The sequence below is a fragment of the Paraburkholderia sp. SIMBA_053 genome (assembly GCF_046534895.1).
GTDB lineage: Bacteria > Pseudomonadota > Gammaproteobacteria > Burkholderiales > Burkholderiaceae > Paraburkholderia > Paraburkholderia caledonica.
In genome coordinates this window covers 57,672-173,014 of record NZ_JAWRXU010000011.1, presented here as the reverse complement: position 1 = coordinate 173,014, position 115,343 = coordinate 57,672, and the positions used below count along the sequence as shown (strand labels likewise).

Sequence of the window (115,343 nt, the reverse complement as noted above, 5' to 3'; positions counted from 1 at the left end):
TCCGACAGTGCCAACGGCGCGCGCGCCCGCGCCAGCGCGAGCAGCACCCGGCCGCTGACTTCGACGCTCTGAATGCCGCGCTGCGTCTTGCCGCTGTCTGTCGTCTGGCTGCCGCCCGAGCCTTCGCTCGCGGATGGTTTCGCTGCTTTGCCCACGCCCGTGTTCGTCCGAAAAAGCGTCCATGTTAACCGAAGCCCGCGCTGCAAACCCCGCTGTTCACACCGTCATGTTAGTCGTTTCGATATTTGCGTATAGCGATAGATTTCGCTATTGACAAATAAACTGACGCGGCCATAAGATGCATTCACCCCGATACACCGGCGCAGTCATAGAGTCAAAAACGGGGCGAGACAACCTCCAATACCGTCAGCTCGCGCCAAGGCGCGCCGCCGGCCGTCTCGCCTCACGTCCAACTTTTGAGGGAGACAAGCATGGCAAAGGCATTCGCATCTCAGGCCGATCTGGAAGTCAAGAAAGTCACGTGGACGCAGTTGTCCGAGAACGCCTATGCGTACACGGCGGAAGGCGATCCGAATTCCGGCGTGATCATTGGCGACGACGGCGTGCTGATCGTCGACACCACCGCCACGCCGGCCATGGCGCAAGACCTCATTGCGAAGATTCGCAGCGTGACCGACAAACCCATCAAATACGTCGTGCTTTCGCACTATCACGCGGTGCGCGTGCTCGGCGCGTCGGCGTATTTCAAGGAAGGCGCGCAGGAAGTGATTGCGAGTCGCGGCACGTACGAGATGATCGTCGAGCGTGGCGAAGCGGACATGAAGTCGGAGATCGAGCGCTTCCCGCGTCTCTTTGCCGGCGTCGAAACCGTGCCGGGCCTGACGTGGCCGACGCTCGTGTTCGAAAAGGAAATGACGCTGTTCCTCGGCAAGCTCGAAGTCCGCATCGCGCATCTCGGCGCGGGTCACACGAAGGGCGACACGGTGGTGTGGCTGCCGTCGCAGAAGGTGCTGTTTTCAGGCGATCTCGTCGAATACGACGCGGCATGCTATTGCGGCGACGCCCAGCTCGAACAGTGGCCCGCCACACTCGAAGCACTGCGTGCGCTCAATGCGGAGAAGCTCGTGCCGGGCCGCGGCCCAGCGCTGACCAAGCCGGAAGATGTCAACAAGGGCCTCGATTACACGAAGGATTTCGTCACCACGCTGTTGCAGCAAGGTCGCGAAGCCGTCGCACAGAAGCTCGATCTGAAAGCCGCGATGGCGCACACGCGTAAAGCAATGGACCCAAAGTTCGGGCACGTGTTCATCTACGAACATTGCTTGCCGTTCGACGTCTCGCGTGCTTTCGATGAAGCGAGCGGCATCACACATCCGCGTGTCTGGACTGCGCAACGCGACAAGGAAATGTGGGACGCACTGCAAGCCTGATCTGCGTACGAATAGAAGCGAATAAAAGCAGGGAAGCACAGCAGAGCCAAGCGGAGAAGGACGGAGACACAAGATGAGCATCGACTACCAGAGGCTGTCGTTCGAATACCGGCCGTGCCGTGAACAGAGCGCGCAAGACATGCACAGCGGCGCGGCGCAGCCGGCCTACCCGGTAATCGTGGTTGGCGCGGGCCCGGTGGGCCTCGCCACGGCGATCGACCTCGCGCAGCAGGGCGTGCCGGTGGTACTTGTAGACGACGACTGTTCGTTGTCCACGGGCTCGCGCGCGATCTGCTTCTCGAAGCGCTCGCTCGATATTTTCGATCGCCTCGGATGCGGTCAGCGAATGGTGGACAAGGGCATCAGCTGGAATGTCGGCAAAGTGTTCCTCAAAGACGAACTCGTCTATTCGTTCAATCTGCAGCCGGAAGCGGGCCACCACCGGCCCGCGTTCATCAACTTGCAGCAGTATTACGTCGAAGGTTTTCTGCTCGAACGCGCGCAGCAAATGCCGAACATCGAGATTCGCTGGAAAAGCAAAGTCGTCGGTGTGGAGCAAAGCGGAACGCCGGGAACGTGCGACGCAGCCGTGACGTTGACCGTCGACACGCCCGACGGTCAGTACGCTTTGCGCGGCCGCTATGTGGTCGCCGCCGATGGCTCGCGTAGTCCGATTCGCAATTTGATGGGACTCGACAGCAAAGGCGTCACGTTCAAAGACCGGTTCCTGATTGCCGACGTAAAAATGGAAGCGGACTTTCCGACCGAGCGCTGGTTCTGGTTCGATCCGCCGTTTCATCCGAATCAATCGGTGCTGCTGCACCGTCAGCCGGACAACGTGTGGCGAATCGATTTCCAGCTTGGATGGGACGCCGATCCGGTGCTGGAAAAAACGCCGGAGCGCGTCATTCCGCGTGTGCGCGCGTTGCTCGGACCCGATGCAAAGTTCGAACTGGAATGGGTCAGCGTCTATACGTTTTCGTGTTTGCGCATGGAGCGCTTCCGGCACGGCAACGTGCTGTTCGCGGGCGATTCCGCACATGGTGTGTCGCCGTTTGGCGCACGCGGCGCCAATAGCGGCGTGCAGGACGCGGAGAACCTCGCATGGAAACTGGCGATGGTGCTCGAAGGCAAGGCGTCGGATGCGTTGCTCGACACGTATGCAAGCGAACGCGAATTCGCCGCCGACGAAAACATCCGCAACTCGACACGGTCCACCGATTTCATCACCCCGAAGAGTCCGGTGAGCCGCGTGTTTCGCGACGCTGTGCTGAAGCTCGCGCGCCACCATCCGTTTGCGCGGCAGCTGGCGAACAGTGGCCGCCTGTCGGTGCCCGCGGTGCTGAGCGGCTCGCCGCTGAACACGCCGGATAGCAACAGCTTCGAGGGGGCGATGGTCCCGGGTGCTGCCTGTGTGGACGCGCCAGTGCAGGCGGCGCGCGAACCGGCGTGGCTGCTCGCTCATCTTGGTCAGCAATTCACTGGCGTGCTGTTCTGTGGCGAAGATGGCATCGACGCGCAAACCGAAGGCGCGTTGAATAGCCTTCTCTCAGGCGCTATTCCTATGAAACTCGTTGTGGTCGCGCGTGGCGAAGCGCCGACGCCCGCGATAGCGCACGCGAAGATTGTGCGCGACGTGGAAGGCGTGGCGAGCGCGCGCTACGACGCGCAACCCGGCACGTTCTATCTGATCCGGCCGGACCAGCATGTATGCGCTCGTTGGCGGCGACTCGACGCGAGCGCGGTGGAGAACGCGCTGAAACGCGCGTTGTGCGTCGAAGGTACGGCCTGAAACCACCGCAGGTGTAGCGATAAATAGAATCTGGAGACACGACATGGCACTGAACACGCAACCGAATCTCGCGCGTCCCGACGATTTCTACGAGGCGTTGATCGACATGCATCGCGACCTCGACGACGCGCGCAGTCAGTCCGCCAACGCGCAACTCATTCTGTTGCTCGCCAACCATATCGGCGATCACGCGACGCTGCTCGAAGCGATCCGTCTCGCACGCGAAGGCGTGGCTGATCCAGCGACACAAGGCGGCGAAATTCATCCACTGGCAGCGTGATCCACGCTGCATGTAGCGTGAACGCGCGCCCGGCTCCCTGGGTCGCGCGGACTTCATCGCGACAGTAGGGCGGTTCCGCGCATTCGCACGCCGCCACTTCAGCAGACAACAACGCGGTGCATCAAGACACCGGACCCGTGGGTCCGTAGGACCCTTCACGCCTCATGTTTGGAGATAACCGATGAGTCAATCACTTGCCCGCGCGCTCGACCCGAGTTCAAGCACTGCCGCGCACGACGATCTGCTGTATCGCAAAGTATCGCTGCGCATCGTGCCGTTTCTGTTTCTCTGTTATGTCGTGTCGTTCCTGGATCGAATCAACATTGGCTTCGCGCAATTGCAGATGAAGCACGACCTTGGTTTCAGCGACGCCATGTACGGTCTCGGCGCCGCCGTGTTCTATATCGGCTATGTGCTGTTCGAGGTGCCCAGCAATCTCCTGCTTTCGCGATTCGGCGCACGCCGCACGTTCACGCGGATCATGCTGCTGTGGGGCGTGGCGTCGGTCGGCATGATGATGGTGTCGACACCCGCGCACTTCTATCTGCTGCGCTTCATGCTTGGCGTCTTCGAAGCCGGCTTTTTTCCGGGCATCGTACTGTATTTGACCTATTGGTATCCGGCGCGCCGACGCGCGGCCGTGCTGTCGGTTTTCTTCGCGGGCGTTGCGGTTGCGGGCGTGCTCGGCGGCCTGGTGTCGGGCTGGATCATGCGCGATATGGGCGGCGTGCTGGGTCTGTACGGCTGGCAGTGGATGTTCGCGATTGAAGGCGCGCCAGCCGTAGTGCTGGGACTCGTCGCCGCGTTTTATCTCGTCGACGGCCCGCAGCACGCAAAATGGCTTACGGCGGGCGAGAAAGCGCAACTGATCGCCGAACGCGACGAGGACCGCACCGCATCGTCGCATTCATCACACTCGTTCATGCAGGCTTTGCGCAATCCGCGCGTCTACCTGTTTGCGTTCATCTATTTTTCGCTGACGTGTGCGTCGTTGACGCTCAGTTTCTGGATGCCGTTGATGATTCGCGACTTCGGCATTCGCGATGTTCTCGCAATCAGTCTTTACAGCGTCATTCCGAATGCAATCGGTGCGGTTGGTCTCGTGCTGATCGCGCGTCATTCCGACCGGCGCGCAGAGCGTCGCCGGCATTTCGCGGTATGCACGATTGGCGGGGGCATCGCGCTGTCTCTTTTGACGCTGCATTTAAGCAGTTTTCCGGCGATGCTCGCGATTCTGTCGCTCGCAACATTGTTGATCTTCTCTGCGTTGCCAATCTTCTGGACCGTGCCGTCGAGTTATCTATCAGGCGCTGCGGCGGCGGGCGGGATAGCGTTGATTAGCAGCATCGGTATTACGAGCGGCATTGTCAGCCCGTGGGTGATCGGGCTGATCAAGGCGCACACCGGCAGCATGGATAGCGCGCTTTATATATTGACGGCATTGCTGTTCGCGAGCGGTGTCGCGCTATTAATCGGCGTCCCGAAAGAAGCAAAGAGCGCGTGAGATCCCGCCGTGCAAAACGGGAATCATCATGTAGAGTCGCGGTAATTCCACACTGCGCGCAGTTCTGCCGATGTCTGACACCATCGAACCGCTTCCCCTCCAGCATCAAGGCCCGCCCGACGTTTCGTTGTGGCGGATCGATCTGCGTTTCGACATGTCGCTCGATGCCGCAGGTTTCGCGTGCCTCAGTCACGACGAGCGCGAACGAGCGCACAACTTCCGCCAGCGTGACGACGCGCTGCGCTTCGCCTCAACGCGCGCGGCGTTGCGCGAGTTGCTCGCGCAACGCATGGGCGTTGAAGCTCACGCTGTGCGCTTCGCACTCGACGCAAACCGGCGGCCACGGCTCGCGGATTCGACAGCGCCCGATTTCAATGTGTCCCATGCGGGAGGCTTTGCTTTGATCGCGATGTCGAATGTTCGGCGCGTCGGTGTCGATATCGAACAGCACAGCGACAGATTCGACTGGCGTTCCATCATGACGCTGACGCTCGACCCAGACGAAGCGGCGTGGATCGAGCGCCTCGATCCTTCCGAACAGATGACCGCGTTCTACGACGCATGGACGGCGAAGGAAGCGCTCGTCAAAACAACGGGCGTCGGCATCACGCGAGGCTTGCAGCATCTCTCCGTACTGCCGCGCGAAGGCAATCGCGTGATGCTGCGCAATGCCATCGCGCACGACATGCGTGAGATCGCCGCGCAATGGATAGAGGCGCCGCATGGCTATGCCGCGTGCGTTGCGTGGTCGCTGTCGACGTCGATGTCGACGCCTGCGCAGTAACACGCGGACTGTCAGCACGTGCGTTGCCGCGCATCACAATGCAACTCAATGCAACTAACTGTCAGCCCCGCACCCCGCCTCCCGATATGATGACAAAGCGCGGCAAAGCCGGGCACCAGAACCGCTTAGCAGCAATGCTTCTCCATCCAGACTAGCCCATGCCGACACATCCGTCCGACGCTGCCGCACCTCCCATAGCCGACCACGCGGCGCAGCGCCTTCCTATGTTGATGCTGGCTGCCGCGTTGTCGTTGGGGAGCGCAATTGCGCTGGGCCTCGCACGCTTCGCCTACGCGCTGCTATTACCGTCGATGAAACTGGACCTCGGCTGGACCTTCGCCGAAGCCGGGGCAATGAACACTGCGAATGCGCTTGGCTATCTGCTCGGCGCACTGGCGTTTCCGCGACTCGCGCGTCGCTGGCAGGCAGACAAACTGTTCGTGGCCGGCTGCGTAGGCACCGCGTTTCTCATGGCGGCCAGCGGCCTGCTTGCCGACACTAATTCGCTGCTTGTGCTGCGCGTGATCACTGGCGCGAGCAGCGCTGCGGTTTTCATTAGCGGTGGCGTGCTCGCCGCGCGGCTTGCGTCGGCGAGTCCGCGCGATGCGGGCCTCGTTCTGGGCTTGTATTACGGGGGCACGGGATGGGGCATTGTCGCTTCGTCCGTACTGGTGCCGTTGACCATTCTCAACCGTGCGCACGGCTGGCAGTTTGCCTGGTTTGCGTTGGCTGCCGCATGCGCGGCATTCAGCGTGGCCGCCATCGGCGCCGCGCGCAAGATCGAGGGCGTGCACGCGGTGGCGGCAATGGCACCGACGCACTTGGGCAATACAGACGACGCCCCCCGCTGGCCGCGTTTCGCTCGTGCGCTCGGCGGCTATGCGCTGTTCGGCGTCGGCTATATCGGCTACATGACGTTCATTGTCGCGTTGTTGCGCAACGCGGGCATGAGCGCCACGGTCGTCACGGGTTTTTATCTGTTGCTCGGCATCGCGACGGTGCTTTCCGCGCGCCTGTGGTCAGGGCTGCTCGACCGCATGCGCGGCGGTCAGGCGCTCGCCGTGCTCAATGCGTTGCTGGCGGTCGCGACGCTGTTGCCCGCGCTATTCACGCAACCGTGGATCGCGTTCGCATCGGGCGCGCTGTTCGGCGCGACGTTCCTGTCCGCCGTTGCATCGACGACGGCGTTCGTGCGCCACAACCTGCCGACGAGCCACTGGGCAAAAGGCATCAGCGCATTCACGATCGTTTTTGCATTTGGGCAGATCGTTGGGCCGATGGTTATCGGCTGGGTGTCCGACGGAGCAGGTCTCGCTCGCGGCCTCATCTATTCCGCGCTGTTGCTGGCGGGCGGCGCTGTGCTCGCCGCATGTCAAAGACCGCTGCGTCGGAATTGAATGCGTGTATTGACCGGGAGCGGTGTCGCCTTATACCTGCACGGACGGAATGCTCTTCATGCAGCGCAGCGCAAACATCGAGCGGCTATGACGAATGCCCGCGATCTTGTATAGCTTCTCGCGCAAGAAGCGCTCATAACCCGCGGTGCCATCAACAGCGACCTTGACCAGGTAATCGTAATCGCCCGACACAAGGTACGCTTCGAGCACTTCGGTGAGCGTCGCGAGCTCGGCGCCGAAGCGCGCGAGTGCATCGTCGTCGTGACGGTCGAGCGTCACTTCGAGCAGCACGATGTCCGCAAAGCCAAGCTTCTGCTGATCCAGCAGCGCGACATAGCCGCGAATATAGCCTTCGTTTTCCAGTTGACGTGTGCGATTCCAGCATGCAGTGGTCGACATGCCGACCAGTTCCGCCAGCTCCGCGTTGCTTAAGCGCGCGTTCTTTTGTAATGCGCGCATGATCCTGCGATCCTGATTGTCCAGCGCGCGATTTTTGGGGCTCATGGCCGACCCGGAAGGTTGTTCATCTAACCTTGATTCTATCGGAAGAACGTCCCGAGAGGCGCAACGTGGCGTGGCGTATTCGGAAGCCTATCCAGCACGGTGGCCGGTATATTTTCAGGGTGCATTCGTTCCTGGGACAACCATCAGGCTCGACGCAAACGGGCCACTCGCGGCCACAAGCTGATATGGGTGAGCGCTGCCTTTACCGAAGGCGGCATGAGAGAAACTGCGACGCTACCGTATCGCAGCGAATACTCGCTCTGGCACGAATGCATGTATCGTACGTATGGCAACGAGCATCACGAGCCGCAGCTAGACCCGCATTAGAAAACGCGCGGCCACATAAGGGCCGCGCCACGGGACAGGTCTCACGAGATCAATGGAAGATGAGGTACAGAATTACCAGCACGATTACCGGAACACCGAGAAGCCAGCCAAGTAGGTAAGGCATGATGTATCTCCTTTCGTATAAGGTTGGAACACGAAGGAGATTGAGCATCTCGCGTGCCCGGGTTATTTCCGATCGCTGCATGTGGGCGTCGAGCGCGCGCGAAAGCCCCGTAAATCAAGGCAAATTCTCGCGCAACACAATGCTGAACTGCACCGGCTTCACGTCGCTCATTGCATCGCGCTTATCGCGCACGTTGCGGAAAATGCGCAAACAGTTTCCCACCATTGCCTGCGGAGTCTGTGTGATCAATGCGTCCATTGTTCCGTCGATTAGCAATGCTCGCGTGTCCGGCGTCAGGCCATGTCCTACGAAAAGAATCTTCTGATCCGAGCGCGCTTCGACGATTGCGCGCGCCACGCCATCCGATCCGCCGCCACTGTTGTAAATGCCGGCGAGGTCCGGATGCTGCTCCAGCAGCCTGCGCGTCTGCACATAATTGCGCTCGCTGTCGTCCTGTCCTTCGCGTAGTCCAATTACGCGCACTTGCGGGAATGTGGATTCGATCAAATGAAGAAAACCGATCTCACGTTCTTCATGTCCGCGATAGTTGAGACTGCCCGCCAGCATCGCGATCTTTCCGCTGGGCCGGGGACCCATGAATCGCCCGAGCAACAATGCGGCTGTGCGGCCCGCTGAACGATTGTCGATACCCACGTAAGCCAGCCGCCGCGCATTCGACAGATCGGAAATCAGCGTGATCGCGGGCACGCCCTGGTCGGCCAGCGCATTGACTGCATCGCGCACCACAGGATGCTCGAGCGCCATGAACACGACGCCATCCGCGCGTTGTCCGTAATGCAGCAGACGGTCGGCCAGTTCTTTAGGGTTGAAACTTTCGACGTAATGGACGCGGCACTTCATGTCGAGCGCATTCCATTGATCGTGCGCGAAGTCGATATAGTCGCCCAGCATGTGCAGATAGCGATTCGTGCCGGCGGGCAACAGAAACGCGATGCGCATGGGTTTGGAGGCGGGCGTGGCAAGTCCTTCTTGTGTGAGCAGATAGCCGAGTCGCGCTGCTGCCTGCAACACGCGTTGTGCAGTGACGGCGCGCACGCCTTCGCGGCTGTTGAGCACGCGATCCACTGTGGCCGTGGAGACGCCCGCAGCGCGCGCGATGTCCGGAATGCGGGCACGCGCAGCGGCGGCAGAGTTAAGCGGATCGGGCATAACCGTCCTTCGCAGTTTGGAAGTCCATCAAAAACCATCAAGTTCGCGGTTTGACAGCGATTGCCGCGCACGCCTAGTCTTGCAGCTATCACACGAGGACTCAACGCACCTGATCAGATGTCAGCGCGTTGCCAGCAAGTGATGATGTGTTTTGATGGATTGGACAGTCACATCAATTATAAGCAAGGAGACACTCAAATGACCAACCTCGCGAGACGCGCATTGCTGCGTGCCGCAGCCGCCGCGCCCGTGGCCGGCGCGCTCGGATTTCCGGCGATCGTGCGTGCTGCATCCGGCCCGGAGTTCGTGTTCAAGTACGGCAATAACCTGCCGCTTACGCATCCGCTGAACGTTCGCGCGCAGGAGGCGGCCAATCAGATCCGCGAGGCGTCGAAGGGGCGCATGGAGATCCGCATATTCCCAAACAACCAGCTTGGCGGCGATACGGACATGCTCGCGCAGGTGCGCAGCGGCGGCATTGAGATGTTCACGCCGTCAGCACTCGTCGTATCCACGCTCGCGCCGTCAGTCGCGATCAACGCCGTCGGCTTTGCGTTCAACGACTACAACCAGGTGTGGACCGCAATGGACGGCAAGCTCGGCGCCTATGTGCGCGCGGCGATGCAGAAGGCCGGACTCGAATCGTTTGAAAAGATGTGGGACAACGGCTTTCGTCAGACGACCACCAGCAACGGGCCGATCACGAGTGCGCAGAACATGCGCGGTTTGAAGATTCGTGTACCGGTGAGCCCGCTCAGCATCGACATGTTCAAGGGGCTCGGCGCCGCACCGACCAGTTTGCAATTCAGCGAAGTGTATTCGTCGCTGCAAACTCATATTGTCGATGCGCAAGAAAATCCGTTGCCAATCGTGCAGGTCGCAAAACTCTACGAAGTGCAGAAGTACTGCTCACTGACCAATCACATGTGGGACGGCTACTGGTTTGTACTCAATCCGCGCGCATGGCAGCGTCTACCGAAAGACCTGCAAGGCATTGCAAGCGATGCGTTTAATCAGTGTGCGTTGAAGCAGCGCGAAGATGTACGCAAGCTCAACGACGCGGCTGTTGCCGATCTGCAAAGCAAGGGTCTTGCGATTAACCGGCCCGCGCCTGATTCGTTTCGCGCTGCGTTGCGTCAAGCGGGTTTCTACGCGCAATGGAAAGACAAATTCGGCAATCAGGCGTGGGACCTGCTCGAACAATCGGTCGGCAAACTGGCCTGATGCAACACCGCGCGGGCAAGCATCGGACTACGCGCGGCGCCCCGCCGCGAGGAGATAGCAGCATGTCGAATCACGCATTGAATGCAGCGCAAGCCTCTGTGCCGTTGCCGACGGTGAGCACGCCGCGCCGGTGGCTGAAGGTGCTCGACCGCGGCCTGATTTCGGTCGTCGAAGTGTGCGCGGCGTTGCTGCTTGCTGTGGAAATCGTGGTCATGCTGGCGGGCGTGGTATCGCGCTACGCGTTGCATCAGCCTCTGGTGTGGTCGGATGAACTGGCCGGCATCCTGTTCCTTTGGCTCGCCATGTTGGGCGCTGTTCTCGCATTGCGGCGCGGCGAACACATGCGTATGACCGCGCTCGTCAGCCGGTTATCCACGGAGCGTCGCGCCGTTGTCGATACGCTGGCCATCGCCGCCTCGGTCGCATTGCTGGCGCTGCTCGTCGCGCCCGCTTATAACTACGCGTCCGGCGAAGCGGCCATCGTCACGCCTGCTTTGCAAATCAGCAATGCGTGGCGTGCATTTGCATTGCCGATTGGCGCCGCGCTGATGCTGGTCGTCGGCCTGATCCGGCTTGCGCAGACTAGCCGGATGCGCGACGTCGTTATTGCGCTGGCGATCGCGGCGCTTCTCGGCGCAGCGGCGGTGTGGGCGGGACCGTGGTTCCAGACGCTCGGCAAGGCGAATCTGATCATCTTCTTCGTGGGCGTGGTTGCTATCGGCATCTTCTCCGGCGTGCCAATCGGCTTTTCGTTCGCGCTGGCCACGTTCGGTTATCTAGGCCTTTCGACCTTCACTCCGCTGGAAGTAGTCGTGGGGCGCATGGACGAAGGCATGTCGCATCTCGTGCTGCTGGCGGTGCCGCTCTTCGTCTTTCTCGGTCTGCTGATCGAAATGACGGGCATGGCGCGCGCGATGATCCAGTTCCTCGCGAGTCTTGTCGGTCACGTGCGTGGCGGTCTGTCGTTTGTGCTGATCGGCGCAATGTATCTCGTGTCCGGCATCTCCGGATCGAAAGTGGCCGATATGGCAGCCATCGCGCCCGTGTTGTTTCCCGAGATGAAAAAACGCGGCGCGTCCGAGGGCGACCTGGTCGCTTTGCTCGCCACCACCGGCGCGCAAAGCGAAACCATTCCGCCGAGCATCGTGCTGATTACGATTGGCTCCGTCACAGGGCTTTCCATTTCCGCGCTCTTTACTGCGGGCATGTTGCCGGGCGCCGTGCTTGCGCTCATTTTGTGCGTCGTCGTGTGGTGGCGCTATAGGAGGGAAGATCTGAGCGGCACGCAACGTTTCAGCAAGCGGCAGATAGGCCGGCTGTTCATCGTGTCGCTGCCCGCGCTGGCGTTGCCATTCGTGATCCGGGCCGCGGTGGTCGAAGGTGTCGCGACTGCCACCGAAGTGTCGACTATCGGTATTGCGTACTCGATGCTGATCGGCCTCCTGATCTATCGGCGTTTCGAGTGGCGACGCCTTCCCCGCATGCTTGTCGATGCAGCCACATTGTCGGGCGCGATTCTGTTCATTATCGGCTGCGCCACAGCAATGGCATGGGCGCTTACGCAGTCTGGCTTCTCGCAGGATCTTGCCCAATGGATGGGTGCAATGCCCGGCGGCGCATACGGTTTTCTCGCGGTGTCGATCGTCGTGTTTGTGATGCTTGGCAGCGTGCTCGAAGGCATTCCGGCGATTGTGCTGTTCGGACCGCTGCTGTTTCCAATCGCGCGGCTTGCGGGCGTGCATGAAGTTCACTACGCGATCGTGGTGATTCTTTCTATGGGAGTGGGCCTCTTCTCGCCGCCGTTCGGCGTGGGCTATTACTCGGCGTGCGCGATCAGCAAGGTCAGTCCCGACGCGGGCATTCGTCCTATTGTCGGCTATATGGGGGCGTTGATCGTGGGGCTGATTGTCGTGGCCGCGATACCCTGGATTTCAACCGGCTTTCTCTAACTGCTGTCTTTCCGTTCGACCTTCGGGCGCTGCATTTTCTGCCGCGCCGAGGAGTTGCTCGTCTATCAATAATTGCTGCGTGGGGAGATTTTCATGAGTCGATTCTTTGGCGAGATTCGCCAGGCGGGGTACGTGGTGCGCGATATCGAGGCCGCCATGGATTACTGGAGCCGCGTGCTCGGTGTGGGACCGTGGTTTTACAACGAGCGAGTACCCATTGAGAACTACACCTATCGCGGGCAATCGTACGAAGTTCATAACTCGGTTGCGCTCGCCAACTCCGGACCGCTTCAAGTCGAACTGATTCAGACGAGAAACGAGGCGCCCTCCATGTATCGCGACTTTCTCACCGCCGGCAATACAGGGCTTCAGCACAACGCATACTGGACAACTTCGTTCGATGCCGACCTCGCGCGTTTGCAGCAGCAAGGCTTCAAGGTTGCGATGAGCGGCGAAGTCGGCCGCAATGGCCGCTTCGTGTACTTCGATACTGAGGATCATCCGGGAACGGTGATCGAGCTTTCGGAGATTGCGGGACCAAAGGGGAAGCTCTTCGACATGATCTACGCGGCGTCACGCGATTGGGACGGCCGTGAGCCGGTGCGCCGCTTTCCCGATTTGAGCACGTTATGACCGGCACACAAGAGCCGCATGGCGGCGATCGCGATTCGCTCGAAGCCGATTATCTGATCGAGACGCCGCTCGATCCCGCGCGCGTCGCCGACATCATGGCTGGCGAGCAGTCGAGCGGCACTTTCGTGCGTGTGGCCAACGAAACCGACGCATTGCGCGCACGAAGCCGCGCAAGCGTGCTGCGCATCGAGGAGCTGGAACCTGCGGCGCAGCCGAGCCTTCATAGCGCATGGCTCGCACGGCAGGGCGCGCACGGACCCTGGCGGCGCGCGCGCGTTACGCTGTCTTTTCCGCTTGCCAACATTGGCGCGAACTTGCCGACGCTCGCCGCAACCGTCGCGGGCAATTTATACGACCTCGGCGAAGTCACCGGCATGCGGTTATTGTCATTGCGTTTGCCGGCGTCTTATCGCGCACGCTTTGAGACGCCGCGTCATGGTGTGAAGGGTACGCGTGCGCTGACACAGGTAATCGACGGGCCGATGATCGGCACCATCATCAAGCCGAACGTGGGTCTGAGTGCGCAGGAAACCGCGGCGCTCGTGCGCGAGTTGTGCGAAGCAGGCGTAGATTTTATAAAGGATGACGAAGTAAGCGCGAACCCCGCGCATGCGCCGCTTGCCGAACGGGTGCGCGCGGTCATGGCCGAAGTGCGTCGCTATCGCGAACGCAGCGGCCGCCCGGTAATGGTCGCCTTCAATATCACCGACGACCTCGACGCGATGCGTCGCCACGCTGAACTGGTGGAGCGAGAGGGCGGCGCGTGCGTGATGGCGAGCATCAACTGGTGCGGCTTTTCCGCTATTCAGACGCTGCGCCGCGCCACGCCGTTGGTGCTGCACGCACATCGCAACGGCTACGGCATGATGTCGCGCGATCCCTCGCTTGGCATATCGTTTCAGGCTTATCAGACGCTGTGGCGTCTGGCGGGCGTCGATCATATGCATGTACATGGTCTCGCCGGGAAGTTCGCGCAGAGCGATGCCGAGGTAATCGAGTCCGCACGCGACTGCGCGACGCCGCTCGCTCCCGGCTGCGACGACACGGTATTGCCGGCGTTTTCTTCAGGACAGTGGGCAGGTACCGCACAGGCTACGTTCGATGCCGTGCAATCCACCGACTTGCTGTTCATGTCCGGCGGCGGCATCCTCGCGCATCCCGATGGCCCTGCGGCCGGTGTCACGAGTGTCAGGCAGGCATGGGCCGCAGTGCAAGCGCGCACGCCTGTGCCCGTCTACGCGGAGCGCATGCCCGAACTGCGGCGCGCGCTCGAGTTTTTCGGTGGCCGCGGGTGAACACACACAACGACGACACGAGCAGCGGCAATATCGCCGGCGGCCCTCAATACGCGTTTTACGGCGACGATTTCACCGGCGCGACCGATACGCTCGCGCATCTGGCACGCGCCGGATTGCGCACCATGCTGCTGTTAGCGCCACCGGACGCAACGCATCTGGGTAAGCTCGGCCCGCTCGATGCGATTGGCGTGGCGGGCGCCGCGCGGACGATGTCGCCGGATCAGCAGCGCGCGGAACTGACACGTGTCGGTCAGGCGTTTGCCGAACTCGGCGTGCGGGTGATGCACTACAAGGTGTGCTCGACTTTCGACAGCGCGCCGCGAACGGGCAGCATCGGCGTGGCGATTCGCACGTTGCGCGAGTATTGCGCGAACCCGCTTGTCGCCGTGATTGGCGGACAGCCCAGTCTGCGGCGCTATTGCGTGTTTGGTGAGTTGTATGCAGCGGCGGGCGCTGACGATGGCGAATCGTCCATCTACCGGATCGATCGTCATCCGACCATGAGCCGGCATCCCGTTACGCCGATGAGCGAGGCGGACCTGCGCGTGCATCTGCAACGGCAGGGCGTGGAGAACGTGCAGTCCATCGACTGGCGTTGCTATGCGGCAGGCGACGCCGCGCTGCAAACAGAGCTGGAACGCCGGCTCACTTTGCGGCCCGATGCGGTGCTATTCGATGTACTCGACGATTCGCATCTTCAAACGATTGGGCGTTTGCTGGCGAATCAGGCGAGAAGCGCCGCGCCGCTCCTTGCGGTGGGCGCGAGCAGTGTCGCGCAGGCGTATGTCTCCACGCTCGGCCAATCGGCCGCGGGTGAAGCGACGCCGCGGTGCGAACGGTTGGCTCGTGCGCGCAGTCCGGTATTCGTGATGGCGGGCAGCCTGTCGCCGTTGACCGAGGTGCAGATTCGCGCCGCGCGCTCATATCGCCACATCGAACTGGACCCGCTGCAGATGACGGGCGAATCGGCACATAGCTATCTAATGGCGCAAGTGGCAGCAATCGCCGCCGCGTTGCGCAGTGGAAGCAATGTACTGGCCTTCACGTCGCGGCGCGAACCGAGCGCTGTTGAATCGTCCGGCGCGTTACCTCGGCTTGCTCACGCTTGTGCGGTTCTGTTGAGGCAAGTGCTCGACGCGGAGAAATTACAGCGTGTCGGCATTGCGGGCGGTGACACATCGAGTATCGCGGTGCGAGCACTCGGCGCATGGGGTCTGTCATATCTTGCGCCGCTGACGGCTGGGGTGAGCGTGTGCCGTGTCCGCGCCGACAGTCCTCAACTGGATGGCATCGAGCTAATGCTCAAAGGCGGTCAGATGGGCGAGGTCGATCTGTTCGAAAAACTGCTGGAAGGTCACGGCGACAACGACTGTACTGACGTCTAGCCATTGTCGGCAAATCCCGGATACAGCGTCATGCCGCCGTCGACAAACAAGGTTGTCCCCACAACGTAGTCGCTTTCATCCGATGCAAGCCACACCGCAGCCTTGCCGATGTCTTCCACTTCGCCGACGCGGCCATAAGGGATCAGTTGCAATAGTTTGTCGCGCGCCGCGCTCGTGTCCCACGCGTCCCGATTGATCTGGGTGCGGATCGCGCCGGGCGCAATCGAGTTCACGCGGATGCGCTCCGGCGCCACTTCCTGCGCGAGTGACTTCATGAACATCTGAATCCCGCCCTTCGACGCGGCGTAGTTGACATGTCCGGCCCACGGAATCACTTCGTGGACGGAACTCATGCAGATGATCTTGCCAACCGCTTTCGATACCGACGTCGGTCCGCGTCGGCGAAATTCTTTTACGGCTGCCTGAGCGGTGAGGAATTGCCCCGTCAGGTTGGTGGCCAACACCGTTTGCCAATCTTCCAGCGTCATTTCCGCGAAAGCGCTGTCCTTCTGCAAACCGGAATTGGCGACAACGATATCCAACGTGCCGAAGCGAGCGCGGCACGCTTCGAACATCGCCTCGACATCAGCGGGATTCGATACATCCGCTTTAACCGCGATTGCGGCGCCGCCCGATTGATTGATTTCGTCGGCGAGCTTCTCGGCCGATTCAGCGTGCGAATGATAATTCAGAGCGACGGACGCGCCCGCATCGGCGAGCGCCTTTGCAACGCCATAGCCGATGCCCGAGCTTGCGCCCGTGACCAACGCGAATTGATTGGCGAGTAACTTTTCCATCGCAATTCCTTGGGGGTTGAACGTGCCTTTTGTCTAAGTACGAATATAGCGAGGCCGCCGGATTTGCGCGCAGTTCACTGCATCGCGATCCGGCGGCCTGGCCTGCGTGGACTTATTGATGATGTGACCGCATCACGGATCGGCTAAACGACGCCGGCGACAAGCAGCACGATCACAACGATGAGCACGATACCGAGACCACCCGTCGGCGCATAACCCCATGAACGGCTATGCGGCCACGTCGGCAACGCGCCAATGAGGAGAAGAATCAGCACAACCAGAAGAATAGTTCCCAACATATATGACCTCCGCTTGGTTGATGGAGCTGCCTATCTATGACTCACGCACGCTCGATTGGCGTGCGTGGGACCAGGCAGCGTCGTCAACCTGCTTGAGCAAGCGTCGTGCCCAACACGGAAGCGCGGGGCCGATCACGCGCGCGGCTACGCTCACATACCGCTTGCAGGCGCGGTCCTGACGCGCGACGCGACGATGTCCGCGATGAACGCAAGGGCGAGCGCGACGGCGCCACAAGCAAAGATCAGCGCGTAGTTGTTATGCGAGTGCGAGAACAGGTACGAGTAGCCATAACCACCGAGCGCCTGGAAGAGCGCAAATGCGGTGGTCGCACGGCTCCACGACGCCCGTTGCTCGGTGTGATCGTGCGGCACGAGTTCGTGAATGCGACCGAGCGCGAGCGGAACGATGCCGGGCGTAAAGACGCCGAGAATCACAGTCGACAATCCGAGAACCCATGCATTGCCGGAAAGCGCGAGCATTGCGACGGCTACCGCCTGCAGCAGCAGCGCAACGCGATAAGCCTTGCCGTAACCGATACGATGCGCGACGTTGCCTGCAATGACTGGTCCGACGATCGCGGCAAGCCCATAGAGCACCCAGTAGTCCGCGCCAATTGCCGCACCTCGACCGAGGCCGCGCGCCACATAATCGACAAGCAGGATCATTGCCGGCACGAGACCCAGCGCGTTCGCTGCATATTGCGCATACAGCACACGCAGCCCGAGATTGCTGGCGTGTGAAGCGTGACGATTGCCGGCTGCTGCGACCGGTGCAGGCGGATTGGTCGACGGCCAGCCGAACCAGCTCACCGCGGTCAATGCGAGCGCGACTGCGCCGAGACCGAGCCATGTGGTTCTCAGCCCAAAGTGCAGCAGCTCAGGTATCAGCGTTCCGGACGCTGCAATGCCAAGGCCCAGTCCGAGAAAGATCATGCCGCTGACAAAGCCGCGGCGCGGCGCGGGAATGTGCGGAAGAATTGAAGTCGCGACCAGCACCATGATGGCACCGCCGGAGATGCCCGAAAGCAGACGCCACGCGAAGAACCAGCTGATCGAGAGCGGATAGGCGCAGGCGAAGAAGGCTGCGGTCACAACAGCCATCAGCAGACGCAACGCGGTACGGTTCGATAACGCCGACGCAAGCGGTCGGCCGATCAACGCACCGATCAGATAGCCCGCGAAATTGGCGGCGCCGAGTGTCACCGCTTGTGACGACGTGAACCAGTGCGCCTGAATCAGTGACGGAATCAGCGGCGTGTACGCAAAGCGCGCGAGTCCGATAGCGACGAGGCTGCCGCACAAGCCGGCGAGCGTCGCGTAGAGCGAACGGGCGTCGAGCGATGTAGAGCCCGGAGAGGTCAATGAGGGCGCTGAAGACATGACGATTCCTTTACCGGCCAACGTGCTAAACGTGGATTCGGCTGTGGGTAAAAATGCGATGGTGTGCGCCCGTTAGGCGCGTGACTTAGACGCCGCCGTGTTTGGCCGGTATCGCCGGCAAGCCGAGCAGCGCGAGAGCGGTTGCGGCAGCGCTCGTCAGCACTTCTCGTTGCGGATCGACCCGCGCTAGCACGCGCATGCCTAGTACTGTGGCGAGCAGATGAGTGGCCGCGTCGGCGGGCGACACGGTGGCCGCGATTGCGCCGCCCTTCTGCGCGGCGACAAGGCAGCGATAGAAGAACTCGCGGATCTCGGCGATCTCGGTCGCGACGAGCTTACGAAATGCTTCGTCCTCGGACGAAATTTCGAGCGCCGAATTAACCAGCATGCAGCCACGTTTGTGCGGATCGGCGACAGAACGCTCGATTGTCTCGTCGAAGAAACCCGTAATGGCTAGAGCAGGCGGCACGGTGCTCTCGAAGCGCCTGATGCGCTCGCGCAGCGTGCAGTCCAGGTAGTGCTCGAGCGCGCGCAGATACAGCCCGCGCTTGTCGCCGAATGCGTTGTAGAGGCTCGGCTGCGTGAGACCCGTCGATTTGACGAGGTCGCGTGTGGAGGTGGCCTCATAGCCCTTGAGCCAGAAGGTCGCGCTTGCTGCTTCGAGCACCTCTTGCTCGTCGAATCCGCGGGGTCGCGCCATGATCCATGTCCTTTACCGCCTGTGCGGCGGGTTCTGTATCGAACGATATAGAACGGGATTATATATCGATTGATACAGAATGCAAGGGCAATTTAACCGACGCGTATCTGGGCCGCCGCGCCCCGCCAGCAAGGGCGCGGCGCGGCGGTTTCCAATTGCGGACATCTCACGCGTCCTACAGATAGGTGCCTTTGATGCGCCCTTCGAAGATGGCAGTGTTGATGTCGAAGTCGTCGACGTGGCCCGCGGCGCCGCCGTCGACTGTGACGGCGACGGAGCGGCCCCCGCGCACGAGTTTCATCTGCTCGGCGTCGAGCGTGGCTTCCTCGCGCGCCGCGTCGGCGCCGCGGGGTAGGTCCTTGATAATGACGGTGGATTTCATGGCGATACTCCTCGAAGTGGGCGGGCGAGCACGGCAAGGTGCTCGCTTCTATTTCTGCAAGGTGTATGCCAATTTTCGTTCGATGAACGCGGAAGCTGTCATCTCATCAGCGACGCCGCGCCAGGCAACGATATTCGCGGCACGGCCGCAAGAAGCGCATTGTGATGAGCGAAAGACCGAAGCGAAGTGTGCGGACGTAGCCCACATTTCACGTTCGCAATGTTGGGCAGTGCTGCGGAAAGGTCCGCGCGCTGCGCCTCGCGCGACAAAAACGAAAGCGGCACGCGTCGATGACGCATGCCGCCGCACTGCTGATGCGAAAGCGAATCTAGCCGCGCCGTTTATCGCGCGTCGCGGCTACTTTTCCGATGGCCTGATGCGCGGCCGGAAAGCCGGGTGGATACTCGACGACCCGCGCGGAAACCGGCACGAGTGGCGCGGCGCGCGTCAGGCGCGTGCCGATGCGTGCACCGCCGACAATGGCGGCCATTGCCTCGCGGTCGAGTTCCACGCTGTCAGTAAGGTCGTTGATGAGAAGTCTGGCCATGGTGTGTTCGCCAAAGAAGCCGCGTGCTACGACCATTCACCGGTCTCGTCTGCGCGCGCGAATGGGGTCAAGTGTGCTGAGGTCTCGTCGCACTATGAGTATAGGAAATCTGCTTTGTGCCTGCCTGGCGGATATGAGCAGGCGGCGGTCGGGAGGCACACGGTCCTTCGTTGTCGCCGGGACGTTGACGTTGGCGATGCCGATTAGACCGCCTGCCGAGAGCAGCCTGGCGCCGCCGGACACCCGCTTACCTTCGGTGGGCGGCTGAGTTCGCGGACTCGGGAACGTCGCGAATCATGAGGGATGACATGGTATTTCTCCAAAGTGACGCGGAAGAAAAAGCGGCTGGCGCGAGGCGAAGCGGCATGAAGAAGCGGCCGCTTCGCCTCGCCGCTTATCGCACGTGGAGGTTTTTGCTCGCAACGTTGTTGCCGTTCGATCCGAGCAACCTGCCTGCTCGAGCGTCACTAATGCATGGCGTGTGCCAGATTTAGTAAAGGTTCCTAACAAAAGTATCGGCGCCCTTATGGACTTGGCTTGCAGACCGATTTGCCGGATTTACGGATCTCCGCTGCGGCCAGCGCAGTCGCAGCGAGCGGTGGCACTCTTCCGACAACGCGCGCGATTCTGTTGGAGCGCGTCCGACATCGGCCGCTCGTGCATCGCGCGGGGCAATCCTGGTTTGCGAAAGCGCAGGCCTGGAGCTAGTATCGAAGCGGCACATGTAACTGGTTACGACAGCTTTCCTATCGGCCACGGGAGCCTCGGTCATACGCGATCGGGGTCTATGGCAGCGGCGGCATCTCGCACAAAATGGCTAGCCTTGCGCGTGTGATTCACGACTTCCAGAACGGCGAGCTGTCCCGTGACGAGTTCGTCGCTCAACTCGACAGCACGTTGGTGACCGAAGGCCTCGGTCCCGCGCAGCTGCTGGACATGCTCGGCGCCGCGCATCGTAAAGCGCCGCTGCCCGAGGACATTTATGTCGAAGTGCGGCGGCGTATCGAGCAGTTGCGTGTGTCGAATGTGGCCGCCGGCGGCGACGAAACCGGCATCCAGACTACGGTTGAAATTCCATCGGTGCGCTCCGCAGGCGCAATGCCTGCAGGCACCGGCGCGAATGCGCCTAACGCATCCAGCGGGTTAGGCCATGACCAGATCAAAGGCACCGGCGACACGCTGAACAACCGCTTTGTACTCGAAGAGTGCCTGGGCGTCGGTGGGATGGGCACGGTTTACAAGGCGCTCGATCTGCGCAAGCTGGAGGCGTCGGACAGAAAGCCCTATCTGGCGATCAAGGTTCTCAACGTCCAGTTTCGCGGCAATCCGAATTCGCTAGTTGCATTGCAGCGCGAGGCACGCAAGGCGCAGGTGCTCGCGCATCGCAACATCATCACGGTGTACGACTTCGATCGCGATGGGCCTATCGTCTATCTGACGATGGAGTATTTGTCCGGCAAGCCACTAAGCCAACTGCTGCGCACGCCGGGCTATCAGGGCATGCCTGTACGCGCAGCGTTGCCCATTGTACGTGGCATGTGCAGCGCGCTTGCGTATGCGCACGAACGCGGTTTCGTGCATTGCGATTTCAAACCGGCCAACGTCTTTCTCACGACGAATGCCGAAGTCAAAGTGATCGACTTCGGCATTGCCCGCGTGTTTCAGCGCCCGGAGGAAGAGAGCGATGCAACGGTCTTCGACCCCGGGAGCCTCGGCGCGCTGACGCCCGCGTATGCGAGCCCCGAAATGATCGAGCATCGCGAGCCCGATCCGCGTGACGACATTTACGCGCTGGGCTGCATCACGTATGAACTGTTGACCGGGCATCATCCGTTCGACCGATTGTCCGCCACGCAGGCGCGCAACGCAGATTTCAAGCTGCAGCGGCCAGCGAATCTGGATACTAGGCAGTGGCGCGCGCTGCGCGCCGCGCTTTCATTCGACCGCGCGACGCGCATGCCGAGCGTCACACGCTTTATCGCGGAGTTCGACAACGAGGCGCGCGCCGAGAAATCCGGCACGTTGGCGAAGGCGGGGCTTGCGGGCTTCGCGGTGATTTGCGCCGCGGCTGTGGGCGTGTACGCGTGGAAGTCGGCGCCGAATCGTCAAAGTCAGGCGCAATTGGGCGCGGGCTCGTCGCAGGGACGCGTCGATCGGGGCGCCTCGTTGTCCACGCAATCGAGCGCAGCGGGCGTGGTGTCGAATGGTTCGTCAACGAACGCCTCGACGAACACACCAACGACGGCACCGACGAACGCGTCGACAACTGCCGCACCGCCCGCATCACCCCCAGCTCCAAAGCCCGCATTGACGCTCGCAGCCGTGACGCCGATGCTCGCGCAAGTGCCGTGTTCGGCGCTGGCTGCATCGACGCAAGACCACACGTTGACGGTGCGCGGCTATGTCTCCCAACGCTACGGCGCTGCGCGCCTGAAAGATGGGCTGCGGGCGCTTCCCGGCGTGGACGACGTGAAACTCGACGTTCAGTCCGTCGCGGACGATAAATGCGACACCGTTAAGGCGCTCGCGCCGTACTGGACGCAGAACTGGCAGGCCGGTCACATCGCCGGCTTGCAGGTGCGTCCCGCGAGCGGTCAGTTGAGTGAGGGCGATCCGCTGGTTGTCGACGTGAGCACGCCCGGCTATGACTCATACGTGAACCTCGACTATTACCAACTCGACGGTAACGTCGTTCATATGGTGCCGAGCTCGCGCGCGAAGGACAATCAGGCGCCGCCGCGTTATTCGGCGACGATCGGCAGCGCAGGCGACTGGGTTATTTCCAAGCCGTTCGGTTCGGAGATGGTCGTGCTTCTGATTACGCCCGCGCCGCTATTCGACAAGCCGCGGCCCGAAGCGGAATCGCGCACCGACTATCTTCGGGCACTCGACGCGCGCCTCGCGCAGATCGGCGCAAAGTATGGCCGGGAGCGGATCGTCGCTGACTTCGCGCCGATCACCACGAAGCCTCACGCGCCATAAACTGCGCGCGCACTTCAGCTCAACCGTGAAAGCGGTTGTAGCAGTGCATCACTTCAATTCTTTGACTACGCGAAAGCCGTCTTGCGATTGGCGCACACCTGAGCTGTATTTAAAGCGAGTCGCGCTGAGCATATAGCTGCTGCCTTCCCGCCACGAGCCGCCGCGAATCACGCGCATGTCGCAAGTGGGGCTTTCCCACGCGCGGCCATCTGCGGGTGCGGACTGGTACGAGTTGTGCCAGCAGTCGGCGGTCCATTCCCAGACGCTGCCATTCATGTCGTGCAAGCCATATGGATTGGGCGCAAAAGAACCTGCCGGCTCGGGGCCTTCCTTGTGCCACGGTTCACCGCAATCCTTGCAGTTGGCGGTGCCCTTGCGCATCTGATCTCCCCACCAGTAAGCGCTTGTCGTGCCGCCACGGTCGGCGTATTCCCACTCCGCTTCAGTGGGCAGACGGTACGGCTTGCCGGTTGTTTTGCTGAGCCACTTTACATACTGCTGCGCGTCATCCCAACTGAGGTCGCGTGCGGGTGCCGTCTTGTTCGCATTCGTTTCGGGAGTGAGTTTCGCACATGCGTTCGCGGCGACGCATGCATTCCACTGCTCGACGGTCACCTCGTACTTGCCGATCGCGAACGGTGCCCCAATCGTCACGTGATGAACGGGTTTCTCCGATGGATCGTCGCTGCTGCTGCCCATTGAGAATGAGCCGGCGGGCAACGCGATCATGATCGGACACGCAGCACAATCGCGGCTTTCACCTGCGACAGGCGCATGCACTGCGGGCTTCTGAGCGGTTGACGTGGCAGGCGGCGTTGAAGGTGCGGTAGTGCTCGCAGCGGGCGGCGCAGAAACGGCGCGCTGCCGGTCCGGCGCCGCGGTAGCGGAGGGCGCTGCAGGCGTTGAAGGACGCGCGGCTTGCGGTGTCGGTGTAGCAGGTGGCGCTGCCGGTTGCGCGGCGGGCGGCGCGGGGGAGGGTGCTGCAGCGGTCGCTGGTGCGTTCGATGCGGCCGCCCGCAAGCGATCTATGCGGGCATGCGCTAGCGTGGCGAAGCGCCCATTGGGATAGGCCTTCAAATACGCTTCGTAGTCGCCGGGATAGTTACTGTCCTTGATCGAATTCCAGAACGTGATTTCGTATTGTTCACTGCTGTCTTTTGGGAGAATGCCGCGACTGTGCAGTGTCACGACAGTATCGTCGTAGGTCTCGACATTGACGACTGGCGCTTTGACCACGCTGCTTACTGCATCTTCCGATGCCGCCAGCGTCGACACAATCCAAGGACTCTGCTCGCCACGTGTTATCTGGCGAGTCTCGGACGCGACGTTTGCAAGCAGGCTCATTAGAGGCTGTGCTGGTGCTTCGTCGAGTGTCCGCAGCAATGCCTGTGTGTAAATGCCATGGCGTATGCCGTCCGCCGCAAAACCGCCAGGCGCGGTCGCATAGGCAACGACCGTGTTCGGCGGAAGTGCGGACGCATCCGGTGCAACAGCGGCGGCGAATGGATTGTCGAGACAGGTATCGAGGATTACGAGGTTGAGTTGGCTGTCGCGTGAATTCATTGCTCGCAAGACGTCATTCAGATCGACGGCCTGGCGAAGCAGCGAAGCCGGCGAGCGCATGTCCAGTCCGGCGGGAATCAGCAACGTCTGCCCCCCGATCCGCATGCCGTGACCGGCGAAATAGAACAGGCCGATACCACCTGCGGTCAAACGCTCGCGTAGTTCGCGAATCGATCGTTGCATTACAGTCGGCGTTGCATTCGAAATCACGGTCACGTCGAAGCCAAGCGCACGCAATGTTTTGCCGACGGCTCGTGCGTCACGCGGCGCGTTTTGCCTGACGACGTCGTGTGAATTGTCGCCATACTCGCCATTGCCTATCACGAGTGCAATGCGTTGCGCGCCTAGATAATCGTGTCCGGCTGCGAACGGCGCGATTGCCCGGTCCATCGCACCGGTGCTTTCACGCGGCGCAGCGGCAAATGTATTGCCGCAATCCACCAGAATGGCCCCGGCCATCCACATCAGCAGGAATATTCGCCACATCTTCGGATCCTGTTTGTTCCGGACAGAACATAGGCATTCGCGTACAGCACCGGTCGGCGCTATGCGTCGCCGCCGCACGTACCGCGGACACGTATGGGACGCACGACGCGCTTTGGACCATCCACGTTGCAACGTATCAACAACCATAGCACGCACTTGGCGGGTCACAACCAACACTTCTACCGAGTGCGCTATACGGTTAACGAGTGTGGCGTATCTTTTTGGCAAGTTACGTCCTAAGCTGATTCACAAAGTAACGCGGCACGGTCGTTTTAACTACGCGGCCGACGCATCGCGTGCGCGGTCGCGAACGCAGCAGAATTGCCCGCACTGCCTCGCGCAGTCGAGGTGGCCACGACCGCTCTTCGGGAGAGTGCGCTATGCGAATAACCAACGTCCCCGCTGTTCTCAACCGGAGTCTGACGGCCGCAACGCGGCTATCTGCATGGCGTACGGTTTCGCGCACCGTGCTCGCCGTGATGATCGGCGGTGCGGCGCTGCCTTTCGCCGCGTTCGGCGCGTCGACTGCATCGCCCGCAGGTGCTGAGGAGTACATCATCTGGCCGCCCGACGGCGCCGTGATTCATGGCGGCAAGTTGTGGGTCCGCATGGGCTTGCGCAACATGGGCGTGTGTCCGAAGGGCGTCGTATTTCCGAATACCGGGCATCATCATCTACTGATCGACACGGACCTGCCGGCGCTCGACCAGGAGATTCCATCGGACCGCAATCATCTGCATTTCGGCGCAGGTGAAACCGACGCGCGTATCGAGTTGCCACCAGGCAAACACACATTGCAACTGATTCTGGGCGATCACAATCACGTGCCGCACACGCCGCCCGTGTACTCGAAAAAGATCACCATCACCGTGCAAAAAGACTAGCGCGAGCCGCGCGTTCATCGCGGACCGCTCGGAACGGAGAGACGTTCATGTACAAACTCATTGCAGTCGCGGCGCTGGTGGCGTCGGCGACATGGGGCACGGCGGATTTTGCCGTGGCGGGAACCCCGGCGCCTGCGGGCGCTTATGCCTATATCGGCTATCCGAACGATGGTCAGGTGGTGCAAGCCAATAAGCCGTTTCGCGTGTGGTTCGGATTGCGTTACATGGGCGTGGCGCCAAAGGGCGTGAAGTATCCGAACACAGGACACCATCATCTTCTGATCGACACCGACCTGCCGCCGCCGGATCAGGAAATACCCTCGGACCGCAATCACCTGCATTTCGGCGCCGGTGAAACCGAGACGATGATCCAGTTGCCTCCCGGCAAGCATACGTTGCAGCTATTGATGGGCGACGACATGCATGTTCCGCACAACCCGCCGGTGTACTCGAAGAAAATCACCGTCATTGCGCGGTGACGGAGCGGGTGGTGTCACGCGTGGACCAACCATTGCACGCGGGTTGTTGGTTGCGATCCATCATGTCGAGGCAGCCGCGTCTGTGCGGATAGCACTATCGCAACGCCGCAAGTCCCCTGAACGCCTTGCCATAAGCGCCTCGGCAAATCTCTTAGGATCGGAAAGCAAAACTGGCACAGCCTATGCGTTAGTGATGCTCGAGTAGACAAGTTGCTCGAACCACAACCGCAAGACTGCGACTTTCCCTTTCAGGAGATCTGCCATGAACACGCTGATGATCCAGGACCTGTCCATCACCGAACAACTCGACAGCAAGGCAATGAGCGCGGTGCGCGGCGGCACCGGCCTTTTGTATCCGTCGTACGTGAACTTCGCACCGTTCTTTGCGCCGGACCACAGCAAGAAGGTCGATGCGACTCAACTGATCAGCACGACGATTAATATTCAGAACGGCAACTGCAACAACGCAGCCTTCGTTACAGACGTCTCGGCCAAAATCGATCCACATGTGACGGCGAGCAACAACATCTACATGTCGTAAGCGGCGCGAGCGGACGCCGACGCCTGCCGTCCCGTGCGCCCGCCGGCATCGATCCTCAAAAGTTTGCGCGTCTAATCGTTCTTTTCACGCGACACCTCGTTACCGCACATCTCCCGAACCCATGTTCATGCACCTGCTTCGATGGTGAAGCGGCGGCGGAGATGCTTTACTTGAAGCGTGCGTTGCGTCGTGCTGTGAAGTGGGCGTCATCGGAGAAAATCGTGTCAGCGTTGCTTGATTCACTGGTCCGTCAGCGCTCGTTCAATCACTACACCGCGACGACGTTGCGCGGGCTGTGCGCGGCAACTGTTTGCGCCTTTTCATTGTGCGCATGCGTCGACGTCAGCATGCCGGACTACAAGCGGCCCGATACGCCTGCCAAAGCGTCGTGGTCGGATCAGAAAGGTTCACCGATATCCGCGGCGGCCACCATCGAACCGGAATGGTGGAAGGGCTTCCACGATTCGACTCTCGATTCGCTGATCGACAAAGCCATCAGCGGCAACTTCGACATCAAGGTGCTGGCCGCGCGCATCGACGTGGCCAGCACACAAATAGGCGAAGCCAAAGCCGGCGCGTTGCCGACGATGGACCTCGGCGCCGGCGCAAGCTTTCAGAAGACCACCGGGCAGACTTTCACGAAGCAGTACAACGTTGCGGCGCAGGTTAACTGGGACATCGACATCTGGGGCAAGGTCGAGAAAGGCGTGCAAGCGCAAAAAGCCGAGTTTCATGCGAGCGAAGCCGACTGGCGCGCCGGCTATCTGGAACTGGTGTCGAATGTGTCCAGCACTTATTTCCAGCTGCTCCAGTTCGACGACCAGATAGACCAGCAGCAAAGAACACTCGTCACCAACCGCCAAATCCTGACGATCTACGAGGGACAGCGCCGCAGCGGTCTCATCCCGCAGACGCAGGTACTGCGTCAGCAGGCGGAGATCAATCGCCTGACGAATCAATTGCTCGAACTGGGACGCTCGCGCGATCTCGCGAACAACGCGTTGTGTACGCTGATCGGCGTACCTGCAGGCGAGTTTCGTTTGCCTAAGGGCCATTTGCAGCAGCGCGTGCAGTTGCCTGTCGTACCCGACGGCCTGCCTGCGCAACTTCTGGCGCGGCGCCCGGACGTGGTGGCCGCTGAGTTCAGAGTTCTGGAGGCGTACGACCTCGTCGGCGAGGCCAAGCTCGCGCAGTTGCCGACGATCAGCCTGACTGGCCACGGCGGCACGGCGAGTTTTGCTCTTACTGATTTGCTTAAGTCGTTCACATACGGCTTCATGCCCAGTATCAACATTCCACTGCTCGACCCCTCGGTACGCGCCCATGTGAAGGTAACGCAGGCGCAATCGACAGTCGCTGAGCAGCAATATCGCGCCACGGTGATGGGCGCATTCGAAGAAGTAGAGAACGCACTGGTCAATCTGAATGCGCATAAGGCGCAGAGAGTTGAATTGCAGCAAGAGGTCGATCGTCTGCAAATCGTGGCTGATCAGATTCAGTCTCAGCTGAGGCTTGGTCTCGTGTCGCAACTGGAAGTGTTCGAAACCGAGCGGACGCTGCTCGAAGCGCAGCAATCTTTGCTGGCCAATCATGAATTGATTCTGTCCGACACGGTACTGCTTTATAAGGCACTCGGCGGCGGGTGGCCCAGTGTCGATGTGCAGGCGCAAGTGAAACAGCAATAAGGCAGCACAACAGAAGTAAAGGAACACTGAGCTAATCCGCAATGTGGCGAGTGCGAGCCTTATCTGGGTTTCACACCGTAGCCAACTGGCTTCATAACCAACGACAGGGAATTGACACTCGCGATGCGTGACTTACAATCTTTGAGGAGCCGGCTTTGCAATGGCTCGCTAATAAAAGACCTTCTCGCCGTCGTCCTTCGTGCTGAATCCGCTGCACTCTCGCTGCAGCGGGTAAACGATTAGTGATCCGGATAAAATGGCCGACGGAGAAACACCCATTGCAGAGACACGCGCGACTGTCGAAGCCGCTTTCGACGTGTTGTTGTCTCCGCTTGCATCCGCGCAACGACCTGCGCTGGACACAATCCGGATTGTCGACAACCTGTTCGCAATTGGGCGCAGCGAAGCGCCGTTCACCGATTACCCTGCTGAGCGGATTGCGCGTCTATCGCGCCGTCACGCGCGGGTCTTCGTCGAGCACGGCGCCATTTACGTTGCGGACCTCGAAAGCAAGAATGGCACGACGGTAAACGGCATCGCAGTGCGTCAAACGCCGGCGCGTGTGCGGGCAGGCGACGAACTGTGTTTCGGCGGCGAGTTGTGTTATCGCGTGAGCATTGAGCCGCGCGCGCGCATCGTAGCGGCTGGCAGCACCGCACAAGCTCCTGCGTTGTTGCTTGTGCCGCAGCGCGACGATCTCGATCTTCAGCCGATCGAAGTGCAAGCGTTTCCGTTCCTCGTCAGCAAAGCCGATGATGTCTTTTCGCGCTACAAGGACCGCTACCCGCATCAGGTCAATTACATTTCCCGGCGACACGCGCATATCTTTCTGAAGGGCTCGGAGCTTTACGTCGAAGATCTGGGCAGCACGAACGGCACATTCGTCGGTGGCAAACGTCTCGACGAATCAGCGCTGCCGCTGGCGGACGGCGACGTCGTTGCATTTGGCGGAGACCACTTCGTCTACAGGGTGACGCTGCAAAAACCGCCCGAAAACGAGCCGACCGTGACGCAATTGCTCCTCAATCCCTCAGTCGACGAAGCCGCGGACCCCGACAAGACAACGTTCGTGGGCGCGGCGAATTCGTTTCTCGACATCTTTTGCGTGGACCCTGCGCGGCAACGCGAGGACGAGATCAACGAGTCTGCACACGCGGCGTCGGCGCAAGCAAAACGCGCGTCTCCCGCTGACGGGGCGCCGGTGAGCGCTGCGAAGGGCGCCAATGGCGGGCGCGATGCCGGCAGTGCCGCGAATGGATCGGATAGCAGCCAGGGCGCGAGCGTCTCCAAGCGCAGGCAGCGCCGCTGGCGACTCGTCGCGAGCGAACTTGGCAAGGCATTTGCAGGCGACGATCGTGCGGGCATGAGGCGCGTCGCCGCGTGGAGCGGCGTGGCCGTCGTGTTTTTCGCAGCCGCGGCGTTGGCACTCTATCTGCGCGGTTCACCCGAGCGCGAGGTCAAAAATCTGCTCGCGAGCGGCGACTATACAAACGCCGTGAAGTCGGCGAAGAGCTATCTGGCGAGCCATCCCGCCGACCCGAAAGTCAGCGCGCTTGCGAGCGAAGCGCTGCTGAAGGCGAAGCTTCCTGGCTGGCTCAATGCACTGCAAAAGGCGCAGTTCGACCAGGCTGACGCACTGCTTGCCGACATGAAGTCGTTGAGCGCGAACAATGCGGATGCTGCGTCGTTGCTCGGCGAACTGCAATGGGTGGGCGATCTGGAGCGTTTCGTGGCGGGGCGAGGCGGCGTCGAAGCGCCGATCCGCATGTACGCGGACGAAGCGACGATAGGCGGCTTGCTGCAGCGTTGGGACGACGATCCCAAGAGCCATCAGCGTGCTCTCGACAGGATCGCGACATACGTACCCGTTTTTTCGGAACCGTACGCGCAGGCCTTGAGCCATCTGCGCAAGCTGGAGAGCGACGATTCGGTCTATCTCGCGGCGATCGAACGGTTAGACGGGATCATTCGCACCGAATTGGCGCGCGATAAACCAGCAGCGCTGCCGCCTGTACTGGATGATTACGCGCAACGCTATCCACGCCTTGCGGGACTCGACCGTGTACGCGACGATCTGCGTCAATACACCGCTTTGCTCGAAGCCGCGCTAGCTCGCAAATTGACCTCACTGCTTTCACAAATGAAAGCCGCGCGCTTCAGCACACCGCCGTTTCAGGAGCAATATCGGCAACTTGCGGCAACGCGTCTGCCATCGGCAGATGTAATCCAGCGGCTCGACGCGGTGGCCGAAGCGTGGAAGCGCGGCGACGCGCAGCAGGCGCTGGCCGGCTTGCAGTCGATGCCAGCCGGTCCATGGTCCGATATGCTGACCGCCGACCTGACTCGCAAAAAAACGTTGCTCGACCAATACAGCGATCTGCAAAAAACGCGTGGTGGCAAAGATTACGACCAACGTCTGCTGTCGTTCTATGCGAGCCTCGATCCGTCGGCGGATGTGTGGTTCGCGCACTCGATCGAGAAGGACGTCGCCGCGTTGCACGATAAAGCACTGGCGCGTGCGCAAGACCTGATGCTGCGGGCGCAGAGTCTGTGGAAGCAATATCGCGCGAGCGGTTCGATCGGTGGCACACAACGGCTCGAAGCCGGCATCTCGCCAGGATTTCGCAACGAGGCGCGTTTGCTGTCCGACGCTCAAACCGCGGCGCAACAGGGCATGCGTATCTATTCGCAATTAAAGGCGGACCATCCTGCCGACTTCGACCGCCTGCTCGCGGATATCGAAGCCGAAACAAGCTTGCAGCGTCGCTCGCTCACCGAGTTGCGCATGGTGCTGGATCCGGGTCTTCTAAAGGCGAAGCTGGCGTTGATTGGAGGCGAGCAGAGTGAAACGCGACAGTCACCCTAGGCTGCTTTCGGAAGCGCTGGAAGATCACAGCGTCGAAGGTATCGCGATACTGACCGCTGAGCCGGTGCGGCTCGCGCGTGCGCTGATCTGGGCAATGGTCGGCCTGGTGGTGGCGGGACTCCTATGGTCGTTCGTGGGCCGCGCGGATGTGATCGTCAGCGCACAGGGCACGCTATCTCCGGATTCGGAAGTGCGCCGCATTTATGCGCCGATCGACGGCGAGCTGGCCGACCTGTATATCGCCGAGGGGCAGCCCGTGTCGAAGGGCGACGTGCTCGCCCGGCTGAACGCGCGCGGCGCTATCGAGGCCGCGAGCAATGCGTTGCAGGCGCAACTGAAGCTCGAAGATGCGGAGCGCGACTGGAAGCAGTTTCCTCAAAAGAAGGCGCTACTGGAACGAAGAGCCGCCGCGCTAAAGGCGCAAATGGAAGTCGAGGCCCGTCTGCATGAGAATCGCATTTCGGAAGGCACGAGCAAACTCGCGGAGGGGCAGAAAGCCGAACTCGACGAAGCGCGCAGCGTCCTCGATAACGCGCGGCGCGTGCGGGAGGCGGCGCGCCAGGAACTGGACCGCTATTCGCAACTGTTCGCGCAGCCAGGCGGCGGCGGAATAGCCGAACTGCAGGTCGAACAGAAGCGAACCGCTGCGATGGAAGCGGATAACGCCTACCGCGTCGCGCAATCGAAACTTGCCGAACTCGACTTCCGTTTGAGCCACGAATATGCAAAGGCGAATGCGGAACTGGAAACAAGCGGCCAGCAGACCACCGACCTTCAGCTTCAATATGACGCCGCCGTGCGCGACGTCACCGATGTCGAAGACAAGTTGCGGTTGCAACTACAAAGCGCGCGGCTTGTATCCGAAGCTGCTGCGCGGATACGTTTCGAGAACATCGACAAAGACAATTTCCTGCTGATTCTCGCACCCGTTTCAGGTGTGATTACCGACGTCACGTCGACGCAGCGCGGCGACAAGATTCAGGCGAACTCGCCACTCGGCGGCGTTGCGCCTAAAGACGCGAAGCCCGTGTTGAAGATCGAGATTGCCGAACATGATCGCGCGTTCCTGCACGAAGGCCTGCCGGTCAAGCTCAAGTTCAACGCGTTTCCCTATCAACGCTACGGGTTGATCAGCGGCACGCTTGCTTATATTTCGCCGGCCACCAAGCCTTCATTGCAGGACAAACAGCCGGTTTACGAGGGTCGCGTCACGCTCGATAAAAACTACTACGAGATTGCGGGCACGCGTTATCCATTGCGTTATGGCATGACAGCGAGCGCGGAAATCGTGGTGCGCGAGCGGCGGCTAATCGACCTGGGTCTCGATCCGTTCAGACAGTTGGCGGGTTGACCGTGCGGATCACTCATCAACCATGGGAGCGGACAACATGACCGCGATAGTGCGAATCGATGATGAAGTTGTAGATGTCAGCGAATTCATTCGACTTCTGAAACTGACTGGCCAGTTCGAAAGCCTGATTGAGCAGATCGTGCGCGACAAGCTCACCGTGCATGCAGCGAAGAAGCAGGGCATTGCAGTCAGCGCCGACGAAATCCAGCAGCGCGCCGACCAGTTCCGGCGCGTGCGCGGCTTGCATCGGGCGACCGATATGAACCAGTACCTGGATGTGCTCAACGTGAGCCTCGACGAATTCGAGGCGTTCATCACTGACGGGTTGTATCAGGAAAAGATGCTGGAGGAGGTCGGCAACGAGGCCGCCGTCAGAGACTATTTCGCGCTGAATTCACCGAAGTTCGACGCCATCGAGGTAAGCCATATCGTGCTCGATAGCGAAGGCAAGGCGAAGGAAATGATCTCGTATCTGCGCGACGATCCCGACAGTTTCGCCGACATGGCCCGCGAGCATTCCATTGCCGATACGCGTGAAGCGGGCGGCGTAATAGGCAAAGTACTGCGCGGCTCATTAAAGCCGGATATCGAGGCGAAAATCTTCAATGCGGCGGTGGGTGATTTGCTTGGTCCGTTCCCGTCAGCTGATAGATCGTGCTTTGAAATCTTTGCGGTGACGGCCAAATACCCAGCCACGCTCGACGCCGATGTCGCCGCCGAAGTCAGGCGCCTGCTGCGCGAAAGCTGGCTGATCGCGCGTGCGCAGGAACATGTGATCGAGGCGCGCTGACCGGGCGCAACCTGAAAAGCCGAATCGAGGTCCGCAAGCTTATGGATGCACCCCAGACCGCACCGTCCGCCGCCGAGTTTCTCGCCTCGGTGGAAATACTGTCGCCTTTTTCTCGCGATGAGATCGACCGCCTGGCTGAATATGCGCAGGCGCGCTTCTATTCGTTTGGCGAAACGGTATGTTCTGCAGGGGAGACCGCCGACGGCTTATACGTGGTCCGCTCGGGCACGGTGCGCATCTTTGTCGAGGAGAACGGCAAGGAAACGAGTATGGGAGTGCGCAAGTCGGGAGAAATTTTCGCCGACATTGCAATGCTGCGTACGTATGTGCATGAAGCCTCGGTGCGGGCGTCGGCGAAGACCGAGCTGCTGTTCATCCCACGCGCAGCAATCGAGCCGGTGATCACGGCCAATCAGGCCGCGCTTGCTTTTGTCGCGAGTTATGTCGCAATCAATTCGGCCGGCGGCTTTGTCGCGCAGTTGTTCGATTTGCGCGGCAAACTGAACAAGGCCGAGCTTGAAGAATACGTGCGCAGTGTGGGTGTCAAACGTGTCGCTGCAGGCAAAGAGATTCTCAAGCAGGAAGCACGCGACGACCGGCGTTTATACGTCGTGCGCCAGGGTGAAGTGCGCATCGTTCGGCATGAGGAAGGGCGCGACTATACGCTCGCCACGCTCGGCGAGGGCGAAATATTCGGTGAGAAAGCGTGCCTGATGCGCCAGGAACAAATGGCCTCCGCGGTTGCGTCCACCGATGCGCGACTGCTGGTGATTCCCGAACGCACCGTTCATTTCATTCTCGAACGCAATCCGAAACTGCGCGAGGTGCTGGACGAGCGTATTCGTTACGTCGACCGTGAGTTACAGCGGCAAAAGCGGCTGGAGCAACGCCGTAAGCTGCCGTTGATGCTCGACCTGCAGAGCAAGGCCGAGTTCGGCGAAAAAATAATCAAGCGTTTTGCGCTGGTCGAACAGGCCGAAGAAATGGATTGCGGCGCGGCGTGCCTCGCAATGATCTGCCGTCACTACAGCATTCCGATGACGCTCGGCAAACTGCGCGAACTCGCCAATGTGACCACGCAGGGCGCAACGCTCGACAGCCTTGCCCGTGCAGGGGAATCGCTCGGCTTTACAGCGCGTGGCGTGCAATGCACGTTCGATTCGTTACGTGGATTCGATCTACCGTTCATCGTGCATTGGGAGGGCTATCACTATGTAGTGGTGTATGGGCTCTCCACGGAGTACGTATGGGTCGCGGACCCGGCGCTAGGCTTCCGCAAATTGACGGTTGAGGATTTCGAGCGCGGCTGGAGCGGTACATGCCTGCTCTTTACTGGCGGCCCTCACTTACTGCAAATGTCGGCGTCGCGTTCACCGTGGATTCGTTTTGTCGGCTACCTGAAGCCGTACAAGAAAATTCTCGGTCACCTGTTTCTTGCGACGTTCGTGATTCAGGTACTGGGTGTGATTCCGCCGCTCATCATCCAGAACATTCTGGACGGCGTAATCGTGCATCAGAATGTGAGCTTGCTACATCTGCTGATAGGCGGCCTCATTATCTCCAATGTATTCTCGCAACTCATGTCGTCGATTCGTGCGTACCTCGCCAATTTCATGGTGCGCAACATGGACTTTGCGATGATGTCGCAGTTCTTCAAGCACACGATGTCGTTGCCGTTCTCGTTTTTTGCAAAGCGCAAAACCGGCGACATTTTCGCGCGTTTCCAGGAGAACCAGACGATTCGTGCATTTCTCACGGAGTCCACCGTCACGACAGCGCTGAATCTGCTGATGGTGTTCATCTACTTCACGATCATGTTCGTCTACAACGTGAAGATGACGCTCGTGCTGATCGGCTTCGTCATTCCGATCATGGCGCTCACCGCGTTGGCCACGCCTCGAATCAAGAATTATGCGCGCGAGGTTTTCAACGCATCGACGGAATCGAAATCGTTCCTGATGGAAGCGCTCGCCGGTGTCGAAACGGTTAAGGGCATGGGCATCGAGCGGCCCGTGCGTTTGCGCTGGGAGAAGAAATACGCGAAAGCGCTCGAAGTGCAGTACCGCGCACATGCTTTCAATATTCTCGTTGGGCTCGGCAGTCAACTGCTGAATGCCGCGACCACGATTGCGATTCTGTGGGTAGGCGCGAATCTCGTGCTCGCGCGCGAGATGACAATCGGTCAGTTGATTGCATTCAATGCATTCATGGGAAGCGTGCTCGGTCCCTTGATGGGACTCGTCGGATTATGGAGCATGCTCAATGACGCGGGCGTCGCAATGGAGCGCCTTGGCGACGTGCTGGACATCGAGCCAGAACAGAGGCCGCAGGATCTGCCGTCACGCGTCATGCTGCCCGAACTGCAGGGCGAAATCAGCCTGAGCGGTGTGTACTTCCGCTATGGCGAAAACGATTCCGCTTATGTGTTGGAGAACATCAGTTTCGACATCAAACCCGGCGAACTCGTCGCGATTGTCGGACGCAGCGGTTCGGGCAAAACGACGCTGGCCAAGTTGCTGGTCGGCTTTTACGCGCCGAGCGAGGGGAAGATGTCGATTGATGGTTACGACCTCGGCGTGGTCGACAAAGCCTATTTCCGCGCGCAGATCGGTTATGTGATGCAAAGCAACCTGCTGTTCTCGGGCACGATTGCCGAGAATATAGCAAGCGGCGACGACGCACCCGACCGCCGACGCATCGAGGAAGTGGCCAGAATGGCGGATGCGCATGCGTTTATCAGCAAGATGCCGCTCGGTTATGAGCAGATTGTCGGCGAGCGCGGAATAGGTTTGTCCGGCGGCCAGATCCAGCGGCTGTGCATTGCACGCGCGCTGTATCACGATCCGCGCCTGCTGGTATTCGACGAAGCCACGTCTGCGCTCGATTCGCAGTCGGAGAGCAACATTCTCGGCAATATGCACGACATTCTGAAGGGCCGCACCGCAGTGATCATCGCGCATCGGCTGAGCACCATCATGCGTGCCGACAAGATTCTCGTGCTCTATGAAGGCGCAATCGTCGAACAGGGCCGTCATGAAGAACTGATCCAGCGCGGTGGCATGTACTACCAGCTGGTTCAGAAACAACTGAGTACGTCATGATGAAGATACTCGACCAGATTGAAGACATCAGTCCGGCTATTTCATATGCCGGCCTGATCGAGCGGATCGAGATTCTGCGCTCGACACTGCGGTGGTCGTCGCGGCTGGAGCGCACGGATATCGACAAGCTGCTCAGGCAAGCCACGTCGCTACGCGACGAGGTCATGCAGCTTTCGCATAAGGAGCGCTTCGTGCAAGCCGCGGCGGCAGCAGAGCCCGAACAGCGCGCCGAGCAGTCGCGCGGTGCACGCAGGCAGGCGCTGCTTGAGCGCAGCTTCATTTTCGAGGGCACGTTCGGCGACAATCCGCGTCTGCTCGAGTCGCTCGAAATCGCCGAGAAAGCGGCGCCGACCGACTTGCCCGTTCTGATCGACGGTGAAAGCGGAACCGGTAAGGAACTGATGGCCAAAGTCATTCACGCGAACGGTTCGCGATCGGATAAGCCGTTTATCTCCGTGAACTGTGGCGCGATTCCTGACAACCTGCTGGAGTCGGAACTGTTCGGTCATCGCAAGGGCGCGTTCACGGGCGCTTCAAACGACCGTAAAGGGAAATTCGAAAGCGCGCATACAGGTACCATTTTTCTCGACGAGATCGGCGAGTTGCCGCTCGCGGGTCAGGTCAAGCTTCTGCGCGTGCTGGAGGCGCACGAGATTCAGCGCGTGGGTTCCGACGAAACCATTGCAGTCGATACGCGCATAGTCGCAGCAACGAATCGCAATCTGCGCAAGCTCAGCGAAGAAGGCAGGTTTCGCGAAGATCTGTTTTATCGGCTTAGCGTCATTCATGTGACGCTGCCGCCGCTGCGCGAACGCCGTGACGAGATTCCGCTGCTGATCGCGTGGTTCGGTGACGAGGCGGCCGGCACGCTCAAACGCAGGCCCGTGAGATTAACCCCACGTTTGAGGGACTTTCTGCTCAATTACGGGTATCCCGGCAACATCCGCGAATTGCGCAATGTGATGTATCGCATCTCGTGTCTTGCGGGGGATATGGCGGACATGGATCATTTGCCGACCGATATGCGGCCCGCAGCGCCGGGAACAGTGGCGTTGCAAAGCGGCGCGAACAGCACAGGGCAAGAACAGATCAGCGTGGCGAACCTGATGTCGCTCAGCGATGCAAAGCGCGCCGCAAGCGACGACGCGGAGAAAGCCTTTCTGGAGCGCGGACTGCGCGAAGTGAACGGCACGGTGGCCGAACTGGCGCGGCGCATCGACATGAACCGGTCGCATCTGCAGATGCTGCTGAAGAAGCACGGTCTGCATTCGAAAGACTTCCGCAACCGTAACGTCGTCTCCACGAACAGGAACGGCTCCGCCGAGCATGCAGACCAAGCCGAGGACGACGGCGAAGGCGATACATAACACCGTCAGCCGAAAAAATCGAACGGCGTGCGACTCACGGCCTCAGGGCGCCGGGTTCAGAAGCGTTTTGTCCGCGGCATGAGGGTCTTCGGCGCGTACCACGACCGCAGTAATGTTGTCGCGGCCGCCGCGCTCCAGGGCGAGGCTCACCAGTTGATCGGGCGCGTTGCCGTGTGCTGCCGTAGACAACACAGATAGCATGTCGTCTTCGCCGATCTCGTTGCTCAGGCCGTCGCTGCAAAGCAGAAAGATGTCGCCGTCCGCAACTTCGATTGCGTCGTCGTCGAGTTCGAGCAGATCCGTCGCACCCACGGCCCGCGTAATCATGTGCTGCGCGGGATGATGCCGCGCTTCTTCGTCGGTAATCACGCCAAGCGACTTGAGCGCTTCGACCTGACTGTGATCGCGCGTGAGCTGGCGTAACTGTCCGTCGCGAAGAAGGTAGAGGCGGCTGTCGCCGGCCCATACATAACCACAGAAGCGATCGCAGGCGAGCAGCGCGACGACCGTGCTGCCAATGCGTTGCACCTGGCGGCGCGCGGCCTCTTCTCTCAACAGACGATTAGCAGCCTGCAAATGTGCGCGCGCGTCGGCCAGGAACGCTTTCATGCTGACGGGCGCGGCGAGCCGCTTCAATTCGTCAATGACGATGCGGCTCGCGACGTCGCCGACCGCGTGTCCGCCCATGCCGTCGGCGACTGCCCAGCGTCCGAGTTCGGACTGATCGAGGCAGGCGTCTTCGTTGATTTCACGCACGCGCCCTGCGTCGGAGCGCGCGGACGACGTCCATCGGAATTGGCTCGCACAAGTCACAACGGCTACACCATATCGTTTCTGCTGCGTGCGTCGGGAGAGACACTGATGTTCGAGTTGGCGCCTGTATTGCGCACATCGACCGACTGGAACTGGTTGATCATCTGGTTAGCATAGAAGTTGTTGGAAACCTCGTATAGGTTCACGACCGGTCCAATGCTCGGCGTTTCCCGCACATACGGTTGAATCCAGCCATACACCCAGGGCGCTCCGCCGCCGCCGCGAATGGCCGCCATTGCTTTGCGGTCGAGCGCGAGGTTGAGCGAAAGATCGTTCACAGAAATAGAAGCCATGTCGTTCTCCGGTTGGCCGCGTGCGCAACGCGCGCGGTTTTAATGGATCTGGACAGGGATCGTGCAAGTGCTATGCCAATCGCTGCATGACGCCACGCGGTTTGCCGCACAGCGTTGACTGGCCTGCGATTCCGCCCATTCGGGCACTGTTTAAGCGGTGCACTGTTGATCGACAGGTCGGCGCCTATCCAACAGACACGCTTGCGAACCGGTGTAGCGCCCAACACATTCCTGGCGAGTCGACAACAACCCATCTGCAGCGTGAATCGCCATTCTGGCTGTGGCAAAAAGAGCGCCGCGCGCCAACACATCAACGCATATTCTGTCGCTCGGCGGCCCACAGTTTTCCTCGTCGAAGAAGTGGCACTCGGCGGAAAGCCATATAAACAAAGGCTTTGGCGCACATGGCCCGGATGATGCAAAAGACCTCGCAACAGTGTTGGAACCCAAGCGAGGCCAGCCATGAACACGATCCAACTTAAGACGAGCGACACCCGCGACGATTGCATGTCCCCGATCGACTTGCCCATCGGCTCGCATCTCGTGTCAGCCCGCTGCGGTTATGAGCATCACGGCATCTACGTGGGCAATGGCCGCGTGGTTCATTACGCAGGCTTCGCCGGTTCGGTGCATCGCGGACCGGTCGAAGAAGTCGACCTCGATCGCTTCGCAGCAGGACATCCGCTCTCGGTTCGCGCGACTCCCCATGCACGCTATATCGGCGACGAAGCGGTGCGCCGCGCGCGCTCACGGCTCGGCGAAAACCAGTACCGCCTGCTGACCAACAACTGCGAGCACTTTTGCGCGTGGGTGCTGCTCGGCGAAAGCCGCAGCGAACAGGTGCATTGCAGCTTGCGCCATCCGCGTACCGGCATGCATGTGCTGATGTGCCTCGTGAAGGCTTTCGTCGAAAGCGGCGCCACCGGCGCAAACAGCGGACAACTCGCCGCATAGCTCGCGTGAGCTACCGGATCGACCTCGGGTATTCAAGTGAAGGAATGAAGGAGAACCATCATGTCAACCGCTGAAAAGACCTTGCACTGGGCCGTCGACAAATGGCTCGCACCGACTCCGTCAATGCCCGCACGTGTCGTGGAGTTTTGCCACCGCGCTTCACATCAACGGTTCGTTCGTGTCGAAGCACTGCGCCCGTCCGGCCTGTTGTCCATCTTCTTCTTCCGTCACGACGATGGCTCGTGGAACGTGTTTCCGCCGCAAGCAGAGCGCCCCGCGATGAACGGCCATCGTCGCACCGGGCTTTGCTAACGCGGCATGTGTGCAGCCGCTTCCTTGATGAGCCACTGGCTGAACAGCAGCATCGCGGGTGTCATCGCCTTGCCCTTTAGCCATGTGAGCCAGTAACTTCCCGCCTGCACTTCGACATCGAAGGGCCGCACGAGGCGGCCCGTGTTGATCTCGCGATCAAACATCAGCGCGGGCGCGAGCGCGATGCCTGCGCCCTGCATGGCCGCTTCGACCATCAGCCGTGACGAATCGAACACCGGTCCGCGAATTGGACGCGGCGCAATACCGGCGGCTGCGAACCAGTTGATCCAGTCGTCGGCGCGATACGAACGCAACAGCGTTTCGTCGACGAGATCTGCGGGCGCGGACAATCTCGCAGCAATCTCGGGCGTGCATAGCAGCGCGAGCGGCGCGTCGAGCAGGCGCGTGGCAAGTGACCCGGGCCACGTGCCGTCGCCGAAGCGGATCGCGAAGTCGAGCCCCTCAGTGGCGAGATCCACGAGATTGTTATTGGTCAGAAGCCGCAGCTCGACAAAGGGATGTGCATCGCGAAACGATTTGAGCCGCGGCATCAGCCAACCGACCGCGAACGTGCCGACCACACCGACCGTCAGTACTTCATGAAAGTGACCGCCTTCGAATTGCTTGAGCACCGCCTCGATGCGGTCGAATGCATCGGTGAGCACGGGGCGCAGTGCGAGACCTTCATCGGTCATCGCAAGGCCGCGTGGCAGGCGCTTGAATAGCGCGGTGCCAAGACGCTCTTCGAGCGTTCTGACCTGCTGGCTGACGGCGGCCTGCGTGACGTTCAATTCGAGCGCCGCGCGGGTGAAGCTCAGGTGCCGCGCGGACGATTCGAAGGCGCGCAGCGCATTGAGCGGAAGATAAGGTCTCATAGCCGAGGCATAAGTTTTTCTTGTGAGTGCACTAACTTATCATCGTTTGTCAGTGAAAGCTGGAAAACCGATAGTTGCGGCTTCACACAAGGAGCTGCAATGGTCACGAGAAGAAAATTTGCGCGCACGATGCTGGGCGTTTCGATAGTTGGCGTTGGTGGCTTTGCTGGCGCCGTGTTTCGAAGCGGCGATGCATGGGGCAAAAACGCCGGACCGGCCAAGCGCACCACGGCGGCGCCGCCGCGGCAAGAGTTGGCAAAGGCCGATAAGATCCGCGCGCGGCTGCGGGAGATCGAAGCAGATAGCGGCGGACGGCTCGGTGTTGCGATCGTCGACACGACATCGGGCCTGCACACCGGCTTACATGCGGACGAACGCTTTCCGATGTGCAGCACGTTCAAACTGCTCGTTGCGGGCGCGATATTGGCGAGGGTGGATCGCGGCGAGGAAGACTTGCAGCGACGCATCGTCTACTCGCAAAGCGAGCTTGTGACGAACTCGCCGGCGACATCGAAGCACACGCGCGAGCGCACCGGCAACACGGGAATGAGCGTCGGCGATCTGTGCAAAGCGGCGATCACGCTCAGCGATAACACGGCCGCTAATCTGTTGCTGGCGAGCTTGGGCGGTCCTGCCGCCTTGACCGCATTTGCGCGCAGTCTGGGTGACGGCATCACGCGTCTGGACCGGATCGAGCCCACGCTTAACGAGGGGACGCCCGGCGATCCGCGCGACACTACGACACCGAACGCAATGCTCGGCAATCTGCGTGAGTTGGTGCTCGGCGAGCATCTGACTTCGTCGTCGCGAGCGCAATTGCTTGCGTGGCTCGCGGCCAATGAGACCGGCGGCGAGCGGATTCGCGCAAAACTGCCGAAGGACTGGGGCGTTGGCGATAAGACCGGCACAGGCGATCACGGCACGGCCAACGACGTGGCGATCGTGTGGCCGCCCGGCCGCGGTCCCATTCTCGTCGCGGTCTATCTGACGGAAACGGCAGGCGACGCGGTGCGTTGCAATTCGGCTATTGCGAGCGTCGGCGCGTTAGTGGCGCAGTCGGTTTAACGGCTGCGCCAACGGCCTGTGCTTTTACCCTGAAACGCGCTTGAGCATGGTCAGCAGCGCGTCGAATGAAATCGGCTTGCGCGCGTACTGGATGGACGGATTCTGCTGCGCGGGAATGTCGGCGGCCGCGCTGCAGAGAATCACCGGAATGGTGCGCAGGTCCGGATCGGCGTAAAGCGCTGCGCAAAGCTCCAGGCCTGACATGACCGGCATCATGCAGTCCGACACAATGACGTCCGGCCGGGTCTTGCGTATCTGATCGAGCGCGGCCGCGCCATTCGATGCGGTCAGCACCGTATAGCCGTGACGTTCGAGCAGCAGCCGCCATACAGTGAGGATGTCGAATTCGTCATCCACAACCAGAATGGTTTTCATGGGGCTACGCCGGTCGCCGCGACTGCAACGTCGCGGACAAGCCTGTGGCCGAAGAAACCGCGGCGCTAAACGGACTTTCAATAACATCCAGCCCGTGTGAGGAGATTACGAGCTCATGGGTAGACGGATCATGCGCGCTCTCCCGCTGCTTGACGATTGAGATTGCACGCCGCAGTCCTGCTTCGGTTTCCGCGTAGCGCAACAAGACGAGATTTTCTGTAAGTGCCGATACACGCGTGCTTCGAGAATTGCCGTGGTCTGGATAGAGCGGCATTTCTTCGGTGATGAGCGCCGTGATGCCGGCTTCGCGCAACTGATGCAGCAATGCGTTCAGGAATAGCCCAAAGCGCTCGACGCGCAACGCGGAATCGCGGAACCCCTCCACGCCGTCGATCACCATGCGCGTTGCCCCGATTTCTCTCGCCGTGGCAAGCGCGTTAGCGGCGATCTCGTCGACGGCAAGTTCAATGGCCGGCTGCCATTGAATGGCAAGACGACCGTCCTGGTACGCGTCGTTGAGAGGTATCGAAACGGCTTCTGCTTTACCGAGCAGTCGTTGCGGTCCTTCGTAAGAGCCGAGATAGAGGCAGCGTTCGCCGTTCGCGACACCTGCGGCAAGGAATTGCAGGCAAAGCATGGTTTTGCCGACACCCGACGGCCCGATCAACGTCGTAGTCGAGCCTTGTGACAGACCGCCGCCGAACATGATGTCGAGATGCGGCAAGCCGAAGCTGATCCGCGTTTTCAGATCCACCGGTCCGCTCGACGGCGCGCACTGCGATTCGAGACGCGGATACATGAGGAGCCCGCTCTCCGCGATTCGAAAGTAGTGCTTGCCCATCAGGTGATTGCGCGCGCGCAGCTTGTGGACTTCGATTTCGCGGGCGCGGCGCATACCGTCGCTGAAGCGGTTCAGTTCGATCAGGCCGTCGACCAGCGTGTGCTCAGGATGCGGCTCGTTGCCGGACAGCGGCGCGAGGAGCAGCGTCGTGCAATCCATTGCCGCGACGAGCGCATTGAGTTCGTGAATGAACTTGGACAACGACAGCTCGGTTTCGCTGAATTCGCGCGCGCTGCGAAAGCCGTCGATGATCATGAGGCTCGGCCGGTAATCGTAGATGCTCGACGCAATCAGTTTCAGGAAGCCGTCCAGACCGTCCTGCATGAGTTCGTGATAACCGGAAACGAAAAGCATCTGCTGCGCGACTGCGTTTTCGTCGAAGAAAGTCAGGCGCTTCAGGTGTGCGAGCAACTTGTCGTGCGATTCAGCGATCAAGGTCATGTACAGCACCTTCTCGCCCCGGCTTACGCGATGAAAGCCGATCTGGCTGGATAGAATCGTCTTGCCTGCGCCGGCCATGCCTTCGAGAAGATAGACGCCGCCCCGGACCAGCCCGCCGCCAAGAATCTCGTCGAGACCGGGCACGCCCGTATCAACGTTGGCGCGAAGAGAGGTCTGCGATTCGTGAATAGTCATTATGGTGTGCGTTGAAGTACAAACACAGGCGGTTCGCTGACGTCCGCCCGCAACCTGAACTAACCTCGTGAGCAATGTGCGTTCCCGGTATTTGACCGGCGAAACGCATAGGGAGAATGGCTGCCCGCGATTCTACGTGTCCGTTGAGCGCTTGACCACGGCCATATTGGTGCAAGGTCAGGGGGCAAGTGAGCCGAACGCGCTCCGATACGAACGCAGCGCAGCCAACCGAAAATGAAAAAGTTATTCTGCGCGGCGCACAAAGTACAAAACAGGTACATGCAAAGCTACTTAACCGCACGGCATTTCTCTACTGGCGAGCGAGTGGCCAGACATGCCAATGCCACGCTTCGCGCGTTCCTTCGCGCGTTCATTAGCGAGCGGCTATATTAGCCATCCTTAACAAATTTTTTCCTGACCGACGATGCTATCCGCGCAGGTTGCGCACGAAGGTTTCGAGGTGGCGCTGCACCGTGCCGGCCGCTTCGAATTCGATGCCTTCGAGCATCTGCTTTTCAATCGTTCTAACCGCCTGCTCGCATTGACGCAGTACGGCCCTTCCCTCGTCGGTTAATTGCAGCAGCACGATGCGACCGTGCGTGGGGTCCGGCTCGCGGCTCACCCAGTTACGGCTCGCCATTGCGTTCATCACCTCGTTGGCAGACTGAGGCGTGATGAACGAGCGTTCGGCAAGCTGCGCGTTCGACGCCTGCCCCTTTGCTTCGAGAACGGACAGTGCGGTGAATTGCGCGAGCGTCAAGCCGAGCGGCGCAAGCGCTTCGCTCATACGTCGCCGCAGGATGCGGTCGAGACTGCCTATCACATAGGTCAGGCGCAGGGCGGGCCGGCGAGTACGCGTAGTGGCGGCTTCAAGAGTCGAATTCTGATTTTTGCTCATTGTCGGCACGAGATTCAGGCTATCCCGCATCTTATCGCGGCTTGCCGTATACAATTCGGCACCGCTTGAATTTTGCCAATACTGACATCGCACCCATGCCGAATCCGACCCGGGCTTTTCTTCTCGGCCCGCTCCTGAAAGGCGTTTCACGCTCGTTTTACCTTACGCTGCGCGTGCTGCCAGTGGGAATGCGCGACCCGATCGGCCTCGCCTATCTGCTCGCGCGTGCCGCCGACACGGTTGCGGATACATCGCTGATCGCGCCGGAACAGCGCCTTCAGTTATTGCTGGCGCTGCGCGACCAGGTCAACGGTGTGTCGAGCGACGGCGCGCTGTTCCAGCGTATGGCCGCCGAAGTAGCGGGCCAGCAGACTCAGTCGGACGAGAAGGTGTTGCTGGAATCGCTCGGTCCCGCGCTCGACGTCTTGGGGCAGTTGAATGAATCGGATCGCAAGGCCGTGCGGGGAATCGTTTCAACGCTGACCGAGGGCATGGAGTTCGATCTGCGCACGTTCCCCGACGAACGTTCGGGCCGCATCGCGGCGCTGCGCGAATATTCGGAGTTGGACCGCTACACATATCTTGTAGCGGGCTGCGTCGGCGAATTCTGGACCACGATGACCTACGCACATATGCCCGGCACGCTCAAAGAGCGGCCCGAGACAATGGCGAGCCGTGGCGTCCGGTTCGGCAAGGCGCTGCAAATGACCAACGTCTTGCGCGACTGCGGAAAAGACCTGCGTATCGGCCGCTGTTATCTTCCGCAAACATTGCTGGATCAACACGGCTTGAGTCCGCAAGACCTGTTGTCGCCGGCCAATTCGTTGCGCGCGCGTCCGCTGATGACCGAGCTATTGCGCATTACGCTCGATCATTTCCGTGAAGCGCTCGATTACACGCTCGCCATTCCCGCCTTTTCCGTGCGCTTGCGGCTTGCGTGTTTGTGGCCGATTCTGATCGGGCTCGAAACGCTGATGTTGCTCGTGGATAACGCAGCGTGGCTCGATCCGCAAAAAGTCTCGAAGGTGCGCAGGAACACGGTGTACCGGATCATTGCGTCGTCGCTGCTGCTGGTCGGTTCGAACCGGCTGGTGCGTCAGTCAATAGAGCAACGCATCCGGCACATAGAAGCCCGGCTTTGAGCTGCTCGTGTGTGGTCCAACGTACTGATTAAATGCATGCCGGGCCGTAGTTTGATCGACAAATCCTTTGTCCGATCCGACTCACATGGCGCCGCCGGAAAAACAGCATTGCGACACACTCGACCTGATCCGGGCACTGGCGGCGGGCGCTGTTTGCCTCAGCCATCTGCGCAATCTGATGTTCGTCGACTACAAGTCGAGCGTGGGACTGGGCCTCGCGGGCAAGACGTTTTATTTCGTCAGCAACTACGGGCATACAGCCGTCATCGTATTCTTTTTGCTGAGCGGGTACTTTGTCGGCGGCTCGGTGCTGCGCCAGGTCGGCACCGGCACGTGGAGTTGGCAGCGCTATCTGACTGAACGCCTATCGCGCCTGTGGGTCGTGCTGGTGCCGGCGCTGCTGCTAACGTTGTTCTGGGACCGCCTCGGCATCCATCTCGCGGGCGGACCTTTCTATCTCGGGACTGAAGGCACATTCGATCAACAGATCAACGTTGCATCGCATCTGGGCCCGGCGACGCTCGCATGCAATCTCGTCTTCCTGCAAACCCTGGCGTGCGGCACATACGGATCGAATGGTCCGCTATGGAGCCTCGCTAACGAGTTCTGGTACTACCTGTGGTTTCCCGCATGCGTCGTGTTTTTGGGCCGCCGACGGGGAGTCGGCGGTTATGCGATCGCCGCGTTTGCGCTCGGTACGATGATCGCGTTCCCATCGCTGCAAAGCGGCTTCGGATTGTGGCTGCTTGGCGTGCTACTCGCGGTGCTGGAAAAGCGTTCTCCCGCGCGTATGAAGCGCCGGGCTCTACCGTGGCTTACGCTCGTAAGCGGCATGGTGTTTGTCGCCGCGCTGCTTTGTACACGCCTCTTTCTGCTCGATAACGACTGGATCGTCGGCGTGCCTTGCTTTGTGTTCCTCCGCTGCGTTCTGCTCGAGAATGTTCGCTTGCGACTGCCGGTGCTGTCGCGAGCCGCAATTCTGTTTTCCAGGTTTTCCTATTCGCTGTATCTCACGCATTTCCCGTTTATTCTTTTTGTGGCCGCAGTGGGTTTCAGGCAGCGCATTCCGTTCGATGCAAAAGGAGTACTCGTGCTGAGCGGAATGCTCATTGCATGCTATGTGTACGCTTTCGCGGTTTATCTGTTGTTCGAGCGGAACACGCGGCGCGTGCAGCAGCGCATGTGGCGGCTGCAGTCCGGGCATACAGCGCCGGATACAACAGCCGCGCATGTGCGTCAGCGCGGCACGATTACGTGATTTGGCGCTCACCGCGCTTGATTTAACCTGCGTCAGCAGATAGGCCTGAATCGGGAAACCCCTAAGACCGTGTCCGGATGGTTCGCGTTAGTCTCTTCGAAAGAGGAGACATTCCATGAGGCAGGCATTCAATATCGCGGTGGTGCTGTTGCTCGGCTATTTAATGGCGGATCGGGCGCTGATGCGCGCGCAGGCCGGCGAAGTCGGGACGATCACATGCCATCAGGGCGCTGAACTGGTCAAGGCCAGCGCGCTCAAGAAGGGCTTTGGAGAGGTCGGCGCGAGCAGCCAGAGCGAGAATTTCCTGTCGAGCTGCCTCGTCACGGGGCGCGGGCAAGTGGGCGATCTGATCGCTCGCGATTGAGCAGGTCCGTTCGGTCGGAGGATGATCCGTTGCACCCGCAACGGTTCGCAGGGGCAAAAAAGCGCCTGGACTGACGAGTCCAGGCGAAGTCATCGGTAGCCGATGACGGAGGTAACGGATAGCAAACTGGCCCGTGATCGGAACAACCGGTCGCGGGCGTTTTCATTTGTAACGGCTCAAACAGTTGGCGCTTCGGCGGCATGACACGCGGTGAACTGCTGAGAATTTCGCCGCGCCTTGGCGGCGGCATATCGCGCCATTCTCAGCCGGTGCACCGACCGGGTTGCCGCCATTGCCTGCTGTGCTTAGTTGCCGAAGTAAATCGACTTGGTGCCATTAGCCGACACGGCGCGGCCAGAGTCCGAAGAACCGTTCGCAACACCGCCATAGCTCGACACAGCCGGCTGCGCAGTGCCGTTTTGCGCGGCGACGCGAGCTTCTGCGGCCTGAATGTCAGCGGGATAATAAGGATCCGAGCGGGTCGGCTGATAGCCGGCCTTTTCCAGTTGAATCAGTTCTGCGCGCACCTGAGCGCGAGTCACGGGCTGGTTGGACTGCGCAAACGAAGCGACAGGAGCGGCCAGCACAGTGGCGATAACAACAGCTTGAATAAGTGATTTCATGATGAACTACCTCCAGTTTCGGTCTTTATTGCGCCACGAACCTTGTTGTTCGCGGCCAGTGATTACATTGTAGGTTTGCAAACTGGAGAGAGTAATGGCGCTTTTCGGTAAACTTCGTTGCTGGAATTGAGATAAACGGACGCCGCTGTTCATTCCCGCCGACGCACCAGTAAAGCCTGCGTGCATTGGCTCTTACTTACCGCGCGGGCGGACGGCTCCGTCGGCCCGCTGCGACAGCCGCGTGAATGCATGGCTGGTACGCTCGTCACGCAGATCGCGGGCCCGATAGAAGTCTTTGCTAAGCCACTCCCCCAAGCCGATCAACGCCGAACCCAGCAGGTTTTTCAGGCTTACCCAGCGGTTCTCAGCGCGCGCAAAATTCGCCGCCGACACCACTGCGGTCGTTTCAAGTCGGTCGAGCTCGGTATGTAGAAAGTCGGCGAAATGGTGGAGCCCACGCTGATTGTTGTTCGACGACTTCTTTTCCAGTTCCACGTGATCCGGAATGAGCGACTGATTACTCACCCGAATGAATTGAGGCGTGTCGGCGCGGGGCGTGCCGGTGGTGCGGATCGCCAGACCGACGCTCGACGAGGCTTCTGTGCGTTTGCCGAGCGGAGGCAGGCCCCACTTGTCGCAGAGATATTTCAGCACGCTGCAATGGTCGAATTGCGCGTGGCATACGCCGGGGTCGCACCAAGGGGATACGAGGAGGGCGGGCACGCGAACGCCGAGCCGCCTGAAGTCGAACACGGACGTGTGTTCGTCGGGCGCGACCGAGTCTGACGGCGGCGGCACGTGGTCATAAAAGCCACCGTGTTCGTCGTAAAGCACGACTAACAATGTGCTTTCCCACAACGCCTGATTGGAACGCAATGCGTTGTACGTGTCCGCGATCAGCTTTTCCGCCTTCATGATGTTATGCGGCGGATGATCGTCGTTCTGTGCCTCGCCGAAGTACTTGGGCTCTATGAGTACGAACTCGGGAAATGCATCGGCTGGACCGGCCGCATCGGGAAAGAAATTGTCGAAGTAGCGGTAGTTCGCGAGGTTCTCGGCTTTGCGCTGATTCTTGAATAGCAATGACGCCGGGAAGTCGTAGAAATAGACGGTCCAGGTTTTTTTAGCGTCGTTCAGGCGGTCAAAAATCGTATCCTGATCCTGCTCCGTGTACCACCTGGGATTGAGCGCGTCGAGGCCGGATGGCATTCCCACCTGCCCCTTCGAAGTGCCGGAAAGCGCGAAGTAACGGTTCGGCCACGTTGGACCGGGCAGAGATGAAAACCATCTGTCGCAAACGGTGAATTGCTCTCCGAGCGTGTGCAGCGCGGGCAGAAAGCCGCGCGGATAGTAGCCCATGATGTTCTGTCGCGCGGCAAGACTGCTGTTTGGATAGTCGTTGGCGAAGGAGCGCACGAAGCCGCTGTTGTTCGAGTCGATCTGGCTCAGCACGGCTGAGTGCCCATGATCCGGATCGAGCTTCATTTGCCGTACTCGCGTGGGCCGAGGAGAAAAGGTGTGGCCTTTGCCGTCGTCGTTCGTTTTCGACGCAGCGTTGCGCACGCCGTCCAGACCCTCATGCACTTCGTCGAGGCAGCCCAGCATCTGGTCGAAGGAATGGTTTTCCATCAGCAGAAGAACCACGTGGCGAATCGGGTCGTTCTGCGCCTGTGCCTGTTGTCGTGCCGCGTTGCTGAGTTGGACGTCGTCCATGTGCATCGCTCCTGCGGGATTGAGCAAGACTGAACGTGTGAGGTGTCAGTCTTGCAAACCTAGCGCAAAAAACGTCGCAACGAAAGCTTCATATCGCTGTGAGAAGCCGGAGAAGGTCGGCCCTCTCCCGCCAGGCTCGGACGGCTGAACACCTACGCGCGCGGCGTGGCGGCCGCCATATGCGCCGCTGCAACTGAGGCGTTGGTGACAACAGAATGCAAAAATGCCGTTCGGTCATTCACCGAACGGCATTGTTTTGTACCGCCGCGCTTTTACACGGCAAGGTGGCTCAGGTTTAGACGGCTGCCGGCCGCCATTTCAACAAGCGCTGCTCGACCGCGGTCAACAGGTAGTCCGCTGCCAACGCGACCACGGCCAGCACGATCATCGCGGCAAACACGCCGCTTGCGTTGAACGCACCTTGCGCCGTGGAAATCAGCAGGCCGATACCTTGTTTGGAGCCGAGAAATTCGCCGACCACTGCGCCGACGAGCGCGAAGCCGAAGCTCACATGCAGGCTTGCAAGAATCCAGCTCAATGCCGAGGGAATCACGACCGACGTGGTTACCTGACGGCGCGAAGCACCGAGAATCTGCGCATTCGCGATCATGTAACGATCCGCTTCACGTACGCCCTGAAACGCGTTGGCAAACACGACGAAGAACACCATCACCACGGCGAGTGCAACTTTCGAAGCCATGCCGAGGCCCAGCGCAATCACGAACACGGAGCCGAGCACCACACGCGGAATCGAGTTGGCGATCTTGATGTAGAGGCTGAACACGTCTGACAGCAGCTTGTTGCGGCCGAGCAGAATGCCGCAGAACACACCGGCAACGGAACCGATAATGAAGCCGAGTCCCGTTTCTTCGAGCGTGACCCAAACCTGCGTGAGAAGCGGGCCTTGAGATGTGCCGTTCACGAACCAGTCGACGATCTGATCGAAAATCGCGGTCGGCATCGAAAAGAAGAACGGGTCGATCCACTTCAGGCGTGCGGACAGTTCCCAGCCGCCGAGCACGATCACGAGCACGGCGATACGCAGCGCGATCACCAGCACCTGACGTTGCCGGATACGTTTTTGCGCGACCCGTTCGACCTGCGCGAGCGACGCGGCGTCGATACCCGAGGGCATCATCTGTTGAGGAGTAGTAGACATGTTTCGCTTTCCTTGATTAACCGATCTGCACTTCTTCGCGCAGGTCGTGCCAGATGTCACGCGAGATTTCGATGAAACGCGGGTCGTAGCGAACTTCCGACGTGACACGCGGACGCGGCAGATCGATTTCGTAGACCTTTTTCAGCGTCGCGGGACGCGCGGTCAGCACGAACACGCGGTCGGCGAGTGCAATCGCCTCTTCGAGATCGTGCGTGACAAATACGACCGACCCGGCGCCGCCCCACAACTGCAGCAATTCGTCCTGCATCAGCGTGCGCGTTTGCATGTCGAGCGCGGAGAACGGTTCGTCCATCAACAGGATTTCCGGCCGGTTGATGAACGTTTGCGCGAGTGCCACGCGTTTGCGCATGCCGCCAGACAACTGATGCGGATAGTGCTTGCCGAACTTGTCGAGGCCCACACGGCGCAGCCACTCGTTCGCTTCTTCATAGGCGGCGGATTTCGAGCGGCCGCGATACAGCGGACCGGCCGCGACGTTGTCGATGACCGAGCGCCACGGAAACACGGCGTCTGCCTGAAACACGAAGCCGATGCGCGGATCGATGCCGTCGACCGGCGCGCCCATCACGCGCACTTCGCCGGTAGTGGGCTTGAGCAAGCCCGTAATCATGCTGAGCGTGGTGGATTTGCCGCAGCCCGTCGGCCCGACAATCGCAACGAACTCGCCGCGCGCCACCGACATGCTGAAGTCGCGCAACGCGATGGTTGCCTTGCCGTCCGGAGAAATGAAACGGCAGGACACGTTGCGCATTTCGATCGCAGGCGTCTCGCGTGACATAGGTTGGTTCATCGGCTGGTGCCTCTCAGTTTGCTTGATGTGGATGACGTTACTTGGCCGCGGTCTTGACCGGCGCCGCCACGAAGTCGTTCGTGTAGGTCTTGGCGAGGTCAATGTGCTTGCCCTTCACCGAGGGGTTGAATGCGGAGAGCACCTTCAACACGGTCTCCGGGCCGTCGGCGGGCATCTTGCCGTCCTTCGTGAACATGGGCAGCGACGCTTTCAGTGCACCGACGTAAAGGTCCTTGTTGTTGCCGTAGTAGTCCTTCGGCATCTTGGCCGCGATTTCTTCAGCGCTATGCGTGGCGATGAAGTTCAGCGTCTTTGCGAAAGCGTGCGAAAGCTTCGCTGCGTCGCTCTTGTGCGACTCGGCCCACGCGCGTTGCACGTAGAAGCTCGCAGCCGGATAAGTGCCGCCGAGCGCTGCGCGCGTGCCTTCGAGTGTGCGCATATCGACCAGTACTTTTGCGTCGCCGGTCTTGAGAAGTTGCGAGACCGTCGGCTCTGTCGTCATGCCGGCGTCGATACGGCTTTGTTTGATGGCCGCGATAAAGCTATTGTCGGCACCTACCGGCAACAGCGTGTATTGCGTGGACGGAACACCCGCGCGTTGCGCCAGGTATTGCGTGAGGAAGCTTGTCGAGGAGCCGAGGCCGGTCACGCCAAGCGTCTTGCCTTTTGCGTCCGCCATGCTCTTGAAGCTGTCTGCCGCTTTCGTGGAGACCATTTCGACTTCGCCCGGCACCTGGCCGAAGATCACCAGCGCCTGCACTTCCTTGCCTTTGCTCTGCAGATCGATAGTGTGATCGTAGAAGCCCACTACGCCTTGCACCGCGCCTGCGAGCAGTTCGTTCTCTGCATCCACGCCCGCGGGCTGCGAGAGAATTTCGACGTCGAGGCCCTCGTCCTTGAAGTAGCCGAGTTGTTCAGTCAGCTTGGCCGGCAGGTAAATGATCTTGGTGGCGCCGCCGACCATGATCGTGAGTTTCTCCGCATGAGCGGCGGCCGAAGCAGCGGCGAGGGCAAACGCAACACCGGACACAGCGGCGATCTGGCGCAAGGTACGCATGAGGCAGTCTCCTGGGGTTTGGCCGCCGCCCTATGGACCATGCGGCGCTTTTTGAGTGAATGACGGCGATTATAGAAATCGGAAACCTTCTGCCAGCTTTCGACGGTGCCGGCAAATAGTGAGTGTTAACCCCGAACCGCGCGAAATCGTGCCGCAAACCGCACGCAGCGCATCTAGCGGAAGCTCGGGGTAGAACATGAAACTGTATGCGCCGAACCTTACGCGATACGCGCAGCGCCCTGTTTTTACGGCACAATCGACGCCCTGACTCTCGCCGTTTGCGCCATGAAGCTGCTGCTCATTGAAGACAATCCCACTCTCGCTCACTGGCTCGCGAAGATGCTGGAGCAGGAGGCATTCGCTCTCGACGCCGTGCAGGACGGCGACGCGGCGGACCGCTTGCTGCGCACGAATCACTATGACGTGATCCTGCTCGACCTCAATTTGCCGAAGTTGTCGGGCAAAAACGTCCTGCGCCGGCTGCGTCAGCGCGGCGACGCGACTCCCGTGCTGATCCTGACGGCGAGCGGTTCGATCGACGAGAAAGTGGAGTTGCTCGGCGCGGGCGCCGACGACTACCTGGTGAAGCCATTCGAAGTGCGCGAGCTGATCGCGCGAATCAAGGTGGCGATCCGTCGTCAGTCTCCGTCGAAGGCGAGCGAAGTGGTGTGCGGCGACCTTGCGTTCGACATCGATACGCGCCAGTTCACATTGAAGGGCGCACCGCTGAACGTCACGCCGCGCGAGCGCTCGGTGCTCGAAACGCTGATTCTTAGATTGGGCAAAACGGTGACCAAGCCCGCGCTCGTCGACGCGATCTTCACGCTCGCCGATGAGCCGAGCGAAGACGCGGTAGAGATTTATATCTCACGCCTGCGCAAGAAGCTCGACGGCAGTTCGGCGGCCATCGTCACGCTGCGCGGGCTCGGCTACCTGCTGCGCAAGAAAGAAGATGACCAATAGTTTGCGCGTCCGATTGTTATGGTGGTTGCTGGTGCCGCTCGCATTGTATGTGTTCGTGACTGGCAAGGCCGAGTACGACAATGCCAGGCGAACGGCCGATCTCGTGCAGGACAATCAGCTTATTTCGTCCGCGCGAATGATTGCGGGCGAAGTGGAATGGGTCGACGGTTTCCTGCGCGTGGATGTACCACCGGCTGCGCTCGAAATCTTCGCGTCGCCTTATCGCGATCAGGTGTTCTACAGCGTCAATGTGGACAACCGGCAACTGCTCGCGGGTACGCCGGAATTTCCGCCGCGTCCGGCGCAAGCGGCCGATACGCCGGACCACTACGACACCGCGCTATACGGCCAGAACGTGCGTGCCGTGGGGCTCGTTCGACTCATGTACGACAACGGCGCGACGCGCCACGTGCGCGTCACCGTTGGCAAGACGGTGCGTTCACGCGACGCGATGGCCGAACAACTATGGCGACCGCAACTCGTGCGGCAGATCGAAATGATCGCGCTTGCTGTGGCGCTCGTGTGCATCGGTCTGACGTTCGAATTGCGTCCATTGATGAAGGTGAAAGACGAGGTCGCCGACCGCGATCCCATGCAACTCGAGCCGATCCGCGTGGACCGTCTGCATACGGAATTGCGGCCGATTGTCGAAGCCATCAATCAGTGCATTGCACGCCTCGGCGTGCAGGTCGCCGCGCAACGCCGTTTTATCGCCGACGCCGCACACCAGTTGCGTACGCCGCTCACGCTGCTCGGCACCCAGTTGCAGTTCGCGCGGCAGCAGGGCGGCGTGAACCCGGCGCTCGACGAAGCGCTGGCCGCCATGCATCGCAGCAACCGGTCAATGGTCGGACTCACCAACAAGCTGTTGCTGCTCGCTCAGGCCGAGGCGGCGGACAACCGGCAGGTGATCGTCGAAACGGTCGATCTCGTGCCGTTAGCCATGGAAGTGGTGGAAGACTTCGCATTGCTTGCGCAAGGGCGGCAAATCGATCTCGGCGCGGAGCTTTGCGACATCGCGCCGGTGGCTGGGCACCGTGGCCTGCTTCAGGCGCTGATTGCCAATCTCGCAGAGAACGCAATTCGCTACACCGGCAGCGGCGGGCACGTCACGGTCGCAGTGACCGCCGACGCGCACAGGGTTACCGTTAGCGTGATCGACGACGGTCCGGGCATTCCAGCCGAGTCTCGCAGCCGCATATTCGAACCGTTCTTTCGCGCCTCGACGGATACAGAGGGCACGGGTCTCGGACTTGCCATCGTGCGGGAAATCGCGGACGCGCACAAAGGCGATATCGTGCTCCAGGCGGGCGAGGGCGGCAAAGGCGTGCATATCGCCGTTTCGTTTCCGCGTGCGGCGTCGGGGCAGTCGCGCGCGGCCTAGCAGCGCTCGCTATCGCGGCCGGCGGCGGCTGTATCGCGTTGAAAGTTCCGCGGTTGCCGCTGTGCCAGCGTCGAGATCAAAACGTATCAAAAGGCGGCGTTGTAAATCGCCAGTGCATCGGCCTCGCTGACAGGCCGCGGATTGTTCACGAGCAGGCGGGTTTGCAACATCGCGTCGCTGGCCATGCGTCCAAGCCCTTCGCGCTCGATGCCGACATCGCGCAGTCGCGCCGGAATCGCTGTCTCGGCGATCATCCGTTCGAGATTTTCGATCAGCGCCTGGGTCTTGTCCCTCGCGCTGCCGGTCGTTCCGGGCACGACCACGTTGGCCAGTTCCGCGTAGAGATCTGCCGCCGAGTCGGCGTTGAAGCGCAACACATGCGGAAGCACAAGCGCGTTGGAAAGCCCATGCGGCACGTGATAAATGCCGCCAATCGGATAGGCCAGCGCGTGCACGGCAGCGACCGGCGAGTTTGCAAATGCCTGTCCCGCGAAAGTCGCGCCCAGCAGCATTGCCTCGCGCGCATCGCGATCGTTGCCGTCCTCGCACGCGGGCAGCAGGTTGCGCGACAGCAGTTCGAGCGCCTTTATCGCGAGCATGTCGGATACCGGGTTCTTCAGATGCGCGGACGTGTACGCTTCGATCGCGTGAACCATGGCGTCGATCCCCGTGGCCGCCGTGGCGGCAACGGGAAGCCCGAGCGTGAGTTCGGCGTCGAGAATCGCCAGATCGGCGATCAGTTGCGGCGCGACGACGCCCATCTTCCTGGCCTCGCCGACTGTGACAATCGAGACGGCTGTTACTTCGGAGCCGGTTCCGGCAGTGGTCGGCATCTGCACGAGCGGCAGGCGCTGCACCGTCACCTTGTTCACGCCATACATTTCACTGAGTTGCTGCTGTTGCTGCTGTTGCTGCTGTTGCTGTGGAGCGAGTGCTGCGATGAGCTTGGCGACATCCATCGACGAGCCGCCGCCCAAGCCCAGCACGATCTCGGTACCGGCGCTGCGCGCGCGAGCCGTCGCTTCAAGCACGATATGTTCTGGCGGATCGGCGATGACGTCGTCGATCACCGTCGCATTCCAGCCATGCGCCGCGAGATCGGCAAGTGCCGGGTCCAGTAAGCCGCTTTTGTGCAGGAAGTTGTCCGTCACGACACACAGACGTTCAAGCGCCGGAAATTGCGCGCGCAGCAAAGCGCCGAGCCGACGAGCCGCACCGAATTCAACTATCAGCGTGGGCACCGTTTGAAAGCGGAATGCGTGCGTCATGCTGCTTCTCCCGTGACCATATGGCTCGACACTTCACGTCGCTCCAGCAAGGGAACGATTGTGCCGAAACCAAGACGCTGAAAATGTTCGGTCTCGCGGTGCTCCGCGAGGCCGTCCGCATCGCTGTACTGTTCGAGGATTACAAAGTGGTCCGGCGCGAGCGGCGAGCGGAAGAACTCGTAGTAGAGGTTCTTCGGCTCCGCGCGAGTGGCGGCGGCGAGTTCGGTGAGATGCTTCACGATCGCATCGCCGTAGCCGGGCTTGGCGAAATAATGCGCGATCACCTGCAGGTAGGCATGAGCCATCAGTAACTCCAACAAGACAGTGGTCGAGATCTCAGAGCGTGAAGCTGATGTCGCCGCGGGCTGCCGATATTCCTAGCCAGGCAGACGCGGCGCCGACTCCAGTTGTACCAGATTCGGATCGCCCGCTAAACGGCAAAGCCGTCGTCCTGCTGCGTTCCGCGGGCGAATCCATCAAATAGGCAGGGCCATCTCACTGAGATATTGAGAATCATTCGCGTTTGCGATAGATTGTCAGTGTGTTTTTAGGACCGGGGCGCCAGACTGGCGCCGGTACACGGCATCATCCAAAGGAATTCGTATGACCATGCTTTCGACGCCGCAGCCCACGTTCGCCGATCTGTCTATCGAGCCCGGCCTACCCACGGTCGTGTCGCCACGCGCGGGCGGGGACATGTCATTGAACGACGCCGCGTCGCTGCTGCATGCGATTGTCGGCGAGACGCTCGAGCGCGTCGGCGGCGTGCTCTTCTCAGGCTTCCGGGTTGATTCGATCGATGCATTCCAGGGTTTCGCCGCCTCGTTCGGGCATCCGCTGATCGGGTATGAATTCGCGTCCACGCCGCGCAGCCAGGTTGAGGGCGCGGTGTACACATCGACGGAATATCCGCCGCATCGCTCGATCCCTTTGCATAACGAGCAGTCGTATACCCGCGAATGGCCGTTGCGGATCTGGTTCCACTGCGCGCTCGCCGCGCGCTCCGGCGGCGCGACGCCGATTGCGGACAGCCGCGCCATTTATCACGCGCTCGACCCCGCGCTCGTCGAGCGTTTTGCCCGCCGCGAACTGCTTTACGTGCGCAACTTCGGTCAGGGGCTCGATTTGCCGTGGCAGCAGGCCTTCGGCTCGGACGATCTAGCCGTGGTCGAGCGTATTTGCCGCGCGCGCGGCATTGAATGCGAATGGCGCGACAGCGAAGACGGCGAGTTGCTTCTGCGCACGCGCGAGCGTTGTCAGGCGGTGGCGCGACATCCGCGCACGGGTGAAAACGTGTGGTTCAACCAGGCGAACCTGTTCCATCTTTCGTCGCTCGATGAAGACATGCAGGACGCACTGATCGAGTCCGTCGGTCTGGAAAACGTGCCGCGCAATGTGTACTACGGCGACGGCGCGCCGCTCGAAGCCGACGCCCTCGCACAGATTCGCGGCGTTCTCGACGCGCAACGTGTCGTGTTTCCCTGGCAAACCGGCGACGTGCTGATGCTCGACAACATGTTGACGGCGCATGCACGCGACCCGTTCGAGGGGCCGCGCAAGGTGGTCGTCGCAATGGCACAGAGTTACCGTGAAGGCCAGACGGTGTAGCGCGGAACGACAACCGCGCGGCACGGTGTTTCGCGCACGATCGTGCGGATGGATTCAGCTCAGCGTTAATGCAAACAATTCGCATCTGGCAAAATTTTGCGACTTAAGTCATCTATAAGACATATGTCTTCAGGCGTAGGATAAATCGCTGAAAGCCTTGTCTGGCGGGCATCATCGCACTTTCGGCGGGTTCGCCGGCATGTTTGTTTAGCAGCGGATAGAGGAAAACGCGCATATACTCACGGTCGGGCCGTAAAAAGTAGTGCCGCGGGTCGCGCTGCGTTTTGCTGCTTCGTCGCAACTCGCTGGCTCAGCGCGTCCAACGCTCTGTCTCTCACTTCACCTAGCAAAGCATCAAACATGTCCACACCGCCGAAGATCATCTACACCCTGACCGACGAAGCGCCTGCTCTGGCGACTTACTCGCTGCTGCCGATCGTCAAGGCGTTCACGCGCTCGTCCGACGTGATCGTTGAAACGCGCGATATTTCGCTTGCTGGCCGGATCATCGCTGCATTTCCGGACTACCTGACCGCGGAACAGAAGGGTTCCGACGATCTGGCGGAGCTGGGTGGACTCACAACGCGCCCCGAAGCGAACATCATCAAGCTGCCGAACATCAGCGCTTCGGTGCCGCAACTGAAGGCCGCGATCACCGAACTGCGCGATCAGGGCTACAAGCTGCCGGCGTACCCGGACGTCGCCACGACGGAAACGGAAAAAGACGTCAAGGCACGCTACGACAAGATCAAGGGCAGCGCGGTCAACCCCGTGCTGCGCGAAGGCAACTCGGACCGCCGCGCGCCGCTGTCGGTGAAGAACTACGCACGCAAGCATCCGCACAAAATGGGCGCGTGGTCTGCAGACTCCAAGTCGCATGTCGCTCACATGAGCGGCGGCGATTTTTACGGCAGCGAAAAATCGGCGCTGATCGCAGCGGCCGGTGCGGTGAAGATCGAACTGACCGCTGCCGACGGCACGAAGACGGTTCTGAAGGAAAAGACGCCGGTGCAGGCGGGCGAGATTATCGACGCGTCGGTGCTCAGCAAGAACGCGCTGCGCAGCTTCATCGAAGCGGAAATCGCCGACGCCAAGCGCAAGGGCGTGCTGTTCTCGGTGCACCTGAAAGCCACGATGATGAAAGTGTCCGATCCGATCATCTTCGGTCACGTCGTGTCGGTATTCTACAAAGACGTGTTGGCCAAGCACGCCGACGCGCTGGCGCAAGCGGGCTTCAATCCGAACAACGGTATCGGTGATCTGTACGCGCGCCTCAAAGACCTGCCGGCCGAAACGGCTGCGCAGATCGAAGCTGACATCAAGGCTCAGTACGAACAGCGTCCGCAACTCGCCATGGTCAACTCGGACAAGGGTATTACGAGCCTGCACGTGCCGAGCGACGTGATCGTCGACGCGTCCATGCCGGCCATGATTCGCGAGTCGGGCAAGATGTGGGGCGCGGACGGCGCACTGCATGACGCCAAGGCCGTGATTCCGGACCGTTGCTACGCGGGCGTGTATCAGGCAGTGATCGAAGACTGCAAGAAGAATGGCGCGTTCGACCCGGTCACCATGGGCACGGTGCCGAACGTCGGCCTGATGGCACAAGCCGCTGAAGAATACGGTTCACACGACAAGACGTTCCAGATTCCGGCGAACGGCGTGGTTCGCGTGACCGACGCAAGCGGCGCTGTGCTGATCGAGCAAGCGGTGGAAGCGGGCGACATCTGGCGCATGTGCCAGACCAAAGACGCACCGGTGCAGGATTGGGTCAAGCTCGCGGTGAATCGCGCGCGCGCGACCAACACGCCGGCGGTGTTCTGGCTGGACGCGGCTCGTGCACACGACGCGCAGATCATCAAGAAGGTCGAGCAGTATCTGAAGGACCATGACACGAACGGTCTGGACATTCGCATCATGACGCCGGTCGAGGCAACGAAGTTCTCGGTCGAGCGCATCCGCGCCGGCAAGGACACGATCTCGGTCACCGGCAATGTGCTGCGCGACTACCTGACCGACCTGTTCCCGATCATGGAACTGGGTACCAGCGCGAAGATGCTGTCCATCGTCCCGCTCATGGCAGGCGGCGGCATGTTCGAAACGGGCGCGGGCGGTTCGGCGCCGAAGCACGTTCAGCAACTGGTCGAAGAAGGTTTCCTGCGTTGGGACTCGCTGGGTGAATTCCTGGCGCTGGCAGCGTCGCTCGAACATCTGAGCAGCGCCTATCACAACCCGAAGGCGCAGGTTCTGGCCAAGACGCTGGATCAGGCAACCGGCAAGTTCCTCGACAACGACAAGTCGCCGGCGCGTAAGGTCGGCGGTCTCGACAACCGTGGCAGCCACTTCTACCTCGCGATGTACTGGGCCGAAGCACTCGCCGCGCAAACGGAAGACGCCGCGTTGCAGGCTCAGTTCGCCGGCGTAGCCAAGGCGATGGCCGACAACGAAGCGAAGATCCTCGAAGAACTGCGTGCCGCACAAGGCAAGCCGGTGGATATCGGCGGGTACTATCGTCCGAACGTCGAACTGACGAGCAAGGCCATGCGCCCGAGCGCCACGCTGAACAAAATCGTGGACTCGATTGCGTGAAGTGTTCAGCCATGTGCTGAAGCGTGTGAGGAGCGGCCCAGGTGACAAAGCACTTGCGCACGCTTTGAAAGACGCAGCCAGGCACACGCCTGACGCGGCATAAAAGTAAGCGGTAAGCACGACGATGGCGCTCTCGAGCGCCATCGTCATTTCTGGCTGCATATCGCGGAAGCGCGTAGTGCGGTCCATCAAACGTGAACGATTTCCCAGTCGCTCAGTTTCTCCGGAATTTCCAGCGTCGAAGTGTCGACTTCAGACAGATGCGGGCAGGTCAAACCGCGCGCGAGGTCGTCGGCCGCTTGCTGCGGGCTGGAAAACTCGCCAAGTTTGTCGTTGCCGTACGATGCTTCCCAGCCGTCCTGGCTCGGCAAAATGTAGAACGCTCCTTCGGTCGATCCAAAGCGAAAGCCTTTCATTTTTAGTCTCCCAATTGCCAATAAAAACCGCTGTGCTCTGGCGGCTTCCTGCGCGGGATTCGGGGACTGTCCGAGATGGTTCTATCGCATCCAATCCACCGCACCGCATGAAGCGCCTGCTCTTGTAAAAGAGTCTATGTCAGCAGGCAGCGGAGCAAGCGGTCGTTGGGCGCTTCGTTCTAACGAAAATTGCGATTAAAAATCAGAGAGTTGCGCGTTTCATTTTGCGATGTGCAACGTGGGGCGACATTGCGAAATGACGAGTTTGTGCCACGCACCACGATTTTTTACGAAGCAGGGCCGCGTGTCGCATCGTGAAATTTTGGGTGTTTTGTAGATACACCCCCGTATGCGTCAGGAGGGACCGCCCGGCAGCACGCTTTCCACGAACGCAATCATCGCCTTGTTGAACAGCGCCGGTCTTTGCAGCGGCGCGAAATGACTAACGCCGGGTAGCACGTTCAATTCGGCACCGGGAATCACGCCGGCGAGGTATTCGGCGTGCTCCGGTTTGATGAACTCGTCGTGTTCGCTTTGTGCGATGACAACCGGCACGCTGATGCGCGCGAGGTCGTCCGCGAAATAGTTAGGTTCGGTTTTCATCATTTCGCTGACGGCGGCGACGAATGCGTCGAACTCGTCAGGCGTGGCGGAAAGGCGTGCGTAGTCTTGACGGTGCCGGCTGAAACAGCGGTCGATAACCGGCGTCGCTACAAATTCTTTTGTGCCGCTGGGGTCCATGTTGCAGCCGAAGAAGAACACGCCGGCAACGCGTTGCGGCGCCACCATGCCCAGCACCATCGCCACGCACGCGCCGTCGCTCCATCCGACAATTGCCGCGCGTTCGAGCGCGAGCGCGTCCATTACGGCAAGCACGTCGGAAGCCATCAGTTCGTACTTGTACGGCCGCGCGTCGCGCGTGCTGCGGCCGTGACCGCGGCTGTCGATTACCACCACGCGGTGCCCGGCCGCAAGGAGCGCCGGCACCTGATAACCCCAGTTGCCGCTGTGGCCAAGTCCGCCGTGCAAAAGAATTACTGCCGTGCCGTTGCCGTGAGACGCGTACCAGATTCGCGCGCCTTCGTGCTCGACCCACCCCGACTCATTTGACGCAGGCAACGGCGGCGCGCCGTGCGCTTCGAAGCGTTCAAGCGAGTCGTCGTCCGGTTCCTGGAAAGCTGCCATCGCCGTTGTCTCCTCTTTAATTGCCAGCACTCTCATCGCAAGCGACAGCGTGCCAGCACAGCAGCGCGCATAGCAACGAACCTACGGGATTCTGCTGCCTCTTGCCGCCTCGCCGCTTCTCGGAAACACACCGCAAGCGCCCAACCGCCGTTCACTCCGAATCGAGCTTCTCGATCAACATTGCAACGAACGTCTCCGTGACACGCGGCAACGTGCGTCCACGCTTCTTGATCAGCGCGATAGGGCGCGTGAATGCCGGATCGTCGACGGGACGCACCACGAGTTCAGGCTCCGCCCTCACTTCGCGCGCCGACGCCGGCAGAATGGTCACGCCGAGCCCCGCGCGAACCATGGCTACGGCGCTCATCATGTAGGTCGGCTCACAGGCAATTTCGGGCAGGCACCGCGCGTTCGAAAACGCGCTATCGACAACCGCCCTCACGCTCGTGCCTTGCGCCGTCAGCACCAGCGGCGTGGCCGCAAGATCGCCAAGCGTGATGCGGCGCCGCTTCGCTAGCGGGTGCCGCTTCGGGCAAACCACCACCAGCCTGTCGATGCCCGCATGTAGCACTTCCAGGTTGGCGTCGTCGAGAGCGCCGCCGGTCAATCCGATATCGGCCTCTTCGTTACGCACCAACGCATTGACCATGCTCGCGACGACATCGCGCACCTCGAAGCTCACACGCGGCACGGTTTTCTTCAGGTCTTGAACGAGTTCGGGCAGCGAGCTTGCCGCGAAAGTCGGCAGGCAGGCGATTCGCACGGTGCCGCTCGCGCCGTCGCCGAGTGCGCGAGCGTCGATCAGCACATGCTCCATGTCGTGCAGCGACTTTTGCAGAAGCGGCAGCAGATCGCGCCCCGTCGGTGTGAGCGCGACGTTGCGGCTGTTGCGGTCGAAAAGCCGCAAGCCAAGAGTTTCCTCCAGGCGTCTGATCTGTACCGTCAATGCTGGTTGCGAAAGGTGCAGGCGCGCAGCAGCTTGCGTGAAGCTGCCCGTTTGCGCGACCGCGATAAACGCGCGAATGTCCCGAAGATTCAGATCCATGACCGTTTGTAATTGCTGCAATCAATTCATTTCAATTGATTTATCAGTGGCCTGAACTTACGCTGGATCGCAGTAAAAAACAACATTGGAGACAAGCACATGCTGCCATTACTGGGGCTGGCCACCATCGTCGTGCTGCTCGGCGCCATCCTGTCGAAACGCATGTCGCCCCTGGTGGCGCTCATCATCGTGCCGATTGCCGCGTCGTTGATCGGCGGGTTCGGCTTTCAAACGAGCAAGTTCGTGATCGACGGGCTCAAGGGCCTCGCGCCGGTCGTCGGCATGTTCGTGTTCGCGATTCTTTATTTCGGCACCATTACCGACGCGGGTACGCTCGATCCGATCATCGACCGCATTCTCCGCGCGGTCGGCACGCGGCCCACGCGCATCGTGATGGGCACCACGTTGCTCGCGCTGCTGATCCATCTGGACGGCTCCGGCGCGGTCTGTTTTCTCGTTACGATTCCCGCGATGCTGCCGCTCTACGACCGTCTCAAGATGGACCGGCGCGTACTGGCCGCGGCCGTTTCGATGGCGGCCGGCATCAACTTCCTGCCGTGGACCGGACCGATGATTCGCGCGTCCGCTTCGCTGCATCTGCCGATCTCGGCGCTTTTCAATCCGCTGATTCCGGTACAGGCAATTGGGCTCGTCTTCGTGTTCGGCGTTGCATTCTGGCTTGGACGCCGCGAGGAAAAGCGGCTCGGTTTCGGCGCTGCGAGCGGTGCCGTGCCGATGCCCAAACGCGAACTGACGCCAGAAGAACAGGCGTTGCGGCGACCGAAGAATTTCTGGTTCAACATCGTGCTCACGATCGTCGTACTCGGCACGATGGTCGTGATGGGCGAAAAAATTCCGCCCGCGATCATGTTCATGGTCGGCCTGTGCGTCGCATTGATGGTCAACTATCCGAACGTGGACATGCAGCGCAAACGGATCGACGCGCATGCTCGCGCTGCATTGATGATGGCCGGCATTCTTCTCGCAGCCGGCGTGTTCACGGGCGTCATGCAGGGCAGCGGCATGCTCAAGGCGATGGCGCAAGCCGCAGTTGGCTTTGTGCCGCCCGCAATGGCGAGCCACATTCCGGTCGCGCTCGGCATCATGTCGATGCCGCTTAGCATGCTGTTCGATCCCGACTCGTTTTACTTCGGGGTACTGCCGGTTATCGCCGAAGTGGCGGGCCAGCTCGGCGTGCCCGCGGTGCAGGTCGGCCAGGCCGCGTTGCTGGGTCAGATGACGACGGGCTTTCCGGTCAGCCCACTGACGCCCGCTACCTTCCTCGTGGTCGGCTTGTGCGGGATCGAACTCGCCGATCATCAGCGATTCACGTTCCCGTTGTTGTTCGGCGCATCCATCGTGATGACGATTGCATGTGTCGCGTTGGGGATATTTTCACTGTGAGCTTTACGGAAACAGGTGTGAGCAGCATGACAGCCACTCAGCATGGACGCCTCGTGCGAATCGGCGCGGGCGCGGGCTATTCGGGCGATCGTATCGAGCCCGCAGTCGAACTCGCGGAAGACGGCGCGCTCGATTACCTCGTGTTCGAATGTCTCGCCGAACGCACCATTGCGATTGCGCAGCAGGCGCGCAGCAAAGACCCCGAACTCGGCTACGACCCGCTTCTCGAGACGCGCATGAAGGCGGTGCTGCCGGCCGCGCTGCGCAACGGCGTGCGCATCGTCTCGAACATGGGCGCGGCCAATCCGCTTGCGGCGGCGCGCAAGACAGCGGAGATTGCGCGTTCGCTTGGTCTTGGCGAGGTCAAGATTGCGGCGGTTACCGGCGACGACGTGCTCGATGCCGTGCGTGATGGTGCCTTTCGCTTCGAGGAATCCGGCGAGCTGGTAGCGGACTACCAGTCGCGTCTCGTCTCCGCGAATGCTTATCTGGGCGCGAGCGCAATCGTCGACGCGCTCGCGGCGGGCGCACAAATCATTCTCACGGGACGTGTGGCCGATCCGTCGTTGTTCGTGGCGCCACTGATCCATGAGTTCGGCTGGCGCACGGACGACTGGCAGACGCTGGGTCAGGCGACGGTGATCGGCCATCTGCTCGAATGCGCGGGGCAAATCACCGGTGGCTATTTCTCGGACCCCGGGTTCAAAGACGTTCCCGCGCTGGCGAGGCTCGGCTTTCCCATCGCGGAAGTCGGCGAGGACGGCGCCGTGGTCATCACGAAGCTCGCGCAAGCTGGCGGACGTGTGACCGAGGCAACGTGCAAGGAGCAGTTGCTGTACGAGATCCACGATCCGCAACGTTATTTGCAACCAGACGTGGTCGCTGATTTCTCGCGTGTGCACGTCGAGGAAGAAGCGCCAGACCGCGTTCGCGTGGGCGGTGGCCGTGGCGCGCCGCGCACGGGCACGCTCAAGGTCTCGGTGGCGTATTTCGACGGTTTTATTGGCGAAGGGCAGATTTCATATGCGGGCCCCGGTGCGCTGACGCGTGCCCGTCTCGCACTCGACATCGTGCGCGAGCGGCTTGCGCTGACCGGAGTTCAGACCGAAGAGTTGCGCTTCGACCTGATCGGCGTGAACGCCTTGCATGGCGAGACTCTTGCCGCTGGTTCGGCGGAGCCCTACGAAGTGCGCGCACGCGTGGCGGGGCGCACCGCGTCGCTGGAGCAAGCCGTGCGCGTCGGCAACGAAGTCGAGACCTTATACACGAACGGCCCGGCGGGCGGCGGCGGAGTCACGAAGTCAGCGCGCGAAGTCGTCGCGGTGCAATCGGTGCTGTTGCCGCGCGAGCTGGTGAAGCCGACGTTCACGATGGTGGAGGCGTGAGATGAAACTACGTGAGCTGGCCCATTCGCGAACCGGCGACAAGGGCAATACGCTCAACATCTCGGTGATCTGTTACGACGTACGGCACTACGAGCATTTGCGGGCCGTATTGACGCCGCAGCGCGTGAAGGCGCATCTCGCGGATGTCGTGCGCGGCAATGTCGCGCGCTATGAACTGCCGGCTATTGCCGCGTTCAACTTCGTGCTCGGCGAGGCGCTGGGCGGAGGCGTGACGCGCTCGCTCGCGCTCGACGCGCACGGCAAGTCGCTCAGTTCCGCGTTGATGAGCCTCGAAGTCGAAGCGCCGCCGTCGTTATGAATTCGCCGACGGCAATGCGCCGCCGTTCGTGCGGTGCTACTCGCCTCGCGCGCTCGACTCATGCGCGCGTCGCAGCCTCTCGCGGCTGTTGCTCAGATGCATGCGCATCGCGGCGCGGGCGTCGTCGGGGTCCTGGCGCTCGATCGCAAGGTAGATGAGTTGGTGCTCGTTGAGCACGTTGCGCAAAGTCTCGATCTGATCGAGTTCTGCAATCTCCGCTGAGCCGAGGCGCGTGCGCGGACTGACCGCGCTTCCCAACTGGCTCAGCACGTCGAAAAAATAGCGATTGCCGCTTGCGCGCGCGATCTGCAAATGAAACTCGACGTCGTGCGCGAGCGTGTCCGTGCTGCCGCGTTCGAGTTCGGACTCGAAGCGTGCGAGCGCCGCACGCATCTGTCTCAGGCTCTGCTCCGTGCGCCGCGCAGCGGCGAGCGCTGCCGACGCCGCTTCCACATCGATACGGAATTCGATGATCGCCATCACGTCGAGCATGCTCGACAGATCGGCGGCGGGCAGTTGCATGCTTTGCTCAGCGGCGGGCGCGAGCACGAACGTGCCGATGCCATGACGCGTTTCTACCACCCTGGCCGCCTGCAGGCGCGAGATGGCTTCGCGCACGACGGAGCGGCTGACAGAAAGCTGCTTCATCATCGCGACTTCAGTGGGAATGCGATCTCCCGGTCTCAGGACGCCGCGGCGGATTTCATCGGAAAGGGTGGCCACCACTTTCTCAGTTAGGCTGCTCATTGCTGTGGCTTGTTGACTAATCGGCTGGAAACGCGCGGGTTGAGGGCGCGCGGGACGTCTGGACATTAGCCATCATAGCGTCTGTCGTAAAAATTCATGGCTTAACGATGATGAAGAGGCGTTGGTCAGCGCAGAGATTCTCGCCGCAGTGACTTTCATGTCATCAGACGTCTTATTTTAACGGCTTTGCGGGCTTAAAACGTTGCGAGTGCGCCTCGATTTTCGCCCGTGTACGCGAGTTATTGCCGCTAAGGAAGGGTAAACACCACATTGGAAAGCGCTCCGGATCGGCAGTAGACTGTCATCAGACAACATATCTGTGCGTCGCCGTTCGACTGCTGACTGTGCCAGCCGCACATGACGCCAGATCAAGACCGCTCGTCGGTCGCCATTGGAGACTCTCTTGACCTCTGCTCTCACCACCGCACTCGATCCACTGGGGTCCGCCGTCTCGAAGGTCAAGCGGCACGTGTTGCCGCTCTTCCTGATCATGTTCATCGCGAACTACATCGACCGCGTGAACATCGGCTTCGTCAACACCCACATGAAAACCGACCTGGGCATCGGCGCGGCGGCGTATGGGCTTGGGAGCGGGCTTTTCTTCATCGGCTATGCGCTGTTCGAAGTGCCGTCGAACGTATTGATGCAGAAGTACGGCGCGCGTGCGTGGCTGACGCGGATCATGGGCACGTGGGGTGTCGTTGCCGCGGCCATGGCGTTCGTGTCGAACGAAACGTCGTTTTACGTGTTGCGATTCCTGCTCGGCGTCGCGGAGGCGGGTTTCTTTCCGGGCGTGGTGTTCTATTTCACGCAGTGGCTGCCGCAAAAAGAACGCGGCAAGGCTGTGGCGATTTTTCTCTCGGGCTCGGCCATCGCTTCGGTGGTGTCGGGACCGATCACAGGTAGCCTGCTGTCCATTCGCGGACTCGGCCTGCACGGCTGGCAATGGATGTTCCTGATAGAAGGCGGCTTTTCTATCGTGCTGTGCGCGGTCAGCTGGATGTTCCTCAAATCGCGCATTCGCGATGCTTCCTGGCTCACAGCCGAAGAACAAGACGTTCTCGAAAGGACGATCGCCGCTGAACAGGCGGAGCGCGTGGCACACGGCGGCGCGCATTTGCCGGCCGTGAAGCTGTTGAAGGATCCGCAGATCGTGCTGTTCTGCCTGCTCTACTTCGCGATCCAGTTGACGATTTACGCGGCTACCTTCTGGCTGCCGACCATCATCCGCAAGATCGGCGGCCTGTCCGATTTCGAAGTCGGCATGCTCAACGCGATACCCTGGCTCATTGCAATGGTCGCAATGTACTGCTTCGCATTGCTTTCGGCGAAGTGGCGTTTTCAGCAGGCGTGGCTCGCTGTCGCGCTCGTGATTGCGGCGTGTGGCCTCTTTGCATCGACCTCGGGTAACCCGCTTCTGTCGTTCGTCGCGATCTGCTTTTCGGCAATCGGTTTCAAGGCGGCGTCCTCGCTGTTCTGGCCGATTCCGCAGGGTTATCTCGATGCGCGCGTCGCTGCAGCGGTGATCGCGCTGATCAATTCCATCGGTAATCTGGGCGGTTTCTTCGCGCCCGCCACGTTCGGGTATTTGCAGCAACATACCGGTTCGATCACCGGCGGACTTTACGGTCTTGGCGTGGCTTCGCTGATTGCGGCCGCAGCGGCTTTCCTCACGCGTAATCGGCGCGGCGACGGCAACCTGTTGCGCGATCCGCTGCAAGGCAGCGCACACTGACCGTTGTTTCTCTGGCTGCCTCTCGTGGGCCACGCGCGCAAACAGTTTCCGTCCGGCACAGGTGGTGAGCGTATTTGCATATTGCGTTGCTCGCCATCGTCCGGCTCACTATCTCAATCGGTCTAGTTCCTATGTCCACGAACCCATCCATTTCGAACGATACGCCTACCGTTACTGAACTGCGCGTCGTGCCGGTTGCCGGCCGCGACAGCATGTTGCTGAACCTGAGCGGCGCGCACGGTCCGTACTTCACGCGCAACATCGTGATTCTGCGCGACAGCGCCGGTCATGTCGGTGTGGGCGAAGTGCCGGGCGGTGAGAATATTCGCAAGACGATCGACGACGCGCGTCCGTTCGTTGTCGGTCAGTCGATCGGCAATTTGCAAGCTATCCTGAACAAGGTACGCACGCAGTTCGCCGACCGCGATGCCGGCGGCCGCGGCCTGCAGACATTCGATTTGCGCACCACGATTCACGCGGTGACCGCGCTCGAAGCTGCGTTGCTGGATTTGCTCGGACAGCATCTCGGCGTGCCCGTTGCTGCGCTGCTTGGCGAAGGTCAGCAACGCGATGCAGTGGAAATGCTGGGCTACCTCTTTTATATCGGCGATCGCAACAAGACCGACCTGCCGTATGCAAGCGGCGCTGACGGACGCGACGACTGGGACCGCGTGCGCACCGAAGAAGCGTTGACGCCCGAAGCCGTGGTTCGTCTCGCCGAAGCCGCGCAAGCCCGCTATGGATTCAACGACTTTAAGCTGAAGGGCGGCGTGCTGCCCGGCGACGCTGAAATCGAAGCGGTGACCGCGCTCGCCGAACGCTTCCCGAATGCGCGCGTGACGCTCGATCCGAACGGCGCATGGTCGCTTGAGGAAGCGATCCGCCTCTGTCGCGACAAGCACGACGTGCTCGCTTATGCGGAAGACCCGTGCGGCGCCGAGAACGGCTACTCAGGCCGCGAAGTGATGGCGGAATTCCGCCGCGCGACCGGTTTGCCAACGGCGACCAACATGATCGCGACCGACTGGCGCCAGATGGGCCATGCGATCCAGTTGCAGTCCGTGGATATTCCGCTGGCCGATCCGCACTTCTGGACCATGCAAGGTTCGGTGCGCGTCGCTCAGATGTGCAATGACTGGGGCCTCACGTGGGGCTCGCATTCGAACAATCACTTCGACATCTCGCTCGCGATGTTCACGCATGTGGCAGCGGCCGCGCCCGGCAAGATCACGGCAATCGACACGCATTGGATCTGGCAGGACGGCCAGCGTTTGACGCGCGAACCGTTGCAGATCGTCGGCGGCAAGGTGAAAGTGCCGCAAAAGCCGGGACTCGGCGTCGAACTGGATATGGACGAGATCGAGAAGGCGCACGCGCTCTACCAGCAGCACGGCCTCGGCGCGCGCGACGACGGTGTCGCGATGCAGTACCTGATTCCCGACTGGAAGTTCGACAACAAGCGTCCGTGCCTCGTGCGTTGATTGCTTGCGACGCAGCTCGCCCGCTCATTCACATTTGACGATATTCACGCATATACAAATGACTTCACCGCAAGAACTCAAAGCGATCGTATCCGAAGGTCTGTTGTCGTTTCCCGTGACCGACTTCGACGCGCAAGGCGACTTCCGCGCCGACACTTACGCGCAACGGCTCGAATGGCTCGCACCGTATGGTGCGACCGCACTGTTTGCCGCAGGCGGTACAGGTGAGTTTTTCTCGCTGACCAAGAGCGACTATACGAACGTGATTCGCACAGCGACTGAAACATGCAAGGGCAAGGTACCGATTCTGGCCGGCGCGGGCGGTCCGACGCGCGTCGCGATCGAATATGCGCGGGAAGCAGAGCGCCTTGGTGCCAGCGGCGTCCTGCTAATGCCGCACTATCTGACCGAGGCTTCGCAGGAAGGTATTGCCGTGCACGTCGAACAGGTTTGCAATGCGGTGAAGAACATCGGCGTCATTGTGTATAACCGCGCGAATTCAAAGCTCAATGCCGATATGCTGGAACGGCTCGCGGATCGCTGCCCGAATCTGATCGGCTTCAAAGACGGCGTCGGCGAAATCGAGGCAATGGTGACCATTCGCCGGCGCCTCGGCGACCGTTTCTCGTATCTCGGCGGCCTGCCGACTGCAGAGGTTTATGCAGCGGCGTATAAGGCGCTCGGCGTGCCTGTGTATTCGTCGGCGGTATTCAACTTCATTCCGAAGACCGCGATGGAGTTCTATCGTGCGATCGCCGCAGACGATCATGCGACCACGTCACGGCTCATCGACGAGTTCTTCCTGCCGTATCTGGCGATTCGCAATCGTCGCGCGGGTTACGCCGTGAGCATCGTGAAGGCGGGCGCGAAACTGGTTGGTCGCGACGCCGGTCCGGTACGTGCGCCGCTGACCGATCTGACCGAGGAAGAGTGCGGGCAACTCGCCGCTCTGATTGCGAAACTCGGCCCGCAATAAACGCGCTGCACACGTTCGCCGCGGGCTTGGTGCCTAGCCGCGGCGGAACACCACGTGCGAAATCCGCTGCACGAGCAAAGCAGCGGCGAGCGCCGCCACCGCGGTCAGCCACACACCGATGTGAATGGACTGCACCAGCGCATCGCGCGCGGTGTCGATCAATGCGAGTGTGTTGAGTCCCGATGGCTTCATGTCCGCGATCAGCTTCAGGCGCGATGCTTCGTCGATCAGAATGCGCAGATCGACGAAGCGCGGACGCCATTGCGACGCCGTCGGTTCGCCGAGCACGCTCATCGTTCTCGTAACGACGTCGCGATAATGATGCTGCACGACCGTCGCCACGATGCTCGTGCCCAGCATGCCGCCCACCATTCGTGTCGATTGCAGCAGCGCGGTCGTGATGCCGAAGCGCTCGCGCCCCGCAATTTCCTGTCCGAACACATTCAGATTGTTGAGAATGAAGCCGAGACCGATACCGACCGCGGCCATCGGTAATTCGATCCACAGGTGCGGTGTGTCCGGATTCGCAAATGCAAGACCGATCGACGCGAACAGCAGCAACGCAAAGCCGATCGAGAGGATGCGCGTCGGCTTCTTCATGTGAATCACGATGCGCGTATTCAGCAGGCTGCCGAGTGCGATGCATGCGGCAATGGGCGTAGCGAGCAGACCGGCCTGTTGCGGAGACAGGCCGAAGCCGCCTTGCAGCAGCAGCGGCGCGAAGAAAATCAGCGAGAACATTACGAAGCCGGACAGCATGCCGAGCGTGAACAGCGTGACGAGCTGCGAGTCTTTGAAGAGATCGAGCGGAATGATCGGATGCGTGGCGCGCTTCTCGCACACGTACAACGCAATGGCGCCGACGATCACGCACACGGCAAGCGTGATGTTGCCGGCCGTCAAGCCGTCTTTCGGCACTGCTTCGATGAAAGCCTGCAGACCGCCGAGCACGGCGGCCACGAGCCCGGCACCGAGCCAGTCGATTTTGACCTCGCCGTCGTGCGGCCGCTGAAAACTCGGCAGATGCACCCAGATGAAGTAGAGCGCCGCGGCACCGACCGGCAGATTGATCAGGAACGTGGAGCGCCAGCCGAGGTGCTCGCTCATCCAACCTCCGAGCGAGGGACCCGCTGCCGTGCCAATGCCGTACGCCGCGGCCATCACGACTTGCCAGCGGACACGGGCGCGCGGGTCGGGGAACAGGTCCGGTATCGACGCGAACGCAGTGCCGACCATCATGCCGCCCCCCACACCTTGCAGCCCGCGCGCGATGACGAGAAACAGCATGTTGTTCGCGACGCCGCATAGGACCGAAGCTACCGTGAACGTGATCACCGCGGCAATCACGAAGCGCTTGCGACCGAAGTAGTCACCAAGGCGTCCGAACACGGGCACGGTGACGACCGACGCCAGCAGATACGCACTCGCGATCCATGCGTAGTACTCGAAGCCGTGCAGTTCCGCGACGATCGACGGCAGCGCGGTACTGACAACCGTCTGGTCGAGTGCCACGAGCATGTTGACGAGACCGATGCCGAGCATCGCGAAGAGGGCGTTCCGGAAGGGCAGCGCGGGAGCAGCGGCAGTGGAAGTCACGGATCTGGGCTGAAAGGGCGATTAAGGTGAAGCGCTAATTGGGCGAGGTCTGGACAACCGATTGACTAAAGTTGTCTGACCACTTCTCGCCATTATACGGGTTTGCCCTTAGCTGAAACTATTCCTCCTGGAGGAACAGTGTGCGGGCGCAACGAAATCGATGCTGCCCGCACAACGTACGGGGGACGCCACTCGTTAGTGATTGGCCCACCATTCGGTCGCTTTCTGCTTGTCCCACGCGGGCAGAACCTCGCGCTCAATCGAAGCGTTAGTCAGCGCCGGGAAATCCTTTTTGAATTCCGACACGTCGGCATCGAACTGATCGCTAACGCTAATGTTCCAGGTACCTCCGCTGAAACCGGTCGCCGCCTGGTCGATCAGCGGAATAACAGGTCCCGCGCGCAATTCGCCGTCTTTACGTTCCACCACTGTCGCGTCGATATGCCCGAGATAGACGATGGAATTCGGCTTGATCTCCACCGTTTCGTGAAGCGGCGTAAAGAACATGCCATGGAACGGGAATATGCCGCTTTGTCCGGTAATACCGCGCATCACGTATTTTCCGGGAGCAAGCGGAAGTCGGACAAAGTAATGATTGCCCGTGCTGCTCGTAGTGGTCGCCTGATCGTCGAATTTGAAATTCAGACGGTCGCCACGGTTGTCCGCTGCGCCGCGCTCCATGTGCACGACGATGGGACTCGGCTGATAGCTCGTGTGATACGCGTTGCGCAGCGTTACCGTCATTAACGCATAGGAGTTTTGCGTAGTATCGACCGAGCTCGTCGACGTGGTCGGCGACATGGGCGCAACAGTTGCGCAACCGGTGATCAGCAATGTGCCGGCAATAGCGAAAGTGGCTAAAAGTTTATTCATTTCGAGTAGAGGGAGAACATTTTATGTGTTGTGTCCGATATCGAAACAGCCGGACAAGCGAACGGTTGATATTCAATATGCGACGCGAATAAGTTCACGGGCGCCGCATGCCTTGTAAACGACAGCGCTTGATGGAACTTAAGGGGGCGCTTCATGCGCAAACGCCAATCGCACTGATTCAAGATCGCGAGCAATCCGCGCATTCCAGACGCAATCCAGCCCGGAGAGGGTTTGTCTCTACACATGCGACCCCTATCGCTGCCGATAAATAAGCCGAGTGGTCGTGCGATGCTGCCGCGCCGCCTGAACGATTAAACGCGCGCGCAGCGGTCCCTCGGCCTCCTTCGACCGGACGAGACAGGAGCGAGCATGGATCGATTGAATTTCAGGCAGAAGCTCTGGGTGCCGCTTGTCGTCAGCCTGCTGGCGCTTCTCGCCGTGTCGGTGTCGGCGGCGTGGTTGTCGCGTGAGACGCGCGTTGAAGAGCGCAAGCACGACCTTGTGAATGTCGCGCACGTTGGACTCAGCATCGTGAAGGAATATGCGGCGCTTGCGCAGAGCGGCGCGCTAAGCGAGGCCGATGCGCGCAAGCAGGCACTCGAGCGGCTGCGTGGCGTGCGCTACGGCGAAGACGGCTACTTCCTCGTGCTCGACTCCACGCCGCGCATGGTCATGCATGCGATGAAACCCGCGTTGGACGGCAAGGATCTCGCGGGCACAGCGGACGCCGACGGCCGTCACCATTACGTGACGTTTGCCGCGACGGCGCAGGCGCCGAAGGGCGGCTTCGTCGACTATGTGTTCCCGCATCCGGGCAGTCCACCGTCCGACGCAGTCGGCAAGATCGGCTACGTCGTGCGTTATGCGCCGTGGGACTGGATCATCGCGACGGGCGCTTACGTCGACGATATCGACGCCGCGTTCAAAGAGTCGCTCTATGTGCTCGGCAGCGTGGTAGGTGCGGTCGCGCTGCTACTGTCCGCGCTCGTTGCGTTCACCAATCGCAGCATTCAACGCACGATTGGCGGCGACCCGGCGTACGTCGCGCAGGTCGCCGGTGAGATCACCAAGGGCAACCTCGTTATTCCGGTCGAGATTCGTGAAGGCGATAAATCGAGTCTGCTGCATACCATGCGGCAGATGCGCGACGGCCTCGCAAAGACCATCGTGCAGATCGGCGGCGCGGCCGAGAAGGTGGCGACCGGCGCGCGGGAGATCGCGGAGGGCAACACGGATCTGTCCGCGCGTACTGAGAGCCAGGCCGCGTCGCTCGAAGAGACGGCGGCCAGCATGGAGCAGATGACTGCGATGGTCCGGCAAACATCGGAGAGCGCGCAGACGGCAAGTCAGTTGACGGCAAGCGCCGAGCAGATCGTCACGCAGGGCGGACAAATGGCGGCCGAGGCCGTTTCGACCATGCAGGAGATATCGACAGAATCGCACAAGATGGTCGAGATCATTGCGGTGATCGAAGGCATTGCGTTTCAGACCAACATTCTTGCGCTGAACGCGGCGGTCGAGGCGGCTCGCGCGGGAGACGAAGGGCGCGGCTTCGCCGTGGTGGCCGGCGAAGTGCGCACGCTCGCTCAGCGCAGCGCTTCTGCGGCGAAGGAAATCCGCACGCTGATCAGCCGCGCCGTGGGTCGCGTCGAGACCGGCGTTGAACTCGTCGACAAAACCGGTACGACGATTCAGGCGGCGAGCGACGCCATTGCGAAGTTGTCGGGCGTCATGCGCGACATCGCCGCGGCTGCCGCCGAGCAGAGCGCGGGCATCGATCAGGTCGGCGACGCCGTCACGCAGATGGACAGCGTCACGCAACAGAACGCCGCACTCGTCGAAGAGGCCGCGGCGGTGGCACAGACATTGACCGAGCAGGCGAGATTGCTGGAAGCTTCAATTCGTACTTTCCAGGTGCAAGACCATTCGCGCGAGGGCGGTGTGGAGCGACCTGTACCGAAACACTCGCACCGGTTAGCCGTGGCAGTTTGAATGCGGGCTCCCACAGTGGCGCTATGCTAGCGGTTTCGTTCGGAGACCCGCATGCCACAAGCGACCCGCACCTCAGCCATTGCATTGCTATCGTGTCTTGCGTTGACTATCGGCACATCGGCGCAAGCCGACTCATCGTGCGATCCGGCATGCGGCGCGCGCGGCCAGCTTCTGGATCATCGGGTCACGTTGCGGCTCAGCGCTGCGGAGTTGTCCGATCTGCTTACGTCGAGCCCCTCGGGGCAGCACCTCATGCGAATGGCGGGTGCGCCAGCTTGCGGCGTCGAGGTCGTGTATTTCCGCTATCGGACTATTGGCGGCGCGGGTGAACCGACCACTGCAAGCGGGGCATTGATGACCCCGCAAGGCGAATCCGCGGCGTGCGCTGGGCCGCGTCCGCTCATGTTGTATGCGCACGGCACCACCACCGACAGCAGATACAATCTCGCCGATATTGCGCGGACCGACGCGGACAACGAAGGGGCCGGCGAAGGCCTCAGCGTGGCCGCGATGTATGCGGCTCACGGCTACATCGTGGCGGCCAGCAACTATGCGGGCTATGCCGGGTCCGATCTTCCGTACCATCCTTATCTGAACGCCGACCAGCAGTCCGCCGATATGATCGACGCGCTGCACGCGGCGCGGGCCATGTTGAACGGCGATGGCTCGCCTGCCGCCACGCGGGAGAACGGCAAGCTCTTCATTACGGGCTACTCGCAAGGCGGTTTCGTTGCGTTGGCGACGCATCGCGCGCTGCAAGCAGCAGGCGTGAAGGTGACCGCATCCGCGCCGGGCTCGGGGCCCTACGCGCTTGCCGCTACCGCCGACGCCATCATTGCAGGCGAGGTCAGTCTCGGCTCGACGCTTTTCACGACGATGGTCGTGACGGGCTATCAACACGCGTATAAGAACCTGTATCGCAAGCCGACGGAATTTTTCGAAGCCGCCTACGCGCCCGATATCGAGCACGTGCTCCCCAGCGCACAACCTCTCGACACGCTTTTCTCGCAACGGAAATTGCCGTCAACGCACCTTTTCAGCAGTACGCCACCGGCTGCGCGGTTCGCGTCGATGACACCGCCCGCAGCGCCGTCGCTCACGCCGCCCGCATTGACACCGCCCGCATTGACACCGCTATTTGCCGCAGGTTTCGGCGACGCCAACCTCGTGCGTAACGCCTACCGCCGCGCGCTTCTGGAAGACGCGGCCGCCAATCCCGACGGCGCTTTCCCCGATGCAAGCGCAAGCCTCGCGCCGGCGGACAAGCCGCTGCATCCGCTGCGGCAGGCGTTCAAGCGCAACGATCTGCGCAATTGGGTTCCGACGGCGCCGGTCCTGCTGTGCGGCGGCGGCTCGGACCCGATGGTGTTCTTTTTCAACGCCCGTATCGAGCAGGCTTATTGGCGCGGCGCCAATGTGCCTGCGGGGCTGACATCCGTGCTGGATGTGGACTCGTCCGCCACCGGACCCGACGATCCGTTCGCAAGCGTCAAGCAGGGCTTTGCAAATGCGAAGGCATCGATTGCACGGCAGGCCATCGCCGGCGGCGCGACAGACAGGGGCGCCGCCGCGGTATTGCGTTCCTATCACGGAGGGCTCGTTGCGGGCTCATGCATGATTGCCGCACGAGCATTCTTTGCGAACTTCTGAGTGCGCCTGGCTTTAGGCCCGGCGACTACGCGAACGCCGTCAATTGCCGAACAACGAGCTTTGCGTGCCGCGGAGAGGCGCTGGGCGCGCGCGTTTCGCGCCGACGTTGGTTGCGTCTGCGGGGGCTTGCGCCTGCCTGTCGGCGGCGGCTTCGAGCGACGTTTGTCCCGCTTCCAGCGACAGCAGCAGCATCTTGTTCGCGAGGCCGCCCGCGAAACCGGTTAGCTCGCCTGACGCGCCGATCACCCGGTGGCACGGCGCCACGATAGATATCGGATTTCTGCCGTTTGCCGCGCCGACCGCCCGCACCGCGTTGATATTGCCGATCTGCGCAGCGATTTGTGCGTAAGTGCGCGTCTGGCCGAAAGGGATGGTCAGCAACGCGGCCCACACCTTCTTCTGAAACTCCGTCCCTTGAAACTGGAGCGCCAGATCGAACGCCTGCCTCTTGCCGGCGAAGTACTCATTCAACTGACGCTCGGCTTCGAGCAGAATCGGCCGATCGTCGGCTTGCATCGACTCTGCCAGACGCACGCGGTTCGGCTTGTCGAATTCCCACAGAATGGCGGCTAGATGCTCGCCGTTGGCAACGAGCTTCAATTTGCCGACGGGAGAATCCATCAACTTGTAGGCGTAAGTCACTTATCTGCTCCTGCGAATTGAAGTGAGACAGCGCGGCACGCGAGTGGTGTCGCAATGACCCTAGTGTGGACTTCCCGCCTGCTGAAGACACGTCGGATCTTGCTGTCTGTTTCGCCGTCAAGTATGAAGGATTCGCGCGCGAGATGGTCAGCTATCGCTAACCGGCAGCGTGACTTCACGCTGCACAACAGCACGTCACGATATGACTCAGTAGAATTGACCCTTCGTGCACGACGGGCGCGGGCCACCGGATCTTCTTACGACTGTGACAACAACACTGGAACAACTGCGAGCGGGACAACTCTCGGGCGCACGCCAACTGAAACTCGCGTGCGGGCTCACTGAGTTCCCCCGCGAGGTTTTCGAACTCGCCGACACGCTCGAAATTCTCGATCTCTCGGGCAATGCGCTGTCAGCGTTGCCGGACGATTTCGCGCGGCTCCATAAGTTGCGCATTCTGTTCGCGTCCAACAATCCGTTCACCGAGTTGCCGGAAGTACTCGGGCAGTGCCGGCAGTTGAGCATGGTTGGCTTCAAGGCGAATCGCATTGCTACGGTTGCCGGTAATGCGCTGCCGCCGCGGCTGCGTTGGTTGATTCTTACCGACAACCAGATCGACGAGTTGCCACCGCAAATCGGTGACTGCGCACATTTGCAGAAGTTGATGCTGGCGGGCAATCGTCTGCGTTTTCTTCCGGAAGAACTGGCCGCGTGTTCGCGGCTGGAGTTGTTGCGGCTTGCAGCGAATCGGCTCGACGAATTGCCGGCGTGGCTGTTTCGCATGCCGCGGCTCGCATGGCTCGCCTATGCGGGTAATCCGTTCGGCGACGCACTGGAAGCGGCGGCGTTGACGGATACGCCGATCGCTGAAATTGATTGGGACGATCTGCGCCTGCAGGAGCAATTGGGCGAAGGCGCCTCGGGTGTGATCTACCGCGCGGAACTCCGTGAGCGGGATGGCGCATCGCGGCCCGTCGCGGTCAAGCTGTTCAAAGGCGCAGTCACGAGCGACGGTTTGCCCGACTGCGAAATGGCGGCCTGCATCCGGGGCGGCGATCACGCGAACCTGATTGCGGTCGGGGGGAAAGTAAAAGATCATCCGGCAAACGCGCACGGCCTCGTGATGGAACTGATCGAGCCGCAATTTCGCAACCTGGCGGGGCCGCCGAGCTTCGAGTCGTGCACGCGGGACATTTACGCGGCGGACGCAAGCTTCAAAGCCGCCGACGTCGTGGATATGGCGCACGGCATTGCATCTGCCGCGTGCCATATCCACGGGCGGGGCGTGATGCACGGCGACCTGTACTCGCACAACATTCTGTACGACGGTCGGGCACGTGTATTGTTAGGAGACTTCGGCGCCGCATCTTTCTATGCGACAGAAAACCGCGAACGCAGCGCTGCGCTTGAACGTCTCGAAGTGCGAGCGTTTGGTTGTCTGCTCGATGAATTGATCGAGCGTTTGGAAGCGAGCGATCGTAGCGATCACGGTCATGTGCGCGATGAACTCGCTGTGTTGAGAGACAGTTGCCTGAGTGAAGACGTTCAAAGCCGGCCGCTATTCGAGCAGATCGCATCCGATCTCCGCGCGTTGAAGGCTCGGTAATGCTGAACTTGCAAGCCGCTTGCGGGCAGGTCAACCCGCATCCATCCGTTGGCGTCGATGCTGTTGTCGAGCGCTGCCAGCAAGGAGAGAAACCATGACGCAGGAAATGCGCCGCCGCGTGCTGATCGCCGGTGCTCTGGCTGCGGCCGGTCTCACACGGGCGGCCGGCGCGGCAACGGTGGAAGGCGGCATGCCGAAAATCGCACTCGTGCTGAAGTCGATTAACGATCCTTTCACGGTCGCGATGGCTAACGCGGCAAAAAACTATCAGCAGCATTACGCGTCGCAATTCGCGTTGACGGTTCGCGGTACCGCGACCGAAGCCGACACGGCCGGACAGATCCGTATCGTCGACGATCTCATCAAGGCAAAGATGAACGCAATCGTGATTGCGCCGTCCGGCTCGAAACCACTGACGGCCGTGGTGGCGCGCGCAGTCAAGGCGGGCATTATCGTGGTGAGCATCGACAATCCGCTCGACGACGCATCGCAGGACGCCGCGAAGATCTCCGTGCCGTTCGTCGGACCGGACAATCGCAAGGGGGCGACGCTGGTGGCGAACTATCTCGCCGAGCGGCTGCAGGCCGGCGACCAGGTGGGGATCATCGAGGGCATCGCCGCGGACCGCAACGCACAGGAACGCACGGCCGGCTACAGAGACGTCATGAGCACGGCGGGCATGCAAGTGGTCGCGACCCAGGCGGCGGATTGGGAGTATGGCAAGGGCCGTGACGTCGCGTCGAAAATGCTCGGCCAGCATCCGCAGATTCGCGGCTTGCTCTGCGCGAACGACAACATGGCAATGGGCGCGGCGGACGCTGTTCGCGACGCGGGCCGAACCGGCGGTGTTTATATCACCGGCTACAACGCGATTGAAGCGATCAAACCGTTGATCGCCGACGGCCACGTGCTAGCCACTGTCAATCAATTCGCAGACCGGCAGGCCGTGTTCGGCATGGACGTCGCGTTGAAAGCCGTGACCGAGCAGCGAAAGCAGCGCGAGTTGTCGCGGACGATAGAAACGCCGCTGCAACTGGTGACGGCAGCGACGCGGTAAACCCGTTTGCCGCCAGCCAACGAAAGGGCGAATGCGCGACCCTCTGACAAAGCGAACGGCAGGCTGACTGCTACCGTTCGCCTCCACAAGTGCTCAACGCGGGAACAGATTTAGAAAGTGTCCCAGCCGTCCGTTCGCGTTGCAGCCCCAGCCCCAACTCCACTGCTAGCCGTAGCAGCCATGGTGGGGCGCAAGGTGGCCGCCGCAGTGCGCCTGTTCGAGATCGCGCTGTTGCTCGCGGAGGTGCTTCGCGCGCGAGGCGCAGCGTAGGACGCATGCGTTGCCGACAACGCGGCTCCTTCAAGACGGAAGAACGACACCGACTGATTCAACTGCCGGCCCTGATCTTCGAGCGATTTCGACGCGGCCGCCGCTTCTTCCACGAGCGCGGCATTCTGCTGCGTGACCTCGTCCATCTGCGTGATTGCCTGATTGACCTGCTCGATGCCGCGACTTTGTTCCGCCGACGCCGCCGCGATTTCGCCCATGATGTCGGTCACGCGTGCGACGGCCTGCGTGACCTCCGCCATTGTCATGCCCGCCTTGTCGGCGAGCGACGAGCCGTCCTGAATCTTCTGCACGGACGTGCTGATCAGGTCTTTGATCTCTTTCGCCGCGCTGGACGAGCGCTGCGCGAGGTTGCGCACCTCGCTTGCCACCACCGCGAAGCCTCGCCCCTGTTCGCCCGCACGCGCCGCTTCGACGGCGGCATTGAGCGCCAGGATATTCGTCTGGAACGCAATGCCTTCGATCATGCCGGTGATCTCTGCGATACGCGTGGAGTTGGCGCTGATCTCGCCCATCGTCCCCACCATTTGCCCGACGACGCCATTGCCCTTCAACGCGACTTCGGATGCATTGGCGGACAAGGTGCTCGCCTGCTGCGCATTCTCGGCGTTCTGTTTGACGGTGGCGGTCAACTCTTCCATGCTCGATGCGGTCTCCTGAAGAGACGACGCCTGCTGCTCCGTGCGCGAAGACAGATCCACGTTGCCCGACGCGATCTGACTCGAGCCCGTTGCGATGCTGTCGGCCGCATTGCGAACATTGCCGATCAGACGAACGAGGCTCGACTGCATTTCGCCCATCGATGCAAGTACGCTGCCCGCCGGTGCAGTGCTGGCTCCGGGAACCGAGCGCAAGTCGCCTTCTGCGACACGCCGCGTGACTTCCGCAAGTGCGACGGGCTCGGCGCCAAGCGCACGCAGCAAGCCGCGCGTGATGATGACCCCGGCTCCGACAGCGAGCGCAATCGCGCCGAAGCAGAAGACGATAAGCAGGTTGCGCTGATGTACGAATTGCTCCGCCGATTCCTGCGCCAACTGCATCGCGTGTTCATGCGTGGCGTCGGCGTATGCATTCGAAGCCTTGATCAACGCGGCGAGCAATGGCCTGCACTTGACCGCGATCTCGGCGATTGCGGCGTCGCGTTGTCCGTCCACGGCGAGCCTGTCGATCTCCAGTGCAACCGGCCGATAAAGCTGTTCGATTCGCGATATTTCGCCAGCCAGAGCACGGGCCTTGTCGGTCATGTCCGGTGCGCTCGCCACCATTGCATTGAATTTCTCGAGGTTGCTCTCCACTCGTTTCTCGGCATCGAGCACGGCGGCCTTTTCAACTTCGAGGTCGGCAGATGAAGAGACCAGCACCAGGTTGCGCACTGCCATCGCACGGTCGTCGACGGCGCTTCGCACCGACTCGGCCATCTGCGCGCGTGCATTGACGCCACTTATATAGCCGGTGAAGCGCTCGTTCGCATTGTTCAGCGCTTTCAGAGAAATGGCCGAGACGATCAACACGACGACGGCAAGAGAACCGAACGCGGCTGCCAGCTTTGCCTTTTCCGAGAGGTTATGAAAATTCATGATTCCTGGACTCCAGTCGACACTTTTCTGGCCGAGAACTAAGTAAAGCCTTTTGATTCCCTTTAACGCGAGGGGCAGCAGCACGCGATCCCAATCAGTTGGTGCCGGTGCTAAACGCAATAACGGCCAGCAGTGCGATGCCAATAGGGCGACTACTCTGCGCAATTCACGCGCAAAGGTTTGCGCATCATTGATATTCACTATGAAGCAATTGCTCAATCGAAAATCGCGACGCTCGCGCTAGTTCCGAGGCAATATGACGCCCGCGTGACATGCTGATGGCGGCCATCGCGGCTTCATGTTCTGCTGGTAAATTGCGGGTTGTTAGAAACCTGAAGCGGAAGCAGGCAATGGACGGCTTATGAAATCTGAACTTCTGCTGCAAACTTACGGCTCGGACTCGTCCGGCATCGTGTGCGGCTTTGTCTTTTCGCCGACGCAACCCGGCCGGCCCATTACCGCCGATGACGCGCTCGAATGGTTACATGCGCAGCAAAGCGCAGGTGCTGGGCCACATACCGACGAATTCATATGGCTGCATTTCAACCTCGCGCACAGCGCGAGTGAACGCTGGATGCGCGCGCAGCTCGATTTGCCCGAGACGTTTTTCGACGCGTTGCGGGAGGGCTCGCATTCGACGCGTATCGAGCAGGCAGACGGCGCGCTGCGCGCGGTGGTCAACGACGTCATGTTCAACCTCGAGTTCATTCCGTCGGAGATCGCCACGTTATGGATTTACGCGCACCAGCGAATCATCGTGACGGCGCGTTTGAAGCCGCTGCGTTCCGTGGACCGGCTGCGCGCGTCGGTGAAAGAAGGGGAAGTTTTCCGCTCGCCGGTGGAATTGCTCGTCCATCTGATGCGCGACCAGGCCGATCTGCTCGTGCAGATCGTCCGCCGCACGAGCGCGGATATCGATCGTATTGAAGACCGCTTCCTCTCCCAGCGGCCCACGCAAAACCGGCTGGATCTGGGCGCGATGCGACGCATGCTGACCCGTTTGCAGCGGATGCTCGCGCCGGAGCCGGGCGCGATTTTTCGTCTGCTCGCAAGACCGCCTCGCTGGCTTCACGCTGAAGACGTGCAGGATTTGCGCGAGTCGACGGAGGAGTTTTCAGTCGTGCTCTCCGACATGGCAGGTCTGATCGAACGCGTGAGACTGTTGCAGGAAGAGATCATTTCGCGACTGGAAGAACAGAACAACCGTACCCTGTTCACGCTCACGCTGGTGACGGTTCTCGCCATGCCGATCAACATCGTCGCGGGGTTCTTCGGTATGAACGTGGGCGGCATTCCGTTTGCCGAGAATCACCACGGCTTCTGGGTGATGGTGGTGCTCGTGGCCTGCTTCACGGGACTAACGGCCTGGTGGGCGTTTCGGCGAAGAAAGGACCGATAGAGAGGCTTGCGCATACTATTGCCGATGCGCCGCGTGATGGCAGAGCGGCATCGGAACGAATCTGTCCGTGCGGGGGCTGTGCCAACGGACGTTAGTGAAAAATGAACGGCTGCATGCCGCATGTGCGGCCAACAATAATGCCAAAAGACCATGTCCAGTTCCGTTGCGCTGCTCGCCACCGTGTTCGTCTCATGCCTTTCGAGCGCGGCCGTGCTGGGCTACCTTGCGCGATGTAAGGTCGCCGGATTACGCCGCTGGCTTGCCGCTCACTGCCTGTTCGCCGTCGCATCCGGCGTGCTGTTTCTCGTGCATGCTCGCCCTTCGGCAGCCGTCATGCTTGCATCGTGCATGCTCGTGCTTGGCGGCGCGCTGCTCATGCTGCAAGGTTGCCGCGCGTTCGTCGGCAAGCCGCCGTGCCTGACAGGCGAGCATCTCGCGTTAGGCGTGTGCGTGGGTGCCGTCATGTACTGGACGTGGGAGTCGCCGAACGTCAGCGCGAGAGCCGCGGTCATGTCGTTCGCGCTTGCGTATGCGCGCATCGCCGTAGGGTGGACGCTCTGGAGTTCGCGTGTGCGTGAGCGTCCGCAATACGGCCACTGGCTCGTGCTTTGCGCGGCGCTCGTCGGCGGAATCGTGTACTTCGCGCGCGGCGTTCTGAACGCTTTCTTCGCCGATCCCGCGATAAGCTGGCCGACGCACGTCGCTCCCGATTTCGCCTTTCTGGGCATCAGCATTCTTTCGCTGCCGCTTCTGTCGATCGGCCTCGTGATGGTGGCCAACGACCGGCTGATGCAACAGGTGGAGAAGCTGGCCACTTTCGACGAGTTGACCGGCGCCCTGGTGCGTCGCGCATTCATGATTCGCGGCACAACGCTCTCGCAGGTGGCGCGCGCGGCGCACACCGAATTGTGCGTCGCGATTATCGACATCGACGATTTCAAAACCATTAACGATCGGCACGGTCATGCCACAGGCGACCGCGTTCTCGCCGATTTTGGCGCTGAAGTGCATCGGCACATGCGTGCCGGCGACGTGTTCGGTCGCTTGGGCGGCGAGGAGTTCGCGATACTTTTCCCGCAGACGTCGATGGCGGAAGCGGCTCGCCTGGTCGGCAGCATGCTCGCCGCGGTGAGTTGCCCGCAGCCGGCTGCAAAAGGCAAGCTGACGTATGCGTTCAGCGCCGGCATCAACGAATGTGCACAGGCGGAGAGTCTGAGCGACGCGCTGGCCGGCGCGGACGCCATGCTGTATCGCGCGAAACGAGCCGGCAAATGCCGGATCGAACTCGCGCGGACGGAACGCGCGAGCCACCCTGCGAACGACATGGCGCGCTCTGCGTATTAGCGCCGTGCGTTGAATGTCCGCACGCGGCGTTGTGGCCATGCGCCGCGCCGCGCTGCGTTGATGCGCTATCGCGAGTTTTCACGCTCCAGCGGCTCGCCCACCACGAACGGTCCACCTTGAAAGCGCTGCGCCGGGTCGTCGCGCGAGGCGTCAGGCGCCGTTGCGGGAAAGCGCTCTGCAAACGGCGCGGAACTGTCGCGCGGATTGAAGCCGAGGAAACTCGCCTTGGTGTTGTCCCACCACTTGACCGGATTGTCCGACGCGCCGTACACCACCACATGCCCCACGCGGTTCGTGAACAGCGAGCAGCGCACGAGTTCGATGAAGTCGCGATAGCTCAGGTACGTGACGAGCATCCGCGGGTTCTTTGGCTCTTCAAACGACGAACCGATGCGCATGCACACCGTCTCTATGCCGAAGCGATCGTAGTAGTAGCGCGAAAGCGCTTCACCGAAGCATTTGGTCACGCCGTACAGGGTGTCGGGTCGCTGCGGCGCGTCGGCGTCGAGTACTTCGGTTACCGGATGAAAACCGATCACGTGGTTCGAACTGGCGAACGCAATGCGCTTTACGCCGTGCTTGCGTGCCGCCTCATAGAGGTTGTACGTGCCGGCAATGTTCGCGCCGAGAAGGTCGTCGAAAGGGGCGTCGATTGAAATGCCGCCCAGATGCACGATTGCGTCCACGCCTTCCACCAGTTGCATGACGGCCTCCCGGTTCGCCAGATCCACCACGCTCGCTTCCTCATGGGGCGCTGGCTCGCCCAGGCTCGCAATGTCGGTCACACGAACCACATCGGCCCATTCGGCGAGCGCGCCGCGCAACTGGCGGCCGAGGTTGCCCGCGGCGCCCGTCAGAAGCAGGCGCCGGAACGGCTTGCGTGGTGCGGCGTCGTTTTGGGTCATCGTTTGGCTCATCGGTGAAACTCCTGCAAGTAGCGTAGCTAGTTAGGTAAACGTTTTTGACAGCGGGCGAAGCGACGCGAAGCCGGGCGTTAGTGGACGTCTCAGCATGTCGGAAAGGCCCGCATATCAGGTCTTTTCTGCGACAATCGGTTAACAGAGAGAAAACGTTACCTTCGGGATGAAAAAACTTTCTCCGACCATTCGCGATGTCGCTGCCGCTGCGGGTGTCTCGGTCGCAACCGTGTCGAAGTACATGAACGGCGCGCAACGCTTTTCCGCGCCGGTCGAGGCTCGACTGAAGGCCGCGATCGAAGAACTCGGCTACCGTTCGAATCCGCTCGCGCGATCCATGATCACCGGCCGCACGCGCGCAATCGGGCTGACGATTCTCGACATCAGTAATCCGCACTTCACCAACGTCGTGAAGGGCGCGAACCGCATTGCGCTGCGCCACGATTACACGCTGCTGCTCGTCGATACCGACGAAAACCAGGCGCGCGAACGGCCGTTGATCGAAGCGCTTGCGCAGCGCGTGGACGGGCTGATCCTCAGTTCGCGCATGTCCGACAGCGAGTCGCAATGGTTGCTCGATCTCGGCAAGCCACTCGTGCTGCTGCGGCACAGCGATACGTTGCCGATTCCGAGTGTGGGCATCGACAACCGGCTTGCCACCTACATGCTCGCGCGGCATCTGCTAAATCTCGGGCATCGTCAAATTGCTTACCTCGGCTTTGGACAGGCACGCATTAACGACGAGCGGATTCGCGGTGCGCGCGAGTGTCTCGAAGAAGCGGGCCTGACGCTCGATGTCTACGACGCGCATGCGCCGACCTCTCATGCCGGCGAACATGCATGTTCGCGCGTCATGCTCGGCCCGCGCAGGCCGCATGCGGTGATCTGCTATAACGACCTGATCGCGCTTGGCTTCATGAAAGAGGCGGCGTCGCTGGGTATCAAGGTGCCGCAGGAGTTGTCCGTAACCGGCGTCGACAACGTTCCGTACGGCGAATTCGCGGCGCCGGCGCTGACAACGGTCGATATTCAAAGCGAGAAGATGGGCGAGCTCGCGATGCAAAAACTGATCGACGCACTTGCGGGCCACCCCGACACAGGACATTCGATGTTCGAGCCGAGGCTCATCGTCCGTGAATCGACGGCGGCCTGCGGCTGACATGCGTTGCGGTTTCACTCGCGCTTCTCAAGCTTCACGCTTCGAACTTCGCCGGTGCCATGCGCGGCGTCAGCATGTGCATCACGGCAAACGCGATGAGATAGGCGAGCGCGCCGATTGCGAACAGCACCCAGTAGTGACCGGTGCGTTGCAGCACCTGTCCGATCACTTCCGAGAACAGCACACCGCCAATCGAACCAGCCATCCCGCCGATGCCGACAACCGCGCCAAGCGCGCGCTTCGGAAAGAGGTCCGACGCCGTGGTGAAGAGATTTGCGGACCAGCCCTGATGCGCTGCCGCTGCGAGGCCGACGATCGCAACCGCTCCCCACAGGTTGTCCACCTGTGAGACGAACGCGATGGGCAACACGCAACACGCGCAGATGAACATTGCTGTTTTGCGCGCGGCGTTCACGCTCCATCCTGCACGCAGCAACGCCGACGAAAGCCAGCCGCCGCCGATGCTGCCGACGGTCGTCATCGCATAGATGCAAACGAGCGGCAGGCCGATGTGCTGCATGTCCATGCCGCGCGACTCGTTGAGCCACTTCGGCAGCCAGAACAGATAAAACCACCACACCGGATCGGTCAGGAATTTGCCGATCAGGAACGCCCAGGTTTGCCGCTTGCGAATCAGCACGCCCCAACCGGGCGCGCGGGCGTTGGCGTTGGCGGCATCGAGCGCTTCGACTTCGTCGCGGGCTTCTTCAAGATCGTCGTCGTGTGAACGCGGTTCAGCCGAGCGGTAGAAAGCGAACCATACGGCGAGCCACACAATGCCCAGCGCGCCGATGATCACGAACGCCGAGCGCCAGCCGAACGCCAGTGCAAGCGGCGGGATGATCGCGGGCGCGAACACTGCGCCGATGTTCGCGCCTGAGTTGAAGATGCCGGTTGCCAGCGCACGCTCGCGCCGCGGGAACCACTCAGCGGTGGTCTTGATCGCGGCCGGGAAATTGCCGCCTTCGCCTATGCCCAGCAGCGCGCGCACCATTGCGAAGCCGGTTACCGAGCCTACTGCGGCGTGCAGCATCGCGGCAATGCTCCATATGAGCATGGCAAGCGCGTAGGAAATTCGCGTGCCGAGCCAGTCGACAATCCTGCCGAAGCACAGCAATCCCACTGCATAAAACGCGGAAAACGCGATCACGATGCGGCCGTACTGCACCTGGCTCCAGCCGATGTCATGCTGCAGCAGCGGCGCGAGCAGACCGAGAATCTGCCGATCCATGTAGTTGATGACCGTCGCGAAGAACAGCAGCGCGCACACCGTCCAGCGATAACGGCTGGCAGTACGGGCTAGACCGAGTACAGCAGTTTGCATGGATGTCTCCGTTGCGCAGCCTCGCTCGTCGCGCTGCGCTTTATATAGCAGGCGACGAGCGCCCCAAGCCCGTCACGTGCGACGCAGTGCAACAGCGCCGAGTCGACGATTTGGACCTAATTAGGAAAACGTTTTTCTAAGCATAGAAGCTTTGCGCGCGATTTTCCAGTACTGAGTTTACCTAGGATTGTGCCCAATGGCGCAGTGGTGCGAGCATTCAGTTCTGACGAAAAGTTAATCGTTTTCTTAAGTTGTTCGGAGGCCAGTTGCGCTCCATCCAATTCCAGTCAGGAGACAAACATGCGTTCCCCACTAGATCCGCGCGGCGTCTGTGCCGCGAGTGCGCTGACCCTTCTCATGACGGCGTGCGGAGGCGGCAGCGATACGATCCAGCCGCCTGCCGCGACGCCCACGCCTTCTCTTCATTCAATCGTCTACGGCGCGAGCGATACCAGCGTCCCGGCCGGGACCGATGTACCCATTACGATGATGGGGCAGATGCGAGCGCTGTTCGACCTGATCAGAAAGGCGCCGGACTTTACGCAAGTCGTGATGGATCTCGGGGACGGCAGTCCGGTACACGTGCTCGACACCAACACCGGCGACAAGTTTCTGCCCGGCAAGCTGGCGCTCGGCCTTTCGTACATCCTGATCGATATGAAGGCCAAGGGCGACCCGAAGTACGCGGACTATCTGGCGACGTACCAGAAGGTCACCACCGCGATGATGAGCCAGACGAGCGGCGCGGATTACCTGTATGCAAACACGTCGTGGGGCGAATACTATTACCTGGTTGCCCTGAACAATTTCAAGGCGCGCGGCATGTTGAATGAAGTATTCAGCGACGCCATGCTGGCTACGCTGCAAAACCGCCTGACGTTTTGCGACATGTTCGGCGCAGACTCCAGCGGCAAGACCAACACATGCCCTGCTGCCGGCGTGCCGATCGACGTTGCATCGCTCAACACCGCGCAGAACTATTACGCCGTGTCGTACGGTATTGCAGGACTGCGGCAAAAGCTCGGATGGAGTAATCCGACTTTCTCGTCTGCCACCGACCCGGCCGTCGCGACGATGAGCGCACGCGACGCCTTGTTGTACACGCTCGCCAACCACATTCGCAACGATTCGTCCGGCGGCTTTTCCGACGAAGCGTCGAACACGCACACGACCTATTACGACAAGGCGCGTTTCGACAGATACAGCACGTTGCTGATCGGCGAAGTGGTGGAGCGCACACTGGAAATGGGTAATGAGGCCAATCTCACGCCGGAATTGAAGGGCTATTTGAGAAAATCGGTGGATCTCATTCTCCCGCAACTGAATGCCGACGGCGAGGGCTTCAACTACGGGCGTTCAATCGGTCCTTATGGGGACTCGGCATTCATGGAAGTGCTCACGGCCGCGGCCAATGCGGGCGTGTTGACGCCGCAGGAAATGCAGATTGCCTATACGTTCATCTATAAGGCGGCTCATCGCTACGAGACGTTCTGGTATGACCCGACGTTGCCGACTCCTTCGGTGAATATGTGGGTGAAAGGCCGTGGCACCGACACTTATCGCGGCAAGCCACGCGTAATGGGTGAGAACTTCAGCCTGCTGCATCAGTACATGTATGTGGATGCGTGGTGGAGCAAGCTCGGCTTCGGCGGCAAGGCGCCTATGCCGGATTCCGACTTCCAGGCCTGGCTCGATGCGAGGCCGCGCTATACGCTCACCTGGTACAACCAGCCCACCGATACCGCGCACCCGTACAGCGCGGCGCTTGTCACGGTACGGGACGGCAATCGGGTCATCAATCTGAACCTGAGCCAGGCGCCAGACTACAACTCGTACACGCCGTATTACCCTGTTCCTTTCTCCGACAAGCTCATTTACGGCACGACGGACCTCGGCTATGCGCTGCTCATTCCGCAAGTGTCGTACAACGGCAAGACATACATACCGGTCACGTACTATAAAAATCTAAGCGTCACGCAAAGCAATGGCCAGGTGATCGTATCGTTCGATACCGCAAAGTTCAGGCAAGCCACAAAGAACGCAGCGTTTTCCACCGACCTCGATTTGCAGGCGCACACCGTTCTCACGTTCGGTCGCGGCACGCTGACGCGAACCGATACGCTAAGCTCGGCAACGCTGACCGGCAATCTGGCCGTCGAAACGGATTTCACTTCGTTCGCCGATTTCCAGAAGACGACAGCCAACAGCGACGGCTTCTCGGTCAACTACGCCAATAGCAGCGCGACTGCTTACGGCACGACCGGCTTCGACGGTTGCGCTCTGTCGAACTTCGACACGGCGGGCGGCGTGACAAACCCATTGTCGACAACGCCAATCGGCCAGTTGCATTCGAAGTTTGCGTGTACCACGCAGCCTTTCACGCTGAATGCGGGCGGCAACCGTACGTTCACCTGGAGCCTGAAGTACTCGAGCTAGTGTCGTTCAGTGGGGCTGCTCGATCATCAGATAGCGAATCACCAGCGCAGGGTCGGCTATATCGAGTATCAGGCGCCGCAGGATGCGCTTGCGCATATGGTTCTCATCGAGCAGCCACGGGCCGCCTGCGTCGCTCAGATAGCGGCACAGCGCGGCGCGCGTGTCGGTGTCGGAGGGCAGGTTCAGGCGTACCGCGAGGAGCCCGGCGACGACGTCGTCGAGTTCCAGCGTCAGCGGACGCGAGTCGATGGTGAGCGTCAGTTCCATAGGTATTCGAACCTCACTCAAGGTGGCTGCGGCTCCTGCAAAAAGCGGCTCCGTCAGTCGCGAACCGGCAGCGGAGCCGAACCGGATATAAACACGGCAATGCCAGCCAAACTTTTCAGTAATCGAGTTCCGGCGCGGAGACCGCAGCCGTCGCCAGCATGCTGGCGGAAAGCGAAATAAGGATTTTCAGAGCGACTTCAAGAGGGTATTTACGAGGGAGTTTGTAACAAGATTTTTCGGCTGGGTAGGTAGCCGGCGCGCGGTATCGTTTGCGAAACGCGTACTTGAAAAACCTTGGCCATCGGCCTATTTTATTTTCGCTCAGCAGTCGCGTTGCACGCGCTGCGTGTTTCGATTTGTTTGTCAGTGGATAGATTTCCCTGATCGGCGAGCTGGAGCGCGTGGTCCGGTTCGCCCCACAGGGCGAGGGAGCAACATCATGAGCGATAAAAAATGGAACCCGTTCAAGTTTCTGCGCGGCACGGGCCGCAAGCCCGAGGCGGAGAATGCCTCGGCAAATACTTCGGCGCCGCCGTCCAGCGAGCAATGGCGGGCGGCGTGGCCTGACATTTCGCGGCTCTTTCCTCGCGATTCCTGGCGTGCCGTCGAGGAGTTCTTTCACGACCCGTTCGCAGGCCGCGGCGCGCTCGAGCGATGGTTTGGCGACTTCAGTTCGTCGCGCTTCCAGCCGCGTATCGACGTGGTCGACGAAGGCAAGATATTGCGCGTGACGGTCGAACTGCCCGGCATGGAGCGCGACGACCTGACAGTGAGCGCCGAGGACGGCGCACTCGTATTGCGCGGCGAGAAGAAGCAGGACGTGCACAGCGAGGAAGACGGCTGCTATCGGCTCGAACGTGCATACGGAAGGTTCGTGCGCACCATCCCCATGCCGGAGAACGCCGATCCTGAGCGCACGCTGGCCAGGTTCGACAAAGGCGTGCTGACTCTAACCGTACCGAAGCAGGAGCCGACGCGGGCCGCGAGCCGCAACATAGAAATTGGCTAGCCCGATAGGGATTGCATCGCAGAGCGTCATAAGCGCTTGGCGGCGAACAGGCGCGAGGGGACCGGGCCGTTAGCTCAGCTGGTAGAGCAGCGGACTTTTAATCCGTTGGTCGGCGGTTCGAATCCGCCACGGCCTACCATCCAGTTCCAGCTAACCGGACCGGAACCGGGCCGCTACGCCCGAAAAGAGTGCGCGTTGGCGCATCGCAGTGCAGGTCATCACCGCACGAGGGCACAAACAACGCCTGACGCGCGGAAAAATAGCAACTTCTTCGTTGGCACGTTTCCCGCTTAACGGAGTGGGCAAGGAGCCGGCGCATCATCCGGTTCGTCAAACAATTTGGAAATGGACGGCTAGGGTTCCGGCCTGCTTCGCGCAGGCGCTGGTCCGAGAGCTGTCGACCTCAGGCGAGGTTACACGGCGGGATAAAAGCCCGGGAGAGAACGCGATGTTTGCGCTGCTCCCTGCCGTCGCTAACCGTCCCCTCCGAGGTCAACCTCATGCGCAAGCTCGCTCGCTGTCTTGGCATTGCCGCCATCTCCCTCGCCACATTCGCCTCCAGTGCCGCGTTCGCCGCGGGTCGCAACGACTTCAAGGTTTGCTGGACCATCTACGCGGGCTGGATGCCGTGGGGTGAGGCGAAGACTCAAGGCATTGTCTCCAAGTGGGCCAAGAAATACGGCATCAACATCGATGTCGTGCAGTTGAACGACTACGTCGAGTCGATCAATCAGTACACCGCCGGCAAGTTCGACGGCTGTGCAATGACCAATATGGACGCGCTCACTATTCCCGCTTCGGGCGGTGTCGATTCGACAGCGTTGATCGTCAGTGACTACTCCAACGGCAACGACGGCGTGCTCATGAAGGGCAAAGGCAAACAGATTGCCGATCTGAAGGGACAGCAGATCAATCTCGTGCAGTTCTCCGTGTCGCATTACCTGCTCGCCCGCGCATTGGAAAGCGCGCATATGAGCGAGCGCGACCTCAAGGTAGTGAACACGTCCGACGCCGATATTTCAGGCGCTTTCGCGACGCCTGCCGTCCACAACGCGGTGACGTGGAACCCGATGCTCGCCGACCTGCGAGCACAACCCAACGTGACCGAAGTCTTCGATTCCAGCAAGATTCCTGGCGAGATCATGGACATGATGGTCGTCAACACGAAGACGCTGCAGGCGAATCCCGCACTCGGAAAAGCACTGACCGGGGCCTGGTTCGAAATGGTCGCGTTGATGCACACCAACTCGGCAGAAAGTACCTCGGCTTTGACTGCAATGGCAAAAGCCTCCGGTACCGACCTCGCGAACTTCAGAGGTCAGCTTTCCACAACGGCACTTTTCTATACGCCGAAGGCTGCACTGGATTTCGTCACCAGCCCTGACATGCCGAAGATCATGACGCGCGTCGCAAAGTTCTCCTTCGACCATGGTCTGCTCGGGCAGGACGCCCGCAGTGCGGACGCCGTGGGCATGGCGTTCGATAAAAACGTCGTGGTCGGCAACAAGAACAACGTCAAGCTTCGCTTTGACCCGACCTACGTCGAGATGGCTGCCGCGGGCAAGCTCTGACACGGATATTCCCGGCTTAAAGAGGCGGTCACCATGAGATTGATCAATCGACATCCGAGCCGGATCGGCGGCCTGATGCTACTTCTGCTGCCGTTCGTCGTGCTATTGGTTGTGTACTTCATGGGGTCCGCCGAGCGGCTTAAGCTCAATCCCGATGACAAGCTGCTGCCGGGCGTGGCGCAAATGAGCGATGCGGTGAAAGCAGTCGCATTCACTGAAGACAAGCGCACGGGTGAGTACCTGTTGTGGGCCGACACGCTGTCGAGCCTGAGACGACTCGGAATCGGCCTTCTCGTCAGTGCGGTGATCGCTCTCGTGGTAGCCGTGGCAACGGGCTCGTTTCCGGTGGTGAGCGCAACGCTTTCGCCTTTCGTCACGGTGATCTCGATGGTGCCGCCGCTCGCGGTGCTGCCGATTCTCTTCATTGTGTTTGGACTGGATGAATTGTCGAAGGTGGTTCTCATCGTCGTCGGCATCACGCCAATGATCATTCGGGACTTGCATGCTCGCGCGAGAGAGATCCCAGCGGAGTTGTGGGTCAAGGCTCAGACGCTTGGCGCCACGAGCTGGACGTTGATCTTGCGGCTCGTACTGCCGCAACTTCTGCCGCGGCTGCTTGCGGCGATGCGTCTTTCGCTTGGAGCCGCATGGCTCTTTCTCATCGCGGCTGAGGCGATTGCGTCGACCGATGGTTTGGGTTACCGCATTTTCCTCGTGCGGCGATATCTGTCGATGGACCTGATTCTGCCGTACGTCGCGTGGATTACGCTGCTTGCCTGGCTTACCGACGAACTGCTTCGCCGTATCACGCAGTGGTGCTTCCCCTGGTATGGCGGAGGCGCGCGATGATCGAAGTTCGCAACGTCTGGAAAGAGTATGGCGATCAGGTTGTACTTGAGCGCCTGAATCTGACCGTCAAAGAGGGTGAGTTCTGTTCGATGGTCGGCGCCTCGGGATGCGGCAAATCAACGTTTCTTCGACTTCTGTTGGGACAGGAGCAAGCGACACGCGGCCAGATTCTGCTCGATGGACAACCCTTGCCGGGCGAGCCGGATGCACATCGTGGCGTGGTATTTCAACGCTACTCGGTGTTCGACCATCTCACTGTGCTGCGCAATGTGACGCTTGGACTGGAGCTTTCACAAGCGAAGTTCACGGGGCGGCTCTTCGGCGCTCAACGGCGTCGCGCCCGCGACGAAGCTGTCGCGATGCTCGAACGCGTGGGCCTTGGCGCCGCCGCTGACAAGTATCCGCAGCAGCTCTCCGGCGGTATGCAGCAACGCCTTGCAATCGCTCAGGCGCTGATGATGAAGCCCCGCGTGCTGCTGCTCGACGAGCCGTTTGGCGCGCTCGATCCCGGCATTCGCCGTGACATGCACGAGTTGCTGTCTGACCTGTGGCGCGAATCGAAGCTCACCATCTTTATGGTCACGCATGACCTGAAAGAAGGTTTCACCTTGGGCAGCCGCGTACTTGTCTTCGACAAGGTTCGGGTGGACCCTCAAGTGCCCGGAGCTTACGGGGCACGCATTACCTACAACATTCCGCTCGACCGTAGCCGCGAATCCGTGTCCGCTGTTCACCTGGCCCGGGCGGCGGTGCAAGGCGCGTCGAGTCTCGAAGCAATCTCGGACTGAAGGGAACCGGATATGAATCTGTTACTTGAAGAAACCGTGCCCGGCGGCGGTCATACGTCGCTCATCGTCAAACGCGGACAGTCGCTTCGCGTGACCGACCTGCACGGTGGCGCAAACGTGAGCGTCATGATGGTCAATGCAACGGAGAAGAGCGAGCGTCTCAACCTGCCCGATTCGCTGAAGTGCCAGCACACCGCGAAGCTGACCGCCGGCCACTGCCTGTATTCGGACATGGGCCGCGTACTCGCCGCGATCGTGGCAGACACGTGCGGCTGGCATGACAGCATCGGCGGGGTGTCGAATGCCGACGAAGTCTTCGAGCGATACGGCAGCGGGCGCTACCAGGAATTGCGCAACGCTTTCTATCGCAACGGCACGGACAACCTGCTCGTCGAGATGAGCAAGTGGGGGCTCACCATCTCCGACTTGCTGATGACGCTGAACCTCTTCAGTCGTGTGGACGTTAGCGACGACGGAACACTCAGCTTCGTGAAGGGCAACTCGAAGGCCGGCAATTACGTCGACCTGTATGCGCCGATGAACACGCTCGTCGTGCTCACTGCGATCCAGCATCCGCTCGACCCAAACCCTGAATATTCGCCGAAGCCTGTGAAGCTGGAATTGAGCGAGGCGGACCCGGGCGTGGCCGAAGTATGTCGCACCGCATGCGATGAGAACGTGCGCGGCTTTATCAACACCGAACGATTCTTTCTCTGAGCGGAGGGCGACTCATGACTAGCACACTTGTTGTCAGTGACAAACGTCCGGAAACTGCGGCTTTCCGTCAGACGGTTGCAGCGGGCGAACCGTGGCTTCACGAGGTGAAGGCAGGGAGCACATTGCGCATCGTCGATCTCGAAGGCAATCAGGCGGTCGACACGCTTTTCTACAGTCTTGCCGACCCTCGCGAGCGGTTCGACCCGCAACGCACGCTGCGGCGTCAGAAAAGCCTGTATCTGACGGCCGGTTCGGTTCTGTACTCGAATCGCGGCAACGCGATGTTGACCATCGTTGCCGATACCTGCGGCCGCCACGATACGCTCGGCGGTGCCTGCGCGCAGGAGAGCAACACCGTTCGTTATGCGCTGGAAAAGCGTTACATGCATAGCTGCCGCGACAACTTCCTGCGTGCCTGTGCGCATGACGGACGCCTTTCCAAACAGGACGTCGGTGCGAACGTCAACTTCTTCATGAACGTGCCTGTCACTGCCGAAGGCGGTCTTACGTTTGAAGACGGCATTTCCGCGCCGGGCAAGTATGTCGAGTTGCGCGCGGAGATGGACGTCATCGTGCTGATTTCGAACTGCCCGCAGTTGAACAACCCGTGCAATGCCTACAACCCTACGCCCGCGGAGTTGCTGATATGGGACTGAAGCGCGTTCGCAGTTTGATCTACTTCCTCTTGCTGGTTCGCTCCGGACGTTGCGTGACTTGCACTCGCGAACAACTGAATCTGGCAAATCGCTGATGCGACTTCGGCCGTGAACGACCGCGGCTGCAAATTCCCACGGCGGGACGGCCCGCCTTTGAATTCGGGTTCCTCCCATGTTTGAGAAGATCCTCATCGCCAATCGCGGTGCAATCGCTTGCCGCATCCTCAGAACGTTGCGCGAACTCAATGTGACCGGAGTCTCCGTTTTCTCGGAGGCCGACAGGGCGAGCCGTCATGTGAGCGAAGCGCCGATTGCGCACGAATTGGGTGACGGCCCCGCAGCGATGACCTATCTGGACTCAACGAAGATCCTCGAGATTGCTCGCCGCGAAGGCGTGCAGGCTATTCATCCAGGATATGGGTTCCTGTCCGAGAACGCAGCGTTCGGCGAAGCATGTGAAGCAGCGGGTATCGCCTTCATCGGCCCAACGCCCGCACAGTTGCGAGCATTCGGTCTCAAGCATACGGCTCGGGAGATTGCGGGCAAGCAGGGTGTGCCGATGCTGAACGGCACCGGTTTGCTGGAAGACTTGCCGGCGGCACTCAACGCAGCTGAAAGCATTGGCTATCCGGTGATGTTGAAAAGCACGGCCGGCGGTGGCGGTATCGGCATGCGAGTCTGTTGGCATGCGGATGAACTCAGTGCGCATTTCGATGCGGTTAAACGCCTTGGCGAGAACAACTTCAGCGATTCAGGCGTGTTCCTCGAGAAGTACATCGAAAGAGCCAGGCATCTCGAAGTACAGGTTTTCGGCGACGGGAAGGGAGACGCGATTGCGCTCGGTGTCCGCGACTGCTCGGTGCAGCGGCGCAATCAGAAGGTGCTCGAGGAAACCCCAGCGCCCTGCTTGCCGGAAGGGATCGCAGAGGCGTTGTGTGACGCTGCCGTCAAGCTTGCAAAGGCGGTCGATTATCGCTCTGCCGGTACGGTGGAATTCGTATATGACAGCGCCGCTCAGCAGTTTTACTTTCTGGAAGTGAACACGCGTCTGCAGGTCGAGCATGGTGTGACCGAGCAGGTTTGGGGCGTCGACCTTGTTCGCTGGATGATCGAGCTGGCAGCAGGAACGCTTGCGCCGCTGAATGAACTCGCCGCAGGTCTCACACCGCGAGGCCATGCGATTCAGGCGCGACTCTACGCGGAAGACCCGGGCCGCGATTTCATACCGAGTCCGGGCCTGCTCACCGATGTCGCTTTTCCGCAGGCCGACGGAAGTGCGCTGCGTATCGATACGTGGATTGAATCCGGTTGCGAAGTGCCGCCGTACTTCGATCCGATGCTCGCAAAGATCATCGCGTGGTCGCCGACGCGCGAAGAGGCGCGACACGCGCTGAACGATGCGTTGCAGAACACCCGTATCTTTGGCGTCGAAACAAACCGCGACTACCTGCGCCAGATTCTCGACGACGAGCCTTTTGCGTCTGGAGAACCGTGGACCCGCTGCCTGGAAGGCCTGAAGTATCGAGCGAGTACGATTGAAGTGGTGAGTGGCGGCACCCAGACCACGGTGCAGGATTTCCCCGGCCGACAGGGTTTCTGGGCAGTGGGCATACCGCCGTCAGGCCCTATGGACGACCGCGCGATGCGGCTCGGCAATCGCTTGCTCGGCAACGCGCCGGAAGCGGCTGCTCTCGAAATCACAATGAGCGGGCCGACGCTGCGATTCAACACCGACGCGGTTATCGCCATTACTGGTGCAGAGATTCCAGTGCTGCTGGACGACGTAACGCAACCGCTGAATACCAGCGTCTATGTGCCGGCGGGTTCGGTGCTGGCACTCGGTACGATTCGGGGCGCCGGCGCGCGCGCATATCTGTGTGTGCGCGGCGGCCTCGACGTTGCGCTGTATCTGGGAAGTCGCAGTACTTTCACGCTGGGCCAGTTCGGTGGGCATGGTGGTCGCGCCGTTCGGGCGGGCGACGTGCTGCATCTTTATCCACTGCAGGATACGCAAGCTGGCGCGGCGCTCTCCAATGTGCCGACGCTGGAAAGCGTTCGCACGATACGCGTGATCTACGGCCCGCATGGCGCGCCGGAGTACTTCAGTGCCCGCTACATCGAGCAGTTCCTCGATACGGAGTGGGAAATACATTTCAATTCGAGTCGCACCGGCGTGCGCCTCATTGGACCGAAGCCGGAGTGGGCGCGTGAAGACGGCGGAGAAGCCGGGCTGCATCCGTCGAATATTCACGACAATCCCTATGCAGTCGGTGCCGTCGATTTCACCGGCGACATGCCCGTGATTCTCGGGCCAGACGGTCCGAGTCTGGGTGGCTTTGTCTGTCCGGTGACGATTATCGAAGCGGACCTTTGGCACGTCGGCCAACTCAAGGCAGGCGACAAGGTTCGTTTCGTTCCCGTGGAAATCGAACATGCACGAGAAGCGGCACGCGAGCGCATCCGCGAGCTGGAGAGCCTTGAGATTGTGCAATACGCACCAGTCGAAAGACGCTCCTCGCTGACGTCTCCCATTGTTCTCGACTCGGGCGCTACCGATGAACGGCTCGTGGCATGCTTGTCCGGCGACACACATCTTCTTCTGGAGATTGGGCCGCCGGAACTCGACCTCGTATCGCGTTTTCGTGGGCATGCACTGATGCAGGCACTCGAAGCGAAAGCGCTGCCGGGCGTGATCGATCTCACACCAGGAATACGTTCGCTTCAGATTCATTATCGGCCCGAGGATTTATCTCTTGCGCAACTGCTTGTCGTCGTAGGGGAGGCCTGGGAGCAAGTCCTGTTGATGAAGGACCTTCGCGTACCGTCGCGCGTCGTCCACATTCCTCTTTCGTGGGACGACCCCGCGTGCCAACTTGCGATCGAAAAGTACATGACCACGGTGCGCAAAGACGCGCCGTGGTGCCCGAGCAACCTCGAATTCATTCGCCGTATCAACGATCTCGAGTCTATCGACGCAGTCAGGCGCATCGTCTTCGACGCAAACTATCTCGTGATGGGGCTCGGCGATGTGTACCTGGGCGCACCGGTCGCGACGCCGCTCGACCCGCGCCACCGTCTTGTGACGACCAAGTACAACCCGGCGCGCACCTGGACCGCAGAGAACTCGGTGGGCATCGGCGGGGCGTATCTATGCGTCTACGGAATGGAAGGACCCGGCGGCTATCAATTCGTGGGCCGCACGCTGCAGATGTGGAATCGCTATCGGAAGGTTGCGGACTTCGCCGGGCAGCCCTACCTGCTGCGCTTCTTTGACCAGATTCGCTTCTACGAAGTGTCGTCCGAAGAACTGCTGCGCATTCGCGCTGACTTTCCGCTCGGGCGCTACCCGTTGCGGATCGAGGAGTCGGAGCTTTCTCTGCCGGACTATCAGGCGTTCCTTGCGAGCGAATCGGCCAGCATCGAAGAGTTCCGGTCCCGGCAACAGGCAGCATTCGAAGCCGAGCGTGAACGCTGGCGAGAAGCGGGTACATCGGAAGAGGCCATCGAGGCGCCCGTGGCCGAAGACGCTCAACTGGCGCCTCTGGAAGACGGCGAGGTGTCAGTTGACAGCGAGATCGCCGGGAGCCTCTGGCAGGTGAAGGTAAAGCCCGGCGACGTGGTTGCCGCAGACGACATACTGCTTATTATCGAGTCGATGAAAATGGAAATATCGGTGTGTGCACCCTGCGCTGGAACCGTCGGCGAGATTTACGTGGGTCCGGGCTCGCCTGTGCGCGCCGGGCAGCGGATTGCAGTCATTGAACGTCACTGAATACGAGGACACACACATGTCGTCATTTGACCTGCGCATTCCGGCATTGCGGAATGCTTACCGTGCCGGAACGCTTGCGCCTCGTACGCTCGTCAATGAGCTTCTTCGAAAAGCCGCGGAGCTCAATGCAGAGTTCAACCTGTTCATCCATCTTCTGACCGAAGAAGAAGTCGCGCCATACCTCGATTGGCTCGATCGGCAGAACATCGAAAGCCTGCCGCTTTACGGCATTCCATTTGCCATCAAGGACAACATCGACCTCGCCGGTATTCAGACCACCGCTGCGTGTCCCGCTTTTGCGTACACGCCTAATGAGTCGGCTACGCTGGTCGCGCAACTGATTGCACTCGGCGCCATCCCGCTCGGGAAGACCAATCTCGATCAGTTCGCTACGGGTCTCAACGGCACTCGCTCGCCTTATGGAAAGTGCCGCAACAGTGTGCATCCCGACTATCCATCCGGCGGTTCGAGCGCTGGTTCGTCGTTGGCTGTTGCGCTCGGTGTGGCCAGTTTCGCGCTGGGTACCGACACGGCCGGGTCCGGCCGGGTGCCTGCGGGACTAAACAATCTCGTCGGACTCAAACCGACCAAAGGTGTTCTGTCCACCGCGGGTGTAGTGCCCGCTTGCCGCACTCTCGATTGCGTCACGTTCTTTACTGCAACAGCAGAAGAAGCGAGCGAACTGCTCTCGCTGACAGCGCTCACCGATCCTCGCGACGCATACAGTCGCAAAAACCCGCAGTGGAATTCCGCGCGAGCTTTCGGCGCGCCGGCCGCTTTCCGATTTGGCGTTCCATCGCAACTGGAATTTGCGGGATGTACAGAGAGTCCGGCGCTATTCGCCAAGGCTCGCGCGATGCTTGAGGCAGCAGGAGGCGAGGCTGTCGAGATCGACTTTGCGCCGTTCGTTGAAGCTGCAAATCTCCTTTATCAGGGGCCGTGGGTCGCGGAGCGTTACAGCGTGGCAGGCGAATTGATGTCGACGACGCCGAGCGCGGTGCTTCCCGTCATTCGTGACGTGCTCGCCAAGGCGCCGGGCGCAACCGCTGTCGAATTGTTCCAGGCGCAATATCGGCTTCAGGCATTGAAGGCTCGTTGCGATGCATTGATCGACACACTCGACTGCGTCCTCACGCCGACCTATCCGCGCCCTGTGACGCTTGCCGAACTGGAGCAGGATCCGATCGGGCCGAACTCACTGCTCGGTTACTACACGAACTTCATGAACCTGTTGGACTACGCGGCTGTGGCCACCCCGACGGCATTCATGAAGAATGGGCTTCCGTGGGGCGTGACCGTTTTCGGACGCGCGTTTACCGATCAATACCTGTTGGGCGTTGCGGACCTGTTGCAACGGACGAGCGGCGTCGAATGCGTTGGTGGAAACACCATAGCGCTGTCGGAGGAACGCAAGGCGACGAACGATCGAATGCTCGTCGCGGTATGCGGCGCGCACATGCAAGGCTTACCGCTGAATAAGGACATGCTTTCTCGCGGTGCGCTTTTGCAGCAGTCTACGCAGACGGCGCCGCGCTATCGGCTCGCGGCGTTACCAGCGTCGCCGGATGGCACGCGGCGTCCTGGGCTATGGAGAGTCGCCGATGGCGGCGTGAAAGTCGAGGTCGAAGTCTGGAAGATGCCTGCCTCGGAGTTTGGTTCATTCATCGCGACTGTTCCGTCGCCGCTGGCTCTCGGCAAGATCGAACTGGCAGATGGCTCGTGGGTGACCGGTTTCCTGTGCGAACCGTATGGCGTTCAGGCGGGCACCGACATCTCCGAGTTTGGCGGATGGCGCGCATGGCTTGCCAATGAGCGCGCCGTCGACGCTTGAGCGTCGTACTTTCATTCTTGGCTTAAGCGGCGCAATACACGCGCACTAGTGCAGGCGACCGTTTCCCCAGCGGGGCGCGCTCGCTGCATCGCCTGCATCCGTCACGCGTTGGGACCGCGCACTTAAAGTCCCGCTTCCGCCACGAGTTGCAGCGCGGGCGCGAGCTTCATGCAGACTTCGGGCCGCTCCAGCGCGTACGCGAGATTCCTCTGCGCGATCTGCACGTGCTCCGTGGCCAGCGCAAGCGCCCGCGTACCCTCACCGCGCTCCATTGCCTGAACCAGGCTGTGATGCTGCTCATGGGCCATGAAAAGCCATTGGCGGCCTTCCTCGATGGCCGATTGCATCGGCAGCATCGCGCTTGCGGCGGCGAACGGCAGCCGGTTGTTCATGTCGATGGCGCGAATAAGCGCTGCATTGCCGGAGCCATCGACCACCAGTTTGTGAAACCGGTTATTCATGTCGGTATAGCCGGCATAGTCGTCGAGGTCGAGTTCCGACTTGGCCAGCAACCTGTCGCCCGCGCGCAGGCATTCGGCGAACGCATTCGACAGTTGGCGGGGTACGCCATGCTCCGCGACGAGGCGGGCGGCCATGCCTTCCAGATGTCCACGCACGGCGATCGCGTCGGCGATTTCCGCTGCGGTGATACGCCGCATCACGTAACCGCCTGCGGGCGACGGCTCGACGAGTCCTTCCTGTTCCAGCGTGGTGAGCGCGAGCCGGACGGGCGTGCGCGACGCCTGCAGCCGTTCGGCAAGGGCCACCTCGCCCAGGCGCTCGCCAGGGGCGAATTCACCCTTGAGTATGAGGTCGCGCAGATGCACCAGCACCCGCTCCTGTTGCGTCTCCATTTCTGTTTCTCCTTTCGCCCCCGAAGGCGTCGTGCCGTCTTGCGCAGTGCCCGGCTTACTTTTGCATTGTAGCTGAGCGTGGGATCAGCGGCGGAGGCGACTGAGACGGGTTGTTCTTCGCTGTATGCAGACAGCGCAAAAACCTCGACTTGGGCTGGAAAGGCTCGCAGTAGGGAAAACAACTATACGCATCGAAAATCGCCACAAAATCAACGAATTAACCGCGACAACGGCATCCGGGCACGCGGTGAAAACGCGGTGCGGGCGACCAACGATGTATGCAAGGCTTGCATGTATGAATTCAACAGCCTACTCTTTGCATAAATCAAACGAGATGCTGCATGCAACGCAAGATCGTTTGTATTCATCCAAGGAGACAGTGTCATGATGAGTTCCGCGCAAAACGACGCGATCACGCGCGTCGGCAAAGGCACGCCGGCAGGCGAACTGTTACGCAATTACTGGCAGCCGGTCGCGCTGGTGGAGGAGCTTCCCAACGTGCGGCCGGTACGCGCGGTGCGGCTGATGGGTCAGGATTTCGTCGTATTCAGGGACGAACAGGGCCGTTACGGAATGCTCGACCGCGATTGCCCGCACCGCGGCGCGGATCTCGCCGCCGGCCGACTCGAAGCAGGGGGCTTGCGCTGTGCTTTTCACGGCTGGCTTTTCGACGTCGACGGCCAGTGTCTGTCCACGCCGGGAGAACCGGTTGGCAGTTCGCTGTGCAAGCGGGTTCGTCAGAGCGCGTATCCGGTTATCGAACGCAGCGGCATTCTGTTCGCCTACATCGGCAAAGGTGAGCCGCCGGCGTTCCCCCACTTCGACTGTTTCGCGGCGCCGAACGAGTACACATTCGCGTTCAAGGGACTATTCGAATGCAACTGGTTGCAGGCACTCGAGGTGGGCATCGACCCCGCGCACGCATCGTTTCTTCATCGCTTCTTTGAAGACGAAGATGTGAGCGCAAGCTATGGCAAGCAATTTCGCGGCGCGTCGGCGGACTCGAATATGCCCATTACCAAGGTGCTGCGCGAATATGAATCACCTGAAATTCTCGTCAGCCCGGCCGACTACGGTCTTCGGCTAATCGCAAAGCGTCCGATCGACGACGAGCACACGCATGTGCGTGTAACGAACGTCGTGTTCCCTCAGGCCTTCGTAATTCCGATGAGCGCTGAGATGACCATTACACAGTGGCACGTTCCCGTCGACGACGAGAACTGCTACTGGTACGCGATCTTCACGAGCTTCGGCGCGCCAACGAACAAGCAGCAGATGCGTGAACAGCGGCTCGAACTGTACGAATTGCCCGACTACATATCGCGCAGGAACAAGCGCAACCAATACGGCTTCAACGTGCACGAGCAATTGACGGAAACGTACACGGGTATGGGCTTCGACATCAACGTGCACGATCAGTGGGCGGTGGAGTCGCAAGGGCCCATTCAGGATCGCACGCGAGAGCATCTGGGCACGACTGACAAAGGAATCATGGCGTACCGGCGGCTGCTCGTCGACGCAATAGAAAAGACGCAAGCCGGCGAGAAGACGTTGATGGTGATCGATGAAGAGGCGGCGGCACACCTGACCGGGCCCGCGTCGATCGACGGCATTGCTCCCGCTGAGCGTTGGGACGAGTACTGGAAGGAAGCGGATGCGAGCCGCCGCGCTGCCGCGCCCTGGCCCGCGCCCAAGGCCTGAGCCGCTATCCCAACCGGAACGGAGCGCGCGGCTTTCAGGCTGCGCGAAAGAGACATGTCTTTCGTTAAAACCCATGGTCTTTGGACCGACGCGCAGAACGCGGCCTTCGCGCAGCTTCTGGAGCGCCTGAAGGAAAGTGCGGTACAGGTCGTGCGATTCTCGTTTCCCGACCAGCATGGACTGCTGCGCGGCAAGACGCTGGTCGTCGCCGATGCAATCAAGGCCTTCGAATCCGGCGTGACGCTGACGAGCACACTGCTTGCGAAGGATACGTCGCATCGCACCGTGTTTCCGGTGTTCACCGCGGGCGGTGGATTCGGCATGCCCGAGATGCAGGGAGCGTGCGACACGCTGATGATCGCCGATCCGCAAACGTTTCGAATTTTGCCTTGGGCACCGCATACAGGCTGGGTGCTCTGCGATCTCTACTTCCCTAACGGCAGGCCCGTGCCCTTCGGCACGCGGCATCTATTCCGTCGCGCGCTGGAGCGGCTCGCGAACCGGGGCTTCGAACTGGTCAGCGGCCTCGAGGTCGAGTTTCATGTGTTCAAGCTCACGAACCCAAATATGAAACCCGAGCATTCCGGCCAGCCCGGCTTGCCGCCCGATGTCGAACTGCTGTCGCACGGCTATCAGTACCTGACGGAGTTGCGATACGACGCCGTAGATCACGTCATGGAAATGCTGCGCAATGGGATCGACGGGCTTGAGCTTCCCGTGCGGTCACTCGAAGTCGAGTACGGACCGAGTCAGTTCGAGTTCACCTTCGCGCCGACGAAGGGGATCAAAAGCGCCGACGACATGATCCTCTTTCGCAGCGCCGTCAAACAGATATGCCAGCGCAACGGCTATCACGCGACTTTCATGTGCAGGCCGCGTATTCCGAACGTGGTGTCGAGCGGATGGCATCTGCACCAGTCGCTCGTGCATATCGACAATGGCAGCAACGCGTTCATGCCGTCCGATGCGACTGCTCCGCTCTCGTCTGTGGGGCAAGGGTACCTTGCGGGGCTGCTCGCCCATGCGCAAGGGGCGACCGCTCTATCGACGCCGACAATCAACGGCTACAGGCGGTATCGGCCCTATTCGAATGCGCCCGATCGCGCGAATTGGGGATGTGACAACCGCGGCGTCATGCTGCGCGTGCTGGGCGGTCCGGCGACACGCGTGGAGAACCGCGTCGGCGAACCTACGGCGAACCCGTATCTGTATTTCGGCTCGCAGGTGCTATCGGGGCTCGACGGGTTGCAGCGCAAGCTGGAGTTGCCGCCTTCAGCGGATACACCGTATGAGACTGAAGCGCAATCGCTGCCCCGTTCACTCGGCGACGCGCTCGACGCACTGCGTGCGGACGAATGCCTGCGCGAAGGCTTCGGCGGCGCCTTCATCGACTACTTCTGCAAGCTCAAGGAAGCGGAGATCAACCGCTTCAATCTCGAAGTAACCGAATGGGAACACCGCGAGTACTTCGAAACCTTCTGAGTGCGCTCAATCATCAAGGAGACATGTGATGCCTATCGTCACTTATATTCTGCGCGACGGTAAACGCACTGAAATAGAAGTGCCCGCCGGTACCAGCGTGATGGAGGCCGCGATCCACAACAACGTGCGCGGCATCGAGGCCGAGTGTGGCGGGTGCCTGTCGTGCGCGACATGCCACGTCTATATCGACCCTTCTTCGACGGCCGAGCTTTCGGCGCCCGACGATGCAGAGGAGGAACTGCTCGAAGGCGTAGCGGCCGAACGTCGTCCGGAAAGCCGGCTCAGTTGCCAGCTCGTCGTCGCATCGACGATGAGCGGACTTGTCGTGCGGATACCCGAAAAGCAGGGATGAGATCATGAAACCCAGGCTTGTGATTGTCGGCGCGTCGTACGCGGGGCTGCAACTCGCGGCATCCGCGAGAGAGTCGGGTCACGACGGCGATATCGTGCTGATCGGCGACGAACCTCACGCGCCCTATCAGCGTCCGCCGTTATCCAAAGGTTTTCTGACGGGCAGCTTCGCGGAAGAACGCCTGCCGCTGCGCTCGCCGGCGTTTTACGGCGAAATGCGAATTCAATGGATGCCTTCGACGCGCGCGCTGCGCATCGACCGCGAACGCAAACAAATCGAGTTGCACGACGGTGCGCGGCTCGCCTACGACCATCTCGCGCTGACCACAGGGGCGCGTGTGCGCAAGCTCGATTGCAAAGGCGCGTCGCACGATGCGGTTCACTATTTGCGCGATCTGCGCGATGCCAGACGCCTCGTTGAGCGCACGCAAACCGCGCGGCGTGCGGTCGTGGTGGGCGGCGGATACATCGGCCTCGAAGCGGCGGCATCGCTGCGTCAGAAGGGCCTCGACGTCTCGGTCGTGGAGACCGAGGCGCGCGTGCTTGCCCGCGTTGCTTCGCCATCTATCTCCGTCATCATGCAGCGCGCTCACACGAGGCACGGTGTGTCGCTTGCGCTGGGACGGAAAGTAGTCGCTGTCCACGATGTTGCGGATGGCGTCGCCGTCGAACTGGACGACGGTGCGCGGTTGTCGTGCGATCTCGTCGTGGTCGGCATCGGCGTGCTGCCGAATACGGAACTCGCTGCGGGCTGTGGATTGGATGTGGCGGGCGGCATCGTCGTGGATGCGTGTGCGCGCACCAGCGACCCGTCGATCGTCGCCGCCGGCGATTGTGCGGCTTTTGTCCCGTACTGGGCGCCGACGGGCAGCGCCGCCTGCCGCATCGAGTCGGTGCAGAACGCAAACGATATGGCGAGGACAGCGGCCGCTTCGGTCCTCGGGCGATCCGAGCCCTATCGCGCGGTGCCCTGGTTCTGGTCGGATCAATACGATCTGAAGCTGCAAATGGCCGGCGTCAATACGGGGTTCACCGATTTCGCGGTGCGCGGCTCTGTCGACGAAGGCAAGTTTTCGCTGTTTTACTTTCGCGACGACAGGCTCGTTGCTGTGGACAGCATCAACCGGCCGCAAGACCATATGCTCGCACGCAAACTGCTCTCAACCGGTACGCGGCTAAGCGTAGAAGACGTGAACGGTCCTGGGTTCGACCTCAAGGCATTCGCGAACCGCGACGTCGGCGTCGCGCATGGAGCGGCATCATGAGAGCGGGTGAGAGCCATGTCCGCTAACCGCATCGACCTCAATTTGCTGCGCGTGTTCGACGCGGTATTCGAGGACCGCAACCTCGCGCTGGCGGGCAAGCGTCTGAACCTGAGCCAGTCAGCCATCAGTCATGCGCTCGCGCGCATGCGTGAGGTAGTCGGCGACGATCTGTTCGTGCGCACCGCGAGAGGAATGGAGCCGACCGTGCGTGCGTTACGCATGGCAGGCCAGGTGCGCGGCGCGTTACAGCAGATCGTGGCTGCGTTGGGTGTGGACGACTTCGATCCGCAGGTCGCGCAACGCAAGTTTGTTGTGGCCGCCAACGACTACATCACGTCCCTCGTATTGGGGCGGCTGAGTCAGCGCCTGTGCGCGGAAGCGCCCCTCGCGGATCTGGTCGTGCGGCCGTCTACGCGGCTCGATCTGGCAGGACAGATCGACGTAGGCCGAATCGATATTGCGATCGGCATCTTTGCCGACGTACCACCGCGCTTTCGCTCGATGGCGTTGTGGGAGCAGACAGACGTACTGCTGGTGAACCGCGACCATCCGATTGCCGAGCGGGCGGTTACGCAGCAAGATCTTCTCGCGTATCCACTCGTGGCGATCTCGCAAGGCGGCTCGGAAGAGGGTGCCGTAAGCGGCTTTATTGTCGAACGTGGCCTGGCGCGGCAGTCTGAGATGTTCGATCGCGATGCGCTCAACCGCGCGTTCGCCGACACGCCCGACATGCCGCGCATGCGCATGTCCGTCGCGCACTCGCTTGCGATTCCCGCACTGCTTCGCCATAGCGAGATGCTCGCACTGGTTCCGTCGTCGCTCGCTCGGGAACTCGAACGTTATGGCGAACTGAAGATGTGCGCAACGCCCTATGAATGCCCCAACGTGACGGTGCGCGCTGTTTGGCATGAGCGCAATGACGCCGATCCAGCGCTGCAATGGCTGAGACAACAGCTTGCCGATGTCGCGAGACAGGTTCGTACCGGCTGAACCCGTTCGTTCAAGATACCTATGCAAACAATTCACTGCTCGCGAGCCGGCGAGCAGTGCTGCGTCAACGTCGCCGAAACCCTGCAAAACGCGGCCTTTTTTTGCGCAACGCGCGCGCATCGCGCGAACGAATCGGCGGTGCGCGTTCGTGCTCATTGCCGCCTTTGCGCGATTTGCCGGGTTGTAGAGGTGTTTTGGCGATCCTAAGCTTGGTCCCCGTCGATACCTGCCATCTCATCAGGTATCGGCACTCTGGCGAACCGCGAGAGCGGATGGCTTTTCAATCAAACCGGCAAGCGTCACAACGAGCGGGCCGCGCCGGCAGTTCAATCTCCGCGAGGACGCAATGGAAGAGACAAGACCAGTCGATGTACAAGTGCTCATCAACGAGCATCCCTTTTCGCCATTTCAGCGGCTCATATTTGCAATGTGCTTCCTGATCGTGCTGATGGACGGATTCGATACGGCCGCGATCGGCTTTATCGCACCTTCGCTACTGCAGGAATGGCACATCGGCAAAGCAGCGCTCGCCCCGGTGCTCAGTGCGGCACTGTTCGGTCTCGCGTGCGGCGCGTTGCTTTCGGGTCCGCTCTCAGACAGGTTGGGGCGGCGTGTCGTGTTGACCTCGGCGGTGCTGCTATTCGGCGTATCGTGCTTCGGCTCCGCCTTCGCATTCGACCTGACGCAGCTGACAACACTGCGCTTCATTACGGGCGTTGGACTCGGCGCGGCGATGCCGAATGCCGTCACGCTGATGAGTGAGTTCTGTCCGGACAAGCGTCGGGCGACAATCGTCAATCTGATGTTCTGCGGATTTCCATTGGGCGCTGCACTCGGCGGGTTTCTGGCGGCATGGATGATTCCGCATTTCGGCTGGCGCAGCGTACTGCTGTTCGGCGGCGCGGTGCCCTTGCTGTTGTGGGTGCTTCTTATGCTCAAGTTGCCAGAGTCGATTCGCTATTTGGTCGCGAAACGGCAACCGGCCATCAAGATTCGCAAAGTACTGGTTCAGATCAGCGCGAGTGCGAATGCCGCGGAGTCTTTCATCATGCGCGAAACCGTGGAACACGCGGCAGGCAGCGGTGGCATTCGCATAGCGCTTTCGCGATCGTTCCTTGTGGGTTCGTTGATGTTATGGCTGTGCTATTTCATGGGCCTCGTGATCTTCTATGGCCTTGTCAACTGGATGCCGGTTCTGCTCAAGGAGGCAGGGCTGAGCCCGCAGCGAGCGGCGCTGGTTTCCGCGCTGTTTCCGCTTGGCGGCGTAGGCACAGTGCTATGCGGGATGCTGATGGACCGCTTCAATGCCAATCGCGTCGTAGCCGCTGCCTATGCGCTCGGCGCGGTCAGTGTGTACGCAATCGGGCAGGCGGTCGGCAATCTCGGGCTGCTGATGTGCGCGGTGTTCGTCGCGGGCGCGTTAGTGAATACGGCGCAGGCGTCGATGCCAGCGCTCGCCGCGGCCTTCTATCCAACAGCGGGGCGCGGGACAGGCGTTGCGTGGATGCTCGGTGTCGGGCGCTTCGGCGGAATTGCCGGTTCGTTTCTCGTCGCGGAGTTGTCCCGAAAGCAAGTCGGTCTGGAAAGCATCTTTACGGTGGTCGCCTTAGCGGGCGCAGTGTCGTGCGTCGCGTTACTGATCAAGCAGGCGACGAGTTCGAGTACGACCGCAGTGGAATCATCGGAGCGTGAATCGCTTGTGCATTGACGGCCGACAGTGAGCAGGACCAAACAGGCGAGCCTCGAGTGAGGCTCGCTTTACTTTTATTTCGCGGGCGCGTCGTAGTTGTACGAGATGCGGCCTGCCGGCAGGAAAAAGAGCGCAATCACGGCGCCGCCTTTCGCCTCGGGATAGTGATGACTGCCCGGCGCGGGCGCCGTCCAACCGCCATAGCACCAGCCGTTGGGCCCGGCGAGCGCGGCACCTTCGTCCACTGGCACGACCATATTGAACTCGCCATACGGGTGAGCATGATAGTCGCCGCGGAAGCTGTTCTCCGGATTGTTTTGCGTGTTTCCGGTGCTGTCCATCAGCACCGCGGTGACGCTGAAGAAGAAGGTCTCCGCGCACGGCTCTACAAGTCGAGCGCGCCGATATCGGGGGCCCGCGATTTCGACGTCGGCCGCCCAACCTTCTTGCACGCCGATCCTGATGAGCCGCGCAAGGTCCTTATACAAATCGCTATCGACTCCGTACTTCGAGTTCAGCCATTGCTCGACGTCCGTATTCGTCGTCATGTCTCTCACTTCCTCAAGAAAGGGCAGACAGCGTGCGACGAGTTGATCCTTATTGCTGATGGTTGCAGTTTGCGACATTCCAGTTTCTCCTTGAAGTGCATGCCGTATTCACGATGCCATATGGGAGACGGCTAATGAAGCGAACTTTCTGCAACGCCGGAGTGCACGCGATGCATATGAGGCCGGGTGTCTTGAACGTTGTGCGTGAGGCACGGAATGCATCGATTCGCATTGTTCAATATTGGATTGAAGACATTTCAGCGCAGAACTGCATCTGAGGCGTCATTGGAGAATGTTCGTTTTTTCAATTGAGACTTTGTGAGTGTTTAGGACCATTGAGAGAAAACGTGGCTTGGCTGATTGAATCGGAGAAGGATTTGCCCGACGCATTTTTGTCTTCATTGCGGACGGCCTCTCGCTTTAGGGGTTTCCCTGTTGTCGTGTTCATTGACCGACCTTAATCTCGCCGCCATGCATTCGTGACGAGCAGCTTCGTCATTCAAACAAACGAGAAGCGGTCCAGGAGACTTCATGAAATATGGCAGGTCGGTGATATTGGCGGCGGGACTGTTCAGCGCTTCGGCATTTGCACAAAGCAGCGTGACGCTCTACGGCGTGTTGGATACGGGCGTCGAGTACGTGTCCCACGCGAATGCGGCAGGAGGTTATGTCGTGCGCATGCCGGGCATCACCGGGGAATTGCCGTCGCGTTGGGGGATGCGTGGTTCTGAAGACCTCGGCAGTGGACTGAAGGCGTCGTTCGTTCTTGAAAGCGGCTTTAACATGCGTGGCGGCGACTCGGGGCAGGGCGGCCGTCTGTTCGGACGACAGGCGTGGGTGGGACTGGAAGGGCCATGGGGTGCGCTGAGTTTCGGCCGCCAGTACACGATGACGTACTGGGCGATTTCCGATGCGGACATTCTCGGTCCCGACATCTATGGCATCGGCGCACTTGACGCGTATATACCGAACGCGAGAAGTGACAACACGATCGTCTATAAAGGCAAGTTCCGCGGCGTGACGATCGGCGCGTCATGGTCGTTTGGACGCGACAGTACGGGCACGGGCAATTCGCCCGGGCAAGGCACTTGCGCAGGTCAGGTGCCCGGCGATGTCAACCAGTGCCGCCAATGGAGCGCGATGCTCAAGTACGACGGCACCTACTTTGGCGTCGCCACCGCCTACGACGAGCAGCGTGGCGGCACCAATGCGGCCGCGAGCTTCTTTGACGGCGTAGTGCCATTCAAGACGTCTTCTAGTGGCGATAAGGACGCGCGTCTTCAGGCAAATGGCTATGTGAATGTTGCGGGCGTAAAGCTCGGCGCCGGATGGTTAGGTCGTCGCGTAGAAAGCGATGCGCCCGGCGGCGACGTGCACTCAGATCTTTTCTTTATTGGGGCGCAGTACTATGTGGCCCCCGCATTTGCGCTCGATGGAGAGGCGTATCGCGTGCTCGTCGAGCAGCACAATGCACGCGCAACCATGGCGAGCATGCGGGCGACTTACTTCCTGTCGAAGAGAACAGCGGTATACGGCAACGTGGCTTATCTATGGAACAGCGCGCACGCGCGCTATTCGGTCAGCGCGGGCGGTGGCGGGACGACGCCTGCGCCGGGCGTCGGACAGCTCGGAGCAATCGTGGGTATGCGACACACGTTCTGATCCGGCGCAGTACTTCAACTCTTTCACGGTATCGCGATGCGTTCAGTTGCGATGCCTTTTACGATGCGGATTCGCATCCATCTATGCAGCCGCCACGCGCTTCGTTATCTGCAAGTGGTGTGGGCGGCACTCTATCAATTGGCATTGACCTATGAGAACCGACCGTAACACCAACCCTGACGCGTGTGTGGTTGACTCGGTGATTCGATCACGCCGGGCCGTCAGGGCTTTTAGACCCGATCCAATTGCGCGACACGTCATTGACCAGATTCTCGAAGTGGCAAGCTGCGCGCCCAGCAATTCGAACACCCAGCCCTGGCGGGTCGATGTTCTCGCGGGACCGGCAAAGTCTGCTTTGAGCGATGTTCTGAAGCAGGCGCACGAAGAGAATCGCCATCCTCCGCTCACGCACATGCCGGAGGTTTTGCCGGAAGCGATGAGAAGAAGGCAGGAAGCGTTTGGCGCGGCTTATTACGGTGTACTCGGTGTGCCCAAGCACGATGTGCAACAGCGTGCCCGTGTGACTGCGAGAAACTTCGATTTCTTTGGCGCGCCTGTGGGCCTGATCTTTTCAATCGATTCAGCACTCACAAAGTTCAGCTGGCTCGATTACGGCATCTTTATACAGACCGTCATGGTGGCAGCACAAGCGGTAGGTCTCGACACGTGTCCGCAGGTTTCGTTTGCGAGATTCCAGAACGTGATTGCGGAACACCTGGTGCTTCCTGCGAACTATGAAGTGGTGTGCGGAATGAGTATGGGATTGTCTGACTGCGACTCCCCGGTCAGCCGTCTGGAAACCGGACGCGAACCCGTTGAGAATTTCGCGCGGTTCCTGGGGTTCGATTCGTAGTGGCTGTTCGTCTCCTGTCGTCGCGCATCCGCCTCGGATGAGGCGGATGGCCCCTGCGTACGAGAGGCCGCAGGCGCGCAAATTGGTTCAGCGGGCCACATGGTCAAACTGGTCACAAGCGATCAATCGTCAACACCGAAATGCATGGCATGCAACTCACCATGAATTGAAAAGCAGCCTCGTGCAGCGAGACCACATGCTGGGCCCTGCTTGTAGGACTGCCACGCCCGCACACACCGGCCTTGGCAGAAAACACTGTTCTGTTGGCCGTGTTCCGGGCATCAATCGAATTGAAAGTCGGTCGTCGCAGTCCGATACTTGGCTTGTGGTTTTCCTTTGACGAAGTACTCGGCGACAGACATACCGGCTGGACCAACGCAGTGAAAGACTAGCAATCCGAACTCCGGGGCAGGCATGTCCCGATTCTCAACATAGCTTGCTGAGCCGCTCATAAGACGCGCGGTTCGATCAGGCAGATATTGGAGTAACGAACATGACGACGATCGCAGGAATCAAGATCCCCGATAGCAAATTGGCGCGTGCGGCCACCGAACTCGTTCGCGACACGGAGTCGGACCTGCTTTTCCATCACTCGACTCGCGTGTTTCTTTTCGGCGCTCTCACCGGCGAGCGCAAGCAATTGAAGTATGACCCCGAGCTTCTGTACATCGGCGCCATGTTCCACGATATGGGGCTTACCGAACAATTCAGGACGTCACAGAACCGCTTCGAGGTGGACAGCGCGAATGCAGCGCGTAGCTTCCTCGAGCAGCACGGTATTCCCGAAGGAGATGTCGACCTCGTGTGGGACGCGATTGCGTTGCATACCACGCCGGGTATCCCGCCATTCAAGAAGCCGGTGGTTCAACTGGTGACGGCAGGCGTCGAAATGGACGTGCTCGGCTTTGCATTTGACGAATTCACCGAGGAACAGCGCAAGGTGGTGGTTGCTGCTCACCCTCGCGGAGAGA

General features: G+C 60.7%; 98 protein-coding genes, 1 tRNA gene and 1 riboswitch (2 of these 100 cut by a window edge). Of the genes, 63 read left to right on the top strand and 36 right to left on the bottom strand.

The window, feature by feature from the left end:
* Window positions 1–155 carry the start of an IclR family transcriptional regulator gene (locus SB753_RS26705; RefSeq protein WP_410802695.1) on the bottom strand. 703 nt of this gene lie to the left of the window's left edge, so only the first 155 of its 858 coding nucleotides appear in the window; its start codon is at window positions 153–155; its stop codon lies beyond the left edge, outside the window.
* Window positions 156–431: 276 nt separating this feature from the next.
* On the opposite strand from SB753_RS26705, the gene SB753_RS26700 reads away from it, so the two are divergent.
* The 6 genes from SB753_RS26700 to SB753_RS26675 all read left to right on the top strand — a co-directional run bounded on the left by SB753_RS26700 (window position 432) and on the right by SB753_RS26675 (window position 7,148).
* Entirely contained in the window at window positions 432–1,391 is a 960-nt protein-coding gene (locus SB753_RS26700) for an MBL fold metallo-hydrolase (protein WP_410802693.1), read from the top strand.
* Window positions 1,392–1,464: 73 nt separating this feature from the next.
* A complete protein-coding gene (locus tag SB753_RS26695; protein ID WP_410802691.1) occupies window positions 1,465–3,183 on the top strand; it encodes an FAD-dependent oxidoreductase in 1,719 nt (572 codons plus the stop codon).
* Between the two features lie 43 nt (window positions 3,184–3,226).
* Window positions 3,227–3,463: a DUF2783 domain-containing protein gene (locus SB753_RS26690; protein ID WP_087753034.1), complete on the top strand. Its 237-nt coding sequence runs from the start codon at window positions 3,227–3,229 to the stop codon at window positions 3,461–3,463.
* Between the two features lie 181 nt (window positions 3,464–3,644).
* On the top strand, window positions 3,645–4,967 hold the full coding sequence (locus tag SB753_RS26685) for an MFS transporter (RefSeq protein ID WP_410802689.1): 1,323 nt from the start codon (window positions 3,645–3,647) through the stop codon (window positions 4,965–4,967).
* 70 nt (window positions 4,968–5,037) lie between these two features.
* Window positions 5,038–5,751 carry a 4'-phosphopantetheinyl transferase family protein gene (locus tag SB753_RS26680; protein WP_310070348.1) on the top strand — a complete coding sequence of 238 codons (714 nt, stop codon included), beginning with the start codon at window positions 5,038–5,040 and terminating at the stop codon, window positions 5,749–5,751.
* A 158-nt stretch (window positions 5,752–5,909) separates the two neighbouring features.
* Entirely contained in the window at window positions 5,910–7,148 is a 1,239-nt protein-coding gene (locus tag SB753_RS26675) for a YbfB/YjiJ family MFS transporter (protein WP_310070351.1), read from the top strand.
* A gap of 30 nt (window positions 7,149–7,178) precedes the next feature.
* On the opposite strand, the gene SB753_RS26670 is transcribed toward SB753_RS26675, so the two are convergent.
* Both SB753_RS26670 and SB753_RS26665 read right to left on the bottom strand, forming a co-directional pair.
* Window positions 7,179–7,652, bottom strand: a complete 474-nt coding sequence (locus SB753_RS26670; RefSeq protein WP_027778161.1) for an Lrp/AsnC family transcriptional regulator — start codon at window positions 7,650–7,652, stop codon at window positions 7,179–7,181.
* 565 nt (window positions 7,653–8,217) lie between these two features.
* A complete protein-coding gene (locus SB753_RS26665; RefSeq protein ID WP_408492656.1) occupies window positions 8,218–9,273 on the bottom strand; it encodes a LacI family DNA-binding transcriptional regulator in 1,056 nt (351 codons plus the stop codon).
* A gap of 198 nt (window positions 9,274–9,471) precedes the next feature.
* On the opposite strand from SB753_RS26665, the gene SB753_RS26660 reads away from it, so the two are divergent.
* The 5 genes from SB753_RS26660 (at window position 9,472) to SB753_RS26640 (ending at window position 15,762) form a co-directional block, all read left to right on the top strand.
* Window positions 9,472–10,497, top strand: a complete 1,026-nt coding sequence (locus SB753_RS26660) for a TRAP transporter substrate-binding protein (RefSeq protein WP_087753037.1) — start codon at window positions 9,472–9,474, stop codon at window positions 10,495–10,497.
* A gap of 62 nt (window positions 10,498–10,559) precedes the next feature.
* Window positions 10,560–12,446 carry a TRAP transporter large permease subunit gene (locus SB753_RS26655; protein WP_410802687.1) on the top strand — a complete coding sequence of 629 codons (1,887 nt, stop codon included), beginning with the start codon at window positions 10,560–10,562 and terminating at the stop codon, window positions 12,444–12,446.
* A gap of 93 nt (window positions 12,447–12,539) precedes the next feature.
* Window positions 12,540–13,079, top strand: a complete 540-nt coding sequence (locus tag SB753_RS26650; protein WP_087753039.1) for a VOC family protein — start codon at window positions 12,540–12,542, stop codon at window positions 13,077–13,079.
* The gene (locus tag SB753_RS26645) at window positions 13,076–14,374 is read left to right on the top strand and encodes a ribulose-bisphosphate carboxylase large subunit family protein (RefSeq protein WP_410802685.1); all 1,299 of its coding nucleotides are present in this window, start codon (window positions 13,076–13,078) and stop codon (window positions 14,372–14,374) included. The genes SB753_RS26650 and SB753_RS26645 overlap by 4 nt, the downstream gene beginning before the upstream one ends.
* Window positions 14,371–15,762: a four-carbon acid sugar kinase family protein gene (locus tag SB753_RS26640; protein ID WP_410802683.1), complete on the top strand. Its 1,392-nt coding sequence runs from the start codon at window positions 14,371–14,373 to the stop codon at window positions 15,760–15,762. Before SB753_RS26645 ends, SB753_RS26640 begins: the two co-directional genes overlap by 4 nt.
* On the opposite strand, the gene SB753_RS26635 is transcribed toward SB753_RS26640, so the two are convergent.
* The 6 genes from SB753_RS26635 to SB753_RS26610 all read right to left on the bottom strand — a co-directional run bounded on the left by SB753_RS26635 (window position 15,759) and on the right by SB753_RS26610 (window position 19,867).
* Window positions 15,759–16,559: an SDR family oxidoreductase gene (locus tag SB753_RS26635; RefSeq protein ID WP_204523224.1), complete on the bottom strand. Its 801-nt coding sequence runs from the start codon at window positions 16,557–16,559 to the stop codon at window positions 15,759–15,761. The genes SB753_RS26640 and SB753_RS26635 overlap by 4 nt on opposite strands.
* 143 nt (window positions 16,560–16,702) lie before the next feature.
* A complete protein-coding gene (locus SB753_RS26630) occupies window positions 16,703–16,858 on the bottom strand; it encodes a DUF3309 family protein (protein ID WP_020068823.1) in 156 nt (51 codons plus the stop codon).
* A gap of 150 nt (window positions 16,859–17,008) precedes the next feature.
* Window positions 17,009–18,238, bottom strand: a complete 1,230-nt coding sequence (locus tag SB753_RS26625) for a YbfB/YjiJ family MFS transporter (RefSeq protein WP_408486578.1) — start codon at window positions 18,236–18,238, stop codon at window positions 17,009–17,011.
* Between the two features lie 85 nt (window positions 18,239–18,323).
* Complete coding sequence (locus SB753_RS26620) at window positions 18,324–18,938, bottom strand: TetR/AcrR family transcriptional regulator (RefSeq protein ID WP_410802681.1); 615 nt, start codon at window positions 18,936–18,938, stop codon at window positions 18,324–18,326.
* Between the two features lie 175 nt (window positions 18,939–19,113).
* Window positions 19,114–19,320, bottom strand: a complete 207-nt coding sequence (locus SB753_RS26615; protein ID WP_410802679.1) for a hypothetical protein — start codon at window positions 19,318–19,320, stop codon at window positions 19,114–19,116.
* A 328-nt stretch (window positions 19,321–19,648) separates the two neighbouring features.
* A complete protein-coding gene (locus SB753_RS26610) occupies window positions 19,649–19,867 on the bottom strand; it encodes a hypothetical protein (protein ID WP_087753047.1) in 219 nt (72 codons plus the stop codon).
* Window positions 19,868–20,680: 813 nt separating this feature from the next.
* Here SB753_RS26610 and SB753_RS26605 point away from each other — a divergent pair.
* Window positions 20,681–22,849: a protein kinase domain-containing protein gene (locus tag SB753_RS26605; RefSeq protein ID WP_410802677.1), complete on the top strand. Its 2,169-nt coding sequence runs from the start codon at window positions 20,681–20,683 to the stop codon at window positions 22,847–22,849.
* A 48-nt stretch (window positions 22,850–22,897) separates the two neighbouring features.
* On the opposite strand, the gene SB753_RS26600 is transcribed toward SB753_RS26605, so the two are convergent.
* Complete coding sequence (locus SB753_RS26600) at window positions 22,898–24,898, bottom strand: SUMF1/EgtB/PvdO family nonheme iron enzyme (protein ID WP_410802675.1); 2,001 nt, start codon at window positions 24,896–24,898, stop codon at window positions 22,898–22,900.
* Between the two features lie 380 nt (window positions 24,899–25,278).
* Between SB753_RS26600 and SB753_RS26595 the strand changes: the two genes are divergently transcribed.
* From SB753_RS26595 to SB753_RS26555, 9 genes are all read left to right on the top strand, one after another.
* Entirely contained in the window at window positions 25,279–25,782 is a 504-nt protein-coding gene (locus SB753_RS26595) for a DUF4399 domain-containing protein (RefSeq protein WP_410802673.1), read from the top strand.
* Window positions 25,783–25,829: 47 nt separating this feature from the next.
* Window positions 25,830–26,261 carry a DUF4399 domain-containing protein gene (locus SB753_RS26590; RefSeq protein WP_020068833.1) on the top strand — a complete coding sequence of 144 codons (432 nt, stop codon included), beginning with the start codon at window positions 25,830–25,832 and terminating at the stop codon, window positions 26,259–26,261.
* A 262-nt stretch (window positions 26,262–26,523) separates the two neighbouring features.
* The gene (locus tag SB753_RS26585; protein ID WP_020068834.1) at window positions 26,524–26,802 is read left to right on the top strand and encodes a hypothetical protein; all 279 of its coding nucleotides are present in this window, start codon (window positions 26,524–26,526) and stop codon (window positions 26,800–26,802) included.
* A 161-nt stretch (window positions 26,803–26,963) separates the two neighbouring features.
* Window positions 26,964–28,487, top strand: a complete 1,524-nt coding sequence (locus tag SB753_RS26580) for an efflux transporter outer membrane subunit (RefSeq protein ID WP_408199952.1) — start codon at window positions 26,964–26,966, stop codon at window positions 28,485–28,487.
* Between the two features lie 256 nt (window positions 28,488–28,743).
* Window positions 28,744–31,353: an FHA domain-containing protein gene (locus SB753_RS26575; protein WP_410802671.1), complete on the top strand. Its 2,610-nt coding sequence runs from the start codon at window positions 28,744–28,746 to the stop codon at window positions 31,351–31,353.
* Complete coding sequence (locus SB753_RS26570; RefSeq protein WP_020068837.1) at window positions 31,331–32,704, top strand: HlyD family efflux transporter periplasmic adaptor subunit; 1,374 nt, start codon at window positions 31,331–31,333, stop codon at window positions 32,702–32,704. Before SB753_RS26575 ends, SB753_RS26570 begins: the two co-directional genes overlap by 23 nt.
* Window positions 32,705–32,741: 37 nt before the next feature.
* A complete protein-coding gene (locus tag SB753_RS26565; RefSeq protein ID WP_020068838.1) occupies window positions 32,742–33,494 on the top strand; it encodes a peptidylprolyl isomerase in 753 nt (250 codons plus the stop codon).
* Between the two features lie 41 nt (window positions 33,495–33,535).
* Window positions 33,536–36,595, top strand: a complete 3,060-nt coding sequence (locus SB753_RS26560; RefSeq protein ID WP_020068839.1) for a peptidase domain-containing ABC transporter — start codon at window positions 33,536–33,538, stop codon at window positions 36,593–36,595.
* A complete protein-coding gene (locus SB753_RS26555; protein ID WP_410802669.1) occupies window positions 36,592–37,962 on the top strand; it encodes a sigma-54 interaction domain-containing protein in 1,371 nt (456 codons plus the stop codon). The genes SB753_RS26560 and SB753_RS26555 overlap by 4 nt, the downstream gene beginning before the upstream one ends.
* Before the next feature lie 42 nt (window positions 37,963–38,004).
* Here the strand turns inward: SB753_RS26555 and SB753_RS26550 are convergent, their stop codons facing one another.
* Both SB753_RS26550 and SB753_RS26545 read right to left on the bottom strand, forming a co-directional pair.
* Window positions 38,005–38,775, bottom strand: coding sequence for a PP2C family protein-serine/threonine phosphatase (locus SB753_RS26550; protein WP_410802667.1), 771 nt, complete (start codon window positions 38,773–38,775; stop codon window positions 38,005–38,007).
* 5 nt (window positions 38,776–38,780) lie between these two features.
* The gene (locus tag SB753_RS26545) at window positions 38,781–39,068 is read right to left on the bottom strand and encodes a hypothetical protein (protein ID WP_013342362.1); all 288 of its coding nucleotides are present in this window, start codon (window positions 39,066–39,068) and stop codon (window positions 38,781–38,783) included.
* 462 nt (window positions 39,069–39,530) lie between these two features.
* Here SB753_RS26545 and SB753_RS26540 point away from each other — a divergent pair, with 462 nt between their 5' ends.
* Together SB753_RS26540 and SB753_RS26535 are read left to right on the top strand one after the other, a co-directional pair.
* Window positions 39,531–40,022, top strand: coding sequence for a lecithin retinol acyltransferase family protein (locus tag SB753_RS26540; protein WP_410802665.1), 492 nt, complete (start codon window positions 39,531–39,533; stop codon window positions 40,020–40,022).
* A gap of 60 nt (window positions 40,023–40,082) precedes the next feature.
* Window positions 40,083–40,334 carry a hypothetical protein gene (locus tag SB753_RS26535; RefSeq protein WP_410802663.1) on the top strand — a complete coding sequence of 84 codons (252 nt, stop codon included), beginning with the start codon at window positions 40,083–40,085 and terminating at the stop codon, window positions 40,332–40,334.
* On the opposite strand, the gene SB753_RS26530 is transcribed toward SB753_RS26535, so the two are convergent.
* Entirely contained in the window at window positions 40,331–41,209 is an 879-nt protein-coding gene (locus tag SB753_RS26530; RefSeq protein WP_410802661.1) for a LysR family transcriptional regulator, read from the bottom strand. The genes SB753_RS26535 and SB753_RS26530 overlap by 4 nt on opposite strands.
* 99 nt (window positions 41,210–41,308) lie before the next feature.
* Between SB753_RS26530 and bla the strand changes: the two genes are divergently transcribed.
* Window positions 41,309–42,274 carry a class A beta-lactamase gene (gene bla / locus SB753_RS26525; protein ID WP_410802659.1) on the top strand — a complete coding sequence of 322 codons (966 nt, stop codon included), beginning with the start codon at window positions 41,309–41,311 and terminating at the stop codon, window positions 42,272–42,274.
* A 24-nt stretch (window positions 42,275–42,298) separates the two neighbouring features.
* On the opposite strand, the gene SB753_RS26520 is transcribed toward bla, so the two are convergent.
* From SB753_RS26520 to SB753_RS26510, 3 genes are all read right to left on the bottom strand, one after another.
* Complete coding sequence (locus tag SB753_RS26520) at window positions 42,299–42,649, bottom strand: response regulator (RefSeq protein ID WP_020068846.1); 351 nt, start codon at window positions 42,647–42,649, stop codon at window positions 42,299–42,301.
* Window positions 42,650–42,653: 4 nt separating this feature from the next.
* On the bottom strand, window positions 42,654–44,126 hold the full coding sequence (locus tag SB753_RS26515) for an RAD55 family ATPase (protein WP_408415384.1): 1,473 nt from the start codon (window positions 44,124–44,126) through the stop codon (window positions 42,654–42,656).
* Window positions 44,127–44,553: 427 nt separating this feature from the next.
* Window positions 44,554–45,054 carry a MarR family winged helix-turn-helix transcriptional regulator gene (locus SB753_RS26510; protein ID WP_020068848.1) on the bottom strand — a complete coding sequence of 167 codons (501 nt, stop codon included), beginning with the start codon at window positions 45,052–45,054 and terminating at the stop codon, window positions 44,554–44,556.
* Window positions 45,055–45,119: 65 nt separating this feature from the next.
* Between SB753_RS26510 and SB753_RS26505 the strand changes: the two genes are divergently transcribed.
* From SB753_RS26505 to SB753_RS26495, 3 genes are all read left to right on the top strand, one after another.
* Window positions 45,120–46,166 carry a phytoene/squalene synthase family protein gene (locus tag SB753_RS26505; protein WP_408199940.1) on the top strand — a complete coding sequence of 349 codons (1,047 nt, stop codon included), beginning with the start codon at window positions 45,120–45,122 and terminating at the stop codon, window positions 46,164–46,166.
* A 67-nt stretch (window positions 46,167–46,233) separates the two neighbouring features.
* A complete protein-coding gene (locus tag SB753_RS26500; protein WP_410802656.1) occupies window positions 46,234–47,424 on the top strand; it encodes an acyltransferase family protein in 1,191 nt (396 codons plus the stop codon).
* Window positions 47,425–47,539: 115 nt separating this feature from the next.
* A complete protein-coding gene (locus tag SB753_RS26495) occupies window positions 47,540–47,788 on the top strand; it encodes a hypothetical protein (protein ID WP_020068851.1) in 249 nt (82 codons plus the stop codon).
* Window positions 47,789–48,093: 305 nt separating this feature from the next.
* On the opposite strand, the gene SB753_RS26490 is transcribed toward SB753_RS26495, so the two are convergent.
* The 5 genes from SB753_RS26490 to SB753_RS26470 all read right to left on the bottom strand — a co-directional run bounded on the left by SB753_RS26490 (window position 48,094) and on the right by SB753_RS26470 (window position 53,151).
* Window positions 48,094–48,411 (bottom strand): DUF4148 domain-containing protein, encoded by a 318-nt coding sequence (locus SB753_RS26490; RefSeq protein WP_020068852.1) that lies wholly within the window; start codon window positions 48,409–48,411, stop codon window positions 48,094–48,096.
* A 192-nt stretch (window positions 48,412–48,603) separates the two neighbouring features.
* On the bottom strand, window positions 48,604–50,124 hold the full coding sequence (locus tag SB753_RS26485) for an alkaline phosphatase family protein (RefSeq protein ID WP_410802654.1): 1,521 nt from the start codon (window positions 50,122–50,124) through the stop codon (window positions 48,604–48,606).
* Window positions 50,125–50,419: 295 nt separating this feature from the next.
* The gene (locus SB753_RS26480; RefSeq protein WP_027804767.1) at window positions 50,420–51,283 is read right to left on the bottom strand and encodes an ABC transporter permease; all 864 of its coding nucleotides are present in this window, start codon (window positions 51,281–51,283) and stop codon (window positions 50,420–50,422) included.
* 16 nt (window positions 51,284–51,299) lie between these two features.
* Window positions 51,300–52,094: an ABC transporter ATP-binding protein gene (locus SB753_RS26475; RefSeq protein WP_027778126.1), complete on the bottom strand. Its 795-nt coding sequence runs from the start codon at window positions 52,092–52,094 to the stop codon at window positions 51,300–51,302.
* A gap of 37 nt (window positions 52,095–52,131) precedes the next feature.
* A complete protein-coding gene (locus tag SB753_RS26470) occupies window positions 52,132–53,151 on the bottom strand; it encodes an ABC transporter substrate-binding protein (protein ID WP_410802652.1) in 1,020 nt (339 codons plus the stop codon).
* Window positions 53,152–53,436: 285 nt separating this feature from the next.
* Here SB753_RS26470 and SB753_RS26465 point away from each other — a divergent pair, with 285 nt between their 5' ends.
* Window positions 53,437–54,114, top strand: a complete 678-nt coding sequence (locus SB753_RS26465; protein WP_027778124.1) for a response regulator — start codon at window positions 53,437–53,439, stop codon at window positions 54,112–54,114.
* Window positions 54,104–55,498, top strand: coding sequence for a sensor histidine kinase (locus SB753_RS26460; protein WP_410802650.1), 1,395 nt, complete (start codon window positions 54,104–54,106; stop codon window positions 55,496–55,498). The genes SB753_RS26465 and SB753_RS26460 overlap by 11 nt, the downstream gene beginning before the upstream one ends.
* An 86-nt stretch (window positions 55,499–55,584) precedes the next feature.
* On the opposite strand, the gene SB753_RS26455 is transcribed toward SB753_RS26460, so the two are convergent.
* Window positions 55,585–56,766: an iron-containing alcohol dehydrogenase gene (locus tag SB753_RS26455; protein ID WP_410802648.1), complete on the bottom strand. Its 1,182-nt coding sequence runs from the start codon at window positions 56,764–56,766 to the stop codon at window positions 55,585–55,587.
* A complete protein-coding gene (locus SB753_RS26450; RefSeq protein WP_020068860.1) occupies window positions 56,763–57,071 on the bottom strand; it encodes a putative quinol monooxygenase in 309 nt (102 codons plus the stop codon). The genes SB753_RS26455 and SB753_RS26450 overlap by 4 nt, the downstream gene beginning before the upstream one ends.
* A gap of 298 nt (window positions 57,072–57,369) precedes the next feature.
* Here SB753_RS26450 and SB753_RS26445 point away from each other — a divergent pair, with 298 nt between their 5' ends.
* Both SB753_RS26445 and SB753_RS26440 read left to right on the top strand, forming a co-directional pair.
* Window positions 57,370–58,374 (top strand): TauD/TfdA family dioxygenase, encoded by a 1,005-nt coding sequence (locus SB753_RS26445; RefSeq protein WP_020068861.1) that lies wholly within the window; start codon window positions 57,370–57,372, stop codon window positions 58,372–58,374.
* Between the two features lie 360 nt (window positions 58,375–58,734).
* Entirely contained in the window at window positions 58,735–60,963 is a 2,229-nt protein-coding gene (locus SB753_RS26440; RefSeq protein WP_410802646.1) for an NADP-dependent isocitrate dehydrogenase, read from the top strand.
* 188 nt (window positions 60,964–61,151) lie between these two features.
* On the opposite strand, the gene SB753_RS26435 is transcribed toward SB753_RS26440, so the two are convergent.
* The 3 genes from SB753_RS26435 to SB753_RS26425 all read right to left on the bottom strand — a co-directional run bounded on the left by SB753_RS26435 (window position 61,152) and on the right by SB753_RS26425 (window position 63,609).
* Window positions 61,152–61,379 carry a hypothetical protein gene (locus SB753_RS26435; protein WP_410802644.1) on the bottom strand — a complete coding sequence of 76 codons (228 nt, stop codon included), beginning with the start codon at window positions 61,377–61,379 and terminating at the stop codon, window positions 61,152–61,154.
* Window positions 61,380–61,733: 354 nt separating this feature from the next.
* The gene (locus SB753_RS26430) at window positions 61,734–62,564 is read right to left on the bottom strand and encodes an alpha/beta fold hydrolase (RefSeq protein WP_410802642.1); all 831 of its coding nucleotides are present in this window, start codon (window positions 62,562–62,564) and stop codon (window positions 61,734–61,736) included.
* 151 nt (window positions 62,565–62,715) lie between these two features.
* Window positions 62,716–63,609: a LysR family transcriptional regulator gene (locus SB753_RS26425; RefSeq protein WP_020068865.1), complete on the bottom strand. Its 894-nt coding sequence runs from the start codon at window positions 63,607–63,609 to the stop codon at window positions 62,716–62,718.
* Between the two features lie 99 nt (window positions 63,610–63,708).
* On the opposite strand from SB753_RS26425, the gene SB753_RS26420 reads away from it, so the two are divergent.
* The 3 genes from SB753_RS26420 to SB753_RS26410 are packed head-to-tail and all read left to right on the top strand — an operon-like array spanning window position 63,709 to window position 66,717.
* Window positions 63,709–65,013 carry a CitMHS family transporter gene (locus SB753_RS26420; protein WP_020068866.1) on the top strand — a complete coding sequence of 435 codons (1,305 nt, stop codon included), beginning with the start codon at window positions 63,709–63,711 and terminating at the stop codon, window positions 65,011–65,013.
* 26 nt (window positions 65,014–65,039) lie between these two features.
* A complete protein-coding gene (locus SB753_RS26415; protein WP_410802640.1) occupies window positions 65,040–66,398 on the top strand; it encodes an acyclic terpene utilization AtuA family protein in 1,359 nt (452 codons plus the stop codon).
* A 1-nt stretch (window position 66,399) separates the two neighbouring features.
* Window positions 66,400–66,717 (top strand): hypothetical protein, encoded by a 318-nt coding sequence (locus tag SB753_RS26410; RefSeq protein ID WP_088175588.1) that lies wholly within the window; start codon window positions 66,400–66,402, stop codon window positions 66,715–66,717.
* A 36-nt stretch (window positions 66,718–66,753) separates the two neighbouring features.
* Here SB753_RS26410 and SB753_RS26405 read toward each other — a convergent pair whose 3' ends face one another.
* Window positions 66,754–67,464 (bottom strand): FadR/GntR family transcriptional regulator, encoded by a 711-nt coding sequence (locus SB753_RS26405; protein ID WP_027804770.1) that lies wholly within the window; start codon window positions 67,462–67,464, stop codon window positions 66,754–66,756.
* Window positions 67,465–67,867: 403 nt separating this feature from the next.
* Here SB753_RS26405 and SB753_RS26400 point away from each other — a divergent pair, with 403 nt between their 5' ends.
* The 3 genes from SB753_RS26400 to kdgD all read left to right on the top strand — a co-directional run bounded on the left by SB753_RS26400 (window position 67,868) and on the right by kdgD (window position 71,656).
* Window positions 67,868–69,199 carry an MFS transporter gene (locus tag SB753_RS26400; protein WP_410802638.1) on the top strand — a complete coding sequence of 444 codons (1,332 nt, stop codon included), beginning with the start codon at window positions 67,868–67,870 and terminating at the stop codon, window positions 69,197–69,199.
* A gap of 131 nt (window positions 69,200–69,330) precedes the next feature.
* Entirely contained in the window at window positions 69,331–70,680 is a 1,350-nt protein-coding gene (gene gudD, locus SB753_RS26395) for a glucarate dehydratase (RefSeq protein ID WP_392394782.1), read from the top strand.
* Between the two features lie 58 nt (window positions 70,681–70,738).
* Window positions 70,739–71,656 carry a 5-dehydro-4-deoxyglucarate dehydratase gene (kdgD, locus tag SB753_RS26390; protein ID WP_392394781.1) on the top strand — a complete coding sequence of 306 codons (918 nt, stop codon included), beginning with the start codon at window positions 70,739–70,741 and terminating at the stop codon, window positions 71,654–71,656.
* 33 nt (window positions 71,657–71,689) lie between these two features.
* Here kdgD and SB753_RS26385 read toward each other — a convergent pair whose 3' ends face one another.
* Both SB753_RS26385 and SB753_RS26380 read right to left on the bottom strand, forming a co-directional pair.
* On the bottom strand, window positions 71,690–73,198 hold the full coding sequence (locus SB753_RS26385; protein WP_131317992.1) for an MFS transporter: 1,509 nt from the start codon (window positions 73,196–73,198) through the stop codon (window positions 71,690–71,692).
* A gap of 249 nt (window positions 73,199–73,447) precedes the next feature.
* Window positions 73,448–74,125, bottom strand: coding sequence for a hypothetical protein (locus SB753_RS26380; protein WP_087753077.1), 678 nt, complete (start codon window positions 74,123–74,125; stop codon window positions 73,448–73,450).
* Between the two features lie 369 nt (window positions 74,126–74,494).
* Here SB753_RS26380 and SB753_RS26375 point away from each other — a divergent pair, with 369 nt between their 5' ends.
* Both SB753_RS26375 and SB753_RS26370 read left to right on the top strand, forming a co-directional pair.
* Complete coding sequence (locus SB753_RS26375) at window positions 74,495–76,117, top strand: methyl-accepting chemotaxis protein (RefSeq protein WP_410802636.1); 1,623 nt, start codon at window positions 74,495–74,497, stop codon at window positions 76,115–76,117.
* Between the two features lie 51 nt (window positions 76,118–76,168).
* Window positions 76,169–77,767 (top strand): alpha/beta hydrolase family protein, encoded by a 1,599-nt coding sequence (locus tag SB753_RS26370; RefSeq protein ID WP_410802634.1) that lies wholly within the window; start codon window positions 76,169–76,171, stop codon window positions 77,765–77,767.
* A 39-nt stretch (window positions 77,768–77,806) separates the two neighbouring features.
* On the opposite strand, the gene SB753_RS26365 is transcribed toward SB753_RS26370, so the two are convergent.
* Complete coding sequence (locus SB753_RS26365) at window positions 77,807–78,409, bottom strand: methylated-DNA--[protein]-cysteine S-methyltransferase (protein ID WP_410802632.1); 603 nt, start codon at window positions 78,407–78,409, stop codon at window positions 77,807–77,809.
* A gap of 265 nt (window positions 78,410–78,674) precedes the next feature.
* Between SB753_RS26365 and SB753_RS26360 the strand changes: the two genes are divergently transcribed.
* Together SB753_RS26360 and SB753_RS26355 are read left to right on the top strand one after the other, a co-directional pair.
* Window positions 78,675–80,015, top strand: a complete 1,341-nt coding sequence (locus tag SB753_RS26360) for a leucine-rich repeat-containing protein kinase family protein (protein ID WP_410802630.1) — start codon at window positions 78,675–78,677, stop codon at window positions 80,013–80,015.
* A gap of 94 nt (window positions 80,016–80,109) precedes the next feature.
* Window positions 80,110–81,072: a substrate-binding domain-containing protein gene (locus SB753_RS26355; RefSeq protein ID WP_410802628.1), complete on the top strand. Its 963-nt coding sequence runs from the start codon at window positions 80,110–80,112 to the stop codon at window positions 81,070–81,072.
* A 110-nt stretch (window positions 81,073–81,182) separates the two neighbouring features.
* On the opposite strand, the gene SB753_RS26350 is transcribed toward SB753_RS26355, so the two are convergent.
* Entirely contained in the window at window positions 81,183–82,937 is a 1,755-nt protein-coding gene (locus SB753_RS26350) for a methyl-accepting chemotaxis protein (RefSeq protein ID WP_410802626.1), read from the bottom strand.
* Between the two features lie 361 nt (window positions 82,938–83,298).
* Here SB753_RS26350 and SB753_RS26345 point away from each other — a divergent pair, with 361 nt between their 5' ends.
* Together SB753_RS26345 and SB753_RS26340 are read left to right on the top strand one after the other, a co-directional pair.
* Window positions 83,299–84,336, top strand: a complete 1,038-nt coding sequence (locus SB753_RS26345; protein ID WP_410802624.1) for a transporter — start codon at window positions 83,299–83,301, stop codon at window positions 84,334–84,336.
* Window positions 84,337–84,486: 150 nt separating this feature from the next.
* Window positions 84,487–85,680 carry a GGDEF domain-containing protein gene (locus tag SB753_RS26340; protein WP_408492623.1) on the top strand — a complete coding sequence of 398 codons (1,194 nt, stop codon included), beginning with the start codon at window positions 84,487–84,489 and terminating at the stop codon, window positions 85,678–85,680.
* Window positions 85,681–85,745: 65 nt separating this feature from the next.
* Here the strand turns inward: SB753_RS26340 and SB753_RS26335 are convergent, their stop codons facing one another.
* Window positions 85,746–86,597, bottom strand: coding sequence for an NAD-dependent epimerase/dehydratase family protein (locus SB753_RS26335; protein ID WP_410802622.1), 852 nt, complete (start codon window positions 86,595–86,597; stop codon window positions 85,746–85,748).
* A 166-nt stretch (window positions 86,598–86,763) separates the two neighbouring features.
* Here SB753_RS26335 and SB753_RS26330 point away from each other — a divergent pair, with 166 nt between their 5' ends.
* Entirely contained in the window at window positions 86,764–87,756 is a 993-nt protein-coding gene (locus SB753_RS26330; protein ID WP_020068883.1) for a LacI family DNA-binding transcriptional regulator, read from the top strand.
* Between the two features lie 34 nt (window positions 87,757–87,790).
* Here SB753_RS26330 and SB753_RS26325 read toward each other — a convergent pair whose 3' ends face one another.
* On the bottom strand, window positions 87,791–89,080 hold the full coding sequence (locus tag SB753_RS26325; protein WP_020068884.1) for an MFS transporter: 1,290 nt from the start codon (window positions 89,078–89,080) through the stop codon (window positions 87,791–87,793).
* Window positions 89,081–89,380: 300 nt separating this feature from the next.
* Here SB753_RS26325 and SB753_RS26320 point away from each other — a divergent pair, with 300 nt between their 5' ends.
* Window positions 89,381–91,516 carry a hypothetical protein gene (locus SB753_RS26320; protein ID WP_408420104.1) on the top strand — a complete coding sequence of 712 codons (2,136 nt, stop codon included), beginning with the start codon at window positions 89,381–89,383 and terminating at the stop codon, window positions 91,514–91,516.
* A gap of 6 nt (window positions 91,517–91,522) precedes the next feature.
* Here SB753_RS26320 and SB753_RS26315 read toward each other — a convergent pair whose 3' ends face one another.
* A complete protein-coding gene (locus SB753_RS26315) occupies window positions 91,523–91,783 on the bottom strand; it encodes a hypothetical protein (RefSeq protein WP_087753088.1) in 261 nt (86 codons plus the stop codon).
* 439 nt (window positions 91,784–92,222) lie between these two features.
* Here SB753_RS26315 and SB753_RS26310 point away from each other — a divergent pair, with 439 nt between their 5' ends.
* The 9 genes from SB753_RS26310 (at window position 92,223) to atzF (ending at window position 102,976) form a co-directional block, all read left to right on the top strand.
* Window positions 92,223–92,792 carry an Hsp20/alpha crystallin family protein gene (locus SB753_RS26310; RefSeq protein ID WP_394340546.1) on the top strand — a complete coding sequence of 190 codons (570 nt, stop codon included), beginning with the start codon at window positions 92,223–92,225 and terminating at the stop codon, window positions 92,790–92,792.
* A gap of 63 nt (window positions 92,793–92,855) precedes the next feature.
* Window positions 92,856–92,931 (top strand) — tRNA-Lys (locus tag SB753_RS26305).
* Window positions 92,932–93,134: 203 nt separating this feature from the next.
* A riboswitch (guanidine-I (ykkC/yxkD leader) is annotated at window positions 93,135–93,234 on the top strand.
* 58 nt (window positions 93,235–93,292) lie between these two features.
* Window positions 93,293–94,363, top strand: coding sequence for a putative urea ABC transporter substrate-binding protein (locus SB753_RS26300; protein WP_392394771.1), 1,071 nt, complete (start codon window positions 93,293–93,295; stop codon window positions 94,361–94,363).
* A 33-nt stretch (window positions 94,364–94,396) separates the two neighbouring features.
* The gene (locus SB753_RS26295; protein ID WP_131317901.1) at window positions 94,397–95,212 is read left to right on the top strand and encodes an ABC transporter permease; all 816 of its coding nucleotides are present in this window, start codon (window positions 94,397–94,399) and stop codon (window positions 95,210–95,212) included.
* The gene (locus SB753_RS26290) at window positions 95,209–96,000 is read left to right on the top strand and encodes an ABC transporter ATP-binding protein (RefSeq protein ID WP_087753091.1); all 792 of its coding nucleotides are present in this window, start codon (window positions 95,209–95,211) and stop codon (window positions 95,998–96,000) included. The genes SB753_RS26295 and SB753_RS26290 overlap by 4 nt, the downstream gene beginning before the upstream one ends.
* A gap of 12 nt (window positions 96,001–96,012) precedes the next feature.
* On the top strand, window positions 96,013–96,717 hold the full coding sequence (locus SB753_RS26285; protein WP_087753092.1) for an urea amidolyase associated protein UAAP1: 705 nt from the start codon (window positions 96,013–96,015) through the stop codon (window positions 96,715–96,717).
* Window positions 96,718–96,731: 14 nt separating this feature from the next.
* Window positions 96,732–97,373: an urea amidolyase associated protein UAAP2 gene (locus SB753_RS26280; protein ID WP_392394769.1), complete on the top strand. Its 642-nt coding sequence runs from the start codon at window positions 96,732–96,734 to the stop codon at window positions 97,371–97,373.
* Between the two features lie 172 nt (window positions 97,374–97,545).
* Window positions 97,546–101,145, top strand: a complete 3,600-nt coding sequence (gene uca / locus SB753_RS26275; RefSeq protein WP_410802620.1) for an urea carboxylase — start codon at window positions 97,546–97,548, stop codon at window positions 101,143–101,145.
* A gap of 16 nt (window positions 101,146–101,161) precedes the next feature.
* Window positions 101,162–102,976, top strand: a complete 1,815-nt coding sequence (atzF, locus tag SB753_RS26270; RefSeq protein ID WP_410802618.1) for an allophanate hydrolase — start codon at window positions 101,162–101,164, stop codon at window positions 102,974–102,976.
* A gap of 122 nt (window positions 102,977–103,098) precedes the next feature.
* Here the strand turns inward: atzF and SB753_RS26265 are convergent, their stop codons facing one another.
* On the bottom strand, window positions 103,099–103,830 hold the full coding sequence (locus SB753_RS26265; RefSeq protein ID WP_087753096.1) for a GntR family transcriptional regulator: 732 nt from the start codon (window positions 103,828–103,830) through the stop codon (window positions 103,099–103,101).
* Window positions 103,831–104,214: 384 nt separating this feature from the next.
* On the opposite strand from SB753_RS26265, the gene SB753_RS26260 reads away from it, so the two are divergent.
* From SB753_RS26260 to SB753_RS26235, 6 genes are all read left to right on the top strand, one after another.
* Window positions 104,215–105,531, top strand: coding sequence for a Rieske 2Fe-2S domain-containing protein (locus tag SB753_RS26260; RefSeq protein WP_410802616.1), 1,317 nt, complete (start codon window positions 104,215–104,217; stop codon window positions 105,529–105,531).
* A 54-nt stretch (window positions 105,532–105,585) separates the two neighbouring features.
* Window positions 105,586–107,013, top strand: a complete 1,428-nt coding sequence (locus tag SB753_RS26255; RefSeq protein WP_410802614.1) for a glutamine synthetase family protein — start codon at window positions 105,586–105,588, stop codon at window positions 107,011–107,013.
* Between the two features lie 28 nt (window positions 107,014–107,041).
* Window positions 107,042–107,365 carry a 2Fe-2S iron-sulfur cluster-binding protein gene (locus SB753_RS26250; RefSeq protein WP_020068898.1) on the top strand — a complete coding sequence of 108 codons (324 nt, stop codon included), beginning with the start codon at window positions 107,042–107,044 and terminating at the stop codon, window positions 107,363–107,365.
* A 4-nt stretch (window positions 107,366–107,369) separates the two neighbouring features.
* Window positions 107,370–108,629: an NAD(P)/FAD-dependent oxidoreductase gene (locus SB753_RS26245; RefSeq protein WP_410802612.1), complete on the top strand. Its 1,260-nt coding sequence runs from the start codon at window positions 107,370–107,372 to the stop codon at window positions 108,627–108,629.
* Between the two features lie 15 nt (window positions 108,630–108,644).
* Window positions 108,645–109,619: a LysR substrate-binding domain-containing protein gene (locus tag SB753_RS26240; RefSeq protein ID WP_087753100.1), complete on the top strand. Its 975-nt coding sequence runs from the start codon at window positions 108,645–108,647 to the stop codon at window positions 109,617–109,619.
* A 346-nt stretch (window positions 109,620–109,965) separates the two neighbouring features.
* Window positions 109,966–111,327, top strand: a complete 1,362-nt coding sequence (locus tag SB753_RS26235; RefSeq protein WP_410802610.1) for an MFS transporter — start codon at window positions 109,966–109,968, stop codon at window positions 111,325–111,327.
* Window positions 111,328–111,383: 56 nt separating this feature from the next.
* Here SB753_RS26235 and SB753_RS26230 read toward each other — a convergent pair whose 3' ends face one another.
* Window positions 111,384–111,935: a DUF4863 family protein gene (locus tag SB753_RS26230; RefSeq protein WP_410802608.1), complete on the bottom strand. Its 552-nt coding sequence runs from the start codon at window positions 111,933–111,935 to the stop codon at window positions 111,384–111,386.
* A gap of 453 nt (window positions 111,936–112,388) precedes the next feature.
* On the opposite strand from SB753_RS26230, the gene SB753_RS26225 reads away from it, so the two are divergent.
* The 3 genes from SB753_RS26225 to SB753_RS26215 form a co-directional block, all read left to right on the top strand.
* Window positions 112,389–113,519, top strand: coding sequence for a porin (locus tag SB753_RS26225; protein WP_410802606.1), 1,131 nt, complete (start codon window positions 112,389–112,391; stop codon window positions 113,517–113,519).
* Window positions 113,520–113,670: 151 nt separating this feature from the next.
* Entirely contained in the window at window positions 113,671–114,372 is a 702-nt protein-coding gene (locus SB753_RS26220) for a nitroreductase (RefSeq protein WP_410802604.1), read from the top strand.
* Window positions 114,373–114,865: 493 nt separating this feature from the next.
* Window positions 114,866–115,343, top strand: partial view of an HD domain-containing protein gene (locus tag SB753_RS26215; protein WP_027778075.1) — the 5' portion only. It continues 206 nt past the right edge of the window; only the first 478 of its 684 coding nucleotides appear in the window; the start codon lies at window positions 114,866–114,868; its stop codon lies off the right edge, out of view.

What these genes read in the sequence shown, in the direction of transcription:
- SB753_RS26700 (WP_410802693.1), top strand. Translation starts at nt 432, where the DNA reads ATGGCAAAGGCATTCGCATCTCAGGCCGATCTGGAAGTCAAGAAAGTC.
- SB753_RS26695 (WP_410802691.1), top strand. Translation starts at nt 1,465, where the DNA reads ATGAGCATCGACTACCAGAGGCTGTCGTTCGAATACCGGCCGTGCCGT.
- SB753_RS26690 (WP_087753034.1), top strand. Translation starts at nt 3,227, where the DNA reads ATGGCACTGAACACGCAACCGAATCTCGCGCGTCCCGACGATTTCTAC.
- SB753_RS26685 (WP_410802689.1), top strand. Translation starts at nt 3,645, where the DNA reads ATGAGTCAATCACTTGCCCGCGCGCTCGACCCGAGTTCAAGCACTGCC.
- SB753_RS26680 (WP_310070348.1), top strand. Translation starts at nt 5,038, where the DNA reads ATGTCTGACACCATCGAACCGCTTCCCCTCCAGCATCAAGGCCCGCCC.
- SB753_RS26675 (WP_310070351.1), top strand. Translation starts at nt 5,910, where the DNA reads ATGCCGACACATCCGTCCGACGCTGCCGCACCTCCCATAGCCGACCAC.
- SB753_RS26670 (WP_027778161.1), bottom strand. Translation starts at nt 7,652, where the DNA reads ATGAGCCCCAAAAATCGCGCGCTGGACAATCAGGATCGCAGGATCATG.
- SB753_RS26665 (WP_408492656.1), bottom strand. Translation starts at nt 9,273, where the DNA reads ATGCCCGATCCGCTTAACTCTGCCGCCGCTGCGCGTGCCCGCATTCCG.
- SB753_RS26660 (WP_087753037.1), top strand. Translation starts at nt 9,472, where the DNA reads ATGACCAACCTCGCGAGACGCGCATTGCTGCGTGCCGCAGCCGCCGCG.
- SB753_RS26655 (WP_410802687.1), top strand. Translation starts at nt 10,560, where the DNA reads ATGTCGAATCACGCATTGAATGCAGCGCAAGCCTCTGTGCCGTTGCCG.
- SB753_RS26650 (WP_087753039.1), top strand. Translation starts at nt 12,540, where the DNA reads ATGAGTCGATTCTTTGGCGAGATTCGCCAGGCGGGGTACGTGGTGCGC.
- SB753_RS26645 (WP_410802685.1), top strand. Translation starts at nt 13,076, where the DNA reads ATGACCGGCACACAAGAGCCGCATGGCGGCGATCGCGATTCGCTCGAA.
- SB753_RS26635 (WP_204523224.1), bottom strand. Translation starts at nt 16,559, where the DNA reads ATGGAAAAGTTACTCGCCAATCAATTCGCGTTGGTCACGGGCGCAAGC.
- SB753_RS26630 (WP_020068823.1), bottom strand. Translation starts at nt 16,858, where the DNA reads ATGTTGGGAACTATTCTTCTGGTTGTGCTGATTCTTCTCCTCATTGGC.
- SB753_RS26625 (WP_408486578.1), bottom strand. Translation starts at nt 18,238, where the DNA reads ATGTCTTCAGCGCCCTCATTGACCTCTCCGGGCTCTACATCGCTCGAC.
- SB753_RS26620 (WP_410802681.1), bottom strand. Translation starts at nt 18,938, where the DNA reads ATGGCGCGACCCCGCGGATTCGACGAGCAAGAGGTGCTCGAAGCAGCA.
- SB753_RS26615 (WP_410802679.1), bottom strand. Translation starts at nt 19,320, where the DNA reads ATGAAATCCACCGTCATTATCAAGGACCTACCCCGCGGCGCCGACGCG.
- SB753_RS26610 (WP_087753047.1), bottom strand. Translation starts at nt 19,867, where the DNA reads ATGGCCAGACTTCTCATCAACGACCTTACTGACAGCGTGGAACTCGAC.
- SB753_RS26605 (WP_410802677.1), top strand. Translation starts at nt 20,681, where the DNA reads ATGGCTAGCCTTGCGCGTGTGATTCACGACTTCCAGAACGGCGAGCTG.
- SB753_RS26600 (WP_410802675.1), bottom strand. Translation starts at nt 24,898, where the DNA reads ATGTGGCGAATATTCCTGCTGATGTGGATGGCCGGGGCCATTCTGGTG.
- SB753_RS26595 (WP_410802673.1), top strand. Translation starts at nt 25,279, where the DNA reads ATGCGAATAACCAACGTCCCCGCTGTTCTCAACCGGAGTCTGACGGCC.
- SB753_RS26590 (WP_020068833.1), top strand. Translation starts at nt 25,830, where the DNA reads ATGTACAAACTCATTGCAGTCGCGGCGCTGGTGGCGTCGGCGACATGG.
- SB753_RS26585 (WP_020068834.1), top strand. Translation starts at nt 26,524, where the DNA reads ATGAACACGCTGATGATCCAGGACCTGTCCATCACCGAACAACTCGAC.
- SB753_RS26580 (WP_408199952.1), top strand. Translation starts at nt 26,964, where the DNA reads ATGCTTTACTTGAAGCGTGCGTTGCGTCGTGCTGTGAAGTGGGCGTCA.
- SB753_RS26575 (WP_410802671.1), top strand. Translation starts at nt 28,744, where the DNA reads ATGGCCGACGGAGAAACACCCATTGCAGAGACACGCGCGACTGTCGAA.
- SB753_RS26565 (WP_020068838.1), top strand. Translation starts at nt 32,742, where the DNA reads ATGACCGCGATAGTGCGAATCGATGATGAAGTTGTAGATGTCAGCGAA.
- SB753_RS26560 (WP_020068839.1), top strand. Translation starts at nt 33,536, where the DNA reads ATGGATGCACCCCAGACCGCACCGTCCGCCGCCGAGTTTCTCGCCTCG.
- SB753_RS26555 (WP_410802669.1), top strand. Translation starts at nt 36,592, where the DNA reads ATGATGAAGATACTCGACCAGATTGAAGACATCAGTCCGGCTATTTCA.
- SB753_RS26545 (WP_013342362.1), bottom strand. Translation starts at nt 39,068, where the DNA reads ATGGCTTCTATTTCTGTGAACGATCTTTCGCTCAACCTCGCGCTCGAC.
- SB753_RS26540 (WP_410802665.1), top strand. Translation starts at nt 39,531, where the DNA reads ATGAACACGATCCAACTTAAGACGAGCGACACCCGCGACGATTGCATG.
- SB753_RS26535 (WP_410802663.1), top strand. Translation starts at nt 40,083, where the DNA reads ATGTCAACCGCTGAAAAGACCTTGCACTGGGCCGTCGACAAATGGCTC.
- SB753_RS26530 (WP_410802661.1), bottom strand. Translation starts at nt 41,209, where the DNA reads ATGAGACCTTATCTTCCGCTCAATGCGCTGCGCGCCTTCGAATCGTCC.
- bla (WP_410802659.1), top strand. Translation starts at nt 41,309, where the DNA reads ATGGTCACGAGAAGAAAATTTGCGCGCACGATGCTGGGCGTTTCGATA.
- SB753_RS26520 (WP_020068846.1), bottom strand. Translation starts at nt 42,649, where the DNA reads ATGAAAACCATTCTGGTTGTGGATGACGAATTCGACATCCTCACTGTA.
- SB753_RS26515 (WP_408415384.1), bottom strand. Translation starts at nt 44,126, where the DNA reads ATGACTATTCACGAATCGCAGACCTCTCTTCGCGCCAACGTTGATACG.
- SB753_RS26510 (WP_020068848.1), bottom strand. Translation starts at nt 45,054, where the DNA reads ATGCGGGATAGCCTGAATCTCGTGCCGACAATGAGCAAAAATCAGAAT.
- SB753_RS26505 (WP_408199940.1), top strand. Translation starts at nt 45,120, where the DNA reads ATGCCGAATCCGACCCGGGCTTTTCTTCTCGGCCCGCTCCTGAAAGGC.
- SB753_RS26495 (WP_020068851.1), top strand. Translation starts at nt 47,540, where the DNA reads ATGAGGCAGGCATTCAATATCGCGGTGGTGCTGTTGCTCGGCTATTTA.
- SB753_RS26490 (WP_020068852.1), bottom strand. Translation starts at nt 48,411, where the DNA reads ATGAAATCACTTATTCAAGCTGTTGTTATCGCCACTGTGCTGGCCGCT.
- SB753_RS26485 (WP_410802654.1), bottom strand. Translation starts at nt 50,124, where the DNA reads ATGGACGACGTCCAACTCAGCAACGCGGCACGACAACAGGCACAGGCG.
- SB753_RS26480 (WP_027804767.1), bottom strand. Translation starts at nt 51,283, where the DNA reads ATGTCTACTACTCCTCAACAGATGATGCCCTCGGGTATCGACGCCGCG.
- SB753_RS26475 (WP_027778126.1), bottom strand. Translation starts at nt 52,094, where the DNA reads ATGAACCAACCTATGTCACGCGAGACGCCTGCGATCGAAATGCGCAAC.
- SB753_RS26470 (WP_410802652.1), bottom strand. Translation starts at nt 53,151, where the DNA reads ATGCGTACCTTGCGCCAGATCGCCGCTGTGTCCGGTGTTGCGTTTGCC.
- SB753_RS26465 (WP_027778124.1), top strand. Translation starts at nt 53,437, where the DNA reads ATGAAGCTGCTGCTCATTGAAGACAATCCCACTCTCGCTCACTGGCTC.
- SB753_RS26460 (WP_410802650.1), top strand. Translation starts at nt 54,104, where the DNA reads ATGACCAATAGTTTGCGCGTCCGATTGTTATGGTGGTTGCTGGTGCCG.
- SB753_RS26455 (WP_410802648.1), bottom strand. Translation starts at nt 56,766, where the DNA reads ATGACGCACGCATTCCGCTTTCAAACGGTGCCCACGCTGATAGTTGAA.
- SB753_RS26450 (WP_020068860.1), bottom strand. Translation starts at nt 57,071, where the DNA reads ATGGCTCATGCCTACCTGCAGGTGATCGCGCATTATTTCGCCAAGCCC.
- SB753_RS26445 (WP_020068861.1), top strand. Translation starts at nt 57,370, where the DNA reads ATGACCATGCTTTCGACGCCGCAGCCCACGTTCGCCGATCTGTCTATC.
- SB753_RS26440 (WP_410802646.1), top strand. Translation starts at nt 58,735, where the DNA reads ATGTCCACACCGCCGAAGATCATCTACACCCTGACCGACGAAGCGCCT.
- SB753_RS26435 (WP_410802644.1), bottom strand. Translation starts at nt 61,379, where the DNA reads ATGAAAGGCTTTCGCTTTGGATCGACCGAAGGAGCGTTCTACATTTTG.
- SB753_RS26430 (WP_410802642.1), bottom strand. Translation starts at nt 62,564, where the DNA reads ATGGCAGCTTTCCAGGAACCGGACGACGACTCGCTTGAACGCTTCGAA.
- SB753_RS26425 (WP_020068865.1), bottom strand. Translation starts at nt 63,609, where the DNA reads ATGGATCTGAATCTTCGGGACATTCGCGCGTTTATCGCGGTCGCGCAA.
- SB753_RS26420 (WP_020068866.1), top strand. Translation starts at nt 63,709, where the DNA reads ATGCTGCCATTACTGGGGCTGGCCACCATCGTCGTGCTGCTCGGCGCC.
- SB753_RS26415 (WP_410802640.1), top strand. Translation starts at nt 65,040, where the DNA reads ATGACAGCCACTCAGCATGGACGCCTCGTGCGAATCGGCGCGGGCGCG.
- SB753_RS26410 (WP_088175588.1), top strand. Translation starts at nt 66,400, where the DNA reads ATGAAACTACGTGAGCTGGCCCATTCGCGAACCGGCGACAAGGGCAAT.
- SB753_RS26405 (WP_027804770.1), bottom strand. Translation starts at nt 67,464, where the DNA reads ATGAGCAGCCTAACTGAGAAAGTGGTGGCCACCCTTTCCGATGAAATC.
- gudD (WP_392394782.1), top strand. Translation starts at nt 69,331, where the DNA reads ATGTCCACGAACCCATCCATTTCGAACGATACGCCTACCGTTACTGAA.
- kdgD (WP_392394781.1), top strand. Translation starts at nt 70,739, where the DNA reads ATGACTTCACCGCAAGAACTCAAAGCGATCGTATCCGAAGGTCTGTTG.
- SB753_RS26385 (WP_131317992.1), bottom strand. Translation starts at nt 73,198, where the DNA reads ATGCTCGGCATCGGTCTCGTCAACATGCTCGTGGCACTCGACCAGACG.
- SB753_RS26380 (WP_087753077.1), bottom strand. Translation starts at nt 74,125, where the DNA reads ATGAATAAACTTTTAGCCACTTTCGCTATTGCCGGCACATTGCTGATC.
- SB753_RS26375 (WP_410802636.1), top strand. Translation starts at nt 74,495, where the DNA reads ATGGATCGATTGAATTTCAGGCAGAAGCTCTGGGTGCCGCTTGTCGTC.
- SB753_RS26370 (WP_410802634.1), top strand. Translation starts at nt 76,169, where the DNA reads ATGCCACAAGCGACCCGCACCTCAGCCATTGCATTGCTATCGTGTCTT.
- SB753_RS26355 (WP_410802628.1), top strand. Translation starts at nt 80,110, where the DNA reads ATGACGCAGGAAATGCGCCGCCGCGTGCTGATCGCCGGTGCTCTGGCT.
- SB753_RS26350 (WP_410802626.1), bottom strand. Translation starts at nt 82,937, where the DNA reads ATGAATTTTCATAACCTCTCGGAAAAGGCAAAGCTGGCAGCCGCGTTC.
- SB753_RS26345 (WP_410802624.1), top strand. Translation starts at nt 83,299, where the DNA reads ATGAAATCTGAACTTCTGCTGCAAACTTACGGCTCGGACTCGTCCGGC.
- SB753_RS26340 (WP_408492623.1), top strand. Translation starts at nt 84,487, where the DNA reads ATGTCCAGTTCCGTTGCGCTGCTCGCCACCGTGTTCGTCTCATGCCTT.
- SB753_RS26335 (WP_410802622.1), bottom strand. Translation starts at nt 86,597, where the DNA reads ATGAGCCAAACGATGACCCAAAACGACGCCGCACCACGCAAGCCGTTC.
- SB753_RS26330 (WP_020068883.1), top strand. Translation starts at nt 86,764, where the DNA reads ATGAAAAAACTTTCTCCGACCATTCGCGATGTCGCTGCCGCTGCGGGT.
- SB753_RS26325 (WP_020068884.1), bottom strand. Translation starts at nt 89,080, where the DNA reads ATGCAAACTGCTGTACTCGGTCTAGCCCGTACTGCCAGCCGTTATCGC.
- SB753_RS26320 (WP_408420104.1), top strand. Translation starts at nt 89,381, where the DNA reads ATGCGTTCCCCACTAGATCCGCGCGGCGTCTGTGCCGCGAGTGCGCTG.
- SB753_RS26315 (WP_087753088.1), bottom strand. Translation starts at nt 91,783, where the DNA reads ATGGAACTGACGCTCACCATCGACTCGCGTCCGCTGACGCTGGAACTC.
- SB753_RS26310 (WP_394340546.1), top strand. Translation starts at nt 92,223, where the DNA reads ATGAGCGATAAAAAATGGAACCCGTTCAAGTTTCTGCGCGGCACGGGC.
- SB753_RS26300 (WP_392394771.1), top strand. Translation starts at nt 93,293, where the DNA reads ATGCGCAAGCTCGCTCGCTGTCTTGGCATTGCCGCCATCTCCCTCGCC.
- SB753_RS26295 (WP_131317901.1), top strand. Translation starts at nt 94,397, where the DNA reads ATGAGATTGATCAATCGACATCCGAGCCGGATCGGCGGCCTGATGCTA.
- SB753_RS26290 (WP_087753091.1), top strand. Translation starts at nt 95,209, where the DNA reads ATGATCGAAGTTCGCAACGTCTGGAAAGAGTATGGCGATCAGGTTGTA.
- SB753_RS26285 (WP_087753092.1), top strand. Translation starts at nt 96,013, where the DNA reads ATGAATCTGTTACTTGAAGAAACCGTGCCCGGCGGCGGTCATACGTCG.
- SB753_RS26280 (WP_392394769.1), top strand. Translation starts at nt 96,732, where the DNA reads ATGACTAGCACACTTGTTGTCAGTGACAAACGTCCGGAAACTGCGGCT.
- uca (WP_410802620.1), top strand. Translation starts at nt 97,546, where the DNA reads ATGTTTGAGAAGATCCTCATCGCCAATCGCGGTGCAATCGCTTGCCGC.
- atzF (WP_410802618.1), top strand. Translation starts at nt 101,162, where the DNA reads ATGTCGTCATTTGACCTGCGCATTCCGGCATTGCGGAATGCTTACCGT.
- SB753_RS26265 (WP_087753096.1), bottom strand. Translation starts at nt 103,830, where the DNA reads ATGGAGACGCAACAGGAGCGGGTGCTGGTGCATCTGCGCGACCTCATA.
- SB753_RS26260 (WP_410802616.1), top strand. Translation starts at nt 104,215, where the DNA reads ATGATGAGTTCCGCGCAAAACGACGCGATCACGCGCGTCGGCAAAGGC.
- SB753_RS26255 (WP_410802614.1), top strand. Translation starts at nt 105,586, where the DNA reads ATGTCTTTCGTTAAAACCCATGGTCTTTGGACCGACGCGCAGAACGCG.
- SB753_RS26250 (WP_020068898.1), top strand. Translation starts at nt 107,042, where the DNA reads ATGCCTATCGTCACTTATATTCTGCGCGACGGTAAACGCACTGAAATA.
- SB753_RS26245 (WP_410802612.1), top strand. Translation starts at nt 107,370, where the DNA reads ATGAAACCCAGGCTTGTGATTGTCGGCGCGTCGTACGCGGGGCTGCAA.
- SB753_RS26240 (WP_087753100.1), top strand. Translation starts at nt 108,645, where the DNA reads ATGTCCGCTAACCGCATCGACCTCAATTTGCTGCGCGTGTTCGACGCG.
- SB753_RS26235 (WP_410802610.1), top strand. Translation starts at nt 109,966, where the DNA reads ATGGAAGAGACAAGACCAGTCGATGTACAAGTGCTCATCAACGAGCAT.
- SB753_RS26230 (WP_410802608.1), bottom strand. Translation starts at nt 111,935, where the DNA reads ATGTCGCAAACTGCAACCATCAGCAATAAGGATCAACTCGTCGCACGC.
- SB753_RS26225 (WP_410802606.1), top strand. Translation starts at nt 112,389, where the DNA reads ATGAAATATGGCAGGTCGGTGATATTGGCGGCGGGACTGTTCAGCGCT.
- SB753_RS26220 (WP_410802604.1), top strand. Translation starts at nt 113,671, where the DNA reads ATGAGAACCGACCGTAACACCAACCCTGACGCGTGTGTGGTTGACTCG.